Here is a 98,013-nt window from a genome sequence, read left to right as displayed (position 1 = left end):
TCAGTTGTGTTTAAGAGTCAGCCCCCCCCCAATCCCCGTATAATCGCGCTTTTTTCCCGAAAGGCACCCCGCTCGTGGCAGACAAACGGTACAGCTGCATTGGTTTGTATAACCCCAAGTCACCGGAGAACGTCGGTTCGGTGATGCGCGCCGCTGGCTGTTATGGCGTGGCGTCGGTGTTCTACACCGGCAAGCGCTATGAGCGCGCCGCCGACTTCGTCACCGATACCAAGCGCGTGCACTACGACATCCCGCTGATCGGTATCGATGACCTGAAGAAAATCCTGCCGCTCAATTGTGTACCCGTCGCCGTGGAACTGGTTGAGGGTGCCCGCCCTCTGCCGGAATACACCCACCCGGATCGCGCGCTCTACATCTTCGGCCCGGAAGACGGCTCGCTGGATAAGGAGATTCGCGACTGGTGCGAAGACGTGGTCTACATTCCGACCACCGGTTGCATGAACCTGGCCGCCACGGTCAACGTCGTGCTCTACGACCGCATGTCCAAGGGGCTCAATACCCGCTCCGGCCCAAAATTCCGCTGAATCGCCGCACATTCGATTGAACGAGCTGCCCGCCCCGGCGGTCAGCTTGACTAACGATCACTGAAGCCTGGAGACAGACCATGAGCGAACTCAAACGCGTCGAGCGTATCGAATCCACCCCCTTCCAGAGCCCTTCCGAACAGAACGTGCAGGGCTGGGAACGCATCGGCTCCCTGGCCGGCGGCGTGGTGATGGTGGGCAAGGGCCTGCGTCGTGGCGGGATCTTCGGCCTGATCCAGGTGGCCATCGGCGGCGTAGCCCTGGCGCGCGGCATTACCGGCCACAGTTCGGCAAAAAGCCTGCTGGAGAAAAGCCGTCAGGACATGAACAACGTGCGGGCGAAAATCCAGCGCGCCGGTGAGGAACTGAGCCAGTTGAAGGCCAATGCCGAGGCGGCGACCAAAACTGCAACCGTGACGGGTAATGATTCCTTGAAGTCGCCGAAAGCCGGGGTTTGATCCGGATCGTTCGGTGAGGCTGATAGACCTGTCGCGAGCAGGCTCGCTCCCACAGGGTTTTGCGTCAGGGTTCGAGGCCGATGGGGAAAAACTCTCCACCGCTCCACACGCCTAACCAACGCTGGCCGTCGATCTCTCGGCTCACCGCCAGTTCTACCAGTTGATAGAACACATTGCGATGGATCAAGGCTTCAAGATTGCTGCGCACGTGTACGTAAGGGGCTGGCTCCTGCGTGTCGGGATCGATCACTACGCGCAACGGATGCCCGGCACCGGCCTCGGTGGTTTCATCGACGTTGGTGGTAAAGCGCAGCACCTGCGCCTCGCCCTCGCCTTCCACGTCCACCGCAATCGCCACGAACGGCGCATCGTCGACTTTGATGCCGACTTTTTCCACCGGGGTAATCAGGAAATAATCATCGCCGTCGCGGCGAATGATGGTGGAGAACAGCTTGACCATCGGCTTGCGCCCGATCGGTGTGCCCAGGTAATACCAGGTGCCGTCCCGGGCGATGCGCATATCGATGTCGCCGCAGAAATCGGGATTCCACAGGTGCACCGGCGGCAAGCCTTTGGTCTTGGGGATTTGCCCCAGCAAATCGTTGGCTTTTTGCGGGCCACTCATGGCGTTCTCCTTGAAGTTACTGGTCGCTGAGCCCCAGCAGGCCGCGCGCATATTGCTCCAGCGGCGGGCCCATCAGGTCTTCGGGTTTTTTATCGTGGAACGTCAGTAAACCGCCACGACTCTTGATAGTCGCAGTATCAATCAAATACTGGGTACTGGTCTCGATCAACATGATCTGAATCATACCGCTGTCGATGCCGAGGCGATCCAGGGCTTCCTGATCCAGCCATTCGTCCGAGTTGCCGATACGGTCGTCCGACTTGGCGAATCGGGTGTACAGCAGATAATGCGCACCGGCGGCACGGGCTTCGCCCATGGCCTGGTCGAGGCCTTCCGGCGTGCGGGCACGGCGTACCATCGGGAAGTATTCGACGAAGCCATCGAACGCGACTTCGGCAATCACGTTGGGCCGTGGATAAACGGCGCTGCCCGGCGGCATGAAAGCGCCCTGGGCGATGTAGACGAACGAATCCGGTTGAATGCGCAGGTTGTTTACGCGGCGGCTGTCACTGTGATCGAGCAACCCCGCATCGCTCATATGGTAACGAGTCCCTTCGGCCATATCGCTGACGTTCATGCAGCCACCAAGTGCCAAAACGGCCAGCAGCAAAACCAGGCTACGCATCCTATCCTCCAGAGGCCGGTGTCGGAAAACCGGCGAATGGCCGTAGGATGCAGCTTTTGCGCCAGCTCAAGTTGATCGTTGCCTGATCAAACGCAATCGCGGGCAAGTCACGCTCCCACAGGGTTTATGCACAACCTTGTGGGAGCGTGGCTTGCCCGCGATGAGGCCGGATCAGCCGCCGATGATCTTCATGACGGTCGCGCCGCCGGAGAACGCCACTTCCTGCTTGTCCCCCAAGGCTTTCACCAGGAGTCTCTGCAAGGCCGGCAGCGCCTGGTGGCGCGGTTTGTCCAGCAGGTCGCCGATGTAATGGCGATTGCTCGACGACAGGCAACCATGAAGCCACCCGGTGGAAGACAAACGAAGTCGCGAGCAGGTCCGGCAGAACGGCACACTTTCGTTGGCGATCACGCCGAAGTAACCCTGGCCGGGAATTTCATAACGAACCGCCGTTGCATCGACCGGGGCATCGGCCTGCAGATATTCATAGCGCTCGCCAATCAGGCTCAGCAATTGCTGGAGGCTGACGAACTGCTGCAAAAACGCATTGGAGTCGTTGGCCAGGTGGCCCATGCGCATCAGCTCGATGAAGCGCAGTTCATAACCGCGCTCCAGGCAGTAGTCGAGCAGCGGCATCACTTGATCAAGGTTCTGTCCGCGCAGCGGCACCATGTTGACCTTGATCTTCATGCCGGCTGCACTGGCCTCGTTCATGCCGTTTAGCACGGTGGCCAGGTCGCCGCCCCGGGCAATGCCGCGGAAAGCACTGGCGTCGAGGGTGTCGAGGGAAACGTTGAGGCGCCGAATGCCGGCGCCCACCAGCAGCGGCAGTTTCTTCGCCAGCAACTGGCCATTGGTGGTCAGGCTGATGTCTTCCAGACCCATCTGCCCGACCGCCGTCATGAAGGCTTCGAGTTTGGGGCTGACCAGCGGCTCGCCGCCGGTAATGCGCAGACGCTCGATCCCTGCCGCTTCAATCAGATAAGCCACACCGCGTGCCATCGCTTCGGCCGACAATTCATCCTGCGCAGCCACCAGCCGCTTGCCGTTGGGCACGCAGTAGGTACAGGCGTAATTGCAGGCAGAGGTCAGACTGATTCGCAAGTTGCGAAAACGCCTGCCTTGACGGTCAACGATCATGGTCACTCCGGCGGAAGAATATCGGGCCGCTAAAACTTGACTCAGAAATCAAGTTTTAGCAAGTCCTCTACCTGAGTATATTCCTGCGGTACTGCGCCAAGTAGCGAAATCATGGCGCAATAAGGCAACTGAATGGCTCAGCTACCGGAAGTGTCGGTATCGCGCTTGCGTTTGTTGCCCATGCGCACGCCGATGTCCATCAGGAACTGGAAGAAACCTTCCTGATCTTCCAGCACATTGCTCCAGAACGGCGAGTGATACAGCGCGACGGCGCCGTGCACCAGCGCCCAGGACGCGCAGTAGTGGAAGTAAGGTGGCACGTCTTCCAGCTTGCCTTCGCTGATCCGGCCCTTGATCAGCAGGGTCAGGCGTTCGAAGTTCGAGGCACGGATCTTGTGCAGCTCCTCGATCATCTCCGGCACCTGGTTGCCCTTGACCACTTTCTCTTCGAGGCGGTCGAACAGGCGATAGCGTTGTGGATCGCGCATGCGGAATTCGAAGTAGGCCCGGGACAGGGCTTCCTTGTCCTTGTCGACATCGGCCGAATGCAGCAGTGCGTTCAAATCGCGCTCGTAGTCGAGCATCAGGCGCAGATAGATTTCCGCCTTGGATTTGAAATGCTTGTAGATCGTGCCTTTGCCAATACCGACGGCATCAGCAATCATCTCGACGGTGACACTGTCTTCACCTTGTTCGAGGAACAGCTTTAGCGCGGTATCGAGAATTTCCTGCTCGCGGCGACGAAACTCACGGACCTTACGAGGTTCTTTATGCATAAGAAAAGGTCTGTCGGGGTCAAAATTCGAAGCCGCGTATTATGCCTAACTTACGCAAAAATGCACGGATCATCCGACCATATCTGCGCTTTCCGGTCATTCCGCGCACGATTACCGGTTGATGAGAACTCTTCCGAAGCGCACGTATTCCAAATTTGTTTAAAAACCCGGGCCGGCAAACTGGACTAGGCGCAATCCTGATCAATACTTGAACTGTCGGCGGGGCATCTCCCCCAAGTGTCACGCCGATATTGGTACCAACGGACCGCGTGCCATTGTTTTACTCCTAATGGTCTTAACCCGGATTCACCCCCCAGAACCCGGGTTTTTTTTGCCTGCGATTTAACCTTTCACATGCGCCAACGGAAACAACCGCTTGAAATTGGCCGTGGTCTGCTCGGCAAACCGCTCGTAGGGTTCACCGCGCAACATTGCCAGAAATTCCGCTACTTCACGCACGTACTGCGGCAGGTTTGGCTTGCCGCGATGGGGAATCGGCGCCAGGTAGGGAGAATCGGTCTCCACCAGCAAGCGGTCGGCCGGCACTTTGCTGGCCACATCGCGCAACGCATCGGCATTGCGAAAAGTGACAATCCCGGACAAGGAAATGTAATAGCCCATGTCCAGCGCAGCCTTCGCCATATCCCAGTCTTCGGTAAAGCAGTGCAATACGCCCGCCTGGGGCAATGCCGCTTCGCGCAGCAAGTCCAGGGTATCGGTGCGGGCCCCGCGGGTGTGGATGATCACCGGTTTGCCGGTCTGCTGCGCCGCTTGCAGGTGCAGGCGAAAGGACTCCTGCTGCAACTGCGCCGCTTCCGGCTCGTAGTGGTAATCGAGGCCGGTTTCGCCGATGGCGACCACACGCGGGTGATTGAGCTCCTGCAACAGCCAGTCCAGCGCTGGCGCGGCACCGGGCTGTACATCCAGGGGGTGCACGCCCACCGAGCAGTCGACGTCGTCATAACGTTCGGCCAGGGCTTTGACGTCGGCCGCGTTGTCCGCGCTGACACCGATACACAGAAAGTGCCCTACCCCGCGCTGCCGGGCGGCATCCAGGGCAGCATCCAGGGAGCCGTTGTGGGCGGCCAGGTCGAGGCGATCGAGGTGACAATGGGAATCTACGAGCATAAAGGGCTGCAACTTACATCGAATGGGTGGGACGGTCGGGTGTACTGATAGATTCTAGGCCCAGGCCGTCATCTTTGGGCAGGCAACGACGCCCATTGCACCAGCAAGGCCTCCAGCAGCAAGGCCGGATTGAGGTTGGCCTTGCTCAAGACTTTCTGTCGCTGGGCGAGAATCCAGTCCTGGATATCGAGGACTTTGCCCTGGGCGCTTTTCTGCGCCAGGTATTGCACGACCTTGCGCATGTCGGTCAGGCCGAGGCCGGCTTCGTCCTGGGTCAACTGATAGCGCAGGATCAGGCTCGACCAGTCGCAGAACCAATCGAACAGGCGCAACATCGGAATGTTTTTCCATTCTTCGGCCAGTTGCGTCGGCGACTGCTGTTGCTTGAGGAGCTTCTTCACCCCTTCCACGACTTGCATGCGCTGTTCACGTACGCCCTGAGCCTGGAGATTGACCGCCGTCAGTGGCGAACCTGCGGCCAGCGTCAGCAACTCGACGCGCTCATCTTCGGAACATTCCGGCAACGCCTGGGCCAGCCACTTCAAGCTCATGGCCTCGCCCGGCAGCGGACAGGCCTGCTGCACGCAGCGACTCTTGATCGTGGGCAACAAGCGGCTCGGCTGATGGCTGACCAGCAACAAAACCGTATCGCCGGACGGCTCTTCGAGGCTCTTGAGCAAGGCGTTGGCGGCGTTGATGTTCATCGACTCGACCGGCTCGATCAGCACCACTTTGCGCCCGCCCAACTGCGCGGTCTGCACCACGAAACCGACCAGATCGCGAACCTGATCGACCTTAATCGCCTTGTCGGCTTCCTCCGGTTCAAGGATGTAGTTATCCGGGTGGCTGCCAGCCTTCAGCAGCAGACAGGACTTGCATTCGCCGCAAGCCTCCAGCGCCGTCGGGCGCTGGCACAGCAAGCTGGCCATCAGGCGCTCGGCCAGTGCCCGCTTGCCGATCCCGGCCGGGCCATGCAGCAGGTAGGCGTGCGCATGCTGCGCGCGACCCGCCAGGTGCTGCCAGAGGTTTTCCTGCCACGGATAGGCCTCAGCCACGGCTCAACTCCAGCAGGCGCGGCAACAAGGCATCCAGCGATTGCTGAACCTGTGCCAAGGGTTGGGCCGCATCGACCAGCACATAACGCGCCGGATCCGCCTTGGCCCGCTTGAGGAACGCATGGCGTACGGCATCGAAAAAAGTCCGGCCTTCGAGTTCGAAGCGATCCAGGCGGCCACGTGCGCTGGCGCGGGCCAGACCCACCTCGACAGGCAGATCGAAAATCAGTGTCAGGTCCGGGCGCAGATCGCCTTGAACGAAAGTTTCCAGAGCCGCGATGCGCTCAAGCGACAAGCCACGGCCGCCGCCCTGGTAGGCGTAAGTCGAATCGGTAAAACGATCACACAGGACCACGGCACCGCGGGCCAGCGCCGGGCGAATCACTTCAGCCAGGTGCTGGGCACGCGCCGCGAAAACCAACAGCAACTCGGTATCCGGGTTCATGACTTCGTCGACGGGAGCCAACAACACCTCCCGGATGCGCTCGGCCAACGGCGTGCCCCCCGGCTCGCGGGTCAGCACCACCTCGATGCCGGCGGCGCGCAAGCGCTCGGCCAGGTATTCTCGATTGGTGCTCTTGCCGGCGCCTTCCGGGCCTTCCAGAGTAATAAACAAGCCAGTCACAGGCAGTCCTTAGTCAGAGTCATTGCGGGCTTTTCGGTGCGCTGGCATCGGGTTCCGGTGCTTCAGGAGCTGGCGCAGGATCTTGCGCCGGCACTTGCGGCAACGCCTCGGGAGCCGTGTTCGGTGAAGCGGCCGGGATCGGTGCCAGCTCCTGCGAAGCCCTTGCCTCCTGCGTACCGTTTTGCTCAGCCTCGGTCGGCGCTGTCTCTGGCGTGGCAGTGGGCGCCGGGCTGGAGCGGTAATCGGCGCGACGCTTGAGTTGGAACTCCTTCACGGCATTGTTGTGGGCATCCAGGTCGTCGGAGAACACGTGAGTGCCATCACCACGCGCCACGAAGTAGAGGCTGCTGCCCTCCACCGGATTGAGCGCCGCATGGATGGCTTCGCGACCGACCATGGAAATCGGCGTCGGCGGCAAGCCCGCATTCATGTAGGTGTTATAAGGCGTCGATTCCTTGAGGTGAGCCCGGGTCAGCTTACCGCTGTAGCGGTCGCCGAGGCCATAGATCACCGTCGGGTCGGTCTGCAGCAGCATGCCCATCGCCATGCGTCGCACAAACACGCCGGCAATCTGCCCGCGCTCCTGCGGCACGCCGGTTTCCTTTTCCACCAGCGAAGCCATGATCAGCGCCTGGTAGGGTTCGGTGTACGGCACATCGGAAGAGCGCTGCTGCCACTCCTTGGCGAGCACTTCGTCGAGGCGGTCGTAGGCGGTTTTCAGCAGCTCGATATCGGACATGCCGCGCACGTAACGATAGGTGTCAGGGAAGAAACGCCCTTCCGGAAAAATCCCGGTGTGGCCCAGCTTGTCCATGACCTGGCTATCGCTCAAACCGTCGAGGCTATGATCGAGCTTCTCTTCCTTGGCCAGCGCTGCGCGAACCTGGCGGAAATTCCAGCCTTCGACCAGGGTCAGGCTGTACTGAACCATTTCCCCGCGCTTCCACAGGTCGATCAGGCCTTCGACGGTCATGCCCGGCTGCATGCGATACTCACCGCTGTGCAGGGGTTGTTTGCCGAGATTGAAGCGCCAATACACGCGCAGCCAGAAGGCGTCCTTGATGACACCATTGGCTTCGAGTCGGTAGAAGGTGCGGGTCGGCGTGGTGCCCTTGGGCACATCCAGCAATTGTTCCTGGGCAATGTTCAGTGGCTGTACCAGCGCCGAATGAATTTTCCAGGCTGAAGCACCCATCAGCAGCCCTGCCAGAACCACTCCGGTTTCCAGCAGCAGCACGAGTTTACGTCTCACGTATCAAGCATCCAGTAGCACACGGGCAATGGTTTGGAGTTTACGGGTGAGCGGCCCAACCGGCCAGTGAAGAGCAGCATAGGCACGCACCGGCCAGATACCATACACGCTGTTGCAGGCAAAGACTTCGTCAGCCCATTGCAGCTGTTCGAGGGGGATATCGGTGATTTGCGTGGGAATTCCCAGCGACCCGGCCTGAAACAATAGTTCGGCACGCATCACGCCGGCCACGCCGCAGCGCTTGAGGTCAGCCGTGATGAGCACACCGTCACGCACCAGGAACAGATTGCTGAACACGCCTTCGATCACGCGCCCGGCCTGATCGAGCATCAAGCCTTCGGCATGCTCGGTGTCCTGCCATTCGGCACGGGCGAGGACTTGTTCCAGTCGATTGAGGTGCTTGAGGCCGGCCAGTAATGGCTGCCTGGACAATCGGGTGGTGCAAGGAAACAGACGAACACCCTGCTCGCCATGCGCGGCAGCGTAGGCTGCAGGCGGATTGCCTTGCAGAATGCGTCGAGCCTGGGCCGAAGGATCGGGCGCGTAACCGCGCAGACCGTCGCCGCGGGTGAGAATGAGCTTGAGCACCCCGTCACCCAGTACCGCGGCGTAGGCCAGCAGTTCGCTGCGGATCAATTCCTGATCGGCAGCAAGCGCCAGACGCGAACAGCCATCCGCCAGACGCGACAGATGCCGTTCCAGCAACACAGGCTTGCCGTTGCGCACGGCGATGGTCTCGAACAGACCATCGCCATAAGCCAGGCCGCGATCCTTCAGCGACAAAGCGTCAGCCGGCTGACCGTCGACCCAGCAGTCCATCAGCCTGCGAACCGGCGAAACACCAGCGAGCCGTTGGTGCCGCCAAAACCGAAGGAGTTGGACACGACCACATCGATATCCATGTTGCGCGCGGTGTGCGGCACGAAATCGAGGTCGCAGCCTTCATCCGGCTCATCGAGGTTGATGGTCGGCGGCGCTACCTGGCTGTTGATCGCCAGCACGCTGAAGATCGCCTCGACCGCGCCCGCCGCACCCAGCAGGTGGCCGGTCATGGACTTGGTGGAACTGACGGCCAGCTTGTAGGCATGCTCGCCGAACACCGACTTGATCGCATTGACCTCAGCGAGATCGCCTGCGGGAGTCGACGTACCGTGGGCGTTGATGTACTGCACTTGATCGCCATTGATCTTCGCATCGCGTAGTGCATTGGTGATGCAGCGCGCAGCACCCGCGCCATCGGCGGGCGGCGAGGTCATGTGGTAGGCATCGCCACTGGTACCGAAGCCGATCAATTCGGCGTAAATGGTCGCACCACGGGCCTTGGCATGTTCCAGCTCTTCCAGAACCAGTGCACCGGCACCATTGGACAGCACGAAGCCGTCGCGGCCCTTGTCCCATGGACGGCTGGCGCGGGTCGGCTCGTCATTGCGGGTCGACAGCGCGCGCGAGGCACCGAAGCCACCCATGCCCAGGCCGCAGGCCGCCATCTCGGCGCCGCCGGCAATCATCACGTCGGCTTCGTCGTACATGATGTTGCGGGCTGCCATGCCAATGCAGTGGGTACCGGTGGTACAGGCCGTGGCGATGGCGTAGTTAGGTCCCTGTGCCCCCAGATGGATCGACAGGAAGCCGGAAATCATGTTGATGATCGAGCCTGGCACAAAGAACGGGGAAATCCGTCGTGGACCGGTCTCGTGCAGGGTGCGGCTGGTTTCTTCGATATTGGTCAGTCCGCCAATACCCGAGCCCATGGCCACGCCGATGCGTTCGCGGTTGGCGTCGGTGACTTCCAGACCGGCGTTGCGCACCGCCTGAAAACCTGCGGCCAGACCGTATTGAATGAACAGGTCAAGCTTGCGGGCTTCCTTGACCGACAGGTATTCCTCGACATTGAAGTCCTTTACCGAGCCGCCAAAACGGGTGGAATAGGCAGAAAGGTCGGTGTGTTCGATCAGACCAATGCCACTGCGGCCAGCCAGAATGCCCTGCCAACTGCTCGGCACATCCGTGCCCAGTGGCGACAACATACCCATACCGGTGACTACGACGCGTCTACGCGACACAGCACTCTCCTTTTTTCAAATGACGACTTTGCATCAGGCCTAAAGAAAAAACCGCACGCCATGATGGCAGTGCGGTTTTTCCATGACAGCGAGCAACGATTACAAACTATTACGCCTGGTGGCTAGTAACGTAGTCGATTGCAGCTTGTACAGTAGTGATCTTCTCGGCTTCTTCGTCAGGGATTTCGGTCTCGAATTCCTCTTCCAGAGCCATCACCAGCTCAACGGTGTCAAGGGAGTCGGCACCCAGGTCTTCAACGAAGGAAGCAGTGTTGACCACTTCTTCTTCTTTAACGCCCAGTTGCTCAGCAACGATTTTCTTGACGCGCTCTTCGATGGTGCTCATACCTTGTTTTCACTCCTAATGGACAAATTCAGGCAGCTGGCCAGTGGGTAAGTGTATAGAAATGCTTTTCAGCTTTTCAACTGAAAGCTTCACTCCTCGAACCCGGTGACCCTCTGCCTATAAATAGATTGCAGCTTTATAACGGATTTTAGACAGCTCGTATGACATTTTTTTGAAGCAATCCGTCACATTTGAATTACATGTACATCCCGCCGTTCACCGGGATTGTAGCTCCGGTAACGTAAGCCGCACCGTCCGACGCAAGAAAAGCGACCACGGACGCGATCTCTTGTGCTTGCCCCAGACGACCCAGCGGAATCTGCGTCTGCAAGGCTTCACGCTGCGCCTCGGGCAGTTCACGGGTCATATCGGTATCGATGAACCCTGGGGCCACCGAGTTTACCGTAATCGCACGCGAACCGACTTCACGCGCCAATGCACGGCTGAAACCTTCCAGACCGGCCTTGGCGGCAGCGTAGTTTACTTGGCCTGCGTTGCCCATGGCACCCACAACCGAACCAATACTGATAATTCGGCCCCAACGGGCTTTGGTCATGCCACGCAAAACGCCCTTGGACAGGCGGAACAGACTGTTCAGATTGGTATCGACAACGTCGTGCCACTCGTCGTCTTTCATGCGCATCATCAGGTTATCGCGGGTGATACCGGCATTGTTGACCAGGATCGCCGGCGCACCGAACTGCTCCTGGATGCTCGCCAGGACCGCCGCCACGGACTCGTCACTGGTGACATTGAGCTCCAGGCCGGTGCCCTGAATACCGTTTTCCTTCAGGGTCGCGGCAATTCGCTCGGCACCCGACGCGGAAGTCGCGGTACCGACAACGATGGCGCCCTGACGACCCAGTTCCAGGGCGATAGCCTGGCCGATGCCACGGCTTGCACCGGTGACCAGTGCAACTTTACCTTGCAGACTCATGCAAGCTTCTCCTGATTCAGGCCAACGCTGCACGGGCGGCAGCGAAAGCGTCTGGGGTATTGAGGTTGGATGTCGATACGCCTTCGGCGCAACGCTTGTTCAGACCGGCCAGCACTTTGCCCGGGCCGCATTCGACCAGATTGGTCGCGCCCTTGGCTGCCAGCGCCTGTACGGATTCAACCCAGCGTACGGGCTTGTACAGCTGTTCGAGCAGATCACGCTTGAGGGTTTCCAGATCGGCCGGCACTTCGGCACTGACGTTCTGGACCACAGGAATCTGTGGCGCCTGCCAGTTGATCGCGGCGATCGATTCGGCGAAACGCTCGGCAGCCGGACGCATCAGCTCGCAGTGGGACGGCACGCTGACCGGCAGCGGCATGGCGCGCTTGGCACCACGCGCCTTGCAGCCTTCGATGGCACGCTCAACGGCGGCCTTGGCTCCGGCGATGACCACCTGGCCAGGGGAGTTGAAATTCACCGCGCTGACCACTTCGCCTTGCGCCGCTTCGGCACAGGCGGCCAGTACATCGGCATCGTCCAGGCCGAGGATGGCAGCCATGCCGCCCTGCCCGGCCGGAACGGCTTCCTGCATCAGTTGGCCGCGACGCTCGACGAGTTTCACCGCGTCGCCCAGGCTCAGGCTGCCCGCTGCCACCAGCGCGCTGTATTCACCCAGGCTGTGCCCGGCGACGTAGGCCGGACGCGCACCAGCTTCGGCCAGCCACAGACGCCACAGGGCGATCGAGGCAGTCAGAATGGCCGGTTGGGTTTTATCGGTTTGATTGAGTTGCTCTTCCGGCCCTTGCTGGGTCAGTGCCCACAGGTCGTAACCCAGTGCATCGGAAGCTTCTTTGAATGTTTCAAGGACAACCGGGTGTTGTGCGCCCAACTCGGCCAGCATGCCGAGGGACTGCGAACCCTGTCCCGGGAAGACGAATGCGAGGGAAGCAGACATGTAACAAGCCCCTAATGATCTTGTCGTCGGAGAATTGGCGCCCCGCTTTGGGGACGCAAGAAACTGACAGTTGGATGGCCCATCGAACCAAGCGGTCACATTTAAGCATTGTCCGACGAAAACGCCTAAAGCAACAAATCCTCCAGACGACCGTACAGGCGCTCGGGAAGATTCTCCTGAATCTCGATCATGGCGCGCGAAATGGCGCTCTGGAAACCCTGGACCCCGGCAGAACCGTGGCTCTTCACCACAATCCCCTGCAAGCCGAGAAAGCTCGCGCCGTTATGCCGGGCAGGCGCCAGTTCGGCCTGCAGACGCTTCATCAATGGCAGCGCCAGTGCACCGACCGCACGCGAAGCCAGGTTCTTCTTGAACAACGCCTCGATGCGCCCGGCAATCATGGTCGCCAGACCTTCGCTGGATTTGAGCAGGATGTTGCCGACAAAACCATCACACACCACCACATCCGCTTCGCCACGGTACAAACCGTCGCCCTCGATAAAGCCGATGTAATTGATGCCCCGGGCGCCTTGCAACAAAGTCGCCGCCAGCTTGACCTGCTGATTGCCCTTGATGTCTTCGGTGCCGATGTTCAGCAACGCCACCCGTGGACGGCTAATGCCCAGAGTCTCCGCCGCAACCGAGCCCATCACCGCAAACTGCAACAGATGCTCGGCACTGCAATCGACGTTGGCGCCCAGGTCAAGCAATTGGCAGTAACCCTTTTGTGTCGGGATCGCCGCCACCATGGCCGGACGATCAATGCCCGGGAGGGTCTTGAGCACGAATCGCGACAACGCCATCAGCGCACCGGTATTGCCGGCACTGACACACGCCTGGACTTTGCCATCGCGCAACAGTTCTAGGGCCACGCGCATCGATGAGTCGGGCTTGCCTCGCAAGGCCTGGGCGGGTTTTTCGTCCATGCCGATGACTTCGCTCGCCGGAGCAATCGACAGGCGCGCGCGATCCACAGCCGAATGGCCAGCGATCAATTCTTCAAGAAGGGAGGGTTGACCGACGAGGGTCAGGTGCAGCGAGGGTGTAGCGGACAGGCAAGCAAGACTGGCCTGGACAATGCTGCGGGGACCGAAGTCCCCGCCCATTGCGTCAATCGCGATGACTTGAGCGGACAAGTGATTACTCGTCAGCGCCCTTGTCGATCACTTTACGGCCACGGTATACGCCTTCTGGCGATACGTGGTGACGCAGGTGAACTTCACCGGTGGTTTTTTCTACAGACAGGGTGCTAGCCTCGAGAGCGTCGTGCGAACGGCGCATGTCACGGGCAGAGCGGGATTTTTTGTTCTGCTGAACAGCCATAATTGATTAACTCCTAAACGTTTGGGTCACGCTTTAACTGCGCCAATACACTGAACGGGTTGGACCGCGTTACCTCGTCCTCGCTCGGTTCGGGCTCATCTGCTCCCGCCGGCTGCTGGCATTCTTCCGGATGATGAGCAGGCACAATGGGCAAGGCGAGCAGAAGCTCCTCCTCGATCAGTGACTGCAGATCCAATGGATCTTCGCCCAGTTCCAGCACGTCATAACCTTTCGGCAACGACTGGGTATTCGCACCCTCCTTCACCACAGCGTAACTGCATTCGCTATGGATCGGCAGGGTGACCAGCTCAAGACAACGCTGGCAAACCATTTTGACTTCAGTGTCGATAAAGCTGTGGATGACCACAGATTTACGTTCATCTCGTTCAAAAACGAATTTAGCCTGCACCGTACCGACATTGTCGGAAAGCGGGTCGCAGAGTCTCTCCAAATCGGCCAGCAGCATTTCACCTTGAAGGGTGGTGCCACGATCAGCCAATTTGCGCGGGTCAACGTGAGGTGGAATCGGGTCATTCAACATAGGCGCAGCATTATAGGGATGCACCCGCCCATGTCAAAGGAAATTCAGCCCTGTCCGTCACTTGGAAGCCTCGCTAGAATTCGCACCTGCCTTATGGAGATGCGCATGCTGCCTTTATTACTCGCTTCCGGCTCGGTCTATCGCCGGGAATTGCTGGCCCGCCTGCAACTGCCATTCACCTGCAGTTCACCGGATATCGACGAAAGCCATCGCCCGGGTGAATCCGCTATCTCGCTGGTCAAGCGCCTTGCCGAAGAGAAAGCGCGCGCCCTGGCCGCCAGCCATACCGCTCATCTGATAATCGGCTCCGACCAGGTCGCCGTGCTGGGAGAGCGGATAATCGGCAAGCCCCACACCTTCGAAAGAGCCCGCGAACAACTGCTGGCCGCCAGCGGCGCCAGCGTAACATTCCTGACCGGCCTGGCCTTGCTCAACAGCCGGACAGGGCACTGCCAGGTCGATTGCGTGCCATTCACCGTACACATGCGCACACTCGACGCCACCCGCATAGAGCGCTACCTGCACGCCGAGCAGCCCTACGATTGCGCAGGCAGCTTCAAGGCCGAAGGCCTGGGTGTCAGCCTGTTTCGCAGTACCGAGGGACCTGACGCCACCAGCCTGATCGGCCTGCCACTGATTCGCTTGATCGACATGCTATTGGCCGAAGGCGTGCAAATACCCTGAAAAGCAAAAGATCGCAGCCTTCGGCAGCTGTGTAGGAGCTGCCGAAGGCTGCGATCTTTTGATCTTTAAAACGACCTAGCGCAGCGACGGACCGTTAAACCCCATCCACATCGCCAAATGCTCAGCCACGCTGGCACCGAGCTTTTTCGAGAAGCGATCGAATGTCGACTCCTGAACGGTAAAGTCCACCAGTTCTTTCTCGCCGATCACATCCCGCGCAACCGAACTGGCATTGCCCAGCCCATCGATCAGCCCCAGTGGCAGCGCCTGCTCGCCAGACCAGACCAGACCGGAAAACAGCTCCGGATGCTCCTTGTCCTTCAGGCGATCGCCACGCCCTTGCTTGACGCTGTTGATGAACTGCTTGTGAGTCGTATCGAGCACACCCTGCCAGAAAGCGGTTTCTTCCGGTTTCTGTGGCTGGAACGGATCGAGAAACGACTTGTGTTCGCCCGAGGTGTAAGTGCGACGCTCGACACCCAGCTTCTCCATGGTGCCGACAAAGCCGTATCCGGCCGCCGTCACACCGATGGAGCCGACCAGGCTCGCCTTGTCGGCGTAGATCTGATCCGCCGCGCTGGCGATGTAGTAAGCACCGGAAGCCCCCAGATCGGAAATGACCGCATAGAGCTTGATGTCCGGGTGCAGGCCGCGCAGGCGACGGATCTCGTCATAGACATAACCCGACTGCACCGGACTGCCGCCCGGGCTGTTGATGCGCAGGATGACGCCCTTGACCTTCTTGTCCTCGAAAGCCGCACGCAAGCTACCAACGATATTGTCTGCGCTGGCCGACTCCTTGTCGGCAATCACCCCCCTCACATCGATCAGCGCCGTGTAATTGGCACTGAGGGTAGCGGCCTTTTCCATATCCATCAGCGGCGAAAACAGAGCAACAACGCCGAAAAGATACACAAAAGTCAGCGACTTGAAGAATATCCCCCAGCGACGGGACCGACGCTGTTCCTGCACACTGGCCAGCAGCGTCTTCTCCAGCAGCTTCCAGCTTTTGTCGTCACCGCTCTCTGTGCTCGCCTTGACGGGCGCCTTCCATTCGTCGGTCATGCCGTCCACCCCAAAAACAACCGGTTAAGCCCGCTGACTCAGCCAGGCGTGCAATTCTGAAAAACGGTCGATGGCCAGCCGCGGCTCATACAACTTCAACGCATCGATCGATTGAGCGCCATAGCTTACGGCCACCGACCCCATGCCGGCGTTGCGTGCCATCTGCAAATCAAAGGACGAATCACCGACCATCAATGCCTGTTCCGGGCGAACCTCGCAATGCGCGAGAATCTGCTCGAGCATCAGCGGATGGGGCTTGCTGGCGGTCTCGTCGGCGGCACGGGTGATATCGAAGTAATCCTCCCAGCCATGGGCCTTCAACACCCGATCCAGCCCGCGACGGGCCTTGCCGGTCGCCACAGCCAGATGATAACCCTCGGCACGAAACGCCTCGAGCGACTCGACCACTCCCTCGAACAACGGCGAAGGCTCAGCCTCCGACGCAATGTAATGTTCGGCGTAGTGTTCGCGAAACGCGATCAGTTCGGCGTCATCGATCTCGGGGTACAGGGTGCGGATCGCTTCCGGCAAACCCAGGCCGATGATGCCCTTGACGGCAAAATCGTCGCGCTGCTCAAAACCGGAGCGCCGGGAGGCAACATGCATCGCCTCGACAATCCGGCCAATGGAATCGGCCAGCGTGCCGTCCCAATCGAAAATCAGCAGCTTGTAATCAGATGGGCGCACTCAATCGCTCCACAGTCTTGGCCCACATCTCGTCGACCGGGGCCTGCAACTTCAGCTCGCCGCCATCAGGCAACGGCACGGTCAGCATGTAGGCATGCAGGAACAGGCGCTTGCCGCCCAGATCGCGGATTTCCTTGCTGAAACCTTCGTCGCCGTACTTGGTGTCGCCAGCGATGCAATGCCCGGCGTGCAAGGTATGCACGCGGATCTGGTGAGTGCGGCCGGTAATCGGCTTGGCTTCGATCAGGGTGGCAAAGTCGCCGAAGCGGCGCAGGACCTTGAACACGGTCACGGACTCCTTGCCCTCCTCCTCGTCGACCTCGACCATGCGCTCGCCGGAGCGCAGGTTGCTCTTGCCCAGCGACGCACGGACTTGCTTGATCGAGCTCGCCCAGTTACCGCGAACCAGCGCCATGTAGCGTTTGTCGACGCCATCACCGCGCAACGCGGTGTGCAAGTGGCGCAACATGCTGCGCTTCTTGGCGATCATCAACAGGCCGGACGTGTCACGGTCGAGACGGTGAACCAGTTCGAGCTCCTTGCAATCGGGGCGCAACTGACGAAAGGCTTCGATCACCCCGAACGTCAGGCCGCTGCCGCCGTGAACCGCAATGCCGGCGGGCTTGTTGATCACGATCAGGGCCTTGTCTTCGAAGACAATCGAGGCTTCGAGCCGCTGCAGCAGGCCTTGTGCCAGTGGCACCGGCTCGTCGCGCTCAGGCACGCGAACCGGCGGCACGCGCACGATATCGCCCGCCTGCAGCTTGTACTCGGGCTTGATCCGACCTTTGTTCACGCGCACTTCGCCCTTGCGCAAAATGCGGTAAATCAAGGTCTTGGGCACGCCTTTGAGCCGCGCGAGAAGGAAATTATCAATACGCTGGCCGGCATATTCCGGCGAGACCTCAAGCAGTTGTACGCCTGGAGTCGGGGGGGTAGTCGTCGTCATGCCGCGGATGATAACAATTTTTTATGGAATTGAAGCACTTAATCATTGCTGCTATAGTCGCGAACGTCGCCAAAAGCGGCCTGGACAGCGGACCAACGGTCAAAAACCGGCCCTGACCAACGCAATTCACCAGGACGCGAGGCCGTCCTACGGGGCTTTCGCTACGTAACGGTGGAGTTTGCAGGTGTAACGAGCGCAGGTGACATGAGGCCTGAATCACGCCACAAAGCAGAGTTTTCACTCGTTTTGCGAGCCATATTCACGGCCAGTTCACAAAGTGCAGTCAGCTGCGAATGACCCCGAGCGAAGGCATCGGAAACAACGCCTAAATTAGCCATGATGCGTGACCTCCCCTTTCGGAGCTCACGGTAAATGCCAACCCGCTGCGGATTCTGCGCGCGGCAGCACCCGAATTATCAGGGATACGTGTAGGGTGGAGATGCACAACCGCCGGACTGTGTAGCAACAGGCTTTCTCCAGACGCTTCATCTCGTCCACAGCCGCTGGTTGATTCCTCCTCCTGACTGAGTGCTTAAGTAGCCACAGCAAGCAGGACGCGTACGTCGCGATGAAGGCCCACATTGGCCGGACTTCGCTGGACACGGGAAATGGCCAACCACTCCCGACGCACCTGACACCGACCGTGAGAAGTCGTGTGTGCCGAACGCCGTTTCCGGCAGCCCGGAAACCGACGGTACTACATGAAAAGAATGCTGATTAACGCAACTCAACCCGAAGAGTTGCGTGTTGCACTGGTAGATGGCCAGCGCCTCTACGACCTGGACATCGAATCCGGTGCACGCGAGCAGAAGAAGGCCAACATCTATAAAGGCCGGATTACTCGCATCGAACCAAGCCTCGAGGCTGCCTTTGTCGATTTCGGCTCTGAGCGCCACGGCTTCCTGCCCCTCAAAGAAATCTCCCGCGAATACTTCAAGAAAGCCCCGGAAGGTCGCGTCAACATCAAGGACGTCCTGAGCGAAGGCCAGGAAGTCATCGTTCAGGTCGAAAAAGAAGAACGTGGCAACAAGGGCGCCGCCCTGACCACCTTCATCAGCCTGGCCGGTCGTTACCTGGTACTGATGCCGAACAACCCGCGTGCCGGCGGTATCTCCCGTCGCATTGAAGGCGAAGAGCGCAACGAACTGCGTGAAGCCCTGAACGGCCTGGTTGCCCCGGCCGACATGGGCCTGATCGTGCGCACTGCCGGCCTTGGCCGCAGCAGCGAAGAAATGCAGTGGGACCTCGACTACCTGCTGCAGCTCTGGACCGCCATCAAGGAAGCCTCGCTGGACCGCGCCGCGCCGTTCCTGATCTACCAGGAAAGCAACGTGATCATCCGCGCGATCCGCGACTACCTGCGCCAGGACATCGGCGAAGTGCTGATCGACAGCGTTGAAGCCCAGGACGAAGCCCTGACCTTCATCCGCCAGGTGATGCCGCAGTACGCCAGCAAGATCAAGCTCTACGAAGACAGCGTTCCGCTGTTCAACCGCTTCCAGATCGAAAGCCAGATCGAAACCGCTTTCCAGCGCGTCGTCGAACTGCCTTCCGGCGGCTCCATCGTGATCGATCCGACCGAAGCCCTGGTGTCCATCGACATCAACTCGGCGCGCGCCACCAAAGGCAGCGACATCGAAGAAACCGCGCTGCAGACCAACCTTGAAGCGGCCGAAGAAATCGCCCGTCAGTTGCGCCTGCGCGACATCGGCGGCCTGATCGTCATCGACTTCATCGACATGACCCCAGCCAAGAACCAGCGCGCCGTGGAAGAGAAAGTCCGCGAATGCCTGGAAGCCGACCGCGCTCGTGTACAAGTCGGTCGCATTTCGCGCTTCGGCCTGCTGGAAATGTCCCGTCAGCGCCTGCGTCCGTCCCTGGGCGAAAGCAGCGGCATCGTCTGCCCGCGTTGCAACGGCACCGGCATCATCCGTGACGTTGAATCGCTGTCCCTGGCGATCCTGCGCCTGATCGAAGAAGAAGCCCTGAAAGACCGTACCGCCGAAGTTCGTGCACAAGTGCCGATCCCGGTGGCTGCGTTCCTGCTCAACGAAAAACGCAACTCGATCACCAAGATCGAACTGCGCACCCGCGCCCGCATCGTCATCCTGCCGAACGATCACCTCGAGACGCCGCACTTCGAAGTGCAACGCCTGCGTGATGACAGCCCGGAAGCGGCGACCAACCAGTCCAGCTACGAAATCGCCGCTGCCGCGGCCGAAGTCGAAGAAGTCCAGCCAGCCGCAGCGACCCGCACCCTGGTTCGCCAGGAAGCCGCGGTCAAGACAGCTCCGGCCCGCGCCAACGCTCCGGTTCCAACCGAAGTTGCCGCCCCGGCCCCGGCCCCGGCTCCGGCCGTCGTGCCTGAGCCAAGCCTGTTCAAAGGCCTGGTGAAGTCGCTGGTGAGCCTGTTCGCCACCAAGGAAGAGCCTGTCGCGCCGGTTGTGGTTGAAAAGCCAGCCGCCGAGCGTCCGGCCCGCAACGAAGAGCGTCGCAACGGTCGCCAGCAGAGCCGCAACCGTAACGGTCGCCGCGATGAAGAGCGCAAGCCTCGCGAAGAACGTGCACCGCGTGAAGAGCGTCAGCCACGCGAAGTGCGCGAGCCTCGCGAGAGCCGTGAAGAAACGCCGGCAGTAGCCCGCGAAGAACGCGCACCACGCGCGCCTCGTGAAGAACGTGCGCCGCGCGCTCCGCGTGAAGATCGCAAGCCACGTGGCGAGCGTGAAGAACGCGTGCGTGAACTGCGCGAGCCTCTGGATGCCGCTCCGGCTGCTCCGGCCGCCGCTGCTACCGCAGAAGAGCGTCCGGCTCGCCAGCCACGTGAAGAGCGTGCTCCACGCCCACCGCGTGAAGAGCGTCAGCCTCGTGCCGAACAAGCTGCTGCCGCCGCTGCCGAAGAAGAACTGACCACCAACGAAGAGCAACTGCAGGAAGAGGGTCAGGAAAACGCCGAAGGCGATCGTCCACGCCGCCGCTCCCGTGGCCAGCGTCGTCGCAGCAACCGTCGCGAGCGTCAGCGTGATGCCAACGGCAACGTGATCGAAGGTTCGGAAGAGTCCGAGTCCGGCGAAAACGCTGAAGTGCCAAGCACTGCCGATCTGGCCGCCGGCCTGGCTGTCACCGCAGCCGTTGCCAGCAGCGTGATCAGCGCTCCAGCCGAAGCTGAAGCCAATGTGCAAGCCGAACGCGCCACTGCCGCCACCCTGGAAGCAGCTCCGGTTGAAGCGCCAGTCGTTGAAGCGACCACGCCGGTCGAAGTCACCGCCTCGCCGGAAATCGAAGTGGCGCCAGAAGCTCAGCCAGCCGTTGAAGCGGTTGCCGAGCCGGCTCCAGTGGTTGAAGCACCTGCCGCACCTGCAGAAGCTGTCGTCGAGACCGTGACTGAAACCGTTCGCGAAGTGCGTGAAGAGCAAACGGCGTTCAACTGGGTGGCCGAGCCAGCCGTCGCTGAAACACCAGCGCCTGCTGCCGAGACCCAAGTGGCCGAAGCCATGGTTTCCGAGCCAGTGGTTGCTGCAGCAGAACCGGCCCCGGCGGCGGAGGTTGAAGCACCTGTCGTTGAAGCTCCTGCTGTTGAAGCTGCGGTCGTTGCCCAAGCACCTGCCCCGGTCGTCGAGGCCGCTCCTGTCAGCGCCCTGACGCCAAGTGGCCGTGCGCCTAACGACCCACGTGAAGTGCGTCGTCGCAAGCGTGAAGCCGAGCGTCTGCAGAAGGAAGCTGAACTGGCTGCCGCTGCGGCTCCGGTTGAAGCGGTTGAGGCAGCGCCTGCCCCGGCTGCCGAAGTGGTTGCCGAGCCGGCTGAGTCGGTGATCCACGAAGCGCCGCGTTCCGTTCAGGAAGCGGTAGAGCAACACGAGCAAGCCCTGGAAAAAGAGCACGAGACCAAACCTCTCGCCTGATTCCATCGGCCACTGAAAAGCCCCGCTTGGTGATCCCAGGCGGGGCTTTTTTATATCCCTGAATACCCCCCAATCCCCTGTGGGAGCGAGCTTGCTCGCGATAGCGGAATGATATTCAACATTGGTGCTAGCTGATCCACCGCTATCGCGAGCAAGCTCGCTCCCACAAGGACCTATGCTGGCCTGAAGGTTAGTGCCTCAGGCACATCCACATCCCACAACACACCGGGATCATCCACGGCCACTTCGATCACCCGCCCTTGGGCAAACAGCGGTTTCGCGCCACGATCCCCCGATAGCTCCATCAACCCCGCTGCGAAGTCCCGCCCAAACCCGACCGGATGCCCATATTTACCGCCCTGTACCGGAACACTGATACTGTCATTGCCAATACCCGCCACCACTTGCTCGATACTGGACGGCAGGATGAACGGCATATCCCCCAGCACCATCAGCCAGCCATCGAGTTGTTTGCAGGCAGCGACTCCAGCGGCAATGCTGTCGCCCATTCCCGTCGATTCGATCAGCACAATCTCGCAGCCATAGGCCTGAGCCATGCGAATCACCTGTGGACGGTCAGCAGTGGTGACGAATACGCGTTTGCCCAGCGTCGCCGGCAGGTTGACCAATGTGTGCTCGATGACGGACCGCACCACGCCGTCACGCCCGATGCAATCGGCCACCAACTTATCCCTTTCAGCACCCGCCACCTGACGAAACCGACTGCCCTGCCCCGCCGCCAGTAAGACGACGCCAATGGACTCGCTCATACCTTCTCCCGCAAGACCTTCTTCTGTTTCAGTTCGACGCCATTTTTGACCGCCACAATTTCCGCCATGAGCGACAAGGCTATTTCCGCTGGATTATGACTGCCGATGTGCAAGCCGATCGGACCATGCAAGCGGTCAATCGCCGGTTGCGACAAACCCAGTTGAGCCAGGTTTTCCCGGCGCTTCTGGCTGTTCACCCGCGACCCCAGTGCTCCAACGTAAAAGGCTTTGGAATCCAGGGCCGTGAGCAACGCCATGTCGTCCAGGCGCGGATCGTGGGTCAAGGCCACGATGGCCGTGCGCTCATCGGTCTGGATATTCAACACCGCCTCATCCGGCATGCCCGAGACGAATCGTCCGTGCTGCTCTTCCCAGCCATAGACGAACTCGCTGCGTGGATCGCAAATCAGCACCTCGAAATCCAGCAGGCGGGCCATTTCCGCGACATAGCGCGACAGCTGCCCCGCGCCGATCAGCAGCAAGCGCCAGCGCGGCCCATAGATCGCCCGCAAGGCCTGACCGTCGAACGTCAATACATCAGCTTTACTGGCCGGCTGCAAAAGCACTTCGCCGGTGGCCAGGTTCAGTTCACGGGCAACGATTTCATGGGCCTCGCATCGGGCCAGCAGTTGCTCGACCCAATCCCCATCGTCGATGCGCTCCTCGGTCAAGCGCAAGGTGCCACCGCAGGGCAAACCGAAACGTGCGGCTTCCTCGCGGGTCACGCCGTACGTGATCAGTTGCACGGGCGGCCCGTCCAGTGCGAGACGGCCGTCGTGCAGCCGGGCGATCAAGTCATCCTCGACACACCCACCGGAAACCGAACCAATCACTACGCCGTCTTCACGCAGGGCGAGCATGGCGCCGGGTGCCCGGGGCGCAGTGCCCCAGGTTTCGACCACGCTGTACAACACCACCCGCTGACCAGCGCGCTGCCATTGCAGCACACTGCGCAGGACGTTCAGGTCGGCGCTGTCCATCAGGCTCCAGCCTGCTGCCAGCCCGACAACTGATAACGAACCGGCAGGTTGCGGATGCGCTTGCCGGTGGCAGCAAAGATCGCATTGCACAGGGCCGGCGCAATCGGTGGCACACCCGGTTCACCAACTCCGCCCAATGGCACGTCACCCGGCGGCGTCACCAGATGCACAGCCACCTCTTTCGGCGCCAGGGACATGCGCGCCACTTCGTACATGTGGAAGTTATCCTGCTGGACCTTGCCGTCCTTGAAGCTGATTTCCCCAAGCACCGCATTACCCAGGCCCATGACGCAGGCACCCTCGAATTGCGCGCGAATCCGCTCGGGATTGATCTGCGGCCCGCAATCGACGGCGATGTCGGCCTTGTGCACCACCAGCGTGCCGTCGTCTTTGACCTCCACCTCGATCACCGCTGCCACATAGGTCACGAAGCTGTAATGCACCGCCAGGCCCAGGCCGCGGCCCTTGGGCAGCTCACGCCCCCATCCGGCGGCTTTGGCGGCGGTCTCCAGTACCGTGCGCAGGCGCGCGGTGTCGATCGGATACCGCTCGGGGGATTCACCGTAGTTCCACTCTTCGCTCAAGGTGCGCGGATCGATCTGACGGTCCGGGCCGAGCAATCTGACTTGGTACTTCAGCGGATCTTCCCCAGCCTTGTGCGCCAGTTCATCGATAAAACTCTGGATCGCGAAGCCATGGGGAATGTTCGACACCGAGCGATACCAGCCGACGCGGGTATGCACCGTGGCCTCGGGGTTTTCCAGGCGAATGTTGGGGATCGCATACGCCATGTTGGTGAAGCCCATGCCCAGTTCGAACGCCGCCTCATGGTTCATGCCCGGCGCAAACAACGCCGTGATGCTCGGCGCCACCGTACGGTGCAGCCAGCCGGACGGCAGGCCGTCCTTGTTCAGGCCGGCCTTGAGGTATTCGACCGATACGGTGTGGAAGTAGGAACAATGAATGTCGTCTTCGCGGGTCCATTGCACCCGCACCGCTTTGCCGGGGAATTCCTTGGCGAGGATCGCGGCTTCGATGATGAAGTCAGGCTTGGACTTGCGCCCGAACCCACCGCCCAGCAAGGTCACGTTGAACGTGACCTTTTCGAACGGCAGCCCCAGGCGTTCACCGATCCGTTCCCGGGTGACCTGCGGCGCCTGGCTTGGCCCCCAGGCCTCGCACGCACCGTCCTTGAACCGCGCAATGGCGACCATCGGTTCCATCGGCGACTGTGACAAATGCGGCAAGTAGTATGAGGCTTCCAACGTGCTATCGGCGCTGCTCATGGCTTCGTCTATGTTGCCGGTATTGCGCACCACCTTGCCAGGCTTGAGCGAGGCCGCTTCGAGCTCCTTGCGATAGGCGATCGAGTCGTAGCTCGCGTTGGGGCCGTCTTCCCACTCGATTTTCAGCGCCTCGCGGCCCTTGATCGCCGCCCAGGTATTACTCGCCACCACGGCAATGCCACCCAGGGGCTGGAACTCCGAAGGCAACGGACGGCTTTCGATCTGCAGCACCTTGACCACGCCGGGGACTTTCATCGCCGCGCTGCCATCGAAACTTTTGACTTTGCCGCCATACACCGTGGGTCGGGCAATCGTCGCGTAGAGCATGCCGTCGAAATGCACGTCGGCACCGTAAACGGCACGGCCGTTGACGATGTCCTCACCGTCAATGGCCTTGCTGCCTTCCTTGCCGATGTAACGGAATTCCGAAGGCTGCTTGAGCCTCAGGCTGTCACGCGCCGGTACGGCCAAAGCGCTGGCAGCGGCGGCGAGCGCGCCATAATCCAGTTCGCGGCCCGAGGGTTTGTGGATGACTTTATGCAGTTGCGCATGGCACTCGCCCACCGACACTTTCCACTGGTCAGCAGCGGCCTGTTCCAGCATGGCGCGTGCAGCAGCCCCGCAACGACGCATCGGTTCGTACCAGTGGCGCATGCTGCGTGAGCCGTCGGTGTCCTGGTTGCCGAAGCGTGCCTCATCGCCCGGGGCCTGCTGTACCTTGACCCGCGCCCAATCGGCTTCCAGTTCATCAGCCACCACCATGGTCAGGCTGGTGCGCACGCCCTGCCCCATTTCCGAGCGGTTGCAGATCACAGTCACCGTGCCATCGGCGGCGATGCTCACATAGACTTTCGGATCGTCGACCCAGCCGTGGGGCATGCCGTCGGCGCCGAACTTCTTGTCTTTTTCTTCGGCAAAAGCGTCTTGCCAGCCCCAGCTCGCCGCCAATACCAGCGCACTGGTGGCGCCCACGCCTTTGAGAAAGCCACGGCGACTGAGCTGGCTCAGATTGCTCAGGGTGAAATCATTCGGTAACCGGCTCATGCCTTGGCCTCCTTCAGGTGAGTGGAGGCCTGGCGGATGGCGGTCTTGATGCGGTTGTAGGTGCCGCAGCGGCAGATGTTGCCGACCATCGCCTCTTCAATCTGCTCGTCGCTGGGGTTCGGGTGGGTCTTGAGCAGCGCTGTCGCCGACATGATTTGACCACCCTGGCAGAAACCGCATTGGGCGACCGCCGTGTCGAGCCAGGCTTGCTGGACGACTTTGCCGATCGGGTCGGCGTGCAGGTTGTCGATGGTGCTGACATTCTGACCGACGACGGAACCGATGGGCGTGATGCAACTGCGTGCCGGTGCCCCTTCGATATGAATGGTGCAGGCCCCGCACAGGCCCATGCCGCAGCCGAACTTGGTACCGTTGTACCCGGCCACGTCGCGGATCGCCCAGAGCAGCGGCATGTCCTCGGTGACGTCGAGTTGATGGTCTTGACCATTGAGTTTCAGGGTAATCATGGGCACGCCCGCATAGATCTTGAGTTATGGGGTCGAGCAATCTGCCGCTGGATCTCGGTGGGTCGCACGCAGATCGACTCAGGCTAATCGGCTCTCTCGTGCGGACGCAAACGGTCTGCACCGGGCCTTTGGTGGAGCAAGAGTGTGCATCGTTAGCTGACTAAGTTAACCGAGCATTAACAAAAAAGCCCTGCACAATAAACATCGTGCAGGGCTTTTTGATCTGTCCTGAAAGCTTAGCTCAATACCGGTTCGGTTCCATTTCCAGGTCGACATGAAAACGTTCTGAAATGTCTTTCTGGATGCGCTGCGCCAGGTTCAGCAATTGCAGGCCCGTTGCGCCGCCATAGTTGACCAGCACCAGCGCCTGCAGCTTGTGAACACCTGCGTCGGCATCGCGAAAACCTTTCCAGCCTGCCCGCTCGATCAACCAGCCAGCGGCCAGTTTCATCTGCCCATCGGGTTGCGCATAGGCCACCAGGTCCGGGTACTCGCCCTTGAGCCGTGCAGCCAGCGCCGCCGACACCAAAGGGTTCTTGAAGAAACTGCCGGCATTGCCGAGCACGGCCGGGTCCGGGAGTTTTTCGTTGCGGATGCTGCAAATGGCCTGGCTGACATCGCGGGCGGTCGGATGCTCGATACCTTGTTCGGTCAAGCGCTGACGCACCGGGCCGTACTCCAGGTGCAAATGCGCGGCACGGTCGAGGGCGAAACGCACACGCAGGATCAACCAGCGCCCCGGTTCCTGCTTGAACAGGCTGTCGCGGTAAGCAAAGTTGCACTGCGCCAGGCTGAAATCGCGCAGTTCGCCGGTCTGGCGATCGAGGGCGGTCAGGCCGGCGAACACGTCCTTGATCTCGACCCCATAGGCGCCGATGTTCTGCATCGGTGCCGCACCCACGGTGCCGGGAATCAGGCTGAGGTTTTCCAGGCCGGACAACCCAAGCGCCAGGGTGTGTTGCACAAAGGGATGCCAGGGCTCGCCCGCCTCGGCCTCGATCACCACTTTGCCGTCGTCATCGCTCAGCACGCGAATCCCGCGAGTGGCCATGCGCAGCACCAGTGATTCGATATCCGCCGTCAGCAGCAGGTTGCTGCCACCGCCGATCACCAGTACCGGGACCTTGTGCTCCAGCCCATAGGCCAGGGCTTCGCGCACATCGGCGTCGCTATGGGCCTCGGCAAACAGCCGGGCCTGGACATCCACGCCAAAGCTGTTGAACGGCTTGAGCGACACCTGCGATTGAATCTGCAAACTCATAACCGTCCCTTCAATTCGATCACCAGCAAATCACTGGCGCGCTCGATCAGGTCCAACACCTGCTCGAAGCCTTGCTCGCCATCGTAGTACGGGTCCGGCACTTCATCGATTGGCGACTGGTAACGGCGCAGGAACAGATCCAGCTCGGCCTTGCCCTTGGCGGGCTGCAACGCCTTGAGGTTGCGCAGGTTGCTGTTGTCCATCGCGAGGATCAGGTCGTAGGTGGCAAAATCGGCGCGGCTGACTTGCCGGGCGCGCTGGGCCGACAAGTCGTAACCGCGCAGCTTCGCCGCGGCCTGGCTGCGCTTGTCCGGCGCCTTGCCGACATGCCAGTCACCGGTGCCGGCGGAAGCGACCTCAACCTGATCGGCCAGCCCCGCTTCGCGCAGTTTGTGCCGCAGCACGCCTTCGGCCGTGGGAGAACGGCAGATGTTGCCCAGGCACACGAACAAAACGCGCATCACGCCTCCAGCAGGCGACGAACGCGCTCGAGGTCTTCAGCGGTATCGACGCCGGCAGGCGGTGCGATCAATGCGTCGGCCACGTGGATCCGCACGCCGTGCCACAGGGCACGCAGCTGTTCCAGGCACTCGGTGTTTTCCAGCCAGCATGGACCCCAGTTGACGAAATCCTGCAGGAAACCGGCGCGGTAGGCATAGATGCCGATATGGCGGCGATACGGCACGCCTTCCGGCAACTGCTCAGGGTTCACGGCAAATGCATCCCGCGCCCAGGGCAAGGTAGAGCGACTGAACGTCAGCGCCAGGCCATTGAGGTCGCTGACGACCTTGACCACGTTGGGATTGAACAGGGTGTCCGCGTCTTCGATCGGCTCGGCCAGGGTGGCCATGCGCGCTTCAGCGTGGGCCGCCAGGTTGGCGGCGACCTGATCGATCACGCTCGGCGGGATCAGCGGCTCGTCGCCCTGGACGTTGACGACGATGGCATCGGGCGCCAGGCCCAGTTTCATCGCGACTTCAGCCAGGCGATCGGTGCCGGAATTGTGATCCTCACGGGTCAGCACCACTTCGGCACCGAAGCCATTGCAGGCCTCGACGATGCGCGCGTCGTCAGTGGCAACCACCACCCGCCCGGCGCTGCTTTTGCTCGCCTGTTCCCAGACGTGCTGGATCATCGGCTTGCCGGCGATCAGCAGCAGCGGCTTGCCTGGCAGACGGGTGGAGGCATAACGCGATGGAATGACGACGGTAAAGGCTGTGGTCATTTATCCAGACGCTCATCGGTGGTCAGGGTGCGCGCTTCCGACTCGAGCATCACCGGGATGCCGTCGCGAATCGGGTAAGCCAGGCCGGCGCCCTTGCTGATCAGCTCGGTCTTGTCGGCGCTGAGCTTGAGCGGGCCTTTGCAGACCGGGCAAGCGAGGATGTCGAGCAATTTGGTGTCCATGAGCATTCCCTGGAAAAAACGGAGTTAAGGCAACAAACGATCCGGCAGCAGGCGCATCAACTGTGTGTCGAACCAGGCCACGAAGGCCGGCGACGGCACGGCATCGACCGCCAGGTACCACCAGTCGGCGGCGGCAAAGGCACGGCATTTCACCGCGTCTTTTTCCGTCATCACCAACGGCAATGACGGCGTGAAATTCAACGTCTGCACGCTGTATTCAGCGTGGTCGGCAAACGCATGTGGAACAGGCTGCCAGTGTAGCGTTTCGAGGGTCTTGAAGAAACGTTGCGGATTGCCGATACCGGCCACCGCGTGCAGGGCCTGGCCGGCGGGAAAATGATCGAGGGGACGGCGTTCGCCACTGCGCAGATTGACCAGCGCGGTGGGCTGCAATTGAAAGGCAAAGCCATCGTCGCGGTCGGATGCGGCACCGTTGTAGAGCACCGCGTCGACGCTTTGCAGGCGCTCGACCGGCTCACGCAATGGCCCGGCGGGCAGGCAACGGCGGTTGCCCAGGCCGCGGGCGGCGTCGATCAGCACCAGCTCGAGGTCACGGGCCATGCGGTAGTGCTGCATGCCGTCGTCGGACAGGATCAGATCCAGCGGTTCACTGGCCAGCAAGGCTTTGACGGCGTTGCTGCGATTGGGGTCGATCATCAGCGGCACGCCCGTGCGCTGGACAATCAGCAACGGCTCGTCACCGGCGACGTCGGCGCTCTGCCCGGCCTCGACCCGCCACGGCAACTGCGGCGGTTTGGCGCCATAGCCGCGGCTGACCACGCCGACCCGCAGGCCGCTGCGCTGGCAGTGCTCGATCATCCATAGAATCAGTGGCGTCTTGCCGGTGCCTCCCACGGTGATGTTGCCGACCACGATCAGCGGCACCGGTGGCTGGTAGATCTCGCCCTCACCCGCCAGAAAGCGCTTGCGCTTGTTCATGACCACGCGCCGGTACAGCCATTCCAGTGGCTGTAACAGCTTCAGGGCCGGATGACCTGCGTACCACGCGGCGAGCAATCGATCGGACATGGCCATCAGGGCGCGGGAGGCGCCGCCTCGATGGTGGTCATGCGCAAGTGACTGAAGCCGAGTTTGCCGGCGGCATCCATGGCTGTCACCACGGACTGATGCGCAGTCTTGCCGTCAGCACTGATGGACAGCGGCCGGTTGGTGTCGCCGTTGGCTTCTTTTTGCAGTGCGTCCATCAGCGAGGCCAGGTCGCTTTTCGGCAGGATCTGGTTGTTCACCGAGAACACGCCGTCGGCGCTGATGGCGATGTCCAGTGGCTTGCTCTGATCGTCGGCCGGCGTGCCGCTGACGGCTTCCGGCAGATCGACGCGCAGTTGGGTCTCACGGGTAAAGGTGGTGGTCACGACAAAAAACAGCAACAGGATGAACACCACGTCGATCAGCGATGCGAGGTTGATGTCCACCGTTTCCCGTGGTTTGCGGCGGAATTTCACGCTTTGCTCCCGGTCAGGTCCACGTCGCGATCGCCCTGCACCACTTCGACCAGCTTGATCGCTTCCTGCTCCATGCCCACCACCAGCTCATCGATCCGGCGTTGCAGGAAACGGTGGAAAAACACTGCGGGGATACCCACCATCAGGCCCGCGGCCGTGGTGATCAGGGCCTTGGAAATACCACCGGCCAGTACCGAAGCGTTAGTGGTCATGCCTGAGCCTGTGAACGCACTGAAAATATCGATCATGCCCAGCACCGTACCCAGCAGGCCCAGCAACGGCGCCATGGCGGCGATGGTGCCGAGGGCGGCGACGTAGCGCTCGAGCTCATGGATGACCCGTTGTGCGGCCTCTTCAATGCACTCCTTCATGATCTCGCGACCATGCTTGGAGTTGGCCAGGCCGGCCGCCAGGATCTCGCCCAACGGGGAGTTGGCGCGCAGTTCCTTGAGTTTTTCCTTGTTGAGCTGTTTGTCCTTGATCCAGACCCAGACCTGCCCGAGCAAGTGCTCCGGGGTCACGCGGCTGGCCCGCAGGGTCCACAGACGCTCGGCAACGATCGCCATGGCCGCGATGGAGCTCAAAATGATCGGCAGCATCATCCAGCCGCCGGATTTGACCAATTCCCACACAGTGACAGCCCCCTCGAAAAAGTGCGCCACTCTAACATAGGGGGTGGGCGCACCGAAGACCGCGATGTCGCATCCGGTCGGGCCTTGATAACGCCCGGTCATGAGCTCTAAGGCGGCGGATCGCGCCAGAATCGCCGTTCCTGGCGCATCGACCATGGCGGCTCGAAGCGCCCCAGTTGCAGACGAATGGCACCCTGTTCGACGCTGTCGTAGATCGCCATCCCGCGTTTCTGATAACGCTCGATCACCGTGGGATGCGGATGGCCAAACGAATTGCCCTGGCCGCGGGAGATCAGCGCCCCTTTAGGTTGCAGGACATCCAGCAGGGCGTTTGACGACGAGCTGCGACTGCCGTGGTGTGGCGCCTGCAGCCAATCGACAGGCAAGGCCAACGGACTGTCCAGCAGGGCTTTTTCGGCGGCGGCATCAATGTCGCCACTCAACAGCAACCGTTCACCATTGGCCTCGATCAACAAGACACAGGAGTTCTGGTTGCTGTCGCCGGCCAATGGCCAGTGCCAAAGCTGGAAGTCGACTTCATCCCAGGTCCATTGCCGGCCGCTCTCACAACGCCCGGCCTGCAGTTCCACAGGCAAGTCTGAGGGTTCACCACTGACCACCTGTTTCACCGGCAAGCCCTTGGCAATCGCCGGGGCACCGCCGGCATGATCGGCATGGGCGTGGCTGATCAGCATCAGGTCGAGACCATTCACCCCCAGTTTGTGCAACGCCGGCAGCACCACCCGCTCTCCCTGGTCAAGCTCACCGAATCGCGGTCCGGCGTCATACAGCAAGGTGTGGTGCCGGGTGCGCACCACAATAGCCAAACCCTGCCCCACGTCCAACTGCCAGACTTCAGCGATGCCTTCCGGCAGCATTGACCGGGGTGGGAATACCAGCAACAGCAGCAGAGGCCAACCCAACGGACGCAGCGGAACGCCACGCGGCAACAGCAGTAGAAAAGCGCCCAGCGCGCCGAGGCTCCATACTCCCAAAGGAATCGCCTTCGGCACCCACGCGGGTAGCACCTCGGCCAACAACGCCAGGACCCTGAACAACTCACCGATCAAACCGCCCGCCAGCCACAACAGGCCCTCGCCCACGTAGGGCACCGGCAACAGCAATGTCCCGAGCAAGGCCGGTGGCAACACCAGCAGACTGATCCACGGCACCGCCAACAAATTGGCTGCCGGACCGCTAAGGCTGATCGGCAATCCCAATACCAACAGTAACGGGCACAATCCGATTGCAATCAGCCACTGGGCGCGGGTCCAGGTTTGCCACCATCGCCAGGGGCCCAACCGGCCGCCGAAGGTCAATATCAAGACGGCCACGGCCGCGAAAGACAGCCAGAAACCAGGCTGAAGACTCGCCAGCGGCTCCAGCAGCAAAATGCCGCAGAGGGCCAGTAAAAGCGGCCACCACGCACCGAGATGACGAAACCGCAGACGCCACAGCAACACCAGGCCAAGCATCAGGCAGGCTCGTCGCACCGGCACCCCGAATCCGGCCAGCATCCCGTAACCGAGCGCCGCGGCGAATGCCAGGCCACACGCCCAAGGCAGCCATGGCAGACGGTTCGGCCATAACCCAAGGCGGGCCAGACCGGCAATCAACAGATACACGACGCCCGCCAGCAAGCCGATGTGCTGCCCGGAAATCACCAACAGATGCACCGTGCCGGTGTCCTGCAATACCTGCCAGTCTTCGCGACTCAGCCCGGCACCGTCCCCGAGCACCAACGCGGTCAACGCGCCGCCTCGGCCCTGGGCATCCACCGCTTGCAAACGCTGGCGGATGCCGTCGCGCCAGGCCCATTGGGCTGGCGCAAGGCGGTCGCCCTGCTTGACCGTCCCGGTCGCCCCGATGTGTTGTGCCAGCAACCAGGCCTGGTAGTCGAACGCCTGCGGATTGAGGAGCCCGACCGGGCGCTTCAATTTGACTGCCAGACGCCAGCGCTCACCACTGTTCACCGGCGGCCCGCCGTACCAGGCCAGGCGCATTTGCGGCGGCAGGCGGGTGCGCCGGGACTGGATGTCGGTCAATTCGAAACGCACGACACCGTCGTCATGCCGGGGCAAGCCGGTGACCCGTCCTTCGACCCAGCGGGTTTCTCCGTCCAGCGCCGGCGGCAACCGGTCATCCAGCGCCCACTGCGCATTCGCGCAGGCCCAACTCAAACCGAACAGGTAAAACGCCACCGGATACGTCCTGAATGGCAACAACATCAAACCCGCCACCGGCATCGCCAGCCACAACCAGACCGGCGGTAAAGCCGGCAAAAAACGCAAAGTCAGCAGACCCAGCGCCAACGCCATCATCCCTGTGCGCATAAGCCCGTCCTTGAGAGTCCCCTCCAAGGCTTAGCCCGCCGGTCGCGTGGGCGCCGTTATTAATTGTCACAAAGTCTGAATGGGCAGTTCATAGAATCCAGACATACTTGCCACCCTGACCGACCGAGAAGCCTTATGCCCCGGCGCTTATTCAAACGTTACATGCCAGACCCGATGAGCATCAGGGAACACAAGTCCTTACGCTTTCTCGGCACGCTGCTGCATGACCCGAACCTGTGGCACCTCAACCGCCACTCCGTGGCCCGCGCCATGGCGGTGGGTTTGTTCGCGGCGTTCCTGCCAATCCCGTTGCAGATGCTGCTGGCGGCAACTCTCGCCATCATCGTGCGCGGCAACATGCCGATCGCCGTGAGCCTGGTCTGGCTGACCAACCCGATCACCATGCCTGCCGTGTTCTTTTGCACCTACCAGACCGGTGCCTGGCTGATGGACGTCCCCGCCCGGCAGTTGCCGGACGCACTGACCTGGGAATGGATCAGGGGAGAAATCTCGACCTTGTGGCAACCGTTTCTGTTGGGTTCGGTAGTGACGGGGCTGGCCCTCGGTGCGCTGTCCTACTTCCTGGTGATGGCGTATTGGCGCTGGTGGGTGGCCAGGCAATGGAAGCGGCGCAAGAAGAGCCGGATGTGAAAATGCAAAACGGCCTCCACTGTGGGAGGCCGTTTTTTTTGCGGTGTCTGGGCTGACGCCTTCGTCGGAACGCCGCCCGGAGCAAGCCCGCTCCCACACTGGATCTATGTAGCACTGAAGATCCCTGTGGGAGCGGGCTTGCCCGCGAAACAGACGACTCGGTATTTCTCAGGTACGCATCCCGCGCCCGCTGACCAGCAACCGTGCACAGCCGAGATACAGCACCACGGTCGCCACCAGCATGAAGGTAATCGCAATACTGATCCGGATATCCGACACCCCGAGGATGCCGTAACGGAATGCGTTGACCATGTGCAGCACCGGGTTGGCCAGCGAGACGGTCTGCCAGAACGGCGGCAGCAAGGTGATCGAGTAGAAGACCCCGCCCAGGTAGGTCAGTGGCGTCAGCACGAAAGTCGGAATGATCGAAATATCATCGAAGTTGCGCGCAAACACGGCGTTGATGAAGCCCAGCAGCGAGAAGATGGTCGCCGTCAGCACCACCACCAGAATGGTCACGCCCAGGTGATGCACCTGCAAATGGGTGAAGAACAACGACAGCAGGGTCACGATGATCCCCACCATCAAACCGCGCAGCACGCCGCCCAGGGTGTAGCCGATCAGGATGGTGTGCGGCGACAGTGGCGAGACCATCAGTTCTTCGATGGAACGCTGGAATTTGCTGCCGAAGAAACTCGACACCACGTTGCCGTAGGAGTTGGTGATCACCGACATCATGATCAGCCCCGGCACGATGTACTCCATGTAGGTGAAGCCACCCATGTCGCCGATTTGCCGACCGATCAGGTTACCGAAGATCACGAAGTACAGGACCATGGTGATGGCTGGCGGCAGCAGGGTCTGCGGCCAGATCCGGGTGAAACGCCGGACTTCACGGTAAACGATGGTGTTGAGGGCAATGAGGTTGGGGCGCAACTCGGAACTCATACCGCCACCTTCGACAGATTTTTCTCCACCAGGGACACGAACAACTCCTCAAGGCGATTGGTTTTGTTACGCAGGCTCAGCACTTCGATGTTCTGCTGCGCCAGCTGGGTGAACAGCGCGGTGATGCCCATGGACTTTTCCACCTGGACTTCCAGGGTGTGGCTGTCGACCAGCCGGGACGGGTAGCCGAGCAACTGAGGCGCGGCGGGCAGGTCGCCCTTGAGGTCCAGCAGAAAGGTTTCGACATGCAGTTGGCTGAGCAACTGACGCATGCTGGTGTTCTCGACGATGGTGCCGTGGTCGATGATGCCGATGTTGCGGCACAACTGCTCAGCCTCTTCCAGATAATGGGTGGTGAGGATGATGGTGATGCCTTTCTGGTTCAGCTCGGTGAGGAAGCTCCACATCGAGCGACGCAGCTCGATGTCCACCCCGGCAGTCGGTTCGTCGAGGATCAGCAGGCGCGGTTCATGAACCAGCGCGCGAGCGATCATCAGGCGACGCTTCATGCCGCCGGACAGTGAACGCGACGGCACGTCCTTCTTGTCCCACAGGCCCAGCTGGGTCAGGTACTGTTCGGCGCGTTCCTTGGCGATTTTCGCCGGGATGCCGTAGTAGCCGGCCTGGGTCACGACGATGTCGAAGGTCTTTTCGAACTGGTTGAAGTTGAATTCCTGAGGCACCACGCCGATGCAGCGCTTGAGCTGCGCAGGATTTTTGTCCAGGTCGTGACCGAAGATATTCACCGTGCCGCTGGTCTTGTTCACCAGGGTCGAGAGAATGCCGATGGTCGTGGATTTGCCGGCGCCGTTGGGGCCGAGCAAGGCGAAAAAGTCACCTTCGGCGACGTCCAGATCGATACCACTCAGGGCCTGGAAACCGTTGCCGTAGGTTTTGGTTAGCTGCCGGATGGACAGAGCGGAACTCATATCTGATTTACGCACCAAGAAGGGAAGAAAGGGATAAGTATGGGCGGCGGCGAACATTACAACCGCAACAACTTGGCACAATGGTGCTTGTCGCCGCCTCACAAGTACAGTCAAGCGTGTCGATAGTGAGTATTAAGTCAACGCGGTCATGACCGCCTTTTGATACGCCGGACGCTGTTTCAACCGCGCGTACCAGGCCTGCAGATGCGGTAGTGGCGCACGCTCGATCGGCATCTCGAACCAGGCATAAATGAAACTGCCCAGGGGAATATCACCCATGCCGATCTCGTCTCCGGACAGGTAGGGCTTGTTCGCCAACGCCTGGTCGGCCATCGCCAGCAGTGTGTCGCATTCCTTGATCGCCGCCTTGATGGCGGGCCAGTCCTGCTGGTCTGCCGGGGTACGCAGCACGCCCCAGAACAGGGTACGGAACGGGCCGGCAAAGCTTGAGGTGGTCCAGTCCATCCACTTGTCGGCAGTGGCACGGGCTTGCAGATCCGCGGGGTACCAGGCCGTGTCGGCGGCGTGGCGGGCCATCAGGTAACGCACGATGGCATTGGACTCCCACAACACGAAACCATCGTCCTCGATCACCGGCACCCGACCGTTGGGGTTCATCGCGCGGTACTCGGGCGTATCGACGACACCAAAGGCGCCACCGGCATCGATAGCCTCATAGGTCAGGCCCAGTTCTTCGGCGGCCCACAATGGCTTTCTGACATTCGACGAGTTTTTCCGACCCCAGATCTTCAGCATGACCGCCTCTTTTTCGCTAAGTGGGCAGGCAGCATACGCCGGATCAGGGGCGACTCAAATCGCTCTGCATGTCACCCAACAGCGGTGGCTGCTGCTCACCGAACAGGTGCGGATAGCATTTTTCCAGGTGTTCGAAAAAGAACCTTTCGGGGACGTCAGCGAACTGGCCGTGATCGACGAGGTACTCCATCAACTTCGCGCCATCGCGGTTGAAGGGATGAAAAACGCTGTCGTTGATCCCGTCGAATTCCAGCGGCGCCACATTGAACAGCTCGCAGAGTTTGCGGTTGAACGCCGGCGTCGCCTTGACCCAGCGGCCCTGCAAAAAAAACTCGGTGTAGCCGTGCATGGCGAACATGTCGCTCTTGAGCAACTCAAGCAGCCGAGGCGTCGACAAATGATTGCGCACATCCGCCAGGCCGATCCGCGCGGGAATCCCGCAATGCCGCGCGGCAGCTGCCAGCAATGTAGCCTTGGGCACGCAATAACTCTCCCCGGTCGCCAATGCATGACTGCCGCGCAGGGTCTGCGGATCGCGACTGAAGGTGTACGGGTTGTAGCGCACCGCTTCGCGCACGGCGTAATAGAGACTGATCGCCTGCTCAAGCGGATCGCGACTGGCACCACGGTGTTTTTCGGCGAACTCCACCACGGACGGATGGTCACTATCGATGAAGCGGCCGGGACTCAGGTACTCGTGCATGAGAATAATCTCCAGGGGAAGCCCCGAGTCTAGCGAGAGCTTCAGCACAGAGATAACGACGTTTCGGCCAAACATGGGCGCATTGCCGCTCGTTCAATGAGAGTTTTCCCCACGTGCGCGGCCCATCGGGCGCACGAAAATCATCCAGGGTCACCACCTGCCTGTTTTGCGGATGCCGTCTAAGCTCTGAGGGCTGGTTCGCCCTGGTTTCACGGAGGAATAAATATGCTGTTGTTGTGGATACTGGTTCTGCTGGTCGGTATTGCTTATCTGGCCCACCGCCGCATCGCCCCGCTACCCGCCCTGGTCATCGTGGCCGCCTATGTCGTGGCCATGGGCGCTTTCAGCCGCGCGCCGGGCTGGTTGCTGCTGGTTTTCTGGGTATTGATCGCAGCCGTCGCCGCGCCCTTGCTGCTGCCTGACCTGCGTCGCAAATGGTTCAGCGCGCCGATGTTCAACTGGTTCCAGAAAACCCTGCCGCCGATGTCGCAAACCGAACGCGATGCCATCGACGCCGGTACGGTGTGGTGGGACGGAGAACTGTTCAGTGGCCGTCCGGACTGGAGCAAACTACTGTCCTATCCCAAAGCGCAATTGAACGAAGAAGAACAGGCTTTCATCGACGGGCCGACCGAAACACTCTGCACCATGGTCAATGAATGGCAACTCGGTCAAACCATGGATCTGCCGCCCGAAGCCTGGGCGTTCATCAAGGACAACGGTTTTTTCGCCCTGATCATCCCCAAAGAGTTTGGCGGCAAAGGCTTCTCTGCCTATGCCCACTCGCAAGTGGCGATGAAACTGGCGAGCCACAGCGGCGACCTCGCCTCCACCGTGATGGTCCCCAACTCCCTCGGCCCGGCCGAATTGTTGCTGCACTACGGCACCGACGAACAACGCAATCATTACCTGCCACGCCTGGCTCGCGGCGACGATATCCCGTGCTTTGCCCTGACCGGTCCGCTGGCCGGCTCCGACGCGGGCGGCATGCCGGACTCCGGGGTGATCTGCAAAGGTGAATGGGAAGGCCAGGAGGTTCTCGGCCTGCGCCTGAACTGGGAAAAGCGTTACATCACCCTCGGCCCGGTGGCTACCCTCCTCGGCCTGGCCTTCAAGGCCTATGACCCGGATCACCTGCTGGGCGACAAGGAAGACCTGGGCATCAGCCTGGCGCTGATTCCGACCGCCACCGAAGGTGTCGAGATCGGCCGCCGGCATCTGCCGTTGGGCGCCGCGTTCATGAATGGCCCGAACTCGGGCAAGGACGTGTTCGTCCCGCTGGAGTTCCTCATTGGCGGCCAGGAGATGCTCGGCAAGGGCTGGATGATGCTGATGAATTGCCTGTCGGTGGGGCGTTCGATTTCCCTGCCGGCGGTGGGCACCGGCATGGCCAAGTTCACCAGCCTGGTGACGGGCCAATACGCGCAGGTTCGCGAGCAGTTCAATGTGCCGATTGCTTCGTTCGAAGGCATCCAGGAAGCCATGGCCCGCATTGGCGGCAATGCCTGGATGATGGACGCCGCCCGCATGCTGACCGCCAATGCGGTCGACCTGGGCGAGAAACCGTCGGTGCTGTCGGCGATTCTCAAGTACCACCTGACCGAGCGCGGCCGCGACTGCATCAGCGATGCCATGGATGTGCACGGCGGCAAGGCAATCATCATGGGGCCGAACAATTACCTGGGCCGCAAATGGAACGGCGCGCCGATTTTTATCACAGTGGAAGGCGCGAACATTCTCTCGCGCAACCTGATGATCTTCGGCCAGGGCGCGATCCGCTGCCATCCCTTCGTGCTCAAGGAAATGGCCCTGGCCGGCCGTGAAGACAAGGATCAGGCGCTCAGGGAGTTCGATGATCTGCTGCTCAAGCACATCGGTTTTGCCGTGGGCAACGCCGCCAGTACACTGGTGCTGAATCTCGGTTTCGGGCACCTGGAACACACCCAGGGTGACAAACTCAGCCAGGGTTACTTCCGCGCCCTCAATCGTCAGGCCGCTGCTTTCGCCCTGCTCGCCGACCTCAGCATGATGTTGCTGGGCGGCGCACTCAAACGCCGGGAACGCCTGTCCGCACGGCTGGGTGACGTACTGAGCAACCTTTACCTGGCCTCTGCCGCACTCAAGCGCTATCACGATCTCGACACACCGCAGTACATGACGCCGCTGGTGAGCTGGGCCATGGAAGAAAGCCTGGGGCAGGCCGAGCGCGCCATGGATGAACTGCTGAGCAACTTCCCGAACAAAGTCGTGGGCTGCCTGTTGCGGGTGATCGTGTTCCCGTTCGGTCGCCGGCACAAAGGGCCATCGGACAAACTCGCTGCCGAAGTCGCTGCCTTGATTGGTCGCGCCAAGGGCGACCCCGCCCTGGAGGAATTGCTCCTGGGTTGCTATCGCCCACAGGCGAGCGACGATCCGGTCGGCGCCTTGCAACACGCCTGCAACCTGTTGAGTGCCGCTCAGCCGCTGCAGAAAAAACTGCATTTGGCACTCAAGAGCGGCCAGGTCAAACCGCTGGCTGGCGAGTCGCTGATCGATGCCGCGCTCGAGGCTGGCGTGTTGCAGCCGGTGGAAGCGCAAACCCTGCGTGAAGCCGAAGCGGCCCGGCGCAAGGTGATCGATGTCGATGACTTTGACCAAGAGGAATTGGCACTGGCCGGGGGAAAAGTCCGCTGATCCCTTCAAGCATGTAAAAACGGGCGCGGGCGCTTTATACTCCCGCGCCCGTTTTGCTCTTGAGGACTTATCTCGTGTCCAACATCGTTGCCGATCATCTCGTTTTACTCGACCACCTGCGCAGCATCCTGGTCGCCGTAGGTGAGGCCGAGCAGGTTCCCGACGAAAGCCATGCCTTGTTCCTCGAGCGCTTCGACGAGCTGCTGGCGTTACTGCCTGTCGACCCGATCGAAAGCCAGTACCTGGGCCAGGACATTCTGTGCCAGGTCATCACTCGCTATCCGCAAATCGCACACCTGGTGCCACGCGACCTGCTGTGGTATTTCGCCGGTGACTGCCTGCATTACATGCCCGATGATGAAATCGACCTGTACCAGGCCCTGGAGGAGCGTCGCTTCGAAGCCGAACAGAACGACGAACCTTTCGACTGGAACCAGGAAAAGCAGCTGCTGGCGTTGTCGAACCAGGACAGCAAGCACTGATCTTTTTTTCTACCGTCAAAACAAGCCGTCACTCTCCGGCAGTTCATACTCCGATGGCGACCAGCCCGGACCATTCGACCGCCCCGGCTTGCCCAGCGTCGGCTCCTTAGCCAGACATTCCACCAGGTAATCGATCAACACCCGTAGCTTGGGCGGCAGGTATCGGGTTGGCGAATGCAGCAACCAGGCGCCGCCGTGATAGGACGCCAGAAAGGTCCAGTCCGGCAGCACTTGCACCATCACCCCCTTCTCCAGGGCATGGCGCGCCGTGAAATACGGCAGGCTGCCAATGCCGATGTGCTGCAACACCGCGCCATAACGCACGCCGGTGTGATTGGCGGCATATCGCCCGCGCACACCGACGGTTACCGTCTTGCCGCCTTTCTTGAATTTCCAGCGTGCGTCGCTGGGTGTTTCGCCCAGGTAAATGCAACTGTGATTGAGCAAATCATGGGGATGAGTCGGCGTCCCGTGCTCGGCCAGATACTGTGGAGTGGCGCAGAGCATATGATCGATGGTCAGCAACTGCCGCCCCACCAGCCCTGCAGGCGGCCGATCGGTGATGCGAATCGCCAGGTCGACATGATCGTCGATCAAATCGACCTGGCGGTCCTCGAGCAACAGTTCCACATCCACCTTGGGATAACGCCGCAAGAACTCCGGCATGTGCGGATGAATCACGATTCGGCCCACCGCTTTCGGCACGCTGATACGCACCCGCCCCTCGGGTTCATCCGTGAACTGACCACTGATTTCCATCACTGACCGCGCGGCATTGACCATTTCCTGGCACCGCTTGAACACCTCCTCGCCACCGTCGCTCAGTCGCAACTTGCGCGTGGTTCGTTGCAGCAACCGGGTGGCGAGCGCCTTCTCCAGGCGCGAAATGCTCCGACTGACCGCCGAGGGCGAAGAGCCCAACTGACGAGCTGCCTCGGAGAAACTGCCCGTCTCGACAACCTTGACGAAAATCGCCATTTCACCGAGCAGCGGCAGTGGAAGATTTATGCTCACAACGCAACAGTCCTTTGATGTTTGCCCGGATTATCACGTATTTACAGGCTTTCTATAATAGAAACTGATTACCAATACGAGCCTGGAATATGACGCTGCGCCTTTTTTTCCATAGTGATGAGCTCAAGGCCAACGTGGAAGTCCTGGAATGCACCCCTCACGAAAACGAGTTTGCCGTGGTCTTGCGCGCGACCCTGTTCCACCCCCAGGGCGGTGGACAGCCTTGCGACACTGGCTGGATCGGCGAAAGCCAGGTGCTGCGCGTGGTTCAGGATCCCGAGCGGATCATTCATTTTGTCGACCAGCCGGTAAAAACCGGGATGACGCCAATCCGCGTCGACGAACAACGCCGACTGTTCAACACGCGCATGCATTCGGCTGGCCATTTGATCGGCCACTTTGTACAAACCATGGGCTGGATGCCGATCAAGGCGCATCACTGGCCTGGTGAAGGCCGTGTGCAATTCAAGCCGGGCAATTGCGCGCAAGACGTCGAGGCCCAGGTCATTGAGCATGGCATCGGGCAGTGGATCGATCACGACCTGCCGCGCCTGACCTCACTGCGCGAAGGCGCCCGGGAAATCGGTTTCGGTGAACTGCCCGCCTACGGTTGTGGCGGTACCCATGTACGCAGCTTGAAGGATTTGGGTGCGGTCACCATCGCCTCCCTTTCGCAGAAAAAAGGCACGCTGTCGGTCCACTATCACGTGGACTGAGCACTGGGTGTTCGTGGGGGGGTCGTGGGGGCATTCGTGAAAGACGCCTGATTTTATCGATGCAAGCATTGCCCGGAACACAAAAGGCCCGCCAAGTCATACTGGCGGGCCTTTTTTTGCTTCAGTACACCTCGTCAACATCCGGCAACCGTACTGCGCTACGACCCTGCCCACCCGCCTGTCTCCAGTCTTTGCACCAATAGTTTTCCTTTAACTCATGGCACTTTGGCTTGATTGAACTAACGTCAAACAACAAGAAGTCATAACGGCTCGAATTTCCACGTTAGCTTCAGTGATCAGATAGCGGATTGGCAAAAGGAGTTACCTCACCATGATCCTGACAGGCGTTTTCCGGCTCTGTACCTGCATTGCCGACTACTTTCAGGGGAAACCAGGACATCGGACAGCGCCGTCCATGGCCGCGAGTATCGCTCTTGCCGGCAGTTCGGGTCACCGGATCATTGAAAACCGTTTCAGCCAAGGTCGCTCGCTATCCAGCCAGATCAGCGAATCGCACCCGCTCGTGTGTAGCACGCAAGGAATAACGCCAAGGCCATGGATAAGTGGTCTGGCGCATTGGGGGGGATAGCCCGATCCCCATGAAGTGATCCGAGACAGCGCAGTCTGTTCAAGATTGGCCTATTCAGTGAGGATGTACTTAATGAGCCTTCGTCCCGTGCCCGCTTTCAAGCGAATTATCCATGGCCTGTTCTGGATGGGCCTCAGCGTGGATGCGGCCCAGGCCGCACCGGCCAACTGTCCGCAACTGGACAATTGGCCGACAACGTATGAGGTCGGTCAGGGACTGCAGAATGAACTGCGCAGCCCCGTTCCGGTAACACAACTGGCGGTGGGTGACCCGAAAATTGCCGACGTGCAACCCAGCGGCAGCAACGCGTTCATACTCACGGGCATTGCACCGGGGACCACCAGCCTGATGGTCTGGACCGCCTGTTCGAAAACGCCGCGCCAAAGCATGGTGTTCGTCAAGGGCAGGGCCACGTCGGCGCTGACCAGCGTGCCGTCGGTGCCTTCCGACGACCCGCTGCTGCCAAGCCAGGTGCAGACCGATATCCGCTTCGTTGAAGTCAGCCGAACCAAGCTCAAGGAAGCCTCCGCCTCGATTTTCGGCGTCCGCGGCAACTGGCTGTTCGGCGCGCCGAGAACCTTGCCCAGCATTGGCGGCATTGTCACGCCGTCGATACCGGTGAGAAACGACCAGTTCAACCTCACGTTTGCTACCGGCAGTACCCTGGTGGCGCTCAACGCGCTGGAGGGCAGCGGTTTCGCCTACACCCTGGCGCGGCCAAGCCTGGTAGCGCTCAGCGGGCAGAGTGCGAGCTTCCTGGCCGGCGGTGAGATTCCGATTCCGGTGCCCAGTTCAGGCAGCGATAACATTTTCATCGAGTACAAGGAGTTCGGTATCCGCTTGACCCTGACGCCGACCATAGTCGGGAAAAACCGTATCGCGCTGAAGGTGGCGCCGGAAGTCAGTGAACTGGACTTCACCAACGCCGTGAGCATCGCTGGCACGGTAGTCCCGGCCCTGACCGTTCGCCGTACCGATACCAGCATCTCCCTGGCCGACGGCGAAAGCTTCGTCATCAGCGGCCTGATCAGCTCCCACAACGATTCTCAGGTGAACAAGTTTCCGGGGCTGGGCGATATCCCGGTTCTGGGCGCGTTTTTCCGCGACAACACCATCAACCGTGAAGAGCGCGAACTGCTGATGATCGTCACTCCGCATCTGGTCCAGCCACTGGCTGCCAATGCACAACTGCCGTCACTGCCTGGCGAGCAGCTGCGCAATTACGACCCGAACTTCTATCGCATGTTCTTCCTGGAAAATGGCGACTTCGACAGTCTCAGCGGGCTCTCGCAATGAACCGAAGCCTAAACCGGACTGACCTCGCCCTGACTCGTAACGGTGACTTTGAACGCTTGCCGGGCCGGCTGTACTGCCATTGGCCAGGCGTTCAAGGGGTTGTCGCCAGAGGACATTCAATGAAAGCAATCATTGCAATAACGGCGACATTAATGCTCGCAGGTTGTGCCAGCAATGGCCTGTCTTCGCGACCGGCCAGCTGTGCCAAACCCGGTTCGGAGCAAGAACTGTCCCTGAACCTGGCCGACAACATGGCCGAAGAAGGCCGTTTGTATGCCAGCCTGGCGAATCTGGAAGGATTGCCCGACAACCTGGTCCAGGTTCGCCTGCGCAAGGCTCGGGTACTGCGCTTGATGGGGCGTAGCGGCGACGCGCAGCCGCTGTACGAAAGCTTGCTCGGCACCTGTTTGGCGGCTGAAGGGGAACATGGCCTGGGCCAGTTGGCCGCTGCCAGAAATGATAACGCCAGCGCTGCCACTCACCTTGAGCGTGCGGTGAAAATGGCCCCCACCGACGACAGAATGCGCAATGACCTGGGGGTCGTCTACCTCAATCAGCGACGGATCCCTGAAGCACGCTTTGAGTTCATGACCGCCATGGAGCTCAAGCAGGCGAACACACTGGCGGCACTCAATATGGTGACGTTGCTGATCTATCAGGATAACTGGAAAGCGGCAGCCGAACTTGTGACCCGCGCCGACTTGAGCCCCAAGCAAGTCGTAGAGGCTCAAACCCGCGCGGAAAAACTCAAGGCCTCCACCAAAAAAGTGGTGGCTGCCGATGGCAATCGCAAGCCTGAGGTAGCTGATGCCTCTTCCAGTGCGAACAAGTAGAACGTACGAGGAGTCGAGATGAAGACTAAAAGGCTGTTGATCGGGTGCATGGCTTGCCTGTCCACCACTGCCTGGGCCATTGAACCGGGCCCTTCTTCGCCGTATCAACAAGGCACCGAGCAGTGGTTGCAGCTGCAGATTCGCGGTGTGGTTGCCTCCCCTCACCTGCAAACCGCTTCGGCCACCGAACGTGACCTGGCCATGCAGCGCTGGCTGAATAGCTTCAACTACCCGATTCCGGAGTTTTTTGACCAGGATGCAGCGGGAGAAATGACCATCGGCGACTGAGGCATGTCGATGGGTGATCAGCCTCTGGCATAGTCCAGAGTAGCCTGGCTGCAAAGCCGGGCTTGATGTCGTGTGCAGAAAGCAGTGACATCTACACATAATCCAATCCTTACCGAATTACCCCCGAAGCTGCCGCAGGCTGCGATCTTCTGAATTTAAGGCCTAGGCAACGAATTGCCTGCCAGAAAAATCAAAAGATCGCAGCCTGCGGGAGATGTGTAGATCAAGTGCAGATCAGGCTCGGGTGGCGAGGCCGTCGCGCTCGACAGCCTCCGGCTGTTTTACCTCACCCGAATGCTTTGAGTACCCCGATCAAGGCGGGGCCGATAGCGACCAGAAAGAAGCTCGGCCATAGACAGAAAATCAGTGGAAATATCAGCTTGGTACCGATTTTCGCCCCCATCTCTTCGGCGGCCTGCGTACGCCGGTCACGGAACTCTTCGGCATAGATGCGCAAGGTGTCGGCCACGCTGGTACCAAAACGGATACTCTGCGCCAACAGGTTGACCAGACCTTGTACGTCATCCAGGCCAGTGCGCACAGCCAGTTGCTTGAGCGCCGCGGTACTCGAAATGCCCGCGCGGATTTGCGCATTGACTAGGGCCAGTTCTTCAGCCAGGTCGACCTGACTGACCGACATCTCCTCAGCCACCCGCTCGATGGTCGTGGGCAAGGCCAGGCCCGACTCCACGCACACCACCATCAGATCCAGCGCATCCGGAAACGCGGCACGCAGCCGGACTTGTCGCTTCTGTTTGCGCTTGGCGACATACAGCGCTGGCACCAACCATCCGATACCCGCCACCAAGACCACCAACAGCAGCCCCATGATCAGGGAAAGCTTGGGAATCATCGGCAACAGCAGCAACGCAATACCCATTAATAATAGCGGCAGCATCAAGCGTACCGCCCAGTACATCTGCACCGCCGACGAGGAGCGGTACCCCGCATGCATTAACAGGGTCTGGGTGGCGGATGTTTGAGCCGACTCGGCCGAGGCAAAGCGCTGGCCGACCCGCTCCAGCAACAGTTGCAGGTTACCCGGAGCTTCCTGCCCGGTCGCGTTGCCTAAATGACCCCGCTTGATCAGCGCCAGACGACGCTGCACGGGATCCTGAAGCCCCATCATCAGCAGGATCACGGCACCAACCGCAAGTACCGTACTCAAACCGACCGCGCCAAGGAACAACAGGCGCGCCATCTCCTCGTTACCTGTGACCCGACTGAATAACCCGAGTAAAAAATCCATGACCTGTGCCTCCCGGTAGCGAATAGCGCTTAAACCTGAATCCGGATAATTTTTCGTATCCACAAAATCCCGACCAACATGGCACCAAAAGCCCCAAGTATCAGCTTATGGCCCACCGGATCATTGAGCAGCAACGGCAAGTATTTAGGGGTAGTGAACAAAATCACAGCCGCCAGTACAAAGGGAATGGCCACCAATATCCAGGCCGACATCCGCCCTTCGGCCGACAGGGTTTTGACTTTGCGCTGAAAGCGGAAGCGCCCGCGGATCAGCTGACTCAGACGCTCCAGCACCTCGGTCAGATTACCGCCGGTCTCGCGATGGATAAGGAGCGAGGTCACCAGCATCATCACCGTCATGCTTGGCATCCTCTCCAGCAGACCGAGCATGGCCCGGCGTACATCATTGCCATAGTTGATATCGGAGAAGGTCAGGCCGAACTCATGAGCGACCGGCCCCTTGTGTTCCTCGGCCACCAGGCGCAGGGTTTCGTTGAAGGGGTGGCCGGCGCGCAAAGCGCGGCACATCGCGTCCAGCGCATCCGGCAGGCCTTCCTCGAACGCAGCGAAACGCTTGCCACGGTCGCGAGAGATTTTCAATAGGGGTAACCAGAAGACCGCGAAACCCGCCAACAGCGCCATCCACCAGACTGACCAAACCATCCAGATCAATACACCCGCCCAGACACCCAGCACCAGCCCGAGCAGCAATACCCGATAGGCCCGGTATTCGTGCCCGGACTGCTCAATCATTTGCGTCAATGTTTCCATAAAGGGCAGCTGTTCAAGCTTGGCCTCCAACGGCGACAAACGCGTCAGGTATTTCTGTCGCAACACAGTCTGCATGCTGGACTGATTGTTGGCTTTCTCCAGTACATGCAAGCGGCCACGAATGCGCTTGCGCATCTTGCCGGCCTCGCCGAACACCGGCACCGCCACGCCCTGGGACAGGAGGAAGACGGCAATAAACACCATACCGAGGAACATCAGAATGAATTCATCAGGAACCTGGTTCATGACTGCCGTGCCTCCATCCACTCAGGCCTGAACATCGTCAGCGGCAACTCGATACCGCGCTTGGCCAGCACATCGCGGAAGGCGGGGATCATGCCGCTGGGCCGAAAATCACCGAGTACCTCGCCGTTTTCGCTCACACCGTGGCGCACGAAGGAGAAGATTTCGGTCATGGTGATGATCTCGCCTTCCATGCCGTTGATCTCCTGCACGCTGACCAAGCGGCGCTTTCCGTCCTCCTGGCGTTCCAGCTGGATGACCACTCCGATGGCCGAAGCGATCTGTTGGCGCATGGCCTTGATCGGAAAGGTCGCCCCGGTCATCGACACCATGTTCTCGATTCGCCCCAATGCATCACGTGCGGTGTTGGCGTGGATCGTGGTCAGCGAGCCATCGTGGCCGGTGTTCATCGCCGTCAGCATGTCCAGCGCCTCGGCGCCGCGCACTTCGCCGATGACGATGCGGTCCGGGCGCATCCGCAGGCTGTTGCGCACCAACTCCCGCTGGCTCACTTCGCCGCGCCCCTCGATATTCGAAGGCCGGGTTTCCAGGCGTACCACGTGGGGTTGTTGCAACTGCAGTTCGGCCGAGTCCTCGATGGTCACGATCCGCTCGTTGTGCGGAATGAAACTGGACAGTACATTGAGCATGGTGGTCTTGCCGCTGCCGGTACCACCGGAAATCAGCACGTTCAAGCGCCCACGCACTATCGCCTTGAGCAGCAGGGCAATGGCCGGGGTCAACGCCCCCACCTGAATCAGGCTGTCGGTATTGAGCAGGTCCACCGCAAAGCGCCGGATTGACATGCTCGGGCCGTCGATGGCCAGCGGCGGGATAATCGCGTTGACCCGCGAACCGTCCTTGAGCCGGGCGTCCACCAAGGGCGAAGACTCGTCGATACGCCGACCCAGGCTGGAAACGATGCGGTCAATGATGTTCAGCAAATGCTGATCATTGCGAAAACGCACATCGGTGCGTTGCAGCTTGCCGAAGCGCTCGACATACACTGAGTCATGCCGGTTGACCAAAATGTCGGACACAGTGTGATCGGCCAGCAGCGGTTCCAGAGGCCCCAGACCGAGCACCTCGTCGGTGATCTGCTTGATGATCAACTGGCGGCTGGAAGTACTCACCGGTGCCGAGTGTTCATCGAGCAGACGCTGGCAAATATCGCGAATCTGCCGCGCGGCCTCTGCCTGTTCAAGGGAGTCCAGCAAGGACAGGTCCATGACCTTGAGCAACTGCTGGTAGATCTTTTCTCGCCACTCGGCTTCCACCGGGGTGACCTGACTTTTGGTTTCGTAAAGAACGTCCGGCGTTGCACGTTCCCACGCCATTATTTCCTCTGCCGGATCCGGCAGGTCGTCACCCGGCTGGCCAGCCGATGATGGGGCGGGTTTAGCGGATTGTTTGCGCAAGCGGTTACGAAAGTCGCTGATCATGGGTCACCCCCCGAAAAAACGGTTGAAGGCACGTTTTAACACGCCTTTTTTTCCAGCCATCTGGTTGCCGACCAGGTCATCGGCCACGTTGCGCAGGGCAGCGGTGATCGCCGCCTTCGGCGCATGCAGACTCAACGGCACGCCAGTGTTCTGACTCTGGCTGACCAGGTTGAAGTCGTTGGGTAATTTCGACAGGTTCGTGCAGCGCAGCGCCTCGCCGATATCCTTGAGGCTGACCGCTGCCGACTTGTCATAGCGGTTGACCACGATCTGCAATTGATCCCCACGCACACCCAGGTCTTCGCGAAGAATCCGCACCAGGGAGCTGGCATCGCGCAGATGGCTGACGCTCTGCTGCACCACCACGTACACCCGATCCACCTGTTCCAGTACGGAGCCGGTGAGGTGGTCGATTTGCCGTGGCAGATCGATCACTACCCAGTCATAGCTGGCGCGGGCTAACTGCATCAGGGTGTCAAGTTGCTCGGGCTGGGCATCCTGCGGCAGACACAGCTCTCCGGCACGGCCACCCAGCACATGCAAAGTCGGGCTGAAGTGGCTGCAAAAACCCCGTAGCGCGACACTGTCCATACCATCGATCTGATGCAACACTTCCAGATGGCTGTGGGTTTGCGCCACATCCAGGTAATGCGTCACGCTGCCAAATTGCAGGTCCATGTCCAGCAACAGGGTACTGCCACCCTTCGTGCTGAGCTGCTGAGCCAGGTTGCAAGCCAGCATGGTGCCGCCGGATCCGCCCTTGGCGCTGATCACGGCGAGCAATTTCCCCTCTGTCCCGCTGCCGGTTCGAACCTCCATGACCAGCCGATTCAAGGCGGCGACCAGTTCCGTCTCGGCGACGGGCTCGGGCAGCACGTCACGGGCGCCGGCCTGCATCGCCAGGCGCATGCCTTCCTGTTCACTCAGCAGTCCGCACACCAGCATCGGCGGACGCTCATGGGCCGGGCGCTGCAACAGTGCCGCCAGCTCCTCGCGCCACAGATGGCTAACGCGTAACAGCAACAGATCGGGCATCCGGTCCAGACCGTAGAGCGGGTCGACATGCCCGTTGCTCACCAGCCGAGTACTCACCTCCAGGCTGGGCATGCGTTGGCAGACGCCTTGCAGGTCGCGCAACGACGTGGCATCACGACTGCTGATCAGCAACCGTAGCCCGGCTTTGCCGGTCGAGGTAGAGGCTGGAGTTTCCTTGGTATTCAGCATGGCGTGATCTCCCCGGAATCGGAATGACGCCCGAGGCTTTCACGTGGCAACGTTGCCCTGAATGCAGGCAGCGTAAAGGGCACACCGAACCCGGGAATGAACAGATTGAAAACAAAATTTTGCAGGCTCAACCGGACATAGCGGATGGCACGAAAACCATTGACGCTGACCAGGTCAGCGGGGTTGGCCACTTGAGCACCATTGACGTCCAGATAGGTCAGCGTCAGGTTGGTGGTGGCCAGATTGCCGATCAGCTGGCTCGTACCTGCGTCAGTCGCGGCATTGAAGATCGCCCGCCGCAACACCACCGGATCGCTGATATTGCACACCGCCGCCAAGCGAGTACCACGGCGCACAGCTTCATCCAGCGCATTGACCGTGAAGTACAGGCGACCCATTTCCACTACGCCGAACAACAGTGTGAACACCAGCAGACCAACGATGGCGAACTCCACCGTATAGCTGCCGCGCATGTGTTTTCTGTTCATCACAGTGCCCTCATTACGGTAGTGGCGACCAGCGGAATGTTCAGTGCAATCTGATTACCAAAAAAACCGGGAATCGATCCGGTGCAGTTGCCACCTCCAATCACCGGGCAGAACGTGTAAGTGATGGTCACCCGCACATGGTCAGTGCCCACTGCTGCGACCACGACGTTTGCGGCCGTCAACCCAGACACCACCGGCGTGCCTGTCTGGCTGGGTACGCCATACACCGCTACATTTTTTGTCTGGGTCTGCAGCGTATCGCTCAGAGCGACCTTGCCAAGCGTTGAGTCCCAGGCCTGGCTGGCGACAAAACGGTCGGCATCGCGGCTGGCCTGCAGCAACAAGTTGTACTGAAAGAGCATGCGGCCGAACTCACCGAAGGCCAGCAACAGCAGCAGCAACACCGGCAGGACGAGGGTGAACTCCACCATGGCCAGGCCTTGCTGGCGCTGCCGATGTTTAAATCCATGAAGTCTCATGACGCCCCCTACGAGTCAGTGCTCGGAGTACCGCTGCCGTTGAGATAGGTTTTGTAGAGCTGAATGATCTGCGGGCCGGAATCGGTTGACGGCGAGGGGCCGGCCACGTTGTCGCCTTCGCACTCCTTCACGAACTGTCCGAAGATCTCAGCTTCCCCGCCGCCGCCATCCATGGGCTGCACCACGAAATAGCAGCCAAAACCGAGGACCGGGATCGAGGTTGAACCATTATTTTTCCCGGCGCAGTTGCCCACCACGATTTTCAGCATCCGGCGCTCGAACACCCCATTGCTCTGACAGCCACTGCCCCCTGCCACACACGCGGCAACGCTCGCACGCCAGTCGTTGTAGTCCAGTATCGGGTTGCCGCCCGCCGTGAGAGTGCCATTGTTCGAGGTGACGGGTTGCCCCTGGTACTTCGGGCCTGTGCCGTCGTCAGTGATGGCGGGGTTACTGGACGTGGTCACCAGGTCCGGCGGATAGTCCGAGGCACTGACCGGGCCGTTGTAAATGCCGAAGCGCGTATTCAGGCCTTGAGACGCAGGGCCAACCTTGTTGCCAGGCTCGGTCGCGACGCTGTCTCCCACATTGCGACAGACCTTGCCACCTCCGGCCATCTCCTCCCTGACCGAATTGCCGCCCGTGCCAAAATCGAGCAACTGAAAATTTCCTGGACCAATGGGCGACTGATTGCCGGCAGCCGTCTTCAAGACATTCAAATCGCCAAACTGAAAGCCCCAGAACATACCGGCGGCCGGGTTGTATTGAGTCGGGTTGCCACAGACCATCAAAGGCGCGAGATCGCAGGGGCTGGTAGGGCTGGGTCCCGCGGTAGCGATCGCCGCCACCGCCTTGTTCCCCAAGGCGCCCAATGCCTGGGCGAAGTTCCAGAAAAATCCCGTCAGGCCATAGCTCGCTACCGATACTCGGACGTACTTGGCATCCGTCGGCCCGGGATAGGAGAACGGGCCATAGACGCTGCTTGCCAGTTCCACCACTGCAAATGCACCTGCATTGCCGCCGACAGCCGTGGCCAATTCGTTGTTGCCCGTGGCATTAGCATTCTGTAGCAGCGTATTGAGCGCGGCGGTCTTCGTCGTACTGGCACTGTTGATGCCACCCGCCACCTGACTCAGGGTTTTGGCGCCACTCAGGGCGGCGGCGTCCACCGCATTCTGCAGGCGCGTTTTGTTCAGCAGCATATGCCCGCCGTCCAGAGCCAATGCCGCCATCATGGCCATCGCCGCCAACGCGATCACCATCAATACACTCACCGATCCTTCCTGGCGCCTTGGCGTCGAAGTGAACGGCCGCTGAATACGAAGATTCATCATCAAGCCTCAATTGCCGATACTGATCCGGATCGGCTCCGCCAATACCCTGGTACCCAGATATCGGTTGCGCCCTGTTAGCGAATGTTGACTACTTTGGCTTCGATCCCGCGGATAACGGTGATACCCCCGCCCTCGCCACTGCTGCGTACCAAGCGTTTTGGCGCCTCGGCGGTGGCCACAGCCATGGCCGGGGCAACAGGGGCAACAGGCGTAGCAGGTGCAACGGCCACTGCTTTCTTCTCGAGGTTCAGCGGGTTACGCAGCGCCAGTTGCAACTTGCCCTCCGTCTGCGCCGTGACCAGAGCTTCCGCTTCAGCGGCCGACATCTCCAGCGTCACTGCGCGCACCACTACCGGTTGCGTCTTGTCGGTACCCGCGGTCTGATCCACGGCCAACACCCGCAAGTTCTCGAGAATGGTCCTGGACATGGCGCTGTTACTGCCGGCATTGGTGGTTTTGGTCGCCAGTACATCGACCCGGTTACCCGGCAACAGGAATCCGCCCACGCCCACCACGTCGTCCACCCGTACCGATATGGCGCGTTTGTCAGGCGCAATCAAAGAGGCCAGGGTGCTGCCACCCAGGTGCTCGCTCAGACGTGCACCGCGCACGATGTCGCCCCGCAGAATGTCGAAGGTTGCGATCTTGCCCACGGCTTTTTCGCTGGCATCAAAGGCATCGTCCGGGATCGTATCCATGGGCATGCGTACGGTCGTGACCTGCTGGGCCTCGACCATCTGCCCGAATGGAATCTCCACCGTGGCGACCACCACGTTTCGAAGGTGGTCATCCGGGCTGGCATTGAGCCGCGCGCTCAGCCAGGAGTCGGCCATCCATGCAGCCCCAAGGCCCATGACCAGGGAAACGCCTATCAGGGTAAGCGTACGAGAGCTCATGTCAGTATCTCCGTATCAAAGAAAGTCGAGCTGGACGAAGTAGTTGTGCCAGGCCCATTCCAACTCTTTCGGTGACAGTGGTCCGGAACCGCCTATATAACGCTGGCGATCGAGTGCCATGTTCAGGAGATCGCGGGGATGGCAAGGCACCAGGGGCATGCCTTCACTTGCATACAGCCTTTGCAGTACATAACGCACCAGCAGCGGGTCATAGGAAATGCCCAGACGCTCGCTTTCCTGACGCCAGATCTTTTCGTACTGCTCGGGCTTCAGGTAACCGAATTGCAGCTTGTAGCCAATCCGGCGAAGGAAGGCCTCATCGGCCAGCTCCAGGGGATTGAGGTTGGTGGAAAACACCAGAATCAGATCGAATGGCAGCTCGCAATGCCGACCACCACCCAGGTTGAGGAAATCGCGTTTCTCCTCCATCGGGACGATCCAGCGATTGAACAGCTCGGCGGGTGCCATGCGCTGGCGCCCCATGTCGTCGATGATGAACAGGCCATTGCTGGCCTTGAGCTGCAAGGCGGCCTGGTACTGACGGGTGAAGGGGTCATAGCGAACGTCCAACTGTTCCATGCTCAACTCACCGCCCGTGATGACGATCGGGCGTTTGCAGCACAACAGTCGACGGTCAATCCCTTCGTTGAGCATCAAATTATTCTGCTGAGCGTTGTCATCGAGCCGCTGATGCACCTGCGGGTCGTAGATCTCGATCACCGCCTCGTTGATGACGATAGCATGGGGGACCCAGATGGCCTCGGCGAACAGACGGATCAGCCGGCTGCTGACATAAGTCTTGCCGGTACCCGCGGGGCCATAAATCATGATTGCGCGCCCGGAGTTCATTGCCACGCCCAACTGATCGAGCATCCCCTCCGTGAGCACTACGCCAGCCAGGGCATTGCGCATATCGTTGGCGTTGATGCGACCATGGTGAATGGTTTGTAGCTTGATCAGGGAGCGGTAGGTACTCACCGGGAAGGGGGCCGCACCGATATAGCCACTGCGCGACAGTGCATCACGGGCGGCACTGCGACCACGCTCGGTCAGGCCGTAACGCAGCATCTGCCCGCCCGTTTGACTCACCTGGCCCAGCACCTCGACACGGCCATCCTTGCGCAGAAACGCCAGGACTTCTTCAAGTACCGCACCGGTCAGCGCCAGGCGCTCCACCAGCCGTGACATGTCCAACACACCGGCGTCGTGCAAATGCTTGCACACCAACTCGCCGAGAAAACTGTCCGTCAGGCCAGTTTCGCGGATAGTGCAGGGCTGAGGAGCCAGGCGTTGCACCGCTCCCCGATCGCTGGGGTAGGCATCACTTTCGACGATGACGTGCATGACTAGCCTCCTGGGCTACGGGCCGATCTGCAGCCAATAGCCACTGGCCAAGGTTCCGAGCAAAATTGCAACGGAGTATGGGAAAGGCTTTCCGGCCACTTCATCTACCGCCGGAGCCAAGTAGGTTCGCGCCCCTAATATCAACCAGTAGCGCGATAAGGTTTGCAGCAGCTGGCCACGAAAAAGGATGATCAAAATACCGCACAAACCACCGGCCGCCAGACTGAAAAGCGCCGTCCACAATGCGTCATACGGTGTAAAAAAACATCCGACCATGGCCATCAACTTGACGTCCCCGGCGGCCATACCCCCCATGGCGTACATGGGTAGAAACACTGCAAAGCCGATCAGCATGGCCAGCGCAGCATTACCAAGCCCCTCAACTCCACTGGCGTAAGTCTGAATGGTCAAACCCAAAACAAGTCCTAAAAGAACCAGCAGGTTGGGGATGCGGTGGCGACGAAGGTCGCTCACCACCGCAATACCTAGCAGCCCTAACAGAACTATTGATGTAAACATCTGCTCAATAGGCATCGCTGCATCTCCCACTGGGAATAGACTTACGAGCAGGTCCCTGCACCGGCGCCCATACAAGCAGCTAGCTTACCGAGCTGGGTGGTAATGGCGCCGCCCAAGGTGGTAAAAGCAGTGACAACCGCCAAGGTTATTAGCCCTCCCGCCACCGCGTATTCCACAATGGTCAGACCATCTTCGTCTTTGACGAACTTCACTAGCGAAGCCTTGATTGTTTGCATGATCATTCTGCCCACCTCACTCGAATGTTGTTTTTTCTGCTGCATCTCCCACTGGGAATAGACTTACGTGCACGTCCCCGTACCGGCGCCCATACAAGCAGCTAGCTTACCGAGCCGGGTGGTAATGGCGCCGCCCAAGGTGGTAAAGGCAGTGACAACCGCCAGGGTTATTAGCCCGCCCGCCACCGCGTATTCCACAATGGTCAGGCCATCTTCGTCTTTGACGAACTTCACTACCGAAGCCTTGATTGTTTGCATGATCATTTTGCCCACCTCACTCGAATATTGTTTTTTCTGCTGCACCTCTCACTGGGAATAGACTTACGTGCAGGTCCCAGTACCGGAGCCCATGCAAGCAGCTAGCTTACCGAGCTTGGTGGTAATGGCGCCGCCCAAAGTGGTAAAAGCAGTGACAACCGCCAGGGTTATTAGCCCGCCCGCCACCGCATACTCCACAATGGTCAGACCATCTTCGTCTTTGATGAACTTCACTACCGAAGCCTTGATTGTTTGCATGATCATTTTGCCCACCTCACTCGAATGTTGTTTTTTCTGAGGCAGTACTTTCTGCGCTGCCTGATGCAACACTAGTCAGGGGCAAGGCATAGGCGTTAGGAGGATTTTGCGCATCGCTAGGACTTTTTTGCGGGGTGGCCAAATACGCAGCTTTGGCCTTTACAGAAGTAACAGAGGGGGTAAACAAGGCATTGAAACGCAAAGGCAATTGCCATTGATTCACAAGCGACAGGCGGCTCGACCCGGCTTTTTCGGCGACACCCAAGCAAATAATCGCCCGGAGCTGCCTTCCAGATAACCCATAGAGCGAATAGAACTAAAAATCGTCTTTTCTATCAGGATTTAATCTGCAAATTGATGGCACATTGGTAATACTGGCAAAGAGAGTCACTAGAACCTCAAGAGTAGAGACATGACGTCCATTTTGACCAAAAGGCCATCGCTCCTGTGGTTCGATCTGACTCATGATCGGTCCACGAAAGAACTCGTCACGCAGTTCGAGGACGCCTGCGACTGCAAACTGGCAAAAAACTCCGTGCTGCCCGTCAGGGAACAGGCAGACATGATCTGCGTCCATTTCGATCGCCCCGACACTCCAGGTTTGAAGCTACTGCTGGAGATCAAACGCACCACCCCCAGCATCCCGATCACCATGTTCACCGTGCAGCACTCGGAGGAACTGGCTGTATGGGCCATGCGCTCCAGCGTCTGGGAATACATGGTGCTCCCGCTCTCGACCACCGAGAAGAAGCGTTACCTGGCGGCGGTGCTGCAGCTCTGCGAGCTGCGCCGAAATGCCAACGGCCAGGGCAAGTCATCGCAAATCGACCACTCTCCGACCCTGCCGGACAGCATCCGGCGGACCTCAGGACACCAAAAACACCAGGCGCTGAGCAATGTCATGCTGTACATCGAACAGCACTTTCGAGACAGCATCGATCAGAGGGAGTTGGCGCAGCGTTGCGGCATGACAACATTTCGCTTCAGCCGCCTGTTCAAGGAAGCCAATGGGCTTGGGTTCACGGATTACATCCTGGACAAGCGCATGAACTTCGCCAAAGATCTGCTCGACAACAGCCAGATGCCGATTACCAGCATCGGCTATGAGGCCGGTTTCAAGGATCCTTCCTACTTCGCCCGTGCCTTCAAGCAGTTCGCAAACTGCACGCCCAGCGAATACCGCCTGGCACGCCAACTCAAAGCGGCCGCAGCTGCGCAACAGGTGCAGGATGAGAAAACCACTGAAGCGCTCGAAAGCCTGGTACAAAGCCTCAGTAGTTGATCCGGTTTTTTACGCGCAAACAAAAACGCCGCTCAATGAGCGGCGTTTTCGTTAAATATGGAGCGGGAAACGAGACTCGAACTCGCGACCCCGACCTTGGCAAGGTCGTGCTCTACCAACTGAGCTATTCCCGCAAATGGCGTCCCCTAGGGGACTCGAACCCCTGTTACCGCCGTGAAAGGGCGGTGTCCTAGGCCACTAGACGAAGGGGACACGCTACCCGGAACACATGGTGTGTGTTTCGGTGCTCAGATCCGCATCCGAAGACTTGGTTCTGGTTTCACTCAGCCCTGCCCGAAAGCAACGCTGTTTAAAATTGGAGCGGGAAACGAGACTCGAACTCGCGACCCCGACCTTGGCAAGGTCGTGCTCTACCAACTGAGCTATTCCCGCATTGGCGTCCCCTAGGGGACTCGAACCCCTGTTACCGCCGTGAAAGGGCGGTGTCCTAGGCCACTAGACGAAGGGGACACACTACAACATTCACTCCCTGCTTCGTTTCGCTGTGTGCTTTACGCTGCAAGTGGCGCGCATTCTATGGATGGATTGAGAGGTCGTCAACCCCCTGATATAAATTTATTTAAATCAATGACTTCGACCTGCTTTTGGACGCCATTGCGGTTTTTCCGCTGCCCGGTGTTTGACGCCTATATTCTGGCACCCGCCAAGACGTTATAGTCCGCCAGTGATGGCAATCTGTATATCGCGTGCCACCATTCATAGAAGCAAGGCTGCGGCCGATATAAGCGCAGGCATGTCCGATCCAACCCTTCATGCGGGCCCAGGCGCTCAAATGCCAAGCCACCAGACTCGCATGCGTACCCTAAAAAGAGGTCTTACCGGTGACGCCACTCATGATCACCCTGCTAGTTGTAGTCGGGATCGCCCTGTTGATCGCCATTGGCTACATGAACCATGTGGTGGAAAACAACAAGCTGGAAAAGGCCCGTACCAAGATTGAACTCAATGATCGCCTGCGTCGCTGCGGCGAAATCACCGAGACTTTCCCCGGCCAGTTGATGACCCCGGCACTCAAGCTGTTGGTAACCCGCCTGGAACTGAACGTCTGCCAGCGCCTGCTCAACCTGGAAAAATCCAGTGCCAACCTCAAGGCACGGATCGCCGAACTGGAGGCCCTTGTCGGCCAGGGTGAATCGATCCCGGTCAACAATCCGCCGGCACCGATCCAGACCGAAGCCAAGGCCAAGGATGTACGTTTCCTGCTTGAAGCCCTGCACGGCCAGATTACCCGCGCGACACAGGACGGCTTCCTGCCCCCCATCGAAGCCAAGCTCTGGATTCGTGAAGTGCGCCACATCCTGGTGCTGCTGCACATCGAGTTCTTCAACAACCTCGGCCAGCACTCTCTGCAACAGAACCAGCCCGGGCAGGCTCGCCTGGCATTCGAGCGCGGCGTGCAATACCTGCGCAAGCAACAGGAACCACAGGTCTACGCCGAGCAACTGGAATACCTGGAAAAACTCCTGGCCCGCGCCAATGACCAGGTCATGGATCGCATTGCACCGGTCGAAGGCGAGGTCAACCAATTGACCGAAGGCCTCAAAGACGTCGAAGCTGATGCGGACTGGAAAAAGAAAGTGATTTACGACTGATCAGCGAAAACAGAAAAGCCACCGCAAGGTGGCTTTTTTTGCTCTTCTGTAGGAGCGAGCTTGCTCGCGATGGACTTTAACGATGACGCGCAAACTGGATAAACGTGGCGCACTTGAGCCCATCGCCAGCAATCGAGCGTCGACCGGCTGCTCCTACAGTTTCCCGGTATTGCGTGATGATCCCTTTTTTTGCCTGGCCGATGATCATTTCAAAGCCTGAAATGCCCCACCATCCCCTTCAGCTCAACCCCCAGTTGCGCCAACTCGATACTGGAGGCGGCATTGCCCTGCATCGCCAGCGATGATTGATCGGCACTGGCGCGAATACTAGTGACACTGCGGTTGATCTCTTCGGCCACCGAGCTCTGCTCCTCGGCCGCCGCGGCGATCTGCTGGTTCATCTGCTGGATCAACGATACCGCCGCCGCAATACTTCCCAGTGCGCTCTCGGTCTGCAAGGCATCGCTGACCGCCAGCTTCACCAACTCGCCGCTGCTCTGGATCTGCTGCACCGACGACTGCGCCGCCGAGCGCAAAGCGCTGACCAGGCGCTCGATTTCCTCGGTCGATTGCTGGGTTCGCCTGGCCAGTGCACGCACTTCATCGGCCACCACCGCAAAGCCCCTGCCCTGCTCCCCCGCCCGGGCCGCCTCGATTGCTGCGTTCAATGCCAGCAGGTTGGTCTGCTCCGCCACGCTTTTGATCACACTCAAGACTGTACCGATGTTCTGGATTTCCGCACTCAGGCTTTCAATGCTCGAGCTGGCCGAGTTGGCCGAGTCCGCCAATTGCTCGATCCGCGCCATGCTCTGGCGCACCACCTGCTGACCAGTTTCAACCTTGCCGTCAGCCGTTTGCGCCGCCAGGGCTGCTTCCTCTGCGTTGCGCGCGACATCATGCACCGTGGCCGTCATCTGATTCATCGCGGTGGCGACCTGTTCGGTTTCCTCTTTCTGCGTGCTGACTTCGAGATTGGTCTGTTCCGTCACTGCAGACAGCGATTGGGCGGAAGTGGCCAATTGTTCGATACCCGACTGCAAGCCGCTGACGATATGGCTGAGCCCCGCGCCCATTTGTTGCATGGCCTGCATCAACTGGCCAATTTCGTCACGCCGGGTCACGTCGATGGTCGCACTCAAATCCCCTGAGGCAATCTGCTGCGCCACATGAATCACTCTGCGCAGCGGGGCCACGATCAACCGGGTGATGAACCACGCAGCAACCAGCCCGACCAGCAACGCCAGAGCGGAAGAGCCAAGGATCAGCATCGAGTTCTTTTTCAGTTCGGCCTGCATTGCCTGATCTTCAGCGACATAAGCCTGATCCACCCGCTCAACCACTTGGGCTGCGCGTTGGTGCAACTGTTGATAAACGGTTTTTTCCTGTTCCAGCAGGCCGGTGTACTCGGCGAGCTTGTCACTGAAACCGGCGATATGACCCGTCACCTCATTGAGGACGGTTTGGTAACCCTCGTCCTTGACCGCGGTCTTGAGTTGCTCGGCCTGGGCCAATGCCTGGCTGGCCTGTTCGATCTTGCCCTGCGCGGCGCTGTCGTCGCCTTTGCGGCTTTGATCCAGGCGCACGCGCGCTTCATTCATGGCTTGCAGCATCAAGCGTGAAACCTGGCTGACCTGACCGGCCTGCTCGATGAATTGCGCGCCGTCCCTGCCTTCGGATTCTTTCAGCGTATAAGCGCCGTCATCGGCAAGCCCGGATTGCAATACATCAAGATTATTGGCCACGCTGGACACCGACCAACTGGCCATTTCCAGCGCCAGGTCCTTGGCCTGGGTGAGCGAGACAAACTCGTCGAAGGCCTTGCGATAGGCGCCCAGTGACTGTTCGACATCATTCATCACTGGCACATTAGCCGCCGACGTGGCCTTGAGCTGGCCGGCCAGTGCGATCAAGCCATCGACGCCCTCGTGCAGGGCATCGACGGTTTTCGGATTGCCGTGCAAGGCGTATTCCTGCTCCAGCAACCGAACCTTGAGCAAACCGCTGTTGAGCGATGACATTTGCTTGAGTCCGTCGAAGCGCTGGCTAATGGTTTGCAGGGACCACACGCCAATGCCCGCCACCAGTGCAGTCAACAACAACACCAGGACAAACCCGACACCCAGTTTTTTCGCCATACCGAGGTTGGCAAAACGTCCTTGCACGGCCGAATTCATTGCACTTAGTCCCCTGCCAAAGTCTGTAGACGCAGATTCGCAACGGGCCAGTAGCAACACAAGGCTCTGGCGCCGGAATAATGGCAAAAAGCTACGCCAACGTCGCTTTCAGAACGCTTGAGGTCGATCCCGAGCAGTGGCCTGAAAGAACGCACGGGCACGCGGGTCGCAGGCATAAGCCACATTGATACGCTGCCAGTCACTGGCCCCACCCGAGGCGTTGAAGGCGGTCTTCGATGACAACACCATACCCAGACGCCGTGCCTGGGCCAGCACCTGATCGTAGTCGGACATTCGTGATCGCGCCCAGATAAACAGGCCTCCCGCCGGCTTGCCGAAGACTTCCCATTCGGCATCCTCGAGCATTTGCAACACCGCCAGCCGGTCGTTGTTCAAGCGTTGGCGCTGACGTTGCACCAGTTTGCCGTAGGCACCGTTAGCCAACAGGCACGCCATCACCGCCTCGCAAAATCGCGAGGCGCCCATGCCAGAGATCATCTTGACCTCGGCCAGACGCGTAATGACTGTGCAATCGGCCACCACGAAACCGACCCGCAAGGAACTGCTGAGGGTCTTGGAATAGCTGCCAACGTAGACCACGCTGTCGTCCAGCGCAGCCAGTCGCGTACCGCAACCGCTGCGCAAATCCGCATAGACGTCGTCCTCGATCACCTGCACGCCAAAGGCCCTGGCCAGTTGCAGCACACGACGCGCCACCCCGAGCGAAAGGCTGCTGCCGGTCGGGTTGTGAAAGAAGCTATTGATGAGCAGCCCTTGAGGCCGGTGCTTGGCCAGCACCGATTCGAGTACGTCCACGTCCGGCCCGCGCGGTGTTCGCGGCACCTCGACCATGTGGATGCCTTGCAGCCTGAGCAGATCGAACAGCAGCGGATAACCGGGGCTCTCCACGACCACACAATCACCGGCCTTGAACAGTGTCCGTACAATCAGGTCGAGCCCCTGACTGGCACCCGCCGTGGTCATGATCCGGTTGTCCTGCACCTGGATGTCCAGTTGCCTGAGGCGCTTGAGTATCTGTTGCCGCAAGGCTGGCAAACCCAGCGGGGTGCTGTAGTTGAACAGACTGGCCGTATCGGTACGACTGACTTGCCGGATTGCGTAAATCAGATCGTCGGTCTCGCGCCAGCTTTCAGGCAGCCCGCCACAGCCCAGCCTCAAATCACCCGACCACGGCCCATACTCAGGTTCGCCCCCCTCAAACCACGCGGGCTCGTGCCTTGCGTTCGCGACCAATGCCGGGTCGGCAACTGTATAGCCGGCCCCATGACCTGCTACCAGCATCCCCTGCGTCACCAGGCGTTCACAGGCCTGAGTGACGCTTGACTGACTGAGCAAATTGATCCGCGCGATCTGTCGCACCGAAGGCAGGCGCGTACCGGGCGATACCCCGCTGGAATGGAGCCAGCAGGTCAGCGCGTCAACAATTTGCTGTACGACGGGCACCAGCGCCTGTCGGTCGATTCTCAACTCCATGAGCAAGCAAACTCCTGTTGATTTTGCGGGAAGCAGTTAATCACAGGAGAGTTCGAAGGCATGTGCGACAACGCCGCCAAAACCATTCGATCTAATTATTTGAAACACATTGCCCACCCCGGAACCAAATGTGGGAGCGAGCCTGCTCGCGAAAGCGGTGTGTCAGCCGATATAAATGTCGACTGATACGCCCTCTTCGCGAGCAGGCTCGCTCCCACAGGTTGCAACTTTTCCTTGGTAGCGATGCATTGCTTCAGAACGCGGTAACGCCACCATCCACGGCCAATGAGTGGCCTGTGGTGAACGCCGCGCCATCGCTGCACAGATACAGCACCGCGCTGGCGATTTCTTCGACCTTGCCGATGCGACCGACCGGATGCATGGCATTGGCGAACTCGGCTTTTTTCGGGTCGGCTTCATAAGCGCGACGGAACATGTCGGTGTCGATCACCGCCGGGCACACGGCGTTGACCCGGATCTTTTTCTTGGCGTACTCAATGGCCGCCGACTTGGTCAGGCCGATCACCGCATGCTTGGAGGCGGCGTAGATGCTCATTTTCGGCGCTGCCCCGAGGCCCGCCACTGATGCCGTATTGACGATCGCGCCCCCCCCTTGCGCCAACAGCAACGGCAACTGGTATTTCATGCACAGCCAGACGCCTTTGACGTTGACGCCCATGATTGCGTCGAACTCGTCGAGCGAACCGTCGGCCAGCTTGCCTTTCTCGATTTCGATGCCGGCATTGTTGAAGGCATAGTCGAGGCGACCGTAAGTATTGATCACCTCCTCCATCAGATTTTTAACATCGCTTTCCAGGGTAACGTTGCAGCGCACGAAGGTCGCCTCGCCACCGGTCGTACGAATCAGCGCCACCGTGCCCTCGCCGCCCGCCGTGTCCATATCGGCCACTACGACCTTAAGGCCCTCGGCGGCAAATGCCTGGGCGGTCGCGCGGCCAATACCGGCCGCCCCGCCTGTCACCACAACCACCTGGCCGGAAAACGTCATGCTCATTGTTATGTCCTCGAAGAGAATTAAGCGGGGTATCGCGCAGGGCCAGTCTAGCCATGGAGGTGCTGAACGCGGCAGCACTATCAGGACTCCGGTTGGGCGCCCATGAGTTGCAGTGATGGAACTGCCGTACCAACTATCACTGCACTGGATCAACCTGCATTCGCCGCATCAGCCGAACTTGCGGCATCGACGCTGACCGGCTATCAACAAAGCTTCATTCATCTTGAGTGCCTGTCATGACCTCCCAGACCAATCGCCAATTCCTGCTCGCCAAACGTCCGGTTGGCGCGGCGACCCGCGAGACATTCACCTACCAGCAAGTACCGGTCGGTGAGCCAGCGGAGGGCCAGATCCTGGTCGAAAACCAATACCTGTCCCTGGATCCGGCCATGCGCGGCTGGATGAACGAGGGCAAGTCCTACATCCCGCCGGTCGGGCTCGGCGAAGTCATGCGTGCCTTGGGCGTGGGCAAAGTCATCGCGTCGAACAATCCGGGCTTCGTGGTCGGGGACTACGTTAACGGCGCCCTCGGGGTGCAGGATTTTTTCCTCGGCGAGCCGCGAGGTTTCTACAAGGTCGATCCGAAACTGGCACCGCTGCCACGTTACCTGTCAGCACTGGGCATGACCGGGATGACGGCCTACTTCGCCCTGCTCGACGTTGGCGCGCCGAAGGCCGGTGACACCGTGGTGCTGTCGGGAGCGGCGGGCGCCGTGGGCAGCATTGCCGGGCAGATCGCCAAGATCAAAGGCTGCCGGGTGGTTGGCATCGCCGGCGGCGCGGACAAGTGCAAGTTCCTGATCGATGAACTGGGTTTCGACGGTGCTATCGACTACAAGAGCGAAGACGTCCTCGCCGGCCTCAAGCGCGAGTGCCCGAAAGGTGTCGACGTGTATTTCGATAATGTGGGGGGCGACATTCTCGACGCGGTGCTGAGCCGCCTGAACATGAAGGCGCGGGTGGTGATCTGCGGAGCCATCAGCCAGTACAACAACAAGGAAGCGGTCAAGGGGCCGGCCAATTACCTGTCGCTGCTGGTCAACCGCGCACGCATGGAAGGTTTTGTGGTGATGGACTACGCCGCCCAATACGCCAGCGCCGCCCAGGAAATGGCCGGCTGGATGGCCAAGGGGCAACTCAAGAGCAAGGAAGATATCGTCGAAGGACTGGAGACGTTCCCGGAGACGCTGATGAAATTGTTCAACGGCGAGAATTTCGGGAAGCTGGTGCTGAAGGTTTGACCCGATATTTGAACTAAGCCAAAAACCACTGTGGGAGCGGGCTTGCTCGCGAATACGGTGTGTCAGCCGACATATTTATTGACTGATCCACCGCATTCGCGAGCAAGCCCGCTCCCACATTTTGATTTTCGGTGTCGGGTTAGGCCAGTTCAGCCACGACCGAAGCCAACGCCTTCGCCGGATCAGCCGCCTGGCTGATCGGACGGCCGATCACCAGATAGTCGGAACCGGCATCCAGTGCCTGACGTGGCGTCAGGATGCGACGCTGATCGTCCTGAGCACTGCCCGCCGGACGAATCCCCGGGGTCACCAGTTGCAGCGACGGATGTGCCGATTTCAGCGCCTGGGCTTCCAGGGCCGAGCACACCAGACCGTCCATCCCGGCTTTTTCCGCCAGGGCGGCCAGACGCAGAACCTGCTCTTGCGGCTCGATGTCCAGACCGATACCTGCCAGATCTTCACGCTCCATGCTGGTCAACACGGTCACGCCGATCAGCAGTGGTTTGGGACCACTGCGCTGGTCCAGCACTTCACGGCACGCGGCCATCATGCGCAGGCCGCCGGAGCAATGCACGTTGACCATCCACACGCCCATTTCCGCAGCGGCCTTGACGGCCATCGCGGTGGTGTTCGGGATGTCGTGGAACTTGAGGTCCAGGAACACTTCGAAACCCTTGTCGCGCAGGGTGCCGACGATTTCCGAAGCGCAGCTGGTGAAGAGTTCCTTACCGACTTTGACCCGGCACAGCTTCGGGTCCAACTGATCGGCCAGCTTCAGTGCGGCGTCACGGGTAGGGAAATCCAGGGCGACGATGATAGGAGTCTGGCAGGCGGACATGAGTGGGCTCTCAGGCAAGTCGAAATCGGCGCGCATTGTAGCGGAACCAGCGCCGCTGCGGGACCCGATGATCGGTAAATCGTCGAAATGGCTCAGGCAAGACTAGCCCCCGAGGCCATAGGGCGGGCAGTTGACACTGGAAGAACCCCCGTGACTGCAGTTATCCGTTTACCACGTATTTGTAAGCCACACCTACCCTTTGTGGGAGCGAGCCTGCTCGCGATGAGGCCCTGTACCGCAACAAAAAGCCCACTGCCCCTCAGCGGCTCAGTGGGCTACGGATCCTGGACCTTCAGGGCAGGCGATCCTCAACCCGTGCCTGAGTCTTGCTCCAGTCGATCAACAGGCTATAGGCCACCGCCAGCAATGTCGGGCCGATGAACAGGCCGATAAAGCCAAAGGCAATCAACCCGCCAAACACCCCAAGCAGCACAATGACCAGCGGCAGGTTACCGCCACGGCTGATCAGGTACGGCTTGAGCACGTTGTCGACACCGCTGATGACGAATGTGCCCCAGATGCCGAGGAATATGGCCATCCCGTACTCGCCTTTCCAGGCCAGCCACGCGGTCGCCGGAATCCACACCAGCGGCGGTCCCATCGGGATCAGGCTGAGCATGAAGGTGACAATGCCGAGTACCAGCGCACCCGGTACGCCAGCAATCAGGAACCCGATCAGCGCCAGGATCGCCTGGGCCGCTGCTGTACCGATCACACCGTTCACCACCCGCTGTACCGTGCCCGCTACCAGTTCAATGTAGTAGCCGGCCGGTTGACCGATCAGCCGTTCCAGCAATGTGTGCACAAACGCCGCCAGACGCGGCCCGTCACGATAGAAAAAGAACACGAAGACCATGCTCAGGGTCAGTTCGAGAATACCGCCGCCGATCTGCGCGCTGCGCGCCAGCAACCAGTTACCCACCTGCCCCAGATAAGGCTTGAGCGCCACCATCATCGCCGCGCCCTGCTCATCGATGCTGTTCCAGATCCCGACCAACCGCTCGCCCACCAAGGGAATCGAACCCAGCCAGACCGGTGCTTCGGGCAACCCCTCGACCTGCGCATCCTTGATGAATGCGGTGGCATCACGCACATGATCGGCGAGGTTGAAACCCAGCCACACCAGCGGTGCCGCGACCAGCAACATCCAGCCCAGTGTCAGCAATGCCGCCGCCAGAGATTCGCGGCCATTAAGCCAACGTGTCAGCAAGCGCATCAATGGCCAACTGGCAAATGCCAGGACTGCGGCCCAGAACATCGCCGACCAGAACGGTGCCATCACCCAGAAGCTCGCGCCGAACAGCACGACGAGCAGGATCTGCACCAACAGGCGATCGTTATTGATCATCGAAAATCCCGAAAATATCAGTCAGCAAAAGAGTAGACGAACGCTGCGTGCACGCTCGCCCGGTACAGCCTACCGCAATAGCTCGATGTGCAGGCCAGAGCCTTCGGCACTGCCGGCTTCCATCCGCGCGGCACGCACGCCCTGGGTAATCAGGGCCTGACGCCAGGCTTCGGCGTTCGCTCCGGAAATGCTGACCCGCAAGGTGGTGTCCAGATTCAGTCCGCGGGAAATCAGGCGTAGCCAGGTCTCGTCAGGTGCGCCGCTCAACGTGGAAAAATCGAGCTCACCGGTGCTCTTGAGTTCACGCAGCAAAGTCGCGGAGGTCGGCAACAACTCACCCAGCGGGGCCGTAGCGTCGAACTGCTCGACATGCAGGTAGGCTTTGCGATTACCGCGGGTGATGCTGTACAGCGCGACAAGCGTGTTATCCCGTGGCGCGGCAAGTCGCAGCAGCAAATAGGCTTGTTGATCGTCGGCGCCGTACAGTTTGGCGTTGCCGAAGACTTCATTGGCCCAGAGGCTGCTTTCGCCGCAATCGCGCGCCTGGCACCAAAAGAGCAACCCGGCGTCCTGTTTTTGCAAAGCCTCGCGGGCAGCGGTGAACGCCTCGATGGATGAATGCTCCGGAGGCAACTCGTAGGTCACCGAAGTGACATTGCCGCGAGAACTGACCTGACCGTCGAAACGTAACTGGCCACTGATCTTGCGGATCGAGCCCAAGGGGTAGATCCGCTCCAGTTCGGCGGCCGGGCGATAGTCGACAATCTGGGCGTCGGCCATACGCGGCACTATCGGCAGGTCCTGACTGCCCGGAAGATCGGCGGCGAACAACAAGGGGCTGAAACTGCACAGCACCAGCAAACTGAATGAACGCATGGATAGACTCATCGGATCAGCATGGCCTGGGCGCCCTTGATGACACTGGCTTCATCGGCGCGTTGCGGTACCTGCAGACCACGCTGCACCGCCGGCCGGGCCTCCAGGGTGGTCATCCAGCGTTGCAACGCCGTCAAGCCCTCCACCGAGACGCCCGACCACTCGTAACCGCGCACCCAGGGAAAGGTGGCGATGTCGGCAATGCTGTATTCGCCGGCGAGGAACTCCACGCGTTGCAAACGCGTGTCGAGCACTTCGTAGAGGCGACGGGTTTCATGTTGATAGCGGTCGATGGCGCCCTGGAGTTTTTCCGGAAAGTAGCGGAAGAACACATTCGCCTGGCCCTGCATCGGGCCGATGCCACCCATCTGGAACATCAGCCACTGCAACACCAGCGAACGTCCCTTCGGATCGCTCGGCATCAGTTTGCCGGTCATTTCTGCGAGGTAAATCAGGATGGCGCCGGACTCGAATACGGCGAAATCGCCATTGGTGCGGTCGACAATCGCCGGAATCCGGCCATTGGGGTTGATCTTGAGGAAGTCCGCAGACTTCTGCTCCTTCTTGTCGAAACTCAAGGCATGCACCCTGTAGGGCAGGCCGAGTTCCTCGAGCACGATAGAGACCTTGTGGCCATTCGGGGTCGCAGCGGTGTAGAGATCTATCATGGTTGTCTCCCTTTTCAACCCGCCAAGCCTCGACAGTTGCCCGGCGCAAGTCAAGGAATGGCGAAAAACCGATTGAAACAGTCTGCGACAAGGTCGGCACCGGACTCGTCATTCAGGTGCAAATGGTGGCCGCCTGGCAGTTGTTCCCGGCTAAAGGGTAGACGCTCCAGCAACTCGGGGTGTTTGGCGAGCATGCCGTCGGCAGCGACCACCAGTGTTGCGGGACATTTGACCCGCTGGACGAAGGCCATGGCCTGCTCCGTGGTCAGGCGCAGTGGCGATGGCAGCGTGAGGCGATTGTCGGTGCGCCAGGTATAACCACCCGATACCGGCATCAGGCCACGCTGCGCCAGCAGTTCCGCGGCCTCGCGGCTGACCGCCACCAGGCCCTTCATGCGAGCTTCGATGGCGCGGTCGAGGGTGTCGTAGACCGGTTTGCGTTTCTCCCGCAGATCCAGTTGCGCCTGCAGGGCCATGCCCATGCGCTCGGCAGCGTTTTCACCTTTGTCTGTAGGAGGAATGATGCCGTCGATCAACGCCAGGTGGGTGACCCGCTCGGGCATCGACCCGGCGATGATCAGCGAAGCGATGGCGCCCATCGAATGCCCCATCAGCGCAAACTTCTTCAGTCCAAGCTGTTCGGCGACTTGCAGCACATCGTGGGCATAGTCCCACATGGCGTAACCGGCTCCCGGCGGGCGATGCCCGGAATGACCGTGACCGGCCATGTCCAGCGCAATGATGCGCAGGCCTTTGAGTTTGGGGGCCAGACGGGCAAAGCTGTTGGCGTTGTCCAGCCAGCCGTGCAGGGCAATGACCGGCAAACCGTCTTCAGGACCGAACAGGTGTGCCGCCAGCTCGATGTGCGGCAGGCTCAGGCGAACTTCTTCGACGGCGTGGCTCATGCGCAATCCTGTTGTCGACGGCCGTCCCAGCGATGGAACAGGCCTTTGAGCATTTGCGCGGTATCAAGGGGACGCTCGAGCGGAAACATGTGGCCGCCGGGCATGGTCAATGACTCACCCAACGGCAGGCGGTCGACCGAACTGGCGTGATGGCGCATCACCACGCGGCTGTTGTGCCCGCGAACCACCGCCAGTGGCACTTGCAACTTGCGGGTGCTGCCCGGGCTGGTGTGCGGCACGCCGCGATAGATGCTGATTTCCGTGGCCGGGTCGAACCGCAGTCGCAGCTTGTCGCCGACCTGGTGCAAGCCATGTTGCAGGTAGGCATCGAAGCATTCGGGGTCGAAACCGCGAAACAGGGTTTTACCGGCAAAGTATTTCCGGGCGCTTTCCAGGTCGGTGAACTCTTCACGGCGACCCAGGGTACGGCCGGCCGGCGTCAGACGGTCGATGAAACCGAAGCGTTTGGCCGCACGTATGACCCATTGATCGGCTCGGGTCAGCACTGGCGAGTCGAGCATCACCACCCCGCGATACAGCTCAGGGCAGCGCAAGGCCGCATGCAGGTGCAACACCCCGCCGAAGGAGTGACCGACGCCCCACACGGGCTCGGCCTGTTGTTGCAGGTGATGGATCAGCTCATCCACCAGGTTGTACCAGTTGTCGTCCGCCGGGTAACGCGGGTCGTGGGCGTGCTGCTCCAGATGCGTCACCTGAAACTCCGGTGCCAGCGCCACAAACAACTTGCCGTAGGTTCCCGAAGGAAAACCATTGGCGTGGGCGAAAAAGATCTGTTGCGACATACCTGCAAATCCATGAGCGAAAACAGACGTTGATTGTCCGTAAGACCGTGTCCTACAGCAATGACCATAACTACCAGGAATGGTGGCAGGAGCTGCCGCAGGTTGCGATCTTTTGATTTCAAACCGTCAACGTAACGGCGGATTCTCACCCAGCGGCACCACCGCCATGGTCAACCGCGACACACAGCTGGCCTTGCCCTCATCGCTGGTCAGCCGAATGTCCCAGACATGGGTCGTGCGGCCGATGTGGATCGGTTTGGCCACCGCCGTCACCCGCCCGCTGCGCAGGCCGCGCAAATGGTTGGCGTTGATTTCCAGGCCCACGCAATAGAACTTGCTGGCATCGATGCACAGGTAGCTGGCCATCGAGCCGACCGATTCGGCCAGCACCACCGACGCGCCGCCATGCAGCAAGCCGTAAGGCTGATGGGTGCGGTGATCGACGACCATGCTGGCGGTCAGGGACTCATCGTCAAAAGCTTCGAAACGGATGTCCAGCACTTCGCCGATGGTATTTTTCTGGATCGCGTTCAACTGCTCGATGTTCGGGGTGGTGCGCCACAGGCTCATCGCAGGGGTTCCTTGTTGGTTTTGTTAGTGGATCAATCCTGCCACAGCACCGCTTCACTGCGCTCGCTCCATTCTTCAAAACGCTCACCGTACGCCGCCTCGATCACATTGCGCTTGATCTTCAGTGTCGGGGTGAGAAAACCGTTTTCCACGGCCCAACTGTCCTTGACCACCACCAGGCGCCGCAGCTGTTCATGCTTGTCGAGCGCGCCGTTGACCTCTTCCAGCAGTTTTTCCAGGCTCGAATGCAAACCGGCGCGTGCGGCCCCGCCGGCATCCTGTTGGCCGACCGCCGACAACACGCACAACCCCAACGGTGCACTCAAGCCATCACCCACCACGCACACCTGTTCGATACGCGAATGCACGGCCAGGCGGTTTTCAATCGGTGCCGGCGCCACGTATTTGCCTTTGCTGGTCTTGAAGATTTCCTTCAGGCGCCCGGTCAGGCGCAGATTGCCTTCAGCGTCTTGCTCGCCCTTGTCGCCGGTGCGCAGGAAGCCATCCTCGGTAATGGTGTCGGCGGTTTTTTCCGGTTCCTTGAAATAGCCGAGCATGGTCGCGCCACTGCGCACCATGACCTCCCCCGTCTCGGCGATCCGCACTTCAACTTCCGGGCACGGCTTGCCGATCCAGCCCGGTTTGTTCTGGCCCGGCATGCCGATGTGGGAGTAACCGCAACTCTCGGTCATGCCGTAGACCTCCAGCACGTCCAGTCCCAGTTTGCGGTACCACTGCAACAAGGTCTGCGGCACCGGAGCCGCGCCGGACAACGCAATGCGCAACGCATCCAGACCCAACCCGACGAGGACTTTATGCCCGACCCGTTTGCCGATGATCGGCAGGCCAAGCAGGAAGTCGAGACGTTTTGCCGGGATCTTGCTGTACACGCCCATCTGGAATTTGGTCCAGATACGCGGCACGCCAAACAGTGCGGTCGGGCGCGCACGCTGCAGGTCGGTGAGGAAGGTATCGAGGCTCTCGGCGAAAAATACCGTTTGGCCAGTATAAATCGACGCAAGTTCGACGAACATCCGTTCGGCAACGTGGCACAACGGCAGGTAGGACAACAACCGGTCCGACTCGTTGAGGCCAAACAACGCAGTGCCGCGTGTGGTGGCGAACCCCAGAGTGCCGAAGCTGTGCATCACGCCTTTGGGCATGCCCGTGGTGCCGGAGGTGTAAATGATGGTCGCCAGTTGATCGGCGCCAGGTTTTGGATCGTCCTGGATCGGCGAGCTGCCTTGCAGGTCGGCCCAACTGAAATCGAACGTACCTGGCGGATGCAGGGGCAGGCTGATGGTCGGCAGGTCGGGGCTGACGCCTCGGGACATGCCTGGCCAGTCGTCGAGCTTGCCGATGAACGCCAGCGCCGCCTCCGAGTGTTCGAGCACCTGGGCAACCGACTCGGCGGTGAGGTTGGGGTACAACGGCACCGAAACGTGCCCGGCCATCCAGATCGCCAGGTCGGCAATGATCCAGTGCGCACAATTCTTCGAGATCAGGGCGATATGGCTGCCCTGTGGCAGTTCCCGCGCTCGCAGCCAGTGGGCGGCACAGCGTGCCTGATGACCGACATCGGCCCAGGTCAGGGTATCGACCTGGCCGCCGCCGACAGGCTGGACCAGGAAGCGCTGGCGGGGATGACGGGCCTCACGCTCGTAGAAAACGTCCAGCGGCAAACGAAAAGCAGCAGACATGACTCGCTCCTGTGTTTTTGTTCTGGAGCAAGCGTAGTCAACCAAGCAAGTGCTTGGTTGACTATTTCATACAAAACTTTTCGGGTTATGACGTCCTGTGGGAGCGTGGCTTGCCCGCGATGCAGGCTCCGCGGTTTATCAGGCATAACCGAGTCGATGCCTTCGCGGGCAAGCCACGCTCCCACAGAAAAGCGGAGCTAAGGATGCTTGATGCTGTTGAGCCTCATCGACCCGACCAGCAACTCATTGCTCTCCAGCTCGGCCAAGCCGGCGGTGCTGACCTTTTCCGATGGATATCCGGCGCCGTGTTGCAGGTAGCTCAGCAAGTTGCCCACCAGCGGGTTGTGACTGACCAACAGGACATCGCTCACCGCCACCATTTGCTCGGCGACTTTGTCCGGCTCTGTGTCCGGTGTCAGCCACTCGACAGTGCGGATTTCCGGCTCGAACCCCAGTGTTTCGCGCACCAGTTGCGCCGTCTGCTGCGCTCGCAGGTAGGGACTTGCGTAAATCGCCGTCAGCGGTTTCCCGATCAGTAGCGCGGCGCTGCGCAGCACTTCCTTACGACCGTTATCCGTCAGTTCCCGCTCCGAATCGTGGGGGCGGGAGCCATGCGGTACAGCTTCACCATGACGCAATACCCAGAGTTTCATAGCTTGGGTTCCTCATCTCGAGCCGGATGCGGTGCCGGTGCCACGACATGCGGCGCCTCACCTTCCGGTGTACGCGGCGTCGGCCAGTCGGCGAACGGCCAAGGCTTCTGGTCGCTGTGAAAGCTGCCGAAACGACCGATCTGCGCCAGAAACTGGCTCAGGCTGTCGCCGAAGTTCATCAGGCTGGCGCTTGGGGCGCCATAGAACAAACGATAGATCAACTGCACCAGCACGACGGCGCCGAGGATGAACTGCGCGACTTGCCACACCAGCACGAAGACGATCATCCACAACACGCGCAGCAGGATGGATTCATACTTGGCTTCTACTTTTGGATCGTTCATGCGCAACTCCCTGCTTTTCTGGCAAGCGTGATTAATTGAAACCACTGGTGGAAATAAAGTCGACGTCGGTTTTCGGCTCGCCACGCATTAACAGACCGATGACCTGCTCCAGCGTGCGGCCTTCGAACAGGATTGCGTGCAGCCCGGCGACCAGCGGCATGTACACGCCAACCTCCTGGGACTTTGCCTTGAGTACTTTAAGCGTGTTGACCCCTTCGGCGACTTCACCCAGGCGCGTGACGGCCTCGTCCAGGCTCAGGCCCTGACCGAGGGCAAAGCCGACCTGATAGTTGCGACTCTTTGGCGAAGAACAGGTCACGATCAAGTCGCCCACGCCGGCCAGGCCGAGGAAGGTCATCGGGTTGGCACCCTGATTCACCGCGAAGCGGGTCATTTCCGCCAGTGCCCGGGTGATCAGCATGCTCTTGGTGTTTTCCCCCATGCCCAGCGCCACCGCCATGCCGGCGATGATTGCGTAGACGTTTTTCAACGCCCCGCCCAGTTCCACGCCGAAACGGTCGGCGCTGGCATAAACACGAAAGGTGCGGCCGTGCAGCGCGGCCTGAACCTGCTGGCACAGTTCTTCGTCTTCACTGGCGACCACCGTGGCCGTCAGCGCATGTTCGGCAATTTCGCGGGCCAGGTTGGGGCCGGACAGGACACCGATGCGTGCCTGCGGGGCGATCTCTTCGAGGATCTCGCTCATCAACTTGAATGTGTGGGCTTCGATGCCTTTGGTCAGGCTCACCAGCATTTTGCCGGTCAAGCGTTCAGCGTGCGGCACCAGCACCGAGCGCAGCGCGCTGGAGGGCAATGCGACGAAACACAGGTCGCAGGCATCCAGGGTGGCTTGCAAGTCGGTGACCGGGGTAACACCGGGCAGAATCTTGATGCCTTTGAGGTAACGCGGGTTTTCGCGATTGACCCGAATGGCCTCGGCCTGTTCGGGGTCACGCATCCACTGAAGGACCTGATGCCCGTTCTCGGCCAGCAGATTAGCCACGGCGGTTCCAAAACTTCCGCCTCCCAGGACCGCAATCGGGCGCTGTTCAGTCATATGCAATCCGTTAATCCATACCAGTGGCGATGTCGGCATTATACGGGGCAGCCCATCGGCGGCCAGCCCCGACATCAAATACCTGCACCCGTAGGAAGAAGACCAATAAAACCGAGGAAAATGCAGACATCGTGAATGGAAAAGTCATTCGGCTCGGTTAACATGCGCGCCATCAATCACTGACAGGGATGTGTTGTGTCTCCGGGTGCTCCTTCACCGCGTTCGCCTCTGGTACTGGCGCTGATTTTCAGCTCGCCGGTGCTGGCCGACGACCTGTTTCTGGACAGCGAACCGCTGCCGCAAGTGCTCACGGCCACGCGCCTGAAGCAGTCGCCCGCTGCCGTGCCGGGCAGCATGACGGTGATCGACAGCGCCCTGATCCACGCCACCGGTGCCCGTGACATCAGCGAACTGCTGCGCCTGGTGCCGGGGATGATGGTCGGCAACATCAGCGGCAACCAGGCCGCGGTGAACTACCACGGCACCAATGCGACGCAAGCGCGACGCATGCAAGTGCTGATCGACGGGCGCTCGGTGTATCGCGCCGGCCTGGCCACCGTCGACTGGAGCGACATTCCGGTGGCCATGGAAGACATCGAGCGCATCGAAGTCTTTCGCGGGCCCAATACCGTCAGCTACGGCGCCAATGCCCTGATGGCGGTGGTCAACATCATTACCCGGCGGCCGGCCGACAGCCTCGGTACGCGCATGAAGGTCTCCCGGGGCCAGCGCGGCATCAACGACTTTTATGCCAGCCAGGGCCTGGGCTGGGAGGATGGTGACATGCGCCTGTCCCTGTCCGGTCAGCAAGACGACGGCTTCGACACCGACCGAACCGGCGCTGATTACCATGACAGTCGTCGCCTCGAGCGCTTCAACCTCGCCGTCAGCCAGAGCCTCGACGAACGGCAAAGCCTCGATTGGCAAGTGAATGCCAAGGACGGCACCAACCAGCGGCCCTATACCTACCGGCCGGTGTTTCCGGGAATTACCCGCGCCGGCAACGACTCCGACGTCACCGCCAAGGACTACGCCGGGTCATTGCGCTGGAACCTGGATATCAATCCCGATCACAGCCTTTATATTCAGGGCTCGGCCCAACACTGGGATCGCCAGCAAACCTGGCGCGCCTGCGACGCAGAAATTTCGTTCAGCCCGCAACTGACCGAGCTCTGGCAACTGAACCCGAACTACACCGAACGCCTGGCCCGCAATATCACACGCTTCACCGACCGTGGTGCCCCGGCTGGCACACCCGCCGAGCAGGCGCTGGCCAACCAGGTACTTGATCAATGGCGCAACGGTGCGAACCAGACCGTTTGCGGTGACATCGACCAGAGCACCCGGGAAACGCGCTACGACCTTGAACTCCAGGATACCCTGAGCCTTGCCGATAACCTGCGGCTGCTCAGCGGGATGAACTATCGTTACGACCGGGCGGATTCCGAGACTTATTTCAATGGCACACTCGATGACAGAACCTGGCGGGTGTTTGGCCAGATCGAGTGGAGTGCCAGCGAACACTGGCTGCTGCAAGGCGGTGCCATGTTCGAAGATGCCCGATTGATCGGCAGCTCACTGACACCCCGCGTGGCGGTCAACTACCTGATCAACCCGCGCCATGGCTTGCGTGCGGTGTACTCCGAGGCCATCCGTTCGCCGGACATGTTCGAGAACAACGTCAACTGGAGTTATCAGGTCACCAACCTCAGGCCTGGTGCCTTTGGCCAGTCCAGCGCCCGTTACTTCGTCAAGACCCGTGGCCCCGGTGACCTCGATCAAGAGCACATGCGCTCCCGGGAGCTGGGCTACAACGGCTACTTCCCCGAAGCGGGGCTGGCACTCGACGTGAAGCTGTTCCACGACGAAATCACCGGCATGATCAGTGAACCGCTGCGCAACAATCAGTACATCGCCAGCAACGCCAACAAGGAGCGTTTTTCGGGAGCCGAAACCCAGCTCGACTGGCGTGTCGGCAGCTTCGATCGGCTGCGACTGACCTTTGCCTACGTCGATGCCGACGCCAGCAATCCGCTGGATGCCAGGCAGACTGCAAGCAACAGTGGTTCGGCCGGATGGCTGCGCGATTGGGGTCAGGGCTGGAACAGTGCGCTTTTCTATTATGGCGACGACGCCCTCAACGGCTACCGCTTCGAACGGGTCGATGCGCGCATCGCCAAACGTATCGCCTTGGGCAAGGCCAGCCTGGAGCTGGCCGGGGTGCTCCAGCAACGCCTGGACAATCAGCCGACCACCTTCAGCGATAACCATTATGACCAGCGCCATGTGATGTACTTCAGTGCTGAGCTGGAACTTTAAGATGCCGTATCGCCCGGCCTGGAGAACACCGACCTTGGGCCGGTTACTGGCGATGCTTTGCCTGTTGTTCACCGGCATGCTGGGCAGCCTGGCGAGCAACGCGGCCGAGATTTTGCTCACGGGGACCGAAGACAGCCCCGGTGTGCGGGCGTTTACCCAGGCCCTGAGCGAGTTGCGACCGAACGACAACGTGCGATTCCAGGCGCTGGCCAGTTTGCCGGTACCGGAACAACTGCCGGAAAATATCCGCTTGATTCTCCTCGACCTGCCCAGCCTCGACTGGCGCCTGCAGGACGTCCAGGGCCCGGCGACACTGGTGCTGCGCATCAGCCGCCTGCAAGCCCGGCAACGCTTGAACAGCTCGCTGCCGGCGCGCCTTTGCCTGCTGTGGAGCGATCCACCGCCGGACCGCCAGTTACGCCTGACCCGCACCCTGTTGCCCCAAGCCAAACGCATCGGCGTGCTCTACGACAACCACAGTGAATTCCTGCTGGATGAGCTGCGTCAGGCCGCCCTCCCCCTGGGCCTTGAGGTGGTCACCCAACGCTGGAACAACATTCACGACAGCCGCCCGTTACAGACCTTGCTCAAGAACAGCGACGTGTTGCTGGGACTGGACGACGCCGACCTGTACAACCCGCAAACCGCAAAGAACCTGCTGCTGAGCAGCTACTCGCGGCAAATGGCACTGATCGGCCCCAACGCGAGTTTCGTCAAGGCCGGGAGCCTGGCCAGCACCTACAGCGATCAGAGCGACTGGCTGGCGGTCCTCGACGAATTGCTCGACCGGCCACCGGCCACCTGGCCGCGCTCGCACTATCCCCATCGATTCAAGGTCGCGAGCAACCCCCAGGTAGCGCGCTCCCTGGGTATCGAAGAGATAAACGAAGCGGCTGTCGCCACATTGCTGGCTGAAGGAGAACGCCGTCCATGAACCTGCGCCGTCGCTGGGACATCAACACCCGCACCCAACTCATCAGCCTCGGCCCTGCCCTGCTGCTGACCTTGTTGCTGATCAGTTTCTTCACCTTCGTGCGCATCCAGGATCTGCGTCAGGAAATCTCCCACACCGGACAGTTGATCGCCAACCAACTGGCCCCCGCCACCGAGTACGGGGTGATTTCGGGCAACAGCGAAGTGCTTGAAACCTTGCTCAAGGCGACGCTGGCCACGCCCAACGTGAGCTTTCTGGAAGTCCAGGACAGCGCCAACCGGGTTCTGGTATACGTCGAACAACCGAACGAACACCACAATCGCGCGCAACAGCTCGAAGTGTTCCAGGCCCCCATACGGCTCCAGCGAATCGCGTTGCACAATGACTTTTTCCAGAGCAGCAAAACCGCCACTGCCGCCCCCACCGAGGACTACCTCGGCCGGGTGATCGTCGGGCTGTCCAACGATGCCTTCAGTCGGCGCCAGCAGGAAATCGTGCTCAAGGCTGCCATTCTGGCGCTGTTTGCCCTGCTGTTTACCTTCCTCGTGGCCCGACGCCTGGCGAGCAGCCTGTCGCAACCGATCCGTGATATCGGCAATGCCGTCAAGGCGATCCAGGCCGGCGATTACAAAACCCCGTTGCCGATTGTCGATGACACCGAGCTGGGGGCGCTGTCGCAACACATCAACAACCTCGCCAGCGGTCTCGAGCAGGCCAGCCACGAACAGCATCAGGCCATGGCGCAGTTGATCCAGACCCGCGAAGAGGCGGAAAAGGCCAATAACGCCAAATCCGACTTCCTCGCCATGATGAGCCATGAACTGCGCACGCCGATGAATGGCGTACTGGGCATGCTGCAGTTACTGGAAACCACCGACATGACCGAAGAGCAGGTGGAGTACGCGGCGCTGGCCTCGGAGTCCACCGAGCACTTGCTCAAGGTCATCAACGACATCCTGGATTTCTCGCGGATCGAACGTTCGGAGCTGGAACTGGAGCACATCCCCTTCAACCTCGCCGACCTGATAGGCAGTTGCGCCCAGTCGTTCCAGCACAGCGCCGCGCAACGCGGTCTCGACCTGCAACTGATGATTCCCGACGACATGCGCGGCCTGCAGGTCAAGGGCGACCCGACGCGTATCCGGCAGATACTGGTCAACCTGGTCGGCAACGCGCTGAAGTTCACCGAGCAGGGCCGCGTCACCCTGGAGGCGCAATGGCAGTCGCTGGATCACGAACTGCTGTGGTTCACCTGCACCGTGCGCGACAGCGGCATCGGCATCCCTGCCGAAAGCCTGGAGTTGATGTTCAACGCTTTCCAGCAGGCCGACAGCTCCATTTCAAGGCGCTACGGCGGCACCGGACTGGGCCTGCCGATTGCCCGCACCCTCGCCGAGCGCATGGGCGGCACCTTGCGCGCGCAGAGCGAGGAAGGCCGCGGCTCGGTGTTCACCCTGGAAATTCCCCTGGCCCTGCACCAGCAGACGCAGCCACTGTTGCTCCCCCGCGCGCAAACCGGCAACAGCGACGGCGAAGGGCGCAATGTGCTGCTGGTCGAAGACAACCCGGTCAACCAGACGGTCATCGAAGCCATGTTGCGCAGCCTGGGCTTCAAGGTCAGTGTCGCCGCCGACGGCGCGCAGGCGGTACGCAGTGCCGAGAGCCTGATTTTCGAAGCGATCCTGATGGACTGCCGCTTGCCGATCATCGATGGCTATGAAGCCACCCGGCAAATTCGCCAGTTACCCGGGTGCACCGACCTGCCGATCATCGCCCTGACCGCCAACGCCTTGCAGGGCGATCGAGAGGCCTGTCTGTCGGCAGGGATGAACGATTACCTGGCCAAGCCATTCAAACGCACTGATCTGCAACAAATTCTGCAGCGGTGGGTGCAGTAGTACAGGCCTTTCGACCATCTGCGACTGGCGTGAAAGGCGAAAGTGCGGCAGTCTTAGGCACCTCGACAGGCCCGAAAAGGGGCTTGAATAATAATTTCAGTGCACAAGTGTACATTCATGTCCTTGGTGCTGTGACTTTCACCACAACGCAATAGTCTATGAGTAGGCTGCCGGTTCGAGGCATGAACGCTTCGATCGGCCGGGAAGATTTGCCCCACCTGCCGCATGGGACTATTGAGGAGCTCGCATGACCAAACAAAACGCCTTTACCCGGGAAGACCTGCTGCGCTGCAGTCGCGGTGAGCTGTTCGGCCCTGGTAACGCGCAACTGCCCGCCCCGAACATGCTGATGGTTGATCGCATCACCCTGATCAGCGAAGAAGGTGGCAAGTACGGCAAAGGTGAATTGGTCGCCGAGCTGGATATCAATCCGGACCTGTGGTTCTTCGCCTGCCACTTCGAAGGCGATCCGGTGATGCCGGGCTGCCTGGGCCTCGACGCCATGTGGCAACTGGTCGGTTTCTTCCTGGGCTGGCAAGGCCTGCCGGGCCGTGGCCGTGCGCTGGGTTCGGGCGAAGTGAAATTCTTCGGCCAGGTCCTGCCGACCGCCAAGAAAGTCACCTATAACATTCATATCAAGCGCGTCCTCAAAGGCAAGCTGAACCTGGCCATCGCCGATGGTTCGGTCACTGTCGACGGTCGCGAAATCTACACCGCCGAAGGCCTCCGGGTCGGCGTGTTCACCTCCACTGACAACTTCTAAGGGTTATCCGCATGCGCCGCGTCGTTATCACTGGTCTGGGCATCGTTTCTTGCCTGGGCAATGACAAAGAGACCGTCTCCGCTAACCTGCGTGCAAGCCGCCCTGGCATCCGGTTCAACCCGGAATATGCCGAAATGGGTCTGCGTAGCCAGGTTTCCGGCTCCATCGACCTCAACCTTGAAGAACTGATCGATCGCAAGATCTATCGCTTCGTCGGCCACGCGGCAGCTTATGCCTACCTGGCCATGAAAGACGCCATTACCGACTCGGGCCTGACCGAAGAGCAGGTTTCCAACCCGCGTACTGGCCTGATCGCTGGCTCCGGTGGCGCATCGACCCTGAACCAGATGGAAGCGCTGGACATCCTGCGCGAAAAAGGCGTCAAGCGCGTCGGCCCATACCGCGTCACGCGGACCATGAGCAGCACCGTTTCCGCTTGCCTGGCCACTCCGTTCAAGATCAAGGGCCTGAACTACTCCATCGCCTCTGCCTGCGCCACCAGTGCTCACTGCATCGGTACCGCCATGGAACAGATCCAGATGGGCAAGCAGGACATCGTCTTCGCCGGTGGCGGTGAAGAAGAGCACTGGAGCCAGTCGTTCCTGTTCGACGCCATGGGCGCCCTGTCCAGCAAGCGCAACGACACTCCGGAACAAGCCTCCCGTGCCTACGACGCCGACCGTGACGGCTTCGTCATCGCCGGCGGTGGCGGCATGGTCGTGGTCGAAGAGCTGGAACATGCTCTGGCCCGCGGCGCGAAGATCTACGCGGAAATCGTCGGCTACGGCGCGACCTCCGACGGCTACGACATGGTCGCCCCGAGCGGCGAAGGCGCAATCCGCTGCATGCAGCAGGCGCTGTCCACCGTCGACACCCCGATCGACTACCTGAACACCCACGGCACCTCGACTCCAGTCGGCGACGTCGCGGAAATGAAAGGCGTGCGTGAAGTGTTCGGCGACAAGGCTCCGGCCATCAGCTCCACCAAGAGCCTGTCGGGTCACTCCCTGGGCGCCGCCGGCGTTCACGAAGCGATCTACTGCATGCTGATGATGGAAGGCAACTTCATTGCCGGCTCCGCCAACATCGACGAACTGGACCCTGAAGTGGCCGACCTGCCGGTGCTGACCAAGACCCGCGAAAACGCCACCATCAACACCGTGATGAGCAACAGCTTCGGTTTCGGTGGCACCAACGCCACGCTGGTACTGAAGCGCTGGGAAGGCAAGTAATTTCCCGCTGCTGAGCCGCACATGAAAACGCCCCGACTGGTTCGGGGCGTTTTTTTTGCCTTGAGAAAAACCCAGAACAGATGCAAGACCTGTGGGAGCGAGCTTGCTCGCGATGAGGGAGTGCCAATAAACATCATTGCCGTCTGATCCACCGCCATCGCGAGCAAGCTCGCTCCCACAGTTCCAGTGCTCGACACTGGATTTTCGGAGCTTCCAACATGAAGCTTTTGTCATGAAACCAAAAGCCCTGCGACCGAATGTCGCGCGTTTAGCGGGCTGCAGGACTGTTTCCGTTTTTGCAAAAAACCGTTACCAAACTCAGTCATTTACTTAGCAAGCTACCAAACTCTATAACAAAGGCCTGCACACGCCTTGCTGCAGATAACAGAGATTGGAGCTAGCAGATGACTGTCAAAGTGACTGAACGCGACGATTCACATAAATCCCACGAGGGTGTAGCCGCCGGCATCCGGATCTGGGACGTGCACCAACAAGACCTGCTGGTCGGTATGTTCCATTCCGAGGCCGACGCGCAAAACTACAGGGCCGAACTGGAAATGCTCGAGCGCAAACGCGAGCTCGCAACCGGTTGAAAACAGACTCCACCACGGTGCGGCCTGCCCTTTCCAGCTGGACAGGCCGCATCCACATCAGACAACCTCGATCAGCGTCAAATGTAGGTCATCTTCGATCGGCACCGAAGGGACACTTTCAACAATCCAGCCCGCTTGAAGCCTGACCACCTCGACGTCGCCATCGCCCATTCCGTCATTGCGGATCGAAAACTGCAGCGAAGACGGATGACGCTTGGCATAGTCGAAACTCATGCCGCAGGCGATCAGGAAATCGATTTTTGCCTCGGTCAGTTCAACTTGAATGTCGCGCTCACCTTCTTTGAGACTGGAGTAATCCAGGCACAAGTTGATTGCAAAAGGGCAGCCATTGACGAGGCTATTGATGAACCGCCCTTCATAACCCCCGAAATAACTGTGTTCAGCCCGCACGCTGCCGAGCTTCTTCACCCTGACTTCGATTTCCTCGGAAATCTTGAACAGCCAAAAGTCACCATCCGAAGCCAGGTGCTTGCCAAAATCGATACCTGATACATGGCGCTTTGGCCACATCGACATCAAAGGTATATCGACTTCATATTCTTTATTGGTGATCGTCAGCAAGTAATTAATAACATCGTAATAACTCGATTCACCTTCTCCTACCTTGATGAGTGTCGCACAGCTTCCCGCCAGCAATACAATCTTGCCATAGCGTTCCACTGGCAGTTCGGTCATCAACAAAGCTATACACGCTGGCACTTTCTCCAGATAGGCAGAGTTCAGCTCATGGAGCTCCTCTTCATTGCGGACCTCGCGCCAGGGAATGTTCCAGAAGAACTCAGGCAGGGTAAAGAAAACACAAGCGGTCTCGCCATGATCCTCGCGAGCAGCTTTTGCAGCGATCTTGATTTTTCGGCGTACAAGCTCGGCACGAGCGACAAGTTCATCGTCCAGATAATCGTGAATGGATTGCCCGAGCGGTCGCGCCTGTGAAAGCTGCGACTTGAAAGTGGATTGGCGTAACGAAGCGATACTGACAAACATTTATTCCATCCTTGGATACTAAAGTTCATTCCAATTGCTTTCTCAAGACACAAACACCCTTATAAAAAGATATTATTTCCTGACAAAAGAAAACCCAAAAGATCGTATCGATACAATCTTTCGGGCTCAATGTATAAATCATGCAAAGTACTAGCAAACATGTAAGCCTGCTAGAACATTGAATCTGTTACCACATCAGGTCATCAGGAATCTTATAGGCCGCGTACGGATCGTCCTCGGCGATGACCTCTTCAGTCTGCACATTGAGCTGCACGATGCGCTGCGGATCGCGCTCCTGAATCTTCAGCGCCGCCTCGCGCGGAATCACTTCGTAGCCGCCAGCGTGATGCACGATGGCCAACGATCCGCTGCTGAGCTTGTTGCGCATCAGGGTGTTGACGCAGATGCGCTTGACCTTCTTGTCGTCGACGAAATTGTAGTAATCCTCGGTCGTCAGTTTCGGCAGGCGCGAGACTTCGATCAGTTGCTTGACCTGCGCGGCACGGGCCTTGGCCTCGGCTTTCTCCTGCTGCTGGCGGTTGAGTTCCTGATCGCGCTTGACCTTCTCGGCCATGGCTTCCTGCGCCGCGCGCTGCTGGGAGTCATCCAGCTCGATCTGGCCTTTGTGGGCCAGGCGCTGTTGTTTCTGCTTGTCTTTGCTGACCTGCTTGGCCTGCTTCTGGTTGACCAGCCCTGCTTTGAGCAACTGGTCGCGAAGGGAAATGCTCATGGTGCTTATTACTCACTTGGGCCACGGCTCAACCGCAGCTGGGCAAATTCTTTTCCTGACGTTTGGCTTCGCCCCACAAGGCGTCCAACTCTTCGAGGGTGCAATCTTCTATGGGACGACGGGTATCGCGCAATGCCTGTTCGATAAAACGAAAGCGTCTTTCAAACTTGCCGTTGGCACCACGCAGTGCGGTTTCCGGATCAACCTTGAGATGCCGCGCCAGATTGACCACGGAAAACAGCAGATCGCCGATCTCGTCGGCCACGGCTTCGGGATCGTTTTCCGACATGGCTTCGAGCACTTCATCGAGCTCTTCACGCACTTTATCGAGCACCGGCAAGGCGTCCGGCCAGTCAAAGCCGACCTGCCCCGCGCGTTTCTGCAATTTTGCCGAACGGGACAGCGCCGGCAATGCAGCGGGGACGTCATCGAGCAACGACAACTGTTCGGGTGCCGAAGATTTCTCCGCGCGCTCTTGCGCCTTGATCTCTTCCCAGCGCTGCTTGACCTGCTCTTCACTCAGGCGCGGGACATCCAGAGGCGCATACAGGTCACCGGTGGGGAACACGTGGGGATGACGGCGGATCAGTTTGCGGGTGATGCTGTCGACTACGCCGACGAATTCGAAGCGCCCTTCTTCGCGAGCCAACTGGCTGTAATACACCACCTGGAACAACAGATCGCCCAGCTCGCCCTGTAAGTGATCGAAGTCACCGCGTTCGATCGCGTCGGCGACTTCGTACGCTTCCTCAAGGGTGTGCGGGACGATGGTGGCGTAAGTTTGCTTGATGTCCCATGGGCAACCGTACTGCGGGTCGCGCAGGCGGTTCATCAGATGTAGCAAATCTTCAAGTGAATACATCGATCAATCTCTGCCCGCTCTTTGTAGGAGCGAGCTTGCTCGCGAAGAACCTGAGGACGGCGCGTTTAACCTGATTGCTCGCGTCATCGTTAACGTCCATCGCGAGCAAGCTCGCTCCTACATGTCTTATGGTGTCCGGTTACGCCGCGTTTCGATGATGTTCGGCAACTGGGAAATCCGCCCCAGCAACCGCCCCAACGCATCCAGCCCCGGAATCTCGATGGTCAGGGACATCAGCGCGGTGTTGTCCTCCTTGTTCGAGCGGGTGTTGACCGCCAGCACGTTGATCCGCTCGTTGAGCAGCACTTGCGACACATCACGCAGCAAACCGGAACGGTCGTAGGCGCGAATGACGATGTCCACCGGATAGGTGAGCACCGGCACCGGCCCCCAACTGACCTGGATGATCCGCTCCGGCTCGCGCCCGGCCAGCTGCAGCACCGAGGCGCAGTCCTGGCGGTGAATGCTCACGCCACGCCCCTGGGTGATGTAGCCGACGATGGCATCGCCCGGCAATGGCTGGCAGCAGCCAGCCATCTGGGTCATCAGGTTGCCGACGCCCTGGATCTGAATATCCCCGCGCTTGCCCGGTTTGTAGCCCGTGGCTTTGCGCGGAATCAATTCCAGCTGTTCGTTGCCGCGCTCCGGCTCGACCAGTTGCTGCGCCAGGTTGACCAGTTGCGCCAGACGCAAGTCGCCGGCACCGAGGGCGGCGAACAGGTCTTCGGCGGTTTTCATGTTGGCCTTGTCGGCCAGCTTGTCGAAATCCACTGCCGGCAGACCGAGGCGATTGAGCTCACGCTCAAGCAGGGTTTTACCGGCCGCGACGTTCTGATCACGAGCCTGCAGCTTGAACCAGTGAACGATCTTCGCCCGTGCCCGCGACGTGGTGACGTAACCCAGGTTCGGGTTCAGCCAGTCACGGCTCGGGGTGCCGTGCTTGCTGGTGATGATCTCGACCTGTTCACCGGTTTGCAGGCTGTAGTTGAGCGGCACGATGCGCCCGTTGATCTTGGCGCCACGGCAGTTGTGGCCGATTTCGGTGTGTACGCGGTAAGCGAAGTCCAGCGGCGTCGCCCCTTTGGGCAAGTCGATGGCGTGGCCGTCCGGGGTGAAGATATAGACCCGGTCGGGCTCGATATCGACCCGCAGCTGTTCGGCCAGGCCACCGATGTCGCCCAGCTCCTCATGCCATTCGAGCACCTGACGCAGCCAGGAGATTTTCTCTTCGTAGTGATTGGAACCGGACTTGACGTCGGTACCCTTGTAGCGCCAGTGCGCGCACACGCCGAGCTCGGCTTCCTCATGCATCGCGTGGGTGCGGATCTGTACTTCCAGCACCTTGCCCTCAGGCCCGATCACCGCCGTGTGTAGCGAGCGATAGCCGTTTTCCTTGGGGTTGGCGATGTAGTCGTCGAACTCTTTCGGGATGTGCCGCCACAGGGTGTGGACAATGCCGAGCGCGGTGTAGCAGTCGCGCATTTCCGGCACCAGCACGCGAACGGCGCGCACGTCGTAGATCTGGCTGAACTCCAGGCCTTTGCGCTGCATTTTGCGCCAGATCGAATAGATGTGTTTGGCCCGGCCGCTGATGTCGGCATCGACGCCGGTGGCCTGCAATTCGTTTTTCAGCTGGCTCATCACGTCGCTGATGAAGCGCTCGCGATCCAGTCGCCGCTCATGGAGCAACTTGGCGATCTGCTTGTACTGGTCCGGCTCCAGGTAACGGAAGGACAAGTCTTCCAGTTCCCACTTGATGTGGCCGATACCCAGGCGGTGGGCCAGTGGCGCATAAATGTCGAAGACTTCACGGGCCACGCGGTTGCGCTTTTCGTCATCGGCGGTTTTCACCGCACGGATGGCGCACGTGCGTTCGGCCAGCTTGATCAGGGCGACGCGAACGTCATCGACCATGGCCACCAGCATCTTGCGCAGGTTTTCCACCTGGCCCTGGGTGCCCAGCACCAGGGATTTGCGCGGGCTCAGGCTGTCGCTGATCGCGGCCATGCGCAGCACGCCATCGATGAGTTTGGCCACCACCGGACCGAAGCGCTGGCTGACCGCCGGCAACTTGATCTGGCCTTCGCGTACGCCTCGATACAGGATCGCGGCGACCAAAGAGTCCTGGTCGAGTTTGAGATCGGCGAGGATCTCGGCGATTTCAAGTCCGGTACGGAAAGTCGAATTACCTTCCGACCACAGATTCTGTGCCGCATTGGCTTGTTGTTCGGCCTCGCGAGCGTACTCGCAGGCTTCCTTCAAGGCTTCGCGATCCAGTGCCAGATCGACACTCACCGCGTGATCGAGCCAAGCCTCGAGATTGATACTGCCGTCAGTGTTGATCGGCTGGTGTGCTCTCACCTGTACCATCTTGCTTACCTTCCCTACGACGCAGATTCAATGCGTCAAATCGCTGACCTTCGTTGCCTGTGCGCCCACGTCGGGCTCGGTGCGCGGCTGCACGGGCGGGCCAGTCGGACCAGACGAGCGTCCTAGCTCGCTTCAAATAACGCCATGGCCTCGACATGTGCCGTTTGAGGAAACATATCGAGAATCCCGGCACGTTTTAACCGGTAGCCCTGCTTGATCAATTCGACCGTGTCGCGCGCCAGCGTTGCCGGGTTGCATGACACATACACCAACCGCTCGGCGCCCAGGGTCTTGAGCTTGCGCACAACCTCGAAAGCACCGTCACGCGGTGGGTCCAAGAGTACCGCACAAAAGCCTTCGGCGGCCCATTCTGCGCCCGTCAAAGGCTGGGATAAATCGGCCTGAAAAAACTTCGCGTTATGCAGATTGTTGCTAGCCGCATTCGCCGCCGCCCGGTCGACCATCACCTGCACACCCTCCACTGCCACCACTTCGCGAGCAGTCTTGGCCAGCGGCAAGGCAAAGTTGCCCAGGCCGCAGAACAGATCGAGTACGCGCTCATCCGCCGTCGGCTTCAACCAGTCCAGCGCCTGGGCGACCATCGCTTCGTTGACGCCAGCGTTGACCTGGATGAAATCTCCCGGCCGATACGCCAGCTCCAGGTCCCACTGTTCAAGACGATAGCCCAGCGACTGGTCAGCCTCGACCGGTTGCGGTTCACCGTCGCCATGCAGCCACAACTGGGCCTCATGGAACGCGCAGAAATCCTTGAGGATGGTCATGTCACTTTCAGACAACGGTGCCATGTGCCGCAGCAAAACCGCCAGCGTCGAGCCGCTGAACAACTCCACATGCCCCAGTGCCTGAGGTTTGCTCAAGCGCCGCAGCATTTCCGGCAAGCGGGTCATGATCGGTTGCAAGGGCTGTACCAGCACCGGGCATTCATCGATGCCGATGATGTCCTGGCTGCCGGCGGCACGGAAACCGACTTCGAGTTTTTTCGCCTTCATGTCCCAGCGTACCGCCACGCGGGCGCGACGCCGGTAGGCGAATTCCGCACCGCTCAAAGGTGGCGCCCACTCTTCGGGTTCGACGCCCGCGACCTTCGACAACTGCTCGGCGAGCATGCGCTGTTTCAGGGCAAGTTGTTCGTTATGAGGCAGATGCTGCACGCTGCAACCGCCGCAACGGCCGGCATGGGCGCACGGTGCCGGGCGGCGCAATTCGCTGGCCTTGAACACCCGTTCGGTGCGCGCCTCGACCACTTTGCCGTGGGCGCCGAGCACACGCGCTTCAATCTCTTCACCGGCCAATGCACCGATGACGAACCAGGTGCGGCCTTCGAAAAACGCGATGCCGCGACCGTCATTGGCCAGGCGCTCAATGGTCAGGCGCTGCTTTTTGCCGGTCGGGATTTGCGGGGCCTTGCTGCCACCGGTAGGCTGGAAGCGCAGGCCTCTTTCATGCTTGGCCATCAGTTGGGCGCGTCGAAAATGCCGGTCGACAGGTAACGGTCGCCACGGTCGCAGATGATCGCGACGATCACCGCGTTTTCAACTTCTTTGGACAGGCGCAGCATTGCCGCCACGGCACCGCCCGAGGACACGCCACAGAAAATGCCTTCTTCGCGGGCTAGCCGACGGGTCACGTCTTCGGCTTCGCTTTGGGCCATGTCGACGATCCGGTCCACGCGGTCAGCCTGGTAGATCTTCGGCAGGTATTCCTGAGGCCAGCGGCGGATGCCCGGGATCGCCGAGCCTTCCATCGGTTGCAGGCCGATGATCTGCACGTTGTCGTTCTGCTCTTTCAAGTAGCGCGACACGCCCATGATGGTCCCGGTGGTGCCCATGGAGCTGACGAAATGGGTGATGGTGCCCTCGGTCTGACGCCAGATTTCCGGGCCGGTGGTGGTGTAGTGCGCTTCGGGATTGTCACCGTTGGCGAACTGATCCAGTACCTTGCCGCGACCTTCGGCTTCCATCTTCTGCGCGAGGTCACGGGCGCCTTCCATGCCCTGTTCCTGGCTGACCAGGATCAGCTCGGCGCCATAGGCGGTCATGGCCGCCTTGCGTTCGGCGCTGGAGTTGTCCGGCATGATCAGAATCATCTTGTAACCCTTGATCGCCGCGGCCATGGCCAGGGCGATCCCGGTGTTGCCCGAGGTCGCTTCGATCAGCGTATCGCCGGCGTGGATCTGCCCGCGCAGTTCGGCGCGGGTGATCATCGACAGCGCCGGACGGTCCTTGACCGAACCCGCCGGGTTGTTCCCTTCGAGCTTGAGCAAAAGGGTATTGCTGGTGGCGCCGGGCAGGCGCTGCAAACGGACCAGCGGAGTGTTGCCGACGCAATCGGCGATGGTTGGGTACTGCAAGGTCATGGCGTATTCGCAATCCAGACTGCGGGGGCGCCTATCATACCGGCAAACGTTCGCAGACCATATCACGCAAAGTGTGGTGCTTATGGCTAATGGGAATAAGGCTGGTTATTGATCCGGCGTCCTGCCCGGACCAAGCAGAGAGCTGCCCCCATTAAATGGCTCTCGGAAGTCCTCGATCCATATGAACGAAAAACTCACTCCATCAGAAATTTCCTGCAACCCATGACGGCATGCATGAACTAGTTGGCAATGGTTTTCATGGATAGTCTTTTGTAACGCGGAATGTGCACTTCACGCAATTCCGTGCCATTTACCACATTGATGACCATTTCAAATGAGCATAGAGATGAAAACACTTTTTGCGCTTTCTCTCGCCAGCCTGATTCTGGCGAGCACTCAAGCTTCGGCAGCATGTACCAGCATTCTTAATACCTACAATGGAACCGTCCCCGCCAACTCGTTCGTTATCGCACAAGGCCCTTTTACGATAACCGGTGCAAACGGATGTCGACAGGCCAATATTTCCGCCACCATTACCGCCTCAGGCGCGGGCTCTGCCCCGAAGCTATACATTGATAGGCAAACAGGTTCAACCTGGACTGAAGTCGCTGGCGGCACTGGAAATACGGCCTCGGTACTTGGACCACTGGGGACTTACAGAGTACGCCACGAGAATACACTTAATACGGAAAGACAATACTCTGGAACCACACGCTATGCTCGATGAGCAATAACTCGTCGGTACCCGTCAATATTTTCGGGTACCGACTTACTCAAGCCTGAATACTGATGAACAGGTCATTTCTAGCTGAGTTCGCAAAATAGGAGAGCGCGTTTATCGCCTGATTGGCGCCCAGCAGCATCCTCGTCACAATCTTGAATGACTCCTGATGAGCATACATAGGCCATGCGCGTGCGTACGCCTTGTTATCACCTAGCTTCTGGTTAAACATAGCGATCGCATTAAACCTGACGTCCTTCTCAGTTTGATGACCATTTTTATCAGTTGCCATATTACCCGATATAAAAACACATGCCACATCCTCATCTATCAGTTCAAGCTCAAAAAGCCTTGACCCAATCCTTGCCAACTCATTGGTACTTATCGACGTAAAATCGCACCCTCTTATCATATCTTTCAGCGCGCCTATTGCAGACTCGCTTTTCAAACTCAATGCATCAGCAGCATCGATTGCATTGGTTATTGTGTAAGCATTTTTTGTTTCGTAAGGGTTTTTTATGACATAGGCATCGGCTTGCATTGACATGACGGGTGTTCTTATTAAGACATTCATTGACGCTCCTCCTTGATGTTTATCTGCAAGGTAGATATCGCCCGTCAAATTGAGGCCTTGAGCCCCTTTTTCTAATTTCAGAACTTTCATACACCAAGCATTACTTGCCGCGTAGGATGCATCCGAATTAGTTGTATGAACGCAGCCCAATCCGGTTTTCACCACATTAATCTGGCGATTTATTAGCCAACAACCGTATATTCATCTGTAATCCGCGCTCGGTGTTCTGCGCCCAAAGTTTCCCGCCCTGACGCCGCACCGCATTCCTTGCAATACTCAATCCCAACCCAAACCCGCCATCCCCCGGCCGCGACCCATCGAGGCGGGTAAATGGCAGGAAGATCCGCTCTAGATCGGCTTCAGCCACGCCACCCCCCTGATCCTCCAACCACAGATGCCAATACTCACCATCGCGTCGCCCGGCCAGCCGGACAATGCCGCCAGTGGGTGAATGGCGAATGGCATTGCGCAGCATATTTTCCAGCGCTTGAGCCAGGGTGTTGAGATGACCGCGCACCCAGCAGGATGCATCCACCGTGCATTGCAGCCGAGTATCAGGCCAACCACTTTCATAGCAGGCATTCTCCGTGAGCATCTCCCACAGCGCCTGGATCTGGATCGCTTCGTCGGGCAAACGGGTGCGTTCGGTGTCCAGCCAGGCCAGCTGCAGCGTGTCTTCCACCAGACGCTGCATGCCATCGACCTCCCGGCCGATGCGTTCGCGCAACAGCTCCAGCCCCTGCTCACTTTCACTGGCCACCCGCAAGCGGCTCAGGGGCGTGCGCAATTCGTGGGACAGGTCGCGCAGCAGTTGCTGCTGCAAGGCCACGGTACTTTGCAGGCGTTCAGACATGTGATCGAACGCCCTGCCCAGCTCACCCAGTTCATCCGAACGTTTGGTGGTCCGGCTCGAGAGCCGTACGTTCAGTTGATCGGCACGCCAGGCATTGGCCTGCTCACGCAAGTGGTTGAGTGGCACCACCAGCAAACGGTAGAGCCCGACGCACAGCAGCAAAGTGAACAGCCCCGGAATCACGCCGTTGGTGATCACCCGCCAGAACACCCGGTATTGCCCAGGCAGAAAGCGTTCGGGCAACTCGATCACCAGGCTGCCGGCGGACGAGTCACCGGGAAACGGTATGCGCATCCACGGCCGGCCTTTCTTGTGGATGGGCCAATCGAGGCCGCGTAAAAAAGTCAGGCGTTCGACTTCCTTGTCCGTCAACGACTGATTGCTCAAGGACTGCAAATCACCGTCGATGACACCGACCCAGCCTTTTTCCCGCTGATGCATGCTCTGCAGCCAGTCATCGACACCGGCGCTCTGGCGCTGCTGCCATGCCTGCTCGGCCTCGGCAGCGTAGCGCGTAAGGGTGCCGCGGGCCTCATCGGAGAGGAACTGGTTGCGCTGTTCCATGTAACGGCCCCAGGACCAACTCAACCAGATCATCAGCAGACAGAACGCGACCAATAGACAGGCCAGTTTCCAGAACAGCGAATGCCTGCCCGGCAAGTTACATTTCATCGGCGGCGCTCAGGATGTAACCCTTGCCCCAGACGGTGCGCACTTCGCGCTCGGTGTAGCCAATGGCCTTGAGCTTGCGGCGGATCTGGCTGATGTGCATGTCCAGGCTGCGGTCATGGGCCGCGTAACCGCGCTGCAGCACCTGCTGATAAAGGAAGGCTTTGCTCAAGACTTCGTCGGCGTTGCGGTGCAGTGTCTCCAGCAATCGGTACTCGCTGCGGGTCAGCCCGCCCGCCTGCTCGCCATAAAACACCTCGAAGCTTTCATCGTCGAAACGCAGGCTGTCCATCGAAGGGGCTGGCACTGCGGGGACCGGGCGGCGGTCGAGGGCCACCCGCCGCAGAATGGCTTCGATGCGCACCCGCAACTCCACCATGCTGAAGGGCTTTGGCAGGTAATCGTCGGCCCCCAGGCGAAAGCCGCTGATGCGGTCGGCCTCGGCACCGAGGGCTGACATCAGCAACACCGGGGTGGTATGGCTCTGGCGCAATTGGGTCAGCACCGCCAGACCGTCCAAGCCCGGCAGAAGAATATCCATCAGCACCACGTCGAAAGGTTGCCGCCGGGCCATGTCCAGGCCTTCCTGGCCGTTCTGGCACCAGGTCACCTGGAAGCCGCTGCGGTCCAGATGCTCATGAACGTAGGCGCCGAGCACAAGGTCGTCTTCGATGGACAGGATTCGGGGGAGACCGGCAGTGATGGGAGTCATGACTATCTGCAAACAATTCTCAGTTGAATGATTATTCAAGATTGCCTCGCCAGGGGCAACCCACCGCTTGGCTGTATCGCCAATGACCTGCGCGGGCCGACGAACGGCAGCCGCATTTTTACGAAGATTGCCCGCGAGCAAATCGCTACACTGCGCAAGTGCTGCACGACGGATATATGTGCAGGTCTATGAACAGCGGGATGCAGGAGAGAGGCGTGCTCAAGAAACTGGGAATCAAAGGCCGCGTGCTGTTGCTGACCCTGTTGCCAACCAGCCTGATGGCGTTGGTGCTGGGGGGGTATTTTACCTGGATGCAACAGGCTGACCTGCAAACCCAACTCATGCAGCGCGGCGAAATGATCGCCGAGCAGTTGGCTCCCCTGGCGGCGCCAGCCATGGGCCATCAGGACAACGAACTGCTCGAACGCATCGCCACCCAGGCCCTGGAACAAACTGACGTACGGGCCGTGACCTTCCTGTCTCCCGACCGCACGCTGCTGGCCCACGCCGGCCCGACCATGCTCAACCAGACGCCTTCCGGCAGCGGCATGCAGATGCTGCGCCGCAGTGGCAACGATGCGACCCGCTATCTGCTGCCGGTGTTCGGTAAACACCGCAACCTGGCCGGAGACGTGATTCCCGAGGAAGCCGACCGCCTGCTGGGCTGGGTCGAACTGGAGCTGTCACATAACAGCATGCTGTTGCGCGGTTATCGCAGCCTGTTCGCCAGCCTGATGCTGATCGCAGCCGGACTGATCGGTGCGGCACTGCTGGCCCTGCGCATGGGTCGTACGATCAACCGGCCACTGAGCCAGATCAAGCAGGCCGTAGCCCAACTCAAGGACGGCCATCTGGAAACCCGCTTGCCGCCCCTCGGCAGCCAGGAGCTGGACGAACTGGCCTCCGGCATCAATCGCATGGCTGGCACCCTGCAAAACGCCCAGGAAGAATTGCAGCACAGCATCGACCAGGCCACCGAAGACGTGCGCCAGAACCTGGAAACCATCGAGATCCAGAACATCGAACTGGACCTGGCGCGCAAGGAAGCCCTGGAAGCGAGCCGGATCAAGTCCGAATTCCTGGCCAACATGAGTCATGAAATCCGCACGCCGCTCAACGGCATTCTCGGCTTCACCCACCTGTTGCAAAAAAGCGAGCTCACGCCACGCCAGCTCGACTACCTGGGGACCATCGAAAAATCCGCCGACAGCCTGCTGGGCATCATCAACGAGATTCTCGACTTCTCGAAAATCGAGGCTGGCAAGTTGGTGCTCGACCATATTCCGTTCAATCTGCGCGACCTGCTGCAAGACACCCTGACCATCCTCGCCCCCGCCGCCCACGCCAAGCAGCTGGAACTGGTGAGCCTGGTGTACCGGGACACGCCGCTGTCCCTGGTCGGCGACCCGCTGCGGCTCAAGCAGATCCTGACGAACCTGGTGAGCAACGCAATCAAGTTCACCCGCGAAGGCACCATCGTCGCCCGCGCCATGCTCGAAGAAGAGCACGAAGACACCGTGCAACTGCGCATCAGCATCCAGGACACCGGCATCGGTCTGTCCAACCAGGACGTGCGCGCCCTGTTCCAGGCCTTCAGCCAGGCCGACAACTCGCTGTCGCGGCAACCCGGCGGCACAGGCCTGGGCCTGGTGATTTCCAAGCGCCTGATCGAACAGATGGGCGGCGAGATCGGTGTCGACAGCACGCCCGGGGAAGGCTCGGAATTCTGGATCAGCCTGAGCCTGCCGAAAGCCCGCGACGATGCCGAAGACCTGCCCGCCGCGCCCTTGCTCGGGCGCCGGGTGGCGGTGCTGGAAAACCACGAACTGGCCCGGCAGGCGTTGCAGCATCAACTGGAAGACTGTGGCCTGAGCACCACGCCGTTCAATACCCTGGAAAGCCTGACCAATGGCGTCACCGCCGCCCACCAGACCGATCAGGCGATCGACCTCGCCGTGCTCGGCATCACCAGCAACGACATGCCGCCGGAACGCCTCAACCAGCACATCTGGGACCTCGAACACCTTGGCTGCAAAGTGCTGGTGCTGTGCCCGACCACGGAACAGACGCTGTTCCACCTTTCCGTGCCCAACCCCCACAGCCAGCTCCAGGCGAAACCGGCCTGTACCCGCAAGCTGCGACGCTCCCTGTCTGACCTGGTCAGCCCGCGCCCGATGCGCAGCGAGCCGGGCGAACCGGTGTCCAGCCGTGCACCGAAGGTGCTGTGCGTCGATGACAATCCGGCCAACCTGATGCTGGTGCAGACCCTGCTCGAAGACATGGGCGCCAAGGTGCTTGCGGTGGAAAGCGGTTATGCCGCCGTCAAGGCGGTACAGAACGAGACATTCGATCTGGTATTGATGGACGTGCAGATGCCCGGCATGGACGGTCGCCAGAGCACCGAGGCGATTCGCCAGTGGGAAAGCGAACGGCATTGCACGCCGTTGCCGATCGTGGCCCTCACCGCCCACGCCATGGCCAACGAAAAACGCGCACTGTTGCAAAGTGGCATGGACGACTACCTGACCAAACCGATCAGCGAACGACAACTGGCCCAGGTGGTGCTGAAGTGGAGCGGCCTGGCGCTGCGCAATCACAGCCCGGAGCGCTCCGGCGATGGGCACGGTGGCGCACATGACTTGTTGGTGCTCGACCACGAGGAAGGATTGCGCCTGGCCGCCGGCAAAGCTGATCTGGCCGCAGACATGCTGGCGATGCTGCTCGCCTCTCTGGAGGCTGACCGCGAAGCCATCCGTCTGGCTCAGCAGAGCGATGACCACAACGCCCTGATCGAACGGGTCCATCGGCTGCATGGCGCGACGCGTTATTGCGGCGTACCGCAATTGCGTGCGGCCTGCCAACGCAGCGAAACCCTGCTCAAGCAACAGGACCCGAAAGCCAGCGTGGCACTCGATGAACTCGACCGGGCGATCAATCGCCTGGCAGCTCACGCGCGAATGAACGCTTGATGCAGCGCAATCGTGGGAATCAAGTATCAGCGTAAGCTCTGTGGGAGCTGGCTTGCCAGCGATGGCGGCCTCAAGGACAACGTAGAGCTTGATACCCTCATCGCCGGCAAGCCAGCTACTACTGGAACGAGGCAAAGAGGAAATCATGCGTACGATTCTTTTCAGCAGCCAGAACTACGACATCGACAGCTTTCGCGCGGCCGGGCAACCGGCCGGCATCGAGCTGCAATTTCAGCCTGCGCGCCTGAGCCTCGACACGGTAGCGCTCGCCCAAGGGTATGAAGCGGTCTGCGCGTTTATCAATGATGACCTTGGCGCGGCAGTGCTCGAGCGCCTGGCCGCTGGAGGCACGCGCCTGATCGCCCTGCGCTCGGCGGGTTACAACCACGTCGACTTGCCAACGGCAAAACGTCTGGGACTGGCCATCGTGCGCGTCCCGGCCTATTCGCCTCACGCCGTGGCCGAACACGCAGTGGCGCTGATCCTCGCACTCAACCGCCGCTTGCCCCGCGCCTGCAACCGCACCCGCGATGGGGATTTCAGACTGCAAGGGCTGACCGGTTTCGACCTGGTGGGCAAGACGGTCGGCGTGGTCGGCACCGGGCAGATCGGCGCCACATTCGCCAAAATCATGAACGGTTTTGGCTGCCGGTTACTGGCCTATGACCCCTACCCCAACCCGCAGGTCGAAGCCTTGGGCGCGCGCTACCTGAGCCTGCCGCAACTGCTGGCCGAATCGCAGATCATCAGCCTGCACTGCCCGCTCAACGAGCAGAGCAAGCATATGATCAACCGCGAATCACTGGCGCACATGCAACCGGGCGCGATGCTGATCAATACCGGACGAGGCGGCCTGGTGGACACCCCGGCGCTGATCGACGCGCTGAAAGACGGTCGCCTCGGCTATCTGGGGCTGGACGTGTATGAGGAGGAGGCGCAACTGTTCTTCGAGGACCGTTCCGACCTGCCGTTGCAAGACGATGTGCTGGCCAGGCTGCTGACCTTTCCTAACGTGATCGTCACCGCGCACCAGGCCTTTCTGACCCACGAAGCGCTGGACGCGATTGCCGCCACCACGTTGCGCAACATCGCCGCCTGGGTGGCGGGCACGCCGGAAAACCTGGTCACGGGCGACTGAAACGGATCGAAGGTCATCGGCCTGCGCGATGCGGCATGCAAGCCCGTGCTAGCATATCGCGCATATTTGGAGGACCCATGGTCGAACACGATTTCCGCTACAGCCTGATGAACCCGCAACACACCCTCACCGAATGCCGCGCCCTGGTGCCGGGGCGTTATCAGGTCACCGGCAACGGTGGCTCGATTCGCAACAACGACGTGCTGGTCGTGACCCTCAAGGGCGCCAAGGACTTGTCCATGCGCCTGACCGTCGAAACGGTTCGCCACCTGATCAATCCGCCCGGCCAATGGGTCGCGGTGGCCAGCGGTCCGGTGTTCGGCGAACTGGCGATCCATACCTGGCAAGTGAACTGCGACAGCTGCGCCAAAGCACTGAGCTTCGAGTTCGCCGTCGACGCCAAACTGGGCAACAAGGCTGAAAAACCTGCCGCCACCGCAAGAATTGCCGAGCTGGGCTGGACTACCGTCGGCGAGAAACACCTGTGCCCGAAATGCCAGGAGCCTGCGTGATGAAACGCCTCGCTCTGAGCGCGATGGCCGGTGCCAGCCTGCTGGGCTGCGCCGCCGAGCCGGTGCAGCTTGAACACAATCGCAGCTACATCCTGGAGTGGATCGGCGAGCGGCCGCTGATGGACTACAGCCACCTGACCATCACGCTCGGTGAAGATAGCCGGGCCTACGGCAATGGCGGCTGCAACCACTGGTTCGCGCCGTACACCCTGGAGGGCGACAAACTGACCTTCGGCAAAATCGGCAGCACCCGCAAACTGTG

At 60.1% G+C, this 98,013-nt stretch carries 98 protein-coding genes, 4 tRNA genes and 1 pseudogene (1 of these 103 running past the window's edge); 25 read left to right on the top strand and 78 right to left on the bottom strand.

Annotated elements, in window-relative coordinates:
- Positions 1-74 precede the first annotated feature (74 nt).
- Both Q8X48_RS02935 and Q8X48_RS02930 read left to right on the top strand, forming a co-directional pair.
- A complete protein-coding gene (locus Q8X48_RS02935; RefSeq protein WP_007993783.1) occupies positions 75-545 on the top strand; it encodes an RNA methyltransferase in 471 nt (156 codons plus the stop codon).
- Between the two features lie 80 nt (positions 546-625).
- Positions 626-1,003: a YgaP family membrane protein gene (locus Q8X48_RS02930; protein WP_015096372.1), complete on the top strand. Its 378-nt coding sequence runs from the start codon at positions 626-628 to the stop codon at positions 1,001-1,003.
- Between the two features lie 64 nt (positions 1,004-1,067).
- On the opposite strand, the gene Q8X48_RS02925 is transcribed toward Q8X48_RS02930, so the two are convergent.
- The 16 genes from Q8X48_RS02925 to Q8X48_RS02850 form a co-directional block, all read right to left on the bottom strand.
- The gene (locus tag Q8X48_RS02925; protein WP_015096373.1) at positions 1,068-1,628 is read right to left on the bottom strand and encodes a DUF1285 domain-containing protein; all 561 of its coding nucleotides are present in this window, start codon (positions 1,626-1,628) and stop codon (positions 1,068-1,070) included.
- Between the two features lie 16 nt (positions 1,629-1,644).
- Positions 1,645-2,253 (bottom strand): DUF4823 domain-containing protein, encoded by a 609-nt coding sequence (locus Q8X48_RS02920; protein WP_015096374.1) that lies wholly within the window; start codon positions 2,251-2,253, stop codon positions 1,645-1,647.
- A 171-nt stretch (positions 2,254-2,424) separates the two neighbouring features.
- Entirely contained in the window at positions 2,425-3,393 is a 969-nt protein-coding gene (locus Q8X48_RS02915) for a GTP 3',8-cyclase MoaA (RefSeq protein WP_407799379.1), read from the bottom strand.
- A gap of 137 nt (positions 3,394-3,530) precedes the next feature.
- A complete protein-coding gene (locus tag Q8X48_RS02910) occupies positions 3,531-4,169 on the bottom strand; it encodes a TetR/AcrR family transcriptional regulator (RefSeq protein WP_007977040.1) in 639 nt (212 codons plus the stop codon).
- A 342-nt stretch (positions 4,170-4,511) separates the two neighbouring features.
- On the bottom strand, positions 4,512-5,297 hold the full coding sequence (locus Q8X48_RS02905; protein ID WP_407799378.1) for a TatD family hydrolase: 786 nt from the start codon (positions 5,295-5,297) through the stop codon (positions 4,512-4,514).
- Positions 5,298-5,365: 68 nt separating this feature from the next.
- Positions 5,366-6,352 carry a DNA polymerase III subunit delta' gene (locus Q8X48_RS02900; RefSeq protein WP_407799377.1) on the bottom strand — a complete coding sequence of 329 codons (987 nt, stop codon included), beginning with the start codon at positions 6,350-6,352 and terminating at the stop codon, positions 5,366-5,368.
- Positions 6,345-6,977 (bottom strand): dTMP kinase, encoded by a 633-nt coding sequence (gene tmk / locus Q8X48_RS02895; RefSeq protein ID WP_015096378.1) that lies wholly within the window; start codon positions 6,975-6,977, stop codon positions 6,345-6,347. Before tmk ends, Q8X48_RS02900 begins: the two co-directional genes overlap by 8 nt.
- Positions 6,978-6,996: 19 nt before the next feature.
- Positions 6,997-8,229, bottom strand: coding sequence for an endolytic transglycosylase MltG (gene mltG, locus Q8X48_RS02890; protein ID WP_407799376.1), 1,233 nt, complete (start codon positions 8,227-8,229; stop codon positions 6,997-6,999).
- Between the two features lie 3 nt (positions 8,230-8,232).
- Complete coding sequence (gene pabC, locus Q8X48_RS02885; protein WP_407799375.1) at positions 8,233-9,048, bottom strand: aminodeoxychorismate lyase; 816 nt, start codon at positions 9,046-9,048, stop codon at positions 8,233-8,235.
- Positions 9,048-10,292, bottom strand: coding sequence for a beta-ketoacyl-ACP synthase II (gene fabF, locus Q8X48_RS02880; protein ID WP_015096381.1), 1,245 nt, complete (start codon positions 10,290-10,292; stop codon positions 9,048-9,050). Before fabF ends, pabC begins: the two co-directional genes overlap by 1 nt.
- Before the next feature lie 109 nt (positions 10,293-10,401).
- Positions 10,402-10,638 (bottom strand): acyl carrier protein, encoded by a 237-nt coding sequence (acpP, locus tag Q8X48_RS02875; protein ID WP_003175607.1) that lies wholly within the window; start codon positions 10,636-10,638, stop codon positions 10,402-10,404.
- A 196-nt stretch (positions 10,639-10,834) separates the two neighbouring features.
- Positions 10,835-11,575 (bottom strand): 3-oxoacyl-ACP reductase FabG, encoded by a 741-nt coding sequence (gene fabG / locus Q8X48_RS02870; RefSeq protein ID WP_007977052.1) that lies wholly within the window; start codon positions 11,573-11,575, stop codon positions 10,835-10,837.
- A 16-nt stretch (positions 11,576-11,591) separates the two neighbouring features.
- On the bottom strand, positions 11,592-12,530 hold the full coding sequence (fabD, locus tag Q8X48_RS02865) for an ACP S-malonyltransferase (protein WP_407799374.1): 939 nt from the start codon (positions 12,528-12,530) through the stop codon (positions 11,592-11,594).
- Between the two features lie 125 nt (positions 12,531-12,655).
- Positions 12,656-13,666: a phosphate acyltransferase PlsX gene (gene plsX / locus Q8X48_RS02860; protein ID WP_407799373.1), complete on the bottom strand. Its 1,011-nt coding sequence runs from the start codon at positions 13,664-13,666 to the stop codon at positions 12,656-12,658.
- 4 nt (positions 13,667-13,670) lie between these two features.
- Complete coding sequence (rpmF, locus tag Q8X48_RS02855) at positions 13,671-13,853, bottom strand: 50S ribosomal protein L32 (protein WP_003179396.1); 183 nt, start codon at positions 13,851-13,853, stop codon at positions 13,671-13,673.
- 13 nt (positions 13,854-13,866) lie between these two features.
- Positions 13,867-14,394, bottom strand: coding sequence for a YceD family protein (locus tag Q8X48_RS02850; protein ID WP_007942001.1), 528 nt, complete (start codon positions 14,392-14,394; stop codon positions 13,867-13,869).
- A gap of 105 nt (positions 14,395-14,499) precedes the next feature.
- Between Q8X48_RS02850 and Q8X48_RS02845 the strand changes: the two genes are divergently transcribed.
- Entirely contained in the window at positions 14,500-15,078 is a 579-nt protein-coding gene (locus Q8X48_RS02845; RefSeq protein ID WP_407799372.1) for a Maf family protein, read from the top strand.
- 75 nt (positions 15,079-15,153) lie between these two features.
- On the opposite strand, the gene Q8X48_RS02840 is transcribed toward Q8X48_RS02845, so the two are convergent.
- From Q8X48_RS02840 to rluC, 3 genes are read right to left on the bottom strand one after another with little or no spacing between them, the layout of a single operon-like run.
- A complete protein-coding gene (locus Q8X48_RS02840; protein WP_407799371.1) occupies positions 15,154-16,143 on the bottom strand; it encodes a S49 family peptidase in 990 nt (329 codons plus the stop codon).
- Between the two features lie 24 nt (positions 16,144-16,167).
- Positions 16,168-16,830 carry an HAD-IA family hydrolase gene (locus Q8X48_RS02835; protein WP_407799370.1) on the bottom strand — a complete coding sequence of 221 codons (663 nt, stop codon included), beginning with the start codon at positions 16,828-16,830 and terminating at the stop codon, positions 16,168-16,170.
- The gene (gene rluC / locus Q8X48_RS02830) at positions 16,817-17,779 is read right to left on the bottom strand and encodes a 23S rRNA pseudouridine(955/2504/2580) synthase RluC (RefSeq protein ID WP_007977058.1); all 963 of its coding nucleotides are present in this window, start codon (positions 17,777-17,779) and stop codon (positions 16,817-16,819) included. Before rluC ends, Q8X48_RS02835 begins: the two co-directional genes overlap by 14 nt.
- Positions 17,780-18,480: 701 nt before the next feature.
- On the opposite strand from rluC, the gene rne reads away from it, so the two are divergent.
- Positions 18,481-21,678, top strand: a complete 3,198-nt coding sequence (gene rne, locus Q8X48_RS02825) for a ribonuclease E (protein WP_407799369.1) — start codon at positions 18,481-18,483, stop codon at positions 21,676-21,678.
- Positions 21,679-21,851: 173 nt separating this feature from the next.
- Here the strand turns inward: rne and Q8X48_RS02820 are convergent, their stop codons facing one another.
- The 12 genes from Q8X48_RS02820 to Q8X48_RS02765 all read right to left on the bottom strand — a co-directional run bounded on the left by Q8X48_RS02820 (position 21,852) and on the right by Q8X48_RS02765 (position 33,321).
- A complete protein-coding gene (locus tag Q8X48_RS02820; RefSeq protein ID WP_407799368.1) occupies positions 21,852-22,448 on the bottom strand; it encodes a nucleotidyltransferase family protein in 597 nt (198 codons plus the stop codon).
- Positions 22,445-23,428 carry an XdhC family protein gene (locus tag Q8X48_RS02815; RefSeq protein ID WP_126046983.1) on the bottom strand — a complete coding sequence of 328 codons (984 nt, stop codon included), beginning with the start codon at positions 23,426-23,428 and terminating at the stop codon, positions 22,445-22,447. The genes Q8X48_RS02820 and Q8X48_RS02815 overlap by 4 nt, the downstream gene beginning before the upstream one ends.
- On the bottom strand, positions 23,428-25,758 hold the full coding sequence (locus Q8X48_RS02810) for a xanthine dehydrogenase family protein molybdopterin-binding subunit (RefSeq protein WP_407799367.1): 2,331 nt from the start codon (positions 25,756-25,758) through the stop codon (positions 23,428-23,430). The genes Q8X48_RS02815 and Q8X48_RS02810 overlap by 1 nt, the downstream gene beginning before the upstream one ends.
- Positions 25,755-26,225 carry a (2Fe-2S)-binding protein gene (locus tag Q8X48_RS02805; RefSeq protein ID WP_015096391.1) on the bottom strand — a complete coding sequence of 157 codons (471 nt, stop codon included), beginning with the start codon at positions 26,223-26,225 and terminating at the stop codon, positions 25,755-25,757. Before Q8X48_RS02805 ends, Q8X48_RS02810 begins: the two co-directional genes overlap by 4 nt.
- Positions 26,226-26,466: 241 nt before the next feature.
- On the bottom strand, positions 26,467-27,486 hold the full coding sequence (gene murB / locus Q8X48_RS02800) for a UDP-N-acetylmuramate dehydrogenase (RefSeq protein ID WP_015096392.1): 1,020 nt from the start codon (positions 27,484-27,486) through the stop codon (positions 26,467-26,469).
- The gene (locus tag Q8X48_RS02795) at positions 27,483-27,947 is read right to left on the bottom strand and encodes a low molecular weight protein-tyrosine-phosphatase (RefSeq protein WP_102673880.1); all 465 of its coding nucleotides are present in this window, start codon (positions 27,945-27,947) and stop codon (positions 27,483-27,485) included. The genes murB and Q8X48_RS02795 overlap by 4 nt, the downstream gene beginning before the upstream one ends.
- Positions 27,947-28,711 (bottom strand): 3-deoxy-manno-octulosonate cytidylyltransferase, encoded by a 765-nt coding sequence (gene kdsB / locus Q8X48_RS02790; protein ID WP_015096394.1) that lies wholly within the window; start codon positions 28,709-28,711, stop codon positions 27,947-27,949. The genes Q8X48_RS02795 and kdsB overlap by 1 nt, the downstream gene beginning before the upstream one ends.
- On the bottom strand, positions 28,708-28,893 hold the full coding sequence (locus Q8X48_RS02785; protein WP_003179363.1) for a Trm112 family protein: 186 nt from the start codon (positions 28,891-28,893) through the stop codon (positions 28,708-28,710). Before Q8X48_RS02785 ends, kdsB begins: the two co-directional genes overlap by 4 nt.
- A gap of 24 nt (positions 28,894-28,917) precedes the next feature.
- On the bottom strand, positions 28,918-29,928 hold the full coding sequence (lpxK, locus tag Q8X48_RS02780) for a tetraacyldisaccharide 4'-kinase (RefSeq protein WP_407799366.1): 1,011 nt from the start codon (positions 29,926-29,928) through the stop codon (positions 28,918-28,920).
- Positions 29,928-30,356, bottom strand: a complete 429-nt coding sequence (locus Q8X48_RS02775; RefSeq protein WP_007972252.1) for an ExbD/TolR family protein — start codon at positions 30,354-30,356, stop codon at positions 29,928-29,930. Before Q8X48_RS02775 ends, lpxK begins: the two co-directional genes overlap by 1 nt.
- A complete protein-coding gene (locus Q8X48_RS02770) occupies positions 30,353-30,988 on the bottom strand; it encodes a MotA/TolQ/ExbB proton channel family protein (protein WP_015096396.1) in 636 nt (211 codons plus the stop codon). The genes Q8X48_RS02775 and Q8X48_RS02770 overlap by 4 nt, the downstream gene beginning before the upstream one ends.
- A 107-nt stretch (positions 30,989-31,095) precedes the next feature.
- On the bottom strand, positions 31,096-33,321 hold the full coding sequence (locus tag Q8X48_RS02765) for a DNA internalization-related competence protein ComEC/Rec2 (RefSeq protein ID WP_407799365.1): 2,226 nt from the start codon (positions 33,319-33,321) through the stop codon (positions 31,096-31,098).
- Positions 33,322-33,456: 135 nt separating this feature from the next.
- Between Q8X48_RS02765 and Q8X48_RS02760 the strand changes: the two genes are divergently transcribed.
- Positions 33,457-33,972, top strand: coding sequence for a DUF2062 domain-containing protein (locus Q8X48_RS02760; RefSeq protein ID WP_015096398.1), 516 nt, complete (start codon positions 33,457-33,459; stop codon positions 33,970-33,972).
- Positions 33,973-34,140: 168 nt separating this feature from the next.
- Here the strand turns inward: Q8X48_RS02760 and Q8X48_RS02755 are convergent, their stop codons facing one another.
- The 4 genes from Q8X48_RS02755 to Q8X48_RS02740 form a co-directional block, all read right to left on the bottom strand.
- Positions 34,141-34,920 (bottom strand): ABC transporter permease, encoded by a 780-nt coding sequence (locus Q8X48_RS02755; protein WP_015096399.1) that lies wholly within the window; start codon positions 34,918-34,920, stop codon positions 34,141-34,143.
- Complete coding sequence (locus Q8X48_RS02750; protein ID WP_407799364.1) at positions 34,917-35,849, bottom strand: ABC transporter ATP-binding protein; 933 nt, start codon at positions 35,847-35,849, stop codon at positions 34,917-34,919. Before Q8X48_RS02750 ends, Q8X48_RS02755 begins: the two co-directional genes overlap by 4 nt.
- Positions 35,850-35,981: 132 nt before the next feature.
- Complete coding sequence (locus Q8X48_RS02745) at positions 35,982-36,605, bottom strand: glutathione S-transferase family protein (protein WP_407799363.1); 624 nt, start codon at positions 36,603-36,605, stop codon at positions 35,982-35,984.
- A 43-nt stretch (positions 36,606-36,648) separates the two neighbouring features.
- The gene (locus Q8X48_RS02740) at positions 36,649-37,308 is read right to left on the bottom strand and encodes a transglutaminase-like domain-containing protein (protein ID WP_102673883.1); all 660 of its coding nucleotides are present in this window, start codon (positions 37,306-37,308) and stop codon (positions 36,649-36,651) included.
- A 225-nt stretch (positions 37,309-37,533) separates the two neighbouring features.
- On the opposite strand from Q8X48_RS02740, the gene Q8X48_RS02735 reads away from it, so the two are divergent.
- Both Q8X48_RS02735 and Q8X48_RS02730 read left to right on the top strand, forming a co-directional pair.
- Positions 37,534-39,981 carry an acyl-CoA dehydrogenase gene (locus Q8X48_RS02735; protein WP_407799362.1) on the top strand — a complete coding sequence of 816 codons (2,448 nt, stop codon included), beginning with the start codon at positions 37,534-37,536 and terminating at the stop codon, positions 39,979-39,981.
- Between the two features lie 74 nt (positions 39,982-40,055).
- Positions 40,056-40,463, top strand: coding sequence for a PA2817 family protein (locus Q8X48_RS02730; protein WP_007972361.1), 408 nt, complete (start codon positions 40,056-40,058; stop codon positions 40,461-40,463).
- Positions 40,464-40,478: 15 nt separating this feature from the next.
- On the opposite strand, the gene Q8X48_RS02725 is transcribed toward Q8X48_RS02730, so the two are convergent.
- On the bottom strand, positions 40,479-41,477 hold the full coding sequence (locus tag Q8X48_RS02725) for a LysR family transcriptional regulator (RefSeq protein ID WP_126046997.1): 999 nt from the start codon (positions 41,475-41,477) through the stop codon (positions 40,479-40,481).
- A gap of 89 nt (positions 41,478-41,566) precedes the next feature.
- Between Q8X48_RS02725 and Q8X48_RS02720 the strand changes: the two genes are divergently transcribed.
- The 4 genes from Q8X48_RS02720 (at position 41,567) to Q8X48_RS02705 (ending at position 45,199) form a co-directional block, all read left to right on the top strand.
- Positions 41,567-42,193 carry an alanyl-tRNA editing protein gene (locus tag Q8X48_RS02720; protein WP_407799360.1) on the top strand — a complete coding sequence of 209 codons (627 nt, stop codon included), beginning with the start codon at positions 41,567-41,569 and terminating at the stop codon, positions 42,191-42,193.
- 661 nt (positions 42,194-42,854) lie between these two features.
- A complete protein-coding gene (locus Q8X48_RS02715; protein ID WP_407799359.1) occupies positions 42,855-44,078 on the top strand; it encodes a type II and III secretion system protein family protein in 1,224 nt (407 codons plus the stop codon).
- Between the two features lie 119 nt (positions 44,079-44,197).
- Positions 44,198-44,911, top strand: coding sequence for a tetratricopeptide repeat protein (locus Q8X48_RS02710; protein WP_407799358.1), 714 nt, complete (start codon positions 44,198-44,200; stop codon positions 44,909-44,911).
- 18 nt (positions 44,912-44,929) lie between these two features.
- A complete protein-coding gene (locus Q8X48_RS02705; RefSeq protein WP_407799356.1) occupies positions 44,930-45,199 on the top strand; it encodes a DUF3613 domain-containing protein in 270 nt (89 codons plus the stop codon).
- Between the two features lie 286 nt (positions 45,200-45,485).
- Here the strand turns inward: Q8X48_RS02705 and Q8X48_RS02700 are convergent, their stop codons facing one another.
- The 14 genes from Q8X48_RS02700 to Q8X48_RS02635 all read right to left on the bottom strand — a co-directional run bounded on the left by Q8X48_RS02700 (position 45,486) and on the right by Q8X48_RS02635 (position 56,204).
- Positions 45,486-46,448 carry a type II secretion system F family protein gene (locus Q8X48_RS02700; RefSeq protein WP_407799355.1) on the bottom strand — a complete coding sequence of 321 codons (963 nt, stop codon included), beginning with the start codon at positions 46,446-46,448 and terminating at the stop codon, positions 45,486-45,488.
- A 29-nt stretch (positions 46,449-46,477) separates the two neighbouring features.
- Positions 46,478-47,464, bottom strand: coding sequence for a type II secretion system F family protein (locus Q8X48_RS02695; RefSeq protein ID WP_407799354.1), 987 nt, complete (start codon positions 47,462-47,464; stop codon positions 46,478-46,480).
- A complete protein-coding gene (locus tag Q8X48_RS02690; RefSeq protein ID WP_407799353.1) occupies positions 47,461-48,903 on the bottom strand; it encodes a CpaF family protein in 1,443 nt (480 codons plus the stop codon). The genes Q8X48_RS02695 and Q8X48_RS02690 overlap by 4 nt, the downstream gene beginning before the upstream one ends.
- Before the next feature lie 3 nt (positions 48,904-48,906).
- Positions 48,907-50,127, bottom strand: a complete 1,221-nt coding sequence (locus Q8X48_RS02685; RefSeq protein ID WP_407799352.1) for an AAA family ATPase — start codon at positions 50,125-50,127, stop codon at positions 48,907-48,909.
- Positions 50,121-50,615 carry a TadE/TadG family type IV pilus assembly protein gene (locus tag Q8X48_RS02680; RefSeq protein WP_407799351.1) on the bottom strand — a complete coding sequence of 165 codons (495 nt, stop codon included), beginning with the start codon at positions 50,613-50,615 and terminating at the stop codon, positions 50,121-50,123. Before Q8X48_RS02680 ends, Q8X48_RS02685 begins: the two co-directional genes overlap by 7 nt.
- Positions 50,615-51,094 carry a TadE/TadG family type IV pilus assembly protein gene (locus tag Q8X48_RS02675; RefSeq protein WP_407799350.1) on the bottom strand — a complete coding sequence of 160 codons (480 nt, stop codon included), beginning with the start codon at positions 51,092-51,094 and terminating at the stop codon, positions 50,615-50,617. Before Q8X48_RS02675 ends, Q8X48_RS02680 begins: the two co-directional genes overlap by 1 nt.
- A gap of 8 nt (positions 51,095-51,102) precedes the next feature.
- A complete protein-coding gene (locus Q8X48_RS02670; protein ID WP_407799349.1) occupies positions 51,103-52,428 on the bottom strand; it encodes a TadE/TadG family type IV pilus assembly protein in 1,326 nt (441 codons plus the stop codon).
- 74 nt (positions 52,429-52,502) lie between these two features.
- Positions 52,503-53,324 carry a Flp pilus assembly protein CpaB gene (gene cpaB / locus Q8X48_RS02665; protein WP_407799348.1) on the bottom strand — a complete coding sequence of 274 codons (822 nt, stop codon included), beginning with the start codon at positions 53,322-53,324 and terminating at the stop codon, positions 52,503-52,505.
- Positions 53,325-53,339: 15 nt separating this feature from the next.
- Positions 53,340-54,668 carry an AAA family ATPase gene (locus Q8X48_RS02660; RefSeq protein ID WP_407799347.1) on the bottom strand — a complete coding sequence of 443 codons (1,329 nt, stop codon included), beginning with the start codon at positions 54,666-54,668 and terminating at the stop codon, positions 53,340-53,342.
- 15 nt (positions 54,669-54,683) lie between these two features.
- Complete coding sequence (locus tag Q8X48_RS02655; protein WP_407799346.1) at positions 54,684-55,202, bottom strand: A24 family peptidase; 519 nt, start codon at positions 55,200-55,202, stop codon at positions 54,684-54,686.
- Between the two features lie 26 nt (positions 55,203-55,228).
- Positions 55,229-55,429 (bottom strand): Flp family type IVb pilin, encoded by a 201-nt coding sequence (locus Q8X48_RS02650; protein WP_407799345.1) that lies wholly within the window; start codon positions 55,427-55,429, stop codon positions 55,229-55,231.
- A gap of 57 nt (positions 55,430-55,486) precedes the next feature.
- Positions 55,487-55,687 carry a Flp family type IVb pilin gene (locus tag Q8X48_RS02645; RefSeq protein ID WP_407799344.1) on the bottom strand — a complete coding sequence of 67 codons (201 nt, stop codon included), beginning with the start codon at positions 55,685-55,687 and terminating at the stop codon, positions 55,487-55,489.
- A 57-nt stretch (positions 55,688-55,744) separates the two neighbouring features.
- On the bottom strand, positions 55,745-55,945 hold the full coding sequence (locus Q8X48_RS02640) for a Flp family type IVb pilin (RefSeq protein WP_407799343.1): 201 nt from the start codon (positions 55,943-55,945) through the stop codon (positions 55,745-55,747).
- Between the two features lie 10 nt (positions 55,946-55,955).
- Entirely contained in the window at positions 55,956-56,204 is a 249-nt protein-coding gene (locus Q8X48_RS02635; protein ID WP_407799342.1) for a hypothetical protein, read from the bottom strand.
- A 147-nt stretch (positions 56,205-56,351) separates the two neighbouring features.
- Here Q8X48_RS02635 and Q8X48_RS02630 point away from each other — a divergent pair, with 147 nt between their 5' ends.
- Positions 56,352-57,221, top strand: coding sequence for an AraC family transcriptional regulator (locus Q8X48_RS02630; RefSeq protein ID WP_407799341.1), 870 nt, complete (start codon positions 56,352-56,354; stop codon positions 57,219-57,221).
- 58 nt (positions 57,222-57,279) lie between these two features.
- On the opposite strand, the gene Q8X48_RS02625 is transcribed toward Q8X48_RS02630, so the two are convergent.
- The 4 genes from Q8X48_RS02625 to Q8X48_RS02610 form a co-directional block, all read right to left on the bottom strand.
- A tRNA-Gly gene (locus Q8X48_RS02625) sits at positions 57,280-57,355 on the bottom strand.
- Between the two features lie 3 nt (positions 57,356-57,358).
- Positions 57,359-57,434, bottom strand: a tRNA-Glu gene (locus Q8X48_RS02620).
- Between the two features lie 104 nt (positions 57,435-57,538).
- Positions 57,539-57,614 (bottom strand) — tRNA-Gly (locus tag Q8X48_RS02615).
- 2 nt (positions 57,615-57,616) lie between these two features.
- A tRNA-Glu gene (locus Q8X48_RS02610) sits at positions 57,617-57,692 on the bottom strand.
- A gap of 383 nt (positions 57,693-58,075) precedes the next feature.
- Here Q8X48_RS02610 and Q8X48_RS02605 point away from each other — a divergent pair.
- Together Q8X48_RS02605 and Q8X48_RS02600 are read left to right on the top strand one after the other, a co-directional pair.
- The gene (locus Q8X48_RS02605) at positions 58,076-58,834 is read left to right on the top strand and encodes a hypothetical protein (RefSeq protein ID WP_407799340.1); all 759 of its coding nucleotides are present in this window, start codon (positions 58,076-58,078) and stop codon (positions 58,832-58,834) included.
- Positions 58,835-58,916: 82 nt separating this feature from the next.
- The gene (locus tag Q8X48_RS02600; RefSeq protein WP_407799339.1) at positions 58,917-59,054 is read left to right on the top strand and encodes a hypothetical protein; all 138 of its coding nucleotides are present in this window, start codon (positions 58,917-58,919) and stop codon (positions 59,052-59,054) included.
- Here Q8X48_RS02600 and Q8X48_RS02595 read toward each other — a convergent pair.
- The 4 genes and pseudogenes from Q8X48_RS02595 to Q8X48_RS02580 all read right to left on the bottom strand — a co-directional run bounded on the left by Q8X48_RS02595 (position 59,044) and on the right by Q8X48_RS02580 (position 63,517).
- Positions 59,044-59,907, bottom strand: a complete 864-nt coding sequence (locus tag Q8X48_RS02595; RefSeq protein ID WP_407799593.1) for a methyl-accepting chemotaxis protein — start codon at positions 59,905-59,907, stop codon at positions 59,044-59,046. The two genes, Q8X48_RS02600 and Q8X48_RS02595, sit on opposite strands and share 11 nt — an antisense overlap.
- Positions 59,905-60,969 (bottom strand): annotated as a pseudogene (locus tag Q8X48_RS02590) (HAMP domain-containing protein); the annotation flags it as partial. The pseudogene Q8X48_RS02590 and the gene Q8X48_RS02595, both read right to left, overlap by 3 nt.
- A 147-nt stretch (positions 60,970-61,116) precedes the next feature.
- Positions 61,117-62,502: an aminotransferase-like domain-containing protein gene (locus Q8X48_RS02585; protein ID WP_407799338.1), complete on the bottom strand. Its 1,386-nt coding sequence runs from the start codon at positions 62,500-62,502 to the stop codon at positions 61,117-61,119.
- Between the two features lie 253 nt (positions 62,503-62,755).
- Positions 62,756-63,517 (bottom strand): SDR family oxidoreductase, encoded by a 762-nt coding sequence (locus tag Q8X48_RS02580; protein ID WP_407799337.1) that lies wholly within the window; start codon positions 63,515-63,517, stop codon positions 62,756-62,758.
- Positions 63,518-63,753: 236 nt separating this feature from the next.
- On the opposite strand from Q8X48_RS02580, the gene Q8X48_RS02575 reads away from it, so the two are divergent.
- The gene (locus Q8X48_RS02575) at positions 63,754-64,758 is read left to right on the top strand and encodes an NADP-dependent oxidoreductase (RefSeq protein ID WP_407799335.1); all 1,005 of its coding nucleotides are present in this window, start codon (positions 63,754-63,756) and stop codon (positions 64,756-64,758) included.
- A 139-nt stretch (positions 64,759-64,897) separates the two neighbouring features.
- Here Q8X48_RS02575 and pyrF read toward each other — a convergent pair whose 3' ends face one another.
- The 11 genes from pyrF to Q8X48_RS02520 all read right to left on the bottom strand — a co-directional run bounded on the left by pyrF (position 64,898) and on the right by Q8X48_RS02520 (position 74,520).
- Positions 64,898-65,596, bottom strand: a complete 699-nt coding sequence (gene pyrF, locus Q8X48_RS02570; RefSeq protein ID WP_007974578.1) for an orotidine-5'-phosphate decarboxylase — start codon at positions 65,594-65,596, stop codon at positions 64,898-64,900.
- A gap of 292 nt (positions 65,597-65,888) precedes the next feature.
- Positions 65,889-66,944, bottom strand: a complete 1,056-nt coding sequence (locus tag Q8X48_RS02565; RefSeq protein WP_126047040.1) for an AI-2E family transporter — start codon at positions 66,942-66,944, stop codon at positions 65,889-65,891.
- Positions 66,945-67,013: 69 nt separating this feature from the next.
- The gene (locus tag Q8X48_RS02560; protein ID WP_407799334.1) at positions 67,014-67,820 is read right to left on the bottom strand and encodes a DUF4892 domain-containing protein; all 807 of its coding nucleotides are present in this window, start codon (positions 67,818-67,820) and stop codon (positions 67,014-67,016) included.
- Between the two features lie 8 nt (positions 67,821-67,828).
- Positions 67,829-68,488, bottom strand: coding sequence for a glutathione S-transferase family protein (locus Q8X48_RS02555; protein ID WP_407799333.1), 660 nt, complete (start codon positions 68,486-68,488; stop codon positions 67,829-67,831).
- A gap of 50 nt (positions 68,489-68,538) precedes the next feature.
- The gene (locus Q8X48_RS02550; protein ID WP_217836118.1) at positions 68,539-69,393 is read right to left on the bottom strand and encodes an alpha/beta hydrolase; all 855 of its coding nucleotides are present in this window, start codon (positions 69,391-69,393) and stop codon (positions 68,539-68,541) included.
- Complete coding sequence (locus Q8X48_RS02545) at positions 69,390-70,196, bottom strand: alpha/beta fold hydrolase (RefSeq protein WP_407799332.1); 807 nt, start codon at positions 70,194-70,196, stop codon at positions 69,390-69,392. Before Q8X48_RS02545 ends, Q8X48_RS02550 begins: the two co-directional genes overlap by 4 nt.
- 126 nt (positions 70,197-70,322) lie before the next feature.
- Positions 70,323-70,766, bottom strand: a complete 444-nt coding sequence (locus Q8X48_RS02540) for a hotdog fold thioesterase (protein WP_095963710.1) — start codon at positions 70,764-70,766, stop codon at positions 70,323-70,325.
- 32 nt (positions 70,767-70,798) lie between these two features.
- Positions 70,799-72,466 (bottom strand): AMP-binding protein, encoded by a 1,668-nt coding sequence (locus Q8X48_RS02535; RefSeq protein ID WP_407799331.1) that lies wholly within the window; start codon positions 72,464-72,466, stop codon positions 70,799-70,801.
- Positions 72,467-72,663: 197 nt separating this feature from the next.
- Complete coding sequence (gene sixA, locus Q8X48_RS02530; RefSeq protein WP_217836121.1) at positions 72,664-73,119, bottom strand: phosphohistidine phosphatase SixA; 456 nt, start codon at positions 73,117-73,119, stop codon at positions 72,664-72,666.
- Positions 73,116-73,463, bottom strand: a complete 348-nt coding sequence (locus Q8X48_RS02525) for a DUF4389 domain-containing protein (protein ID WP_007974561.1) — start codon at positions 73,461-73,463, stop codon at positions 73,116-73,118. The genes sixA and Q8X48_RS02525 overlap by 4 nt, the downstream gene beginning before the upstream one ends.
- A gap of 31 nt (positions 73,464-73,494) precedes the next feature.
- Positions 73,495-74,520 carry an NAD(P)H-dependent glycerol-3-phosphate dehydrogenase gene (locus Q8X48_RS02520; RefSeq protein WP_407799330.1) on the bottom strand — a complete coding sequence of 342 codons (1,026 nt, stop codon included), beginning with the start codon at positions 74,518-74,520 and terminating at the stop codon, positions 73,495-73,497.
- A 195-nt stretch (positions 74,521-74,715) separates the two neighbouring features.
- Between Q8X48_RS02520 and Q8X48_RS02515 the strand changes: the two genes are divergently transcribed.
- From Q8X48_RS02515 to Q8X48_RS02490, 6 genes are all read left to right on the top strand, one after another.
- On the top strand, positions 74,716-76,839 hold the full coding sequence (locus Q8X48_RS02515) for a TonB-dependent receptor plug domain-containing protein (RefSeq protein WP_407799329.1): 2,124 nt from the start codon (positions 74,716-74,718) through the stop codon (positions 76,837-76,839).
- Position 76,840: 1 nt separating this feature from the next.
- Positions 76,841-77,773 (top strand): ABC transporter substrate-binding protein, encoded by a 933-nt coding sequence (locus tag Q8X48_RS02510; RefSeq protein ID WP_407799328.1) that lies wholly within the window; start codon positions 76,841-76,843, stop codon positions 77,771-77,773.
- Complete coding sequence (locus Q8X48_RS02505) at positions 77,770-79,671, top strand: ATP-binding protein (protein WP_407799327.1); 1,902 nt, start codon at positions 77,770-77,772, stop codon at positions 79,669-79,671. The genes Q8X48_RS02510 and Q8X48_RS02505 overlap by 4 nt, the downstream gene beginning before the upstream one ends.
- A gap of 247 nt (positions 79,672-79,918) precedes the next feature.
- Positions 79,919-80,434, top strand: a complete 516-nt coding sequence (fabA, locus tag Q8X48_RS02500) for a 3-hydroxyacyl-[acyl-carrier-protein] dehydratase FabA (protein WP_003227150.1) — start codon at positions 79,919-79,921, stop codon at positions 80,432-80,434.
- A gap of 11 nt (positions 80,435-80,445) precedes the next feature.
- The gene (gene fabB, locus Q8X48_RS02495) at positions 80,446-81,666 is read left to right on the top strand and encodes a beta-ketoacyl-ACP synthase I (RefSeq protein ID WP_015096439.1); all 1,221 of its coding nucleotides are present in this window, start codon (positions 80,446-80,448) and stop codon (positions 81,664-81,666) included.
- Between the two features lie 404 nt (positions 81,667-82,070).
- The gene (locus tag Q8X48_RS02490; protein ID WP_007974549.1) at positions 82,071-82,259 is read left to right on the top strand and encodes a hypothetical protein; all 189 of its coding nucleotides are present in this window, start codon (positions 82,071-82,073) and stop codon (positions 82,257-82,259) included.
- Between the two features lie 57 nt (positions 82,260-82,316).
- On the opposite strand, the gene Q8X48_RS02485 is transcribed toward Q8X48_RS02490, so the two are convergent.
- From Q8X48_RS02485 to Q8X48_RS02445, 9 genes are all read right to left on the bottom strand, one after another.
- Positions 82,317-83,264, bottom strand: a complete 948-nt coding sequence (locus tag Q8X48_RS02485; protein WP_126047060.1) for a hypothetical protein — start codon at positions 83,262-83,264, stop codon at positions 82,317-82,319.
- Between the two features lie 187 nt (positions 83,265-83,451).
- Positions 83,452-83,994 (bottom strand): DUF2058 domain-containing protein, encoded by a 543-nt coding sequence (locus Q8X48_RS02480; protein ID WP_015096441.1) that lies wholly within the window; start codon positions 83,992-83,994, stop codon positions 83,452-83,454.
- 28 nt (positions 83,995-84,022) lie between these two features.
- The gene (gene mazG, locus Q8X48_RS02475) at positions 84,023-84,856 is read right to left on the bottom strand and encodes a nucleoside triphosphate pyrophosphohydrolase (protein ID WP_407799326.1); all 834 of its coding nucleotides are present in this window, start codon (positions 84,854-84,856) and stop codon (positions 84,023-84,025) included.
- A 126-nt stretch (positions 84,857-84,982) separates the two neighbouring features.
- Positions 84,983-87,226, bottom strand: coding sequence for a GTP diphosphokinase (relA, locus tag Q8X48_RS02470; RefSeq protein ID WP_015096442.1), 2,244 nt, complete (start codon positions 87,224-87,226; stop codon positions 84,983-84,985).
- 122 nt (positions 87,227-87,348) lie between these two features.
- A complete protein-coding gene (gene rlmD / locus Q8X48_RS02465) occupies positions 87,349-88,701 on the bottom strand; it encodes a 23S rRNA (uracil(1939)-C(5))-methyltransferase RlmD (RefSeq protein WP_407799325.1) in 1,353 nt (450 codons plus the stop codon).
- Positions 88,701-89,603 (bottom strand): cysteine synthase CysM, encoded by a 903-nt coding sequence (gene cysM, locus Q8X48_RS02460; protein ID WP_015096444.1) that lies wholly within the window; start codon positions 89,601-89,603, stop codon positions 88,701-88,703. The genes rlmD and cysM overlap by 1 nt, the downstream gene beginning before the upstream one ends.
- A gap of 773 nt (positions 89,604-90,376) precedes the next feature.
- On the bottom strand, positions 90,377-90,988 hold the full coding sequence (locus tag Q8X48_RS02455; protein WP_407799324.1) for a hypothetical protein: 612 nt from the start codon (positions 90,986-90,988) through the stop codon (positions 90,377-90,379).
- A gap of 76 nt (positions 90,989-91,064) precedes the next feature.
- Entirely contained in the window at positions 91,065-92,423 is a 1,359-nt protein-coding gene (locus Q8X48_RS02450; RefSeq protein ID WP_407799323.1) for a histidine kinase sensor domain-containing protein, read from the bottom strand.
- Positions 92,413-93,132, bottom strand: coding sequence for a response regulator transcription factor (locus Q8X48_RS02445; protein WP_407799322.1), 720 nt, complete (start codon positions 93,130-93,132; stop codon positions 92,413-92,415). The genes Q8X48_RS02450 and Q8X48_RS02445 overlap by 11 nt, the downstream gene beginning before the upstream one ends.
- 215 nt (positions 93,133-93,347) lie before the next feature.
- Between Q8X48_RS02445 and Q8X48_RS02440 the strand changes: the two genes are divergently transcribed.
- The 4 genes from Q8X48_RS02440 to Q8X48_RS02425 form a co-directional block, all read left to right on the top strand.
- Positions 93,348-96,101 (top strand): response regulator, encoded by a 2,754-nt coding sequence (locus Q8X48_RS02440; protein ID WP_407799321.1) that lies wholly within the window; start codon positions 93,348-93,350, stop codon positions 96,099-96,101.
- A gap of 145 nt (positions 96,102-96,246) precedes the next feature.
- Entirely contained in the window at positions 96,247-97,239 is a 993-nt protein-coding gene (locus tag Q8X48_RS02435) for a 2-hydroxyacid dehydrogenase (protein ID WP_407799320.1), read from the top strand.
- 77 nt (positions 97,240-97,316) lie between these two features.
- Positions 97,317-97,751 carry a hypothetical protein gene (locus tag Q8X48_RS02430; RefSeq protein WP_015096451.1) on the top strand — a complete coding sequence of 145 codons (435 nt, stop codon included), beginning with the start codon at positions 97,317-97,319 and terminating at the stop codon, positions 97,749-97,751.
- On the top strand, positions 97,751-98,013 hold the 5' portion of the coding sequence (locus Q8X48_RS02425; RefSeq protein WP_407799319.1) for an META domain-containing protein. 142 nt of this gene lie beyond the right edge of the window; 263 of the gene's 405 nt are visible here — the first part of the coding sequence; its start codon is at positions 97,751-97,753; its stop codon lies off the right edge, out of view. The genes Q8X48_RS02430 and Q8X48_RS02425 overlap by 1 nt, the downstream gene beginning before the upstream one ends.

Source organism: Pseudomonas sp. QLc11A, from assembly GCF_052112305.1.
Lineage (GTDB): Bacteria > Pseudomonadota > Gammaproteobacteria > Pseudomonadales > Pseudomonadaceae > Aquipseudomonas > Aquipseudomonas laurylsulfatiphila.
Note: the sequence above shows the minus strand (reverse complement) of the source record. Positions and strands in the feature narration are given on the sequence as shown.

Bases quoted from the DNA above. Each gene is read 5' to 3' on its own strand.
- Q8X48_RS02930 (WP_015096372.1), top strand. From the start codon at position 626: ATGAGCGAACTCAAACGCGTCGAGCGTATCGAATCCACCCCCTTCCAG.
- Q8X48_RS02925 (WP_015096373.1), bottom strand. From the start codon at position 1,628: ATGAGTGGCCCGCAAAAAGCCAACGATTTGCTGGGGCAAATCCCCAAG.
- Q8X48_RS02920 (WP_015096374.1), bottom strand. From the start codon at position 2,253: ATGCGTAGCCTGGTTTTGCTGCTGGCCGTTTTGGCACTTGGTGGCTGC.
- Q8X48_RS02915 (WP_407799379.1), bottom strand. From the start codon at position 3,393: ATGATCGTTGACCGTCAAGGCAGGCGTTTTCGCAACTTGCGAATCAGT.
- Q8X48_RS02910 (WP_007977040.1), bottom strand. From the start codon at position 4,169: ATGCATAAAGAACCTCGTAAGGTCCGTGAGTTTCGTCGCCGCGAGCAG.
- Q8X48_RS02905 (WP_407799378.1), bottom strand. From the start codon at position 5,297: ATGCTCGTAGATTCCCATTGTCACCTCGATCGCCTCGACCTGGCCGCC.
- pabC (WP_407799375.1), bottom strand. From the start codon at position 9,048: ATGGACTGCTGGGTCGACGGTCAGCCGGCTGACGCTTTGTCGCTGAAG.
- acpP (WP_003175607.1), bottom strand. From the start codon at position 10,638: ATGAGCACCATCGAAGAGCGCGTCAAGAAAATCGTTGCTGAGCAACTG.
- fabG (WP_007977052.1), bottom strand. From the start codon at position 11,575: ATGAGTCTGCAAGGTAAAGTTGCACTGGTCACCGGTGCAAGCCGTGGC.
- fabD (WP_407799374.1), bottom strand. From the start codon at position 12,530: ATGTCTGCTTCCCTCGCATTCGTCTTCCCGGGACAGGGTTCGCAGTCC.
- rpmF (WP_003179396.1), bottom strand. From the start codon at position 13,853: ATGGCTGTTCAGCAGAACAAAAAATCCCGCTCTGCCCGTGACATGCGC.
- Q8X48_RS02850 (WP_007942001.1), bottom strand. From the start codon at position 14,394: ATGTTGAATGACCCGATTCCACCTCACGTTGACCCGCGCAAATTGGCT.
- Q8X48_RS02845 (WP_407799372.1), top strand. From the start codon at position 14,500: ATGCTGCCTTTATTACTCGCTTCCGGCTCGGTCTATCGCCGGGAATTG.
- Q8X48_RS02840 (WP_407799371.1), bottom strand. From the start codon at position 16,143: ATGACCGACGAATGGAAGGCGCCCGTCAAGGCGAGCACAGAGAGCGGT.
- rluC (WP_007977058.1), bottom strand. From the start codon at position 17,779: ATGACGACGACTACCCCCCCGACTCCAGGCGTACAACTGCTTGAGGTC.
- rne (WP_407799369.1), top strand. From the start codon at position 18,481: ATGAAAAGAATGCTGATTAACGCAACTCAACCCGAAGAGTTGCGTGTT.
- Q8X48_RS02820 (WP_407799368.1), bottom strand. From the start codon at position 22,448: ATGAGCGAGTCCATTGGCGTCGTCTTACTGGCGGCGGGGCAGGGCAGT.
- Q8X48_RS02815 (WP_126046983.1), bottom strand. From the start codon at position 23,428: ATGGACAGCGCCGACCTGAACGTCCTGCGCAGTGTGCTGCAATGGCAG.
- Q8X48_RS02810 (WP_407799367.1), bottom strand. From the start codon at position 25,758: ATGAGCCGGTTACCGAATGATTTCACCCTGAGCAATCTGAGCCAGCTC.
- Q8X48_RS02805 (WP_015096391.1), bottom strand. From the start codon at position 26,225: ATGATTACCCTGAAACTCAATGGTCAAGACCATCAACTCGACGTCACC.
- murB (WP_015096392.1), bottom strand. From the start codon at position 27,486: ATGAGTTTGCAGATTCAATCGCAGGTGTCGCTCAAGCCGTTCAACAGC.
- Q8X48_RS02795 (WP_102673880.1), bottom strand. From the start codon at position 27,947: ATGCGCGTTTTGTTCGTGTGCCTGGGCAACATCTGCCGTTCTCCCACG.
- kdsB (WP_015096394.1), bottom strand. From the start codon at position 28,711: ATGACCACAGCCTTTACCGTCGTCATTCCATCGCGTTATGCCTCCACC.
- Q8X48_RS02785 (WP_003179363.1), bottom strand. From the start codon at position 28,893: ATGGACACCAAATTGCTCGACATCCTCGCTTGCCCGGTCTGCAAAGGC.
- lpxK (WP_407799366.1), bottom strand. From the start codon at position 29,928: ATGGCCATGTCCGATCGATTGCTCGCCGCGTGGTACGCAGGTCATCCG.
- Q8X48_RS02765 (WP_407799365.1), bottom strand. From the start codon at position 33,321: ATGCGCACAGGGATGATGGCGTTGGCGCTGGGTCTGCTGACTTTGCGT.
- Q8X48_RS02760 (WP_015096398.1), top strand. From the start codon at position 33,457: ATGCCCCGGCGCTTATTCAAACGTTACATGCCAGACCCGATGAGCATC.
- Q8X48_RS02755 (WP_015096399.1), bottom strand. From the start codon at position 34,920: ATGAGTTCCGAGTTGCGCCCCAACCTCATTGCCCTCAACACCATCGTT.
- Q8X48_RS02750 (WP_407799364.1), bottom strand. From the start codon at position 35,849: ATGAGTTCCGCTCTGTCCATCCGGCAGCTAACCAAAACCTACGGCAAC.
- Q8X48_RS02745 (WP_407799363.1), bottom strand. From the start codon at position 36,605: ATGCTGAAGATCTGGGGTCGGAAAAACTCGTCGAATGTCAGAAAGCCA.
- Q8X48_RS02740 (WP_102673883.1), bottom strand. From the start codon at position 37,308: ATGCACGAGTACCTGAGTCCCGGCCGCTTCATCGATAGTGACCATCCG.
- Q8X48_RS02735 (WP_407799362.1), top strand. From the start codon at position 37,534: ATGCTGTTGTTGTGGATACTGGTTCTGCTGGTCGGTATTGCTTATCTG.
- Q8X48_RS02720 (WP_407799360.1), top strand. From the start codon at position 41,567: ATGACGCTGCGCCTTTTTTTCCATAGTGATGAGCTCAAGGCCAACGTG.
- Q8X48_RS02715 (WP_407799359.1), top strand. From the start codon at position 42,855: ATGAGCCTTCGTCCCGTGCCCGCTTTCAAGCGAATTATCCATGGCCTG.
- Q8X48_RS02710 (WP_407799358.1), top strand. From the start codon at position 44,198: ATGAAAGCAATCATTGCAATAACGGCGACATTAATGCTCGCAGGTTGT.
- Q8X48_RS02705 (WP_407799356.1), top strand. From the start codon at position 44,930: ATGAAGACTAAAAGGCTGTTGATCGGGTGCATGGCTTGCCTGTCCACC.
- Q8X48_RS02700 (WP_407799355.1), bottom strand. From the start codon at position 46,448: ATGGATTTTTTACTCGGGTTATTCAGTCGGGTCACAGGTAACGAGGAG.
- Q8X48_RS02695 (WP_407799354.1), bottom strand. From the start codon at position 47,464: ATGAACCAGGTTCCTGATGAATTCATTCTGATGTTCCTCGGTATGGTG.
- Q8X48_RS02690 (WP_407799353.1), bottom strand. From the start codon at position 48,903: ATGATCAGCGACTTTCGTAACCGCTTGCGCAAACAATCCGCTAAACCC.
- Q8X48_RS02685 (WP_407799352.1), bottom strand. From the start codon at position 50,127: ATGCTGAATACCAAGGAAACTCCAGCCTCTACCTCGACCGGCAAAGCC.
- Q8X48_RS02680 (WP_407799351.1), bottom strand. From the start codon at position 50,615: ATGAACAGAAAACACATGCGCGGCAGCTATACGGTGGAGTTCGCCATC.
- Q8X48_RS02675 (WP_407799350.1), bottom strand. From the start codon at position 51,094: ATGAGACTTCATGGATTTAAACATCGGCAGCGCCAGCAAGGCCTGGCC.
- Q8X48_RS02670 (WP_407799349.1), bottom strand. From the start codon at position 52,428: ATGATGAATCTTCGTATTCAGCGGCCGTTCACTTCGACGCCAAGGCGC.
- cpaB (WP_407799348.1), bottom strand. From the start codon at position 53,324: ATGAGCTCTCGTACGCTTACCCTGATAGGCGTTTCCCTGGTCATGGGC.
- Q8X48_RS02660 (WP_407799347.1), bottom strand. From the start codon at position 54,668: ATGCACGTCATCGTCGAAAGTGATGCCTACCCCAGCGATCGGGGAGCG.
- Q8X48_RS02655 (WP_407799346.1), bottom strand. From the start codon at position 55,202: ATGCCTATTGAGCAGATGTTTACATCAATAGTTCTGTTAGGGCTGCTA.
- Q8X48_RS02650 (WP_407799345.1), bottom strand. From the start codon at position 55,429: ATGATCATGCAAACAATCAAGGCTTCGCTAGTGAAGTTCGTCAAAGAC.
- Q8X48_RS02645 (WP_407799344.1), bottom strand. From the start codon at position 55,687: ATGATCATGCAAACAATCAAGGCTTCGGTAGTGAAGTTCGTCAAAGAC.
- Q8X48_RS02640 (WP_407799343.1), bottom strand. From the start codon at position 55,945: ATGATCATGCAAACAATCAAGGCTTCGGTAGTGAAGTTCATCAAAGAC.
- Q8X48_RS02630 (WP_407799341.1), top strand. From the start codon at position 56,352: ATGACGTCCATTTTGACCAAAAGGCCATCGCTCCTGTGGTTCGATCTG.
- Q8X48_RS02605 (WP_407799340.1), top strand. From the start codon at position 58,076: ATGATCACCCTGCTAGTTGTAGTCGGGATCGCCCTGTTGATCGCCATT.
- Q8X48_RS02600 (WP_407799339.1), top strand. From the start codon at position 58,917: ATGACGCGCAAACTGGATAAACGTGGCGCACTTGAGCCCATCGCCAGC.
- Q8X48_RS02595 (WP_407799593.1), bottom strand. From the start codon at position 59,907: ATGGGCGCGGGGCTCAGCCATATCGTCAGCGGCTTGCAGTCGGGTATC.
- Q8X48_RS02585 (WP_407799338.1), bottom strand. From the start codon at position 62,502: ATGGAGTTGAGAATCGACCGACAGGCGCTGGTGCCCGTCGTACAGCAA.
- Q8X48_RS02580 (WP_407799337.1), bottom strand. From the start codon at position 63,517: ATGAGCATGACGTTTTCCGGCCAGGTGGTTGTGGTGACAGGCGGGGCG.
- Q8X48_RS02575 (WP_407799335.1), top strand. From the start codon at position 63,754: ATGACCTCCCAGACCAATCGCCAATTCCTGCTCGCCAAACGTCCGGTT.
- pyrF (WP_007974578.1), bottom strand. From the start codon at position 65,596: ATGTCCGCCTGCCAGACTCCTATCATCGTCGCCCTGGATTTCCCTACC.
- Q8X48_RS02565 (WP_126047040.1), bottom strand. From the start codon at position 66,944: ATGATCAATAACGATCGCCTGTTGGTGCAGATCCTGCTCGTCGTGCTG.
- Q8X48_RS02560 (WP_407799334.1), bottom strand. From the start codon at position 67,820: ATGCGTTCATTCAGTTTGCTGGTGCTGTGCAGTTTCAGCCCCTTGTTG.
- Q8X48_RS02555 (WP_407799333.1), bottom strand. From the start codon at position 68,488: ATGATAGATCTCTACACCGCTGCGACCCCGAATGGCCACAAGGTCTCT.
- Q8X48_RS02550 (WP_217836118.1), bottom strand. From the start codon at position 69,393: ATGAGCCACGCCGTCGAAGAAGTTCGCCTGAGCCTGCCGCACATCGAG.
- Q8X48_RS02545 (WP_407799332.1), bottom strand. From the start codon at position 70,196: ATGTCGCAACAGATCTTTTTCGCCCACGCCAATGGTTTTCCTTCGGGA.
- Q8X48_RS02540 (WP_095963710.1), bottom strand. From the start codon at position 70,766: ATGAGCCTGTGGCGCACCACCCCGAACATCGAGCAGTTGAACGCGATC.
- Q8X48_RS02535 (WP_407799331.1), bottom strand. From the start codon at position 72,466: ATGTCTGCTGCTTTTCGTTTGCCGCTGGACGTTTTCTACGAGCGTGAG.
- sixA (WP_217836121.1), bottom strand. From the start codon at position 73,119: ATGAAACTCTGGGTATTGCGTCATGGTGAAGCTGTACCGCATGGCTCC.
- Q8X48_RS02525 (WP_007974561.1), bottom strand. From the start codon at position 73,463: ATGAACGATCCAAAAGTAGAAGCCAAGTATGAATCCATCCTGCTGCGC.
- Q8X48_RS02520 (WP_407799330.1), bottom strand. From the start codon at position 74,520: ATGACTGAACAGCGCCCGATTGCGGTCCTGGGAGGCGGAAGTTTTGGA.
- Q8X48_RS02510 (WP_407799328.1), top strand. From the start codon at position 76,841: ATGCCGTATCGCCCGGCCTGGAGAACACCGACCTTGGGCCGGTTACTG.
- Q8X48_RS02505 (WP_407799327.1), top strand. From the start codon at position 77,770: ATGAACCTGCGCCGTCGCTGGGACATCAACACCCGCACCCAACTCATC.
- fabA (WP_003227150.1), top strand. From the start codon at position 79,919: ATGACCAAACAAAACGCCTTTACCCGGGAAGACCTGCTGCGCTGCAGT.
- fabB (WP_015096439.1), top strand. From the start codon at position 80,446: ATGCGCCGCGTCGTTATCACTGGTCTGGGCATCGTTTCTTGCCTGGGC.
- Q8X48_RS02490 (WP_007974549.1), top strand. From the start codon at position 82,071: ATGACTGTCAAAGTGACTGAACGCGACGATTCACATAAATCCCACGAG.
- Q8X48_RS02485 (WP_126047060.1), bottom strand. From the start codon at position 83,264: ATGTTTGTCAGTATCGCTTCGTTACGCCAATCCACTTTCAAGTCGCAG.
- Q8X48_RS02480 (WP_015096441.1), bottom strand. From the start codon at position 83,994: ATGAGCATTTCCCTTCGCGACCAGTTGCTCAAAGCAGGGCTGGTCAAC.
- mazG (WP_407799326.1), bottom strand. From the start codon at position 84,856: ATGTATTCACTTGAAGATTTGCTACATCTGATGAACCGCCTGCGCGAC.
- relA (WP_015096442.1), bottom strand. From the start codon at position 87,226: ATGGTACAGGTGAGAGCACACCAGCCGATCAACACTGACGGCAGTATC.
- rlmD (WP_407799325.1), bottom strand. From the start codon at position 88,701: ATGGCCAAGCATGAAAGAGGCCTGCGCTTCCAGCCTACCGGTGGCAGC.
- cysM (WP_015096444.1), bottom strand. From the start codon at position 89,603: ATGACCTTGCAGTACCCAACCATCGCCGATTGCGTCGGCAACACTCCG.
- Q8X48_RS02455 (WP_407799324.1), bottom strand. From the start codon at position 90,988: ATGAAAGTTCTGAAATTAGAAAAAGGGGCTCAAGGCCTCAATTTGACG.
- Q8X48_RS02450 (WP_407799323.1), bottom strand. From the start codon at position 92,423: ATGAAATGTAACTTGCCGGGCAGGCATTCGCTGTTCTGGAAACTGGCC.
- Q8X48_RS02445 (WP_407799322.1), bottom strand. From the start codon at position 93,132: ATGACTCCCATCACTGCCGGTCTCCCCCGAATCCTGTCCATCGAAGAC.
- Q8X48_RS02435 (WP_407799320.1), top strand. From the start codon at position 96,247: ATGCGTACGATTCTTTTCAGCAGCCAGAACTACGACATCGACAGCTTT.
- Q8X48_RS02430 (WP_015096451.1), top strand. From the start codon at position 97,317: ATGGTCGAACACGATTTCCGCTACAGCCTGATGAACCCGCAACACACC.